A 115,343-nucleotide genomic window follows, 5' to 3' on the forward strand; every position below is an offset into this window, starting at 1 on the left:
TCAACTCTATAGCTTTGTCCTTGTCAATAGAATTTGGCTTTTTATAATATTCCCAATTTGTCATAATTTAAATTGCAGCTAACTCTTGGCTAAAGGAGAGCTACAATAGTTGCTTCCTCCCTGGCTTGAAGAATTTTCTACCCCTTGCGCCAAAGAAGCCTTAAAAAAAGCCTGCTGGTCAGGCCTGGGCAGCGCCATAACACCTGTTTGGGCTCTTTTCCGGGTGAAGCGCATCAGTTTCTGCAGGTTGTAGGCCGCGGCGGCCAGCAGCATCCCCTTCTGGGCCTGTTGGATGCCCCTGGTGTTGATCTTCCTCATGCCCATGAAGTTGATGAGCGTGCCCAGCACGGGCTCCACCGTCGCCTGCCGGAGCCCTTTCATCTTTCGCCCATAGCGGCTTTTCAGGCGGGCGATCACCCGCTCGTACTCATCGCGGCAGTAGGTGATCCCCGCCTTCTTCTCGTGGCCCTTGCCGATGCAGCCCTCCCGCAGGGGGCAGCCCTTGCAGTCCCTGCGGGTGGTGAGGTAGACCTTCTTCTTGATGTTGCCCTTCGGCTCCACCTTGACCTTCCGGAACGTGGCTTTCTTTCCCTGCGGGCAGACCCAGCAGTCCCCTTCCTTGTCGTAGGTGAAGCCCTCCGGCGCTCCCTTGTAGGTGCCGTGCGGCGGGATGAAGGCCGTGATGCCTTCCTGCTCAAGCAAGGCGTAGTTCTCGCCCGAGGAGTAGCCCGCATCAGCCAAGACGGTGCCGCAGCCAAGATGCAGGCTTTGCAGTCTATGGGTGAGGCCCTCGAGCAGACGGGGCAGGCACTGGTTGTCCTTCCTGTCGGCCTGCACGTGGGTGATGGTGTGGCGTCCGGTGTCCACGGCCACCTGCGCCAGGTAGCAGAGCCTGCGGGCCTTGCCGGGCTTGACGGCGATGCGCGCGTCCGGGCCCACGGGGGAGTAGTGCGTCTTGTTGGAGGTGTACTTGCTGTTTTTGCTGCGGGCTCCGGTTCTGTAGTCCTGCTCCAGGCTCCACTTCCTGTTGCGGGCCTTGATCTCCAGCAGCTCATCGGAAGAGGCGGTAATCGTCTGCTGCTCCAGGGAGGCTTTGTTAAAAGCCGCTTTTCTGTCGCCGCGGCTGATGGCCCTGACCCGCTCCAGGTGTGCGTCCAAGTCCTGATGGGGTACCTTCAGCTCGAGCGAGCCCATGGAGGCGTTGGCCTTGACCAAGGCTGAGTCCACCGCCTGGGTGTGCCCCGCCACCATGCCCGCCTCCACGCATAGGGAGAGCACCCGGGTGAAGACCTCCTCGAAGGGAGACCCGGGCAGCAGCTGGCGGGTGCGCGAGACGGTGGAGTGCCAGGGCAAGGGCTCGCCAAGTTGGTAACCCAAAAAGTAGAGCAGGTCCAGCCTGAGGCCGCAGTGCTCGATGAGGCTGCGGTCGGAGACGATGTTCTCAAGGTAGCCCACCAGGCAGAGCCTGAAGAACACCGCCGGGTCGATGGACTGCTGGCCGCAGGTGCCATAGTAGGGACGGGTGAGAGCGTGGAGGAAGTGTAGGTCCAGCCGGTCTTTGAGCCTGCGGTAGAAGTTGTGCTCCGGCACGTGCGCCGAAAGCGAGAAGCGCAGTTCCCGCTCGTCGGCAAAGTGCTTCCTGCCCTGCATCGGTAAAAAGAGTTGGTGGAACATCCTTTTACGTGTATCTTCAGTCGGTTGTGCAACAAGCACACTGTGTAAAAGTCATCTCGGCCGACGGCCTCCGCCGTCGTTTAGCCAAGCCGTTGGGTGCAATGTTAAACAATCTTCACCAGAAGGGATTGTATCCGTATAAAAAGGATAAATTTGGAAAAGGAAAAACTACAATGGACGCATTAATCAATAGAATTACCTTAAACCCAGAAATCTGTCATGGGAAGCCTACCATCAGGAACATGCGCTACCCAGTAGAAATGATATTGGATTTGCTTTCCTCAGGGATGACCTTTAATGAAATAATGGAAGATTACCCTGCGATTGAGGAAGAAGACATCAAAGCATGCCTAGCCTTCGCCTCTAGGCTAACCAAAATCAAAGCGATACACAAAGTGGTTGCATGAAATTTATCGTAGACGCCCAGCTCCCAAACGGGATTGCATGGATATTGAACAACAGGGGTTTCGACGCGTTGCATACAGACAATCTTCCAGACCAAGAAAGAACGACCGACAATCAAATCAGGGAAATATCTATCAAAGAAAACAGGATTGTAGTCACAAAGGACTCTGATTTCCTTGATTCCCACTACATAAAAAATATACCGGAGAGGCTATTACTCATTTCAACTGGCAACATCAGTAACAAAGAACTTTACAATATTTTTGGAAATAATCTGCATCAGATAATTGATTTGTTTGCCACCTGTAACTTAGTTGAGATGGACAATACAGAAATAATCGGGCACGGTTAAAAAACACTCCACCCAACATTGTATAAAAATCATGCTACGGCCGACAGCCTCGCACGTTTTTTATACTAACCGTTACCCGCTGTTAAGAAAATAGAAGCTGGAGCCGCACAGTAAAACCCCACGGACATGCAGAAATCATGGACACCGTTTGCAAGCAGACGGATGTATCTGCCGGCGTTTTCGGGCTGGTTTTCTGTAAACAGGCCCAAAACGGAAAGAAAAAAACAAAGACCAGCCAGCAGCGAAAGAACAGTAGGGCGCAGAGAGAATTGATCGTCAGTCGGGCTCCATTTGGTAGACGCGCATCTTTCCTGTGGTCGGCGTTCCTGTCAACTTATTCTACATACTGGGTTTACAGCCATTGCAAGGCAGAACGGTTTCACGCAAACTTTTTTAAATAAAAGGGATGAATTGATAAAAATTCAGTAACTATGCTCCCTATAAATGCACGGGGTGCCCACGTGAAAACGTAGGCTGAGATGATACCCGACACCTGATTTGGATAATGCCAACGTAGGGATGCAGGATGAAAGGACTCCTTTGTATACTCCATTCCGTTGGTCTGCCCAATTGAATGGATTTTTTGTTTTACAACAATACGTACCATGGAGCTAGAGAAACACACCGCCGGATTACTCCCCCAAACGCAGCAGAACTGGCAGAACAGATCAGAATGGTTCTTTAACCGAGCCCATACAGACACATACGAGCAATGGTACGAAGGACGGTACAAACGAGCCGAAATCTGGCAGAAGAAAGTCATGGAACAACTGGTGTCCAAAGACACCCGGGTAAAAACCCTGCTGGAGTTTGGCTGCGGCACTACCCGTTTTACCAGATGGTGGAAAGAGATAGGCATAGAAGCCACCGGAGGCGACATTTCGCCCCTCATGCTGTCACAGGCCATTCATTTATTTGACGGTGATCTGGTCATGGCAGACTCCCACCACATGCCTTTTAAGGATAATACCTTTGATGCCCTGGCCTTTATCACCACGTTTGAATATTACAAAGACCCCGTGCAAGTGATCAGAGAGGCTGCGCGGGTAGCCCGGTACGGCATAGCCATGGGCATGATGAACCGAAACTCGCCCAAAGTGGCAAGAAGGCGGGTGCAGCAGTTATTCGGTAAAAATCCGTTCTATGTGACGGCCACTTTTTACACCCCGCAGAAACTCATGGAGATCATTCACCACGCTCTGGCCGGAAGGGAATATTCCATAGAATGGACGTGTACCGGCTTGCCGAAATGGTTTCCGGTGCAGCAGTGGAGTTTGCCCTACGGTGACTTCTTCGGGTTATATGTCACACTCCATGACGTAAAAAGATGAACGATACATCCGGTAAAATCAGCCAGGCGTCTTTTGAGCAGTTGGTGCTCTCAAAATGCGGTTCTAAACGAGAAGAGGTGCGCGTAGGGCCTCACTTTGGGGTAGACGTGTCCCTCATAGATTTACCCGGCCTAATGACCATGGCCGTGACCAGCGATCCCTTGTCCCTTATCCCCTCGTTGGGGCTGGAAGAGTCGGCCTGGCTTTCGGTTCATCTGATGGCCAATGACATGGCTACCACCGGTTTCGCCCCCATGTACGGGCAATTCGTGCTGAATCTTCCGGCAGTTCTCTCAAAGAATGACTTCAAACTCTATTGGGAGTACATTGATAAATTCTGCACCGAGATTGGGGTAGCTATTACCGGTGGGCACACGGGTTTTATGGAAGGGCAAAATTCCACAATCGCCGGGGGCGGAACCTTTATCACCGTGGCCCCCAAAGCCGAGGTACTGGTTTCTAAATACGCCCAGCCGGGCAACTCCATCTTGGTCACCAAAGAAGCGGCCCTCTCTTCCTCGGCCATTCTGGCCATGAGCTTTCCTGAAACCGTCAGAAACAAAATAGGCCCCGAGAATTACCAGAATGCCTGCCGCCTGTTCTATCAAACTTCCTCGCTCCAAGATGCGCTCACCGCGGTAGGCGGGAACCGGCCGGGTGCTGTCACGGCCATGCATGATGTCACGGAGGGCGGGCTGTTGGGAGCCATTTATGAACTGGCCTGGGCCTCGGGCAACGGGGCCGTCATTTATAATGAGCAACTCCCTATAGGCCACGTGCAGCAGGAAATTTGCAATCTGTTTTCCATAGATCCCCGCTATTCCATTGGGGCGGGTTCCATGATTATCTGTTGCCACAAAGGTACGGCCCCGTCTGTGATAGAGCGCTTACACCGTGAAAACATACCGTGTGTAGAGGTGGGTGAGATCAAGGAAAAGGACTTCGGCATAAAACTGGTTCAAAACGGGGTGGCGCAGGACTTGGTGTATCAGGCAGAAGACCCGTATTGGGCCGCTTTCTTCCAGGCGTACAAGGCAGGATGGAAATGATGGGTAAGCGGAAGATATCCTCGGGAATCTATCTGGTGGTGGATCCCTCCCTGGAGGAAAAGGTATTGCTGCGTAAGCTGGAGGTCATTCTGGAAGAACAGCTGGCGGCCCTGCAGATATGGGATAACTTTTATGCGGGCCAGCATGTCTATGGGCTTATCCAGAAAATAGTAGACCTGTGCCATGCCAAAGAAGTGCCGGTACTCATCAACAATAAGTGGGAGTTTCTTATGGACACAGCCCTGGACGGCGTGCATTTTGACGTTATTCCTGCTGATTTTGCGGCTATCCAGAAAGCCGTGAACCGGCCCTTCCTTACCGGCCTCACGTGCGGCAATGATGAGGCATTGGTAAAATGGGCGCAGGAAGAGCAGTTAGATTATATTTCTTTCTGCTCCGTTTTTCCTTCGGCAACCAGCACTAGCTGTGAACTGGTCACCTTTGAATCCATTGCCAGGGCGAAAAAGATAAGTTCTCTGCCCGTTTTTCTGGCGGGCGGAATCAAACCCGACAACCTACAGCAACTTGCCGGATTGGAGTACGAGGGAGTAGCGGTCATCTCCGGCATCATGAATTCTGAACACCCAAGTGCCGCCGTGCAAGAATACGTAAAAAGGTTACCTAAAAACAAAGCATGAAACTAGAAACCATTGAAAAGCTGTGCTGTCCTTTTGACAAAGCAGATATAGAACTAACCGTGATCACCCAGAGCCCCACCGGTACTATTCTGGAAGGGTTACTCGCCTGCAACACCTGTGCACGGGTGTATCCTATTGTAAAAGGCATCCCTATCATGAACCCAGACGAGTACCGTGAATACAAGCTGGAACAACCCTTACTGGACAAATGGAAACCTTTCCTCAAGGGCAGGCAGATTGAGAATTTCCGATTTCTTACCCCAGAAAAAGGCAATGAGCCGCTTGCCCTAACCTCCTAAACCGCATGTCCCGCTTCTGGCCTAGCACGCAGGTTGGCCAGCAGCGGGGCACACAGGTCAATGCTTAGTGCGGTAGGGCCCCTGGGGTTTCCCCGTAACAATCTCGCAATAGTAGCTTCCTGCAAATAAATGCCCCGTACCTACACCAGGCATCGTCAAATCAGCTAACTTCCCTGAAAACCATTTTCCTCCACTTCGCAAAGCAGTTCTACCGTCAGAAAAACGGAACCTGAATCGAGTTTCTGTTTGGAACAAAAAGCAATGTTTCCGCGGGTGCCTGTGTCTGTTCGTGTCCCCGTTTTAGGTCTGTTTTGGCGAAATTACGTCAAAAGCAGAGATAGCACACCTAAGCAGACGCTTGCGCAAGGAGCGAAGAAAGTACGAACTAGAAGCAAGTGCAGAAACCACGGGGTCCTTCCCTTCTAACCCTCTACAAGCATGGCAGAAGACGTTGAACAGTCAGGTCAACAGGAAAAGTCAGACCGAAGAAAAGAGGCCGGAAACGAGTTAGTATTTTCCTACTTAACCCTTAGAAACCTGATTGGGATAAGTGGGATGCTGCTGCCTTTTGTCTTGCTCACCACCACCAAAAGAGCCGCCAATGACAGGTGGGTAGAGCCTTCCATCAGCGACTACTATTATTCCAGCAATGGTGATGTGCTGGTGGTGATGCTAAGTGTACTGGGCGTATTTCTGATCACCTACCAGGGGTACAACTGGAAAGAAAATGCCCTGTCTACGCTAGCCGCCATAGGCGGACTAGGCGTTGCCTTTAGCCCCACCGCCACCCAGAGTGCCAACTCCCGCAGCATCCACACCAGCATGACCGAAGTGCCCACCCTCTGGGGCATGGAACGGCATTTCATCTTTGCGGCCGTGTTCTTTATTTCCCTGGCCATCATCTCCCTGAAATACTTCCCCCGCACAGATAAAGAATGCCTCAGGACAGCGCAAGGCAAGCTAACCCAGAAAGCGAAACGGAACCGGGTGCATCAACTCTGCGGATGGCTGATTATCATCTGTGTGGTGGTACTGGGTGCTTATATCGTCTTCAGGCCCATCTCCGCGCTTGCAGATGTTCCGGTTGTTTTTGTGCTGGAAACCATAGCCGTTGAGGCGTTCGGAGTCTCCTGGATCACCAAAGGCGAAACCCTGTGGCCAGACGGCGAGCATTACCTGAAAAAAGGCTACCGCAAAGCAAAAATGAAGCTGCACGGTTAGTGCCATTCTCCTGCAAGAATGATCCCTAAACAATAGTATGCGGACAAAATTAGTTTGACGTACTTTTCTTGTTGTCCTCCTGGAAGGATCTTGGTGGCGAACGGCACTAGCGCTCCATCACAGCTATTCTGGTTCGCCACCAAGATCCTTTCAGGAGGACAAATAGGATAACGTAATGCTGTCTCCAGACTTAGTTCAGTTCTCACGACCTACTGTTGGTGGTTCCCGGCAAGTCTGGAGACTCGCTTCATCCCATGGCACTAGACTTCAGTCTCGCGCCAGTTGGTTTTAAAACCTGTGAGGTCTTCAAGACCTCACAGGTCTTAGCGGTTCCAGCCTATTTTCCGCAACACCGCCTGCTCCAAAGGCCTCGGTAATGTGCGTAGCTCCTACGAGCGTCTGCGCCAATGCCGTTTCCAGCCTGTTTTCCTGAAAATGGCCCCTAAACGCTGGGGAGAATGTTTGTACCCCCAGAAAAACCAACGGGAGAAAGCAATGCGTGCCGGAGACAAGGCAGTGCCTGGTTTCTACGGGTTCCCATCATCACCGCTTCTGCTACTTTCCCCAGTTCCAGTCTTTCCCGAGCGCGCCTCGCTTTTGGCCTTGGATAAACTTTAGCGAAGAGAGACAAACGGCTCAGGCCGAAAGGGCAGTGCGAGAGGGGAAGACGGGGCCCCGCGGCCGTGAGCGCTTAGCGGAAGCTATGCAAAGAGCCGCACCTGCACCCACGCAAAGCGGATAAACCAAGGGAGCAGCAAACTGCGTGCACCCACGCAAAGCAGCCAAGCCAAGAAAACAGCAAAGGGCATGCACCTACCAATTCTCTCCAAAAGAAACCAGTTCCAGGCAGAGGCTACTGCGCAGAAAGAAACCAATAGGGTACTCTACAAAGCGCTCCAGCGCAAAAGAGAACTCCCGTTTTAGGCCTGTTTTCAGCAAAACAGACCAAAAACGGGAGTTCTCTTCGGGAGGGAAATTCTTAGAACGGATACCCGATGGCCAGGTTCAGCACCCCCGTCCCGAAGAGACCAGAGGTAGGTCTGTCCCCGTTAGGGTACGTAGGGTCACGGAGCGGATAGGCCAGATCGGCCCGTATCACGAAGAACTGCACATCTATTCTCACCCCGGCACCGGCCCCAACGGCCAGTTGGCTCATGAAGTTGCCGCTGAATTTTCCGCCGGGGCGGGTGGGGTCTTCGTTCACGAGCCAGATGTTACCGGCATCCACAAACAGGGCACCTTTCAGGTACGGATCTAGGAGCGGGAACCGGAACTCGGCGTTTCCTTCCAGGCGTATGTCGCCGGTCTGGTCAAAGTAAGAGAAGCTTTGCGATACCTCATTTCCGCCTTCCATCAAGACCGTTGGGTCATAGACGCCCGGGCCAAGGCTGCGGGCCGGAAACGCCCTGATGCTGTTAGGCCCGCCAATGCCGTATTGTTTGATGTACGGCAGTACGTTGGAGTTGCCGTACGGCAAGCCGTACCCGCCCAGCAAGCGAGTGGCGAGTACCAGTTTGTCTGTGATGTTGAAGTAATAGCGGGCTTCCAGGTCAAACTTGGCGTACTGCGAAAGCGCCTGCCCTCTGAACGTATTGGGGTTCTCCGGGTCTGCGGGGCGGCCGTTCTTGGCCCGGTAGAACAATCCCCACAGACCACCCGAGAAATCAAGCCCGGGGCTGATGTAGAATTGGTGCGTACGCCCTGCAATGCCCTGGGTATTGTACACCAGCCGGTAATTGCCGCCAATGATTAACTGCTGGTCAAAAGCCCGCGCCAGGAACGGACGTAATGCCAATTCCTCCTGAAAGGCCGGGGTAGGGTTGAGTAACCGCGAGTATTGTACCTGCACCGGGTTTATCTGGAGTTCTGTGGTGGCGTATTGCCGCCAAGAATAGCCGTACTCAAAGTTGAAGGAGTTCTGCTGAAAGAATTCCTGCCGATTGATGAACCGGAAGCCCAGTTTGAACCTGGTTCTGGGCTGGTACATGCTGCCGGAGATCCTAATGTTAAACGGCGAGATGATACGGGGTACGTGCAATTCGGCATCGGCACCCACTTCCATAGACGTAAGGCCAGAACGGGCACTGTCGCCATGGAGCTGCGATTCAAAAGAACCCACCAGGTTGACCATCAGCAGTTCGGCCCCGCGCAGGGCGTTGCGGTTGCGGAAACCAACCGTAAGGGCTGGGCCGGCATACCCGTTCGATTTCTGCACCGTCTGTACCTCTGCCCGCACAGATTTTTTCTTGGCTTGGGTCAACAGAATGTCAGCATTCAGACGTCCGTCTAAACCAATGGAGTCCAGGGGGGTGAACCGCACTTCGGCGAATTTGAAGGTGCCCAAATCCATGAGCCGGTTTATGGTTTGTAGGTGGCGCTTTCGGCTGTACAGGTCGCCATTTTCCACAAAGACCGCGTTCAGAATAGTTTTGGCCTTGAAGGTTTCTTCGTCTGGGTAATACTGGTAGTCTCTGAACTGCACGGGAGGCTCAGAATCGCCCAGGGTGTCACCTAGGGAGAAGTCGGTAAAGATGCGTACCTGTTGGTAACGGTACGGGATCAAAGCCTTCTGCGGAGCCGTGTCTTTTAAGCGCACGTAGATGTTGACCTTGTTGTTAAGGGTGCTGTCTACGTGGTAAATAAGGTAACCTTCGTCAAAGAAGAAGAAGCCCCTTTCTTTGAGAACCTCGTTTACGCGCAGGCGCTCGGCAATAAGCGTTTCCAGGTGATACGGGTCATTCACTTTGAGCAGGCTTTGGGGTTCGGTTTCCCTGATAGCCATGGATAGGCTGTCATTCCCCTGCGGGAACTGAATCTGCTGAATCGTGTACTGGCGGCCTACCGTGGCGCTGTAGTGCACCATTGCCATCTTGCGTTTGCTGGTGGTGTCAACGCTGTGCTCTACCGTAGGCGAGAAATACCCGTTGTTGTACAAGCGGTTCACCATCTGGCCCTGTACCCGCTCTGGGTGGGCATCGCTCAAAAGCACCGGCGGTTCGCCCAGGCGGGTTTTAATCCAGTTGGCAATGCCTTTGCGCTCCCGGTTGCCGCCCATGGCGTTGTAGATCCAGAGTTTAGGCCGCATGCCCAGAAAAGAAAGGTTAGGCTGCGGCCGGATGGCGGCGTTCAACTCAGGCTCCAGTGCCTTGGTGTCCGTCTCGGGGTAGGGGGAAGCGGCCTTGATGTCGCCGCCAATGTAGAGGTAATCGCCCTGGGGCACGCTCTTGGTGCTGCTGCAACCAGCCAGAATAGCCAGTAGCCCTACCAAAGGCAGGCCCCTTAGGAAGGAAGAAAGGGAGAAGGTCACGTGTCTTGAAAGGGGCATCATTATTTTGCTTTGCCAGTGTTTTTAAAGAGTTCTGCGAGGCTGTCATACTCGCGCACAAAAAGGAGAGAGAGGCCGGTACGTTGGAGCTGGCCGTCCAGGAAACCTTCATAGGCGTTCTGCCGGAAGGCGCGCAACCGCAATCTCCCGTCTTTGGTCAAGGAGTATTCCACAGACACATCACCCGCGAACCCACTGGTGCTACTTGCGCTGGATTGCTCCCGGCCCTCCAGCCCTATGTCCGTCCCGAACCGGATGGTCAGGCGTTCGTTCAGGAGTTGCCGCTGCATGGCCACGTTCAGATCCGTGCGGCTCTGGGCTTCGCCCGATGAGTAATCTTCATAGGTGTTCAGGCCCAGCTCCAGACCCAGGCCGCCCAGGTATTGACCGGTTAAGGCATTGAGTTGGTCAGAGAGTACTTTGCTGGCACTGCCCCGCAACGCACTGTTAATCCCGCCTCCGCCCGACGAAGCCAGTGGATCCTGAGCCATGAATCTTCCCAACACTAAAAGCGAGAAGACCTGTTTGGTGCGCTCAGATTCCTGCGTAGGTTGGCTCAACTGATCCAGGCGGGCATCTACCTCTTCTACCATGGCCCCACTCGCTTTCTCATCCAGCTCAATGTTGAAAGAGATCATGGGGTTCATGAGTTCTCCCTTCATGTTCAGGCGTACATCAAAAGGAAGCTTCTGGCGGTACTGGTTAGCCGAGCCCGCGTCCATACCCGATGTCTGGCTCTGAATCAGTTCCAGCGGGGCGGCATCTACGTTGTAGATGGCGGTGATGTTGACATCGGCGTTGTAGGGATCTCCAGTCCAGGCAATATAGCTTTCCGGGTCAAAGGTAAACTCGCGCTTCACCAGTTCATACAGGTTCATGGCGTAAAGGCCCTCGGTTACGTCAAACCGGCCAGATAAGGTAATGTTCTCGGTCACATCATAGCCTACGTTCAGGTTTGCTTCCCCTCTAATGGTCAAGTTGTCGCCCGACTCCGGATCTACAATCACCGTGATCGGCGTCTCGTCGGTCAGGTTTAGGGTCATGGCCATTTCAATGCCTTGTAGCTCGGCCTCCACGGTGTCTATGTCTTTCTGGCGGTTGATGCGGCGGTTGCGGGTACTGTCTACGTCCACAAAGATCACAATGCCCTCCCGGTTTACGCTCACCTCTTCCTGGGGCATGACATAGGTTAAGGTAGAGTTAGGCGCTACCGTTACGCTGGTATTGATGACGGGCACATTCAGGTCGCCGGTAATGCGGGTGTCGCTGTCCAGGAACACCCTGCCGTAGTACAGCGGGTTGTCGGCCGCGGTACTGTTCATGACCATGAAATCTTCGGTGGTAGCCCGCAGGTCAAATTGGTAATCCAGGAAGTTGGAGGTAAGGATGGCTCCGTTCACGGTGGCGCGGTTGTTCAGGGAATCCAGCATTTCAAACTCATTGAACTGAATGCCCTGGTTGTTGATGCTGAGGCGCTCATCCGCCACCCGGAAGGTAGAGTTGAGCATGGCCACGTTAAAAGTCGCATCCCTAAACTGCAGGTCGCCCACCATGCTTGGGGCATCTACCGTACCTCTAATGGCCACCGATCCTAAAAGGTTACCGCCCATGTTTTTCACCATGCCTGCGGTGAAAGGTTGAAGGCTGGCTAGGTTCAACTGCCCCATATCCAGGTCAAAAGAAATGGGTTGCCCTTCGGTGGTGAGGTAATAGCCCGCTAGCGTGACATTGTTGCCGTAGCCAGTGAGGCGGGCCGTCATGTTGTAGCGGCTGGCGCTGGGGTTGCTGGCTTGCAGGGTTAGATCACCCACCGGGAAGGTTTGGTATTCTAAACCCGTAAGACCCATGTCTGCGGTAAAGCTCATATTACCGGCAATGTCATTCACGATGGCTTGCCCGTTGAGAATACCGCCCACCAAACTGTCCTGATCCAGGAAGGCCCGAGACAGGTAACCGATGTCCAGGTCAGTGATGTTGACGTTGAGCGGGGAGTTGGGGTTCTGCGGATTCTGGCTCTGCAACCCCAAAGACATAGGCCCGTTGGACAGACGCAAAGCATCGGCCACCACCGCCCCAGAGGTAGTGTAGTAACGCACGTAGTTGTTCGCAGAGACTTCCCAGCGGTCACGGTTAAGGAGCAGGTCTGGGTCAAAGCGCACCTCAAGCGCGTTTCTCAGCTGCGACAGGCGCATCCCCAAAGAAGTCTGGTCTTCGCCGGCTTCGTTCTGGATGGCGGCCCGGGTGGCTACAATGTTGTCCTGCACATTACCTGTCAGTACAATGTTCTCAATCTGTAGGGTATCTTGCCGCGCCCGCTCCGCCCGTACCGCGTAGTTCAACTGGTCTGGGGTAGAATTCATTTCCAGGTTAAGCGAGTCTAACCTTATGTTGGTGTACCGCAGGCGGGGCACATCGGCTACTATTTGCAGGTTAGCGGTTTGGCTGTTGTACCCGCCATACAAGGTATCTAGTTTCACTCGTTTAAGGCCAGGCACAAAGGCTTGGAACACGCGGGGTTTGTGCAAGGCCATTCCGAAGGTGAACTGACGGGCGACAGTGCTTGGTCTGTAGGCACCCTCGCCCAGGTCATAGTAGCGGCTGATGTGGTTCATCAGTTCAGGGCCAATGTCCCCTAAGCCAATGTTCCCGTTCAGGTGGGCCGTAATCACGTCAGACAGTACCCGTAACTCTGTCCTTCTGGGCTGTTGCACCACGTAAACGGCTAATGAGTCAAACTTAAGCGGACGGTTGTTGCTGGTAAGCGCGGTATTGCGGGCAATGATGGAGCCGTTGAGGCTGTTGGCATCGCCGCCGCGTAAATCTGCGATGATATCGCCGCGTAACCGAAGGTCTTCAGAATACAGTTTCAAGGCTTGGAAATCTACCGCTCTCAGATTCGCGTTCAGGGCGATGGCGGGTTGGCTGCCCCGCAGGTTCACGGTGCCGTTCAGGGCGAAATCCAGGTTTTCATCTTTGGTGCTGTTGGCTTTGATGGCGTAACGGTTGCGGTTGGCGTCCACGTCAAAGTTGAGGTCATGGTAGTTGTAGCCGCCGTACTCAAAGCCCTGCACGGTGCCGTCAATCTTGGCGACCATGGTCTCCGGGGTAAGGCCGGTGCCGTTGATGTTGGCTACCAAGGAAGCCCGGCCCAAGGTTTTATCGTTCATCAGGCGGCCCAGGTCAAAGCGCATGAGCCGCACGTTTCCTTTGATACGTTCCTGGCCCGCGGTGCGGCCCGGCGTCATGTCAATGTTGGCAATGGCGTTCCCGAAGGTGGTTCTGATGGTGGCGTCTACGTCAAAGGCGGTCATGGTGCCGCTGAACGAGCCCACCAAATCCATGGAAGGCGGCAGGGTGATGTTAGCCGGTAGTGTACCCGCCGGAAGCAGGGAGTTTACGTCGGCCGCGGTGGTATGGAAACGGTTGATCTGGATATTGGCGGCCAGATTATCGGGGTTAGGTAAGCCTCTGATGCGACCGTTCAAGGCCAGTTGGGTGTTGCGCCAGCCGCTTACGCGCACGTTGCTCAAGAGCAGATTGTCCATACGGCCATTGATGACCCCGCTCAGGTTCACCCTTTGGTTCAGGTTTCCGGCCAAAGGAGGCTGGTTTGCCAAGGCAGGCTGGAGCAAGGCAATGTCTCCGAAACCAATGTGCGTGTTCTGCAAATCGGCGGAAAGGGTGAGTTGGCTCAGGTCATCGGCGGCGGTTTCCAGCGAGGGGTAGCCCACCTTGATGCGGCGGGCGATGCGGCTGTGTCCCGTTTCCAGCACCAAATCTGATAATTCGGTCTGAACCGAGTCAAACAGAATACCGGCCGTGAATTGCCTTACCTCAAAGCCGCTTTTCTCCTGGAAGGTGAGCTGCTCCAGTTGGGCGGTAGTGCGGTTGGTGCTGTAGTAAAGGTCGTTGAGTTGGATGTTCAGGTTGCGGGCCAGCAGGTGGTTGTAGTCCATGCCGCGGGCCTGCTTGGGCGCGTCATAGTTGTCAAAGGCGGCGTCTACCTCGGTCACGTTCAGTTTGTCCAGCGTGAACACCCAGTTCACGGGCTCGCCGGTGGTTTTGGAAACGGACTCCTCAATGGCCTCCAGAGCCTCGGCGGGATTCACGACGCGGTACTCGGCGGGCATCTCGGCGTTCTGCGAGTAGGCGAGGGTACTGTTGTGCAGTTCCAGGTTGCTCAGGTCTACGCGCGAGTTGATGAGGTCAATGTTATCCGAGGCCATCCGGGCTTGCCCGAGGTTCACGTCTATGTATTGCTTGGCCACGCCGTTGCGGTACTTCAGCTTCACCCTGTCCAACGCCACGGTCTTAAGACCGAACTGCATGGTCAGGGGTTCAGATTCGCCTTCGGGCGGAACTTTGGTCTGCACCATGTCTACGTAGGTATCGCGCAGCGAAATGTCGCCTATGCGGTAGATTTCCTTCGTGAGATCCAGTTCATCCATCTCCACGTTAAGGTTTCCTATGCGGGTGCGCACGTTCTGGCCGTTCACCTCGTCGCGGTACGTGAGGAAGATGTTCTTGAAAGTAAGGGTGCCTATGTCATAGACAAAGCCGGCACTGGTGGTGTCCTGGGCAACGGTGGTGTCTGCGGGCGTGGCGAAGGCGGCCAGAATGTAATCAAAGTTGGAGACGCTGTCGGGCAGGGTGCGGTAGATGTGCGCGGTGGCATTCTCCAGTTCCAGCGACTTGAGGGCCACTTTTGACTGGAGGATGCCCAGAATGTCAAGGTTGGCGGCCAGCCGCTCAGAGTACCAGAGGGTATCGCCTTTCTGGTCTTCCAGGTACACGTCTTCCAACAGGATATCCTTCCGGAAATCGCTGCGGAACTTGCCTATGCGCACCTCGGTGCCTATTTTGTTCTGCAGGTAATTCTCGGCCTTGCTGGCGGCAAAGTCCTGCACTTTGGGGATCTGCAGTGCCACCAACAGGAGCACTACCAATACCAACACTGCGCCAATAATCCATAGGAGCACGGCCAGTGTCTTAAGCGTGTATTTCTTAACAGTATGCGTAGACAAAATGTATAAGGTAGCAATTTGAGGAGATGTTCCTTGTACTCCAGATATATAGCTGTGGTTACATATTGTCTTGCTAAAGAATTGGATTAAACCTGTTTTTGGGGCTTTTTTGAAAAATAAAGGCTAAAACACCACGCTTTTCAAGTTCCTGCCAGAAAGGAAATTGCCGCGGCAGCTTATGAGAGGCCACCCTTACCCTGCGCTTGCGTATGTTTTAGAAAAAGAACTTTTTGATGAGTGATACGCCTACCCCTCCAACGCGCCCCGCTGATACGGCTTTAAACCACGAGCGCCGACAACTCCTCCGCCGGCTACAGCATGCCTTGGAAGGCCCCATGATTTTCCTGGGCTTTGTCTGGCTGGTGCTGCTGGTGATAGAGTTGATCTGGGGACTGGGTGCTGTGCTGCAGTTGGTGAACTACGCCATCTGGGTCATTTTTATCCTGGACTTTGCCCTCCGGTTCACCCTGGCCCCAGAGAAGCTGGACTTTCTGAAGGCCAATTGGTTAACCGCTATTTCGCTGGTGGTGCCGGCCCTGCGGGTTTTCCGGATTACGCGTTTCGTGCGGGTGTTCAGAACCGTGCGGGCGGTGCGCGGCATCCGGCTGGTGCGGGTGTTGAGTTCCCTGAACCGGGGCATGAAAAGCCTGGGCGCGACCATGGGCCGACGCGGCTTCGGGTACATGCTGGCGCTTTCATTGGCGGTACTGTTCTCCGGCGCTGCCGGAATGTACGCCTTTGAAAACGAGGTAACCGGCGGCATTTCCTCCTATGGCGAAGCGCTCTGGTGGACGGCCATGATCCTGATTTCACTAGGCAGTGAGTACTGGCCCAAAACCCCCGAAGGCCGGGCACTTTGCTTTGTACTGGCACTCTATGGTTTTGCCGTGTTTGGGTATTTCACGGCGTTGCTGGCCAGTTTCTTTTTAGACCGAGATGCCGCCAGCGACACCTCTGAGGTAGCCGGGGCGGCGCAGATTGAACAGTTGCATCTGGAGGTAAGGCAACTACGGCAGGAATTACAGGCAGTGTTGGCGTTGCGGCAGAATGATCTTGGAGTTGGGCCAGAGAAGCCGGGGGCTGATAAGGGCAATAAAGGTGGAGAAGGGTAGGGTTTTGGCACAGACGCCCGTAGGTCTTCCAGATGCTGCGAGGTCTTTTGAGTTGGCGATACTTTGTGAGTGCCAGCAATGTGTGTGCTCGGCAGGTGTAAACATCCCCCTTCGCCCCCTTCAAAGGGAGTATCTGCTAACGTAGGGGTAACGTGTTCCAAAGGAGATTTAGGGAAAACAGGCTTGAAACGGAATTGGCAGAGACACTCACAAACTTGGTAGACGCTACGAGGTCACGGTATTGCGGAGCGAAACAGAACCCACCCCTGCCCCTCCGAGGAGGGGAATACGCCTTTGCGGTAGAATACAGATAATGCAACTACTACCCAATCACCTAAAGTATCTTCCATCACTAGTTAGCTGCCTCCTGGCGCAAGCGTCCGCTCGTGTCCGCACGCATTGCTGATCTTTTGCATGCGTAAGGATTTGATCTGATTGGGCACTTTTTAATTTTATTTTTTGAAACGCTGTTTTCAGTATATTTTTAAGAAAAGAGGCTGGAAACAGGTTTTTCTAAAACAGAGGTTCAGGAATGCGTGCGGACACAAGCAGACGCTTGCGCCAGAAAACCAAGGGAAGCAGGTAAACGCAAGTTGGCATAACCGCTACTACCTTTGCTACTTCCCCAGTTCCCGTCTTCCCCGAGCGCGCCTCGCTTTTGGCCATAGATAGACACCCACTAAGAGAGACAGACTTACCGGGCCGAAAGGGCAGTGCGAGAGGGGAAGACGGGGCCTCGCGGCCGTGAGCGCACGGAGGGCAGCTATGCAACAGTCAAGTATAAGGGCCTCGCATCAACCCGCCGCCACGCCAGCAATGGCAAACGAAGTGTACCATAAAACTGTACCACCGTAAACCTATGAATCTCCAACTCAGAACTCAAGACTCAGAACTTAAAACTCAAAACCCCGTTTGCCTTTCCCCACAACTCTGATCCGTTCTAACCAACCGGCGGGTGTCAAATCCTAGTTCTTGGGCTTTTTGGGATAACCGGGCGTAAACGGTGGGAGCCAACTGCGGAGAACGGGCCAGAATCCAGAGGAAGTCACGGTCTGGGGAGCCTACCAAGGCGTGGGAGTAATCTGCGGCCAAATCCAGAATCCAGTAATCGCCCCGGAACGGCCAAAAGAACTGCACCCGCAGTTTGGCGTTGTGGCTGCCTTCTACGGGAAAGGCTTTGCCCAGAGCGCCGTCATCTTTGCCGTTGGCGCTGCCTTTGCGGCAGGAGTTGCGCACTTCCACATAGCCCTCTTTGGGGACGTACTCAGCGGTGGTACAGTGGCAGCCCTTCTCAAAACGGTTGGGAATAAGGGCAATCTCGTACCATTTTCCGGCATAACGCCGCAGATCCACGGAGGCAACGGTGGGCAAAGGCGCGGGATTGGGCTGCAAGGCCAGGTACACCGCACCTAAGACCAGCAAACCAACACCTATTCCGGCAAAGACAAGGGATTTTTTCATGACAGCAAGCGATAAAAGTACGTCCCGTTTCTGGCCCGTTTACGCAAAAACAGCCCGAAAACGGAACAATGGCTTTTACCAAGGGCTGTTTAGTAAAGGGGTTTCCGCATCTGGTAATGCTGCACCTCCCCAAAGAGCAGGTGCGAAGGGAACTCTTCGGTAAACCCGTTCCGCTTGTAAAAGTTTCGGGCGTACTCACGGGCCTGTACAATGAGGTCTTTCGCGCCCAGGCGGCGGGCTTCCTCTTCCACGGCCTGCAACAGACGGCGGCCTACCTGCTTGTTCTGGTATTTGGGCCCCACGGCCAGAAACCGGAGCTGGGCTTCGGTGTCAGATTCCAGGTGTACGCGGCACCCGCCCATGATTTCACCGGTATTCTCGTCAATGGCCATTAAGTGCGTGGCCTGGGGGTCATCTTCCATGCGCTCGCTGCCTACCGGCTGGTGCCAGGGCTTGCGCAACATTTCATAACGTAAACGGTAATACTGCTCAAACTCGTGAAAGCTGGAGGGCTGAATAATTTGCATGACTGCGTTTTTAAGCTCTTTTCCGTAAAATTTTGCTAAACTAGTAACTTTGTACGGCTTCCGGCAATAAAACTATTCAATTACATTTCATTTTATTTCATTTAAAACTTCTGTTATGCCCTCATTTGACATTGTGAGCAAAGTAGACCCGCAAACGCTGGAAAACGCCATAAACACCGTGAAAAAGGAAATCCAGACCCGCTTTGATTTCAGAGACACCAAAGGGAGCGTGGAGCTGGACAAGAAAACCAACCTGGTGCACATCGTCACCGAGAACGACATGCGCCTGCGCCAGATTGAAGACATTATCCTGAGCAAGATTGTGAAGCAGCAGATAGACGCCACCGCCCTTGACTTCAGCAACGAGGCCACGCCCAGCGGGCCCATGATCAAGAAAGACGTGAAGGTGCGGGCCGGCCTGGACAAGGAAGACGGCAAGAAAATAGTGAAGCTCATCAAGGACAGCAAACTCAAGGTGACGCCCGCCATCATGGACGACCAGGTGCGCGTGACCGCCAAGAAGATTGATGACCTGCAAGACGTGATCGCGCTGCTGCGCCGGTCAGAACTGGGCATTCCGCTGCAGTTCGTGAACATGAAGTCCTAGGTGTTGGGCTTCCGTAGCGCCACCAAAAAGGAAGGCTGTTCTGGTTGGTTTAACCCAGCCGGGCAGACTGCGTTTAAATCCCTAACTTGCCGCGTATAACCCATTACCTGACCCAATAAAACTATGTTTGACGTATTCTCCAACCCAGATGTCTGGCTAAGTCTCCTCACCCTTACCTTCATGGAGGTGGTGTTGGGGATTGACAATATTGTGTTCATCTCCATTGTGGTCTCACGGCTGCCCAAAGACCAGCAGGGCAAAGGCCGCACCATTGGCCTCATTCTGGCCCTGGTGTTCCGGATTATTCTGTTGATGTTCATCAGTTCCATCGTGAACGCCAACCAACCGCTGTTCACCGTAGAACCGTTCTGGATGGATGAGCCTTTTGCGGTGTCTTGGCGCGACATTATCCTCTTTGGCGGTGGTATGTTCCTGCTGGCCAAAAGTACCACCGAGATCCACAACAAGCTGGAAGGCGAGGAAGAGGAGCACGGGGTAGCCGGAGGCACCACCACCATGGGCAAGATCCTCGTTCAGATCATCCTGGTAGACATCGTTTTCTCGTTTGACTCCATCCTGACGGCCGTGGGCATGGTAGACCACCTTATTGTGATGGTGATCGCCGTGATTCTGTCCATGGGCATCATGCTGGCCTTCGCCAAGGTGATCAGCGACTTCGTGAACAACCACCCCACCGTGAAAATGCTGGCGCTGTCCTTCCTTATCCTTATTGGGGTAATGCTGATAGTGGAGGCCTTCCACGGCGAGATCCCGAAAGGCTACATCTACTTCGCCATGTTCTTCTCTTTGCTGGTGGAGTTCCTGAACATGAAGCTCCGCAAGAAAGTGGAGCCGGTGCAATTGCGCCAAAGCGAGATCAAAACAGAAGATATCACGGCGCAAGGGCGGTAAGTCCTTGATTTCATAAAAAGAAGCCCCAAAAGCAGAAGCGGCAACCCTATCTTGGGTTGCCGCTTTTGCTTTTGGGGCTTCTTTTGCGAAAACGGGCTGTAAACGGCATTGGTGCAGGCACGCGTAGGAGCTGCGCGCACTACGAGGTCTTTGCAGTAGGCGGCATCGCGGAGGCAGGCAGCCGGAAAGTACTGGCGCGAGACTCCCGTCTTGTGACCTGGGATGAAGCGAGTCTCCAGACTCGCCGGGAACCTCCGGCGGCATTTTGCAGATGATTCCCTAAGAGGAGGCTCTCAGAAGAAGCCAGCGGTTAGGCAGATGCTCTCCCGCTCAAGTAAACCAATAGGGGTATAACTTCTGCCGTGCCGCCCACTCAAAAGACCTTTTGGTGCCCGACGGTTCTACGCCTGGCTACGGCGGCCGTTTTAAGGCTGCTTTCAGCAAAACAGGCCCAAAACGGCTTTTGGCAGAGTGGCCGCCCTTGTTCTATAGAGTGCTTGCTCCTTCCCTGATTTTCAATTTTTTAGGTAGTTACACCCAGTTGCTTGCTTTTGCAGATTTTAAATTTTATTATTAAAAGGCGATATCGTTACTACTATGTTAAGCGGAACTGTAGTAATGACTTGTGTTTTGTGATTACTTTATCTTTATTCCAACGCATAGACCTAAACCCTTACTGCCTACTAAGCAAACAACCTTCTTTATGGCTAATAATACCTACGATGCCATTGTCATTGGATCTGGAATTTCTGGCGGCTGGGCAGCCAAAGAACTCACCGAAAAAGGACTGAAAACCATTCTGCTGGAGCGGGGCCGAAACATAGAGCACGTCAAAGACTACGTGAACGCCAACAAACACCCGTGGGAACTGCCGCACCGCGGTGGCCGCACGCAGGAGATGATTGAGAATTACCCGGTGCTCAAGCGCGATTATGTGCTCAGTGAAGACACCCTGGGCTACTGGGTAAACGAAAAAGAAAGCCCTTATGTAGAAAGCAAGCGCTTTGACTGGTACCGGGGCTACCACGTGGGAGGCCGCTCCCTTATGTGGGGCCGCCAAAGCTACCGCCTCAGTGACCTTGACTTTGAGGCCAACGCCAAAGAAGGCATCGCCGTGGACTGGCCCATCCGCTACAAAGATATAGCGCCCTGGTACAGCTACGTGGAGAAGTTCGCGGGCATCAGCGGGGCCAAAGACAACATCCCGCATTTGCCAGACGGCGACTTTCTGCCACCCATGGAGCTGAACTGCGTAGAGAAAGACGTAGCCGCCCGCCTCAAGTCGCATTACAACGGCAACCGGCACCTGATCATCGGCCGTACGGCCAACCTGACCACCGGCCACCACAACCGCACCAACTGCCAGTACCGCAACAAGTGCCGCTTGGGCTGTCCGTTTGGGGCCTACTTCAGCACGCAATCTTCTACGTTGCCCGCCGCCATGGCCACGGGGAACCTCACGCTGCGGCCGCACTCCATCGTGACCAAGATCCTGTATGACAAAGACACCAAGAAAGCCAAAGGCGTGGAGGTGCTGGACGCCGAAACGAACCAGACCTATGAGTACCTGGCCAAAGTGGTGTTCCTGAACGCGTCTACCCTCAACTCGGCGTGGGTGCTCATGAACTCCGCGACGGATGTGTGGGAAGGCGGTTTAGGCAGCAGCAGCGGGGAGTTAGGGCACAACCTCATGGACCACCACTTTAGAACCGGGGCCAGGGGCGAGGTGGAAGGCTACGAAGACAAATACTATTACGGCCGTCGGCCGAACGGCATCTACATCCCCCGGTTCCGGAACGTGAACGGCGACAAGCGCGACTACATCCGGGGTTTCGGGTACCAGGGCAGTGCCAGCCGCACCGGTTGGGGCCGCGAGATTGCGGAAATGGGCATTGGCGCAGATCTGAAAGAAGCCATGACCGAGCCCGGTGCCTGGACTATGGGCATCAATGCCTTCGGGGAGATGCTGCCGTACCACGAAAATATGGTGCGGCTGGACAAGAACAAGAAAGACAAATGGGGCCTGCCGGTGCTGGACATTTCCTGCGAGATAAAGGAAAACGAGCACAAAATGCGCAAAGACATGGCCAATGACGCCAAGGAGATGCTGGAGATAGCCGGCCTCAAGAACGTGTCTACCTTTGACTCTGGGTACGCCATGGGCCAGGGAATCCATGAAATGGGCACCGCCCGCATGGGAAGAGACCCTAAATCCTCGGTACTGAACCAGTACAACCAGGTGTGGGACGCCCCCAACGTGTACGTGACCGACGGTGCCGCCATGACCTCGGCGGGCTGCCAGAACCCGTCGCTCACCTACATGGCCCTCACTGCCCGGGCCGTAGACCATGCCGTAAGCGAACTGAAAAAAATGAATATCTAATTTCCCTCCAGAACCATCATGGCCGAAGAAGAAAAAAAATCTACCCCACAAGACAACTCCAGAAGACAGTTTCTGAAAACCGGGGCCCTGGCCGCCGCCGGGTTTATGATTGTGCCCCGCTATGTGTTGGGCGGCAAAGGCTACACCGCGCCAAGTGACCGGCTACGGATAGCCGCCGTGGGCGTAGGCGGAAAAGGCGAAAGCGACATCAAAAGCTTCTATGACAGCGGCAAAGCCGATATTGCGTTTCTCTGCGACGTAGACGATGCCCGCGCCGCCAACTCGCGGCAACGGTTCCCCAAGGCCAAGTACTACAAAGACTGGCGCGAGATGTTTGACAAGGAAGCCAAGAACTTTGACGCCGTCTCGGTCTCTACGCCAGACCATAACCACGCCGTCACCACCATGGCCGCCATGCAACTGGGCAAGCACGTCTACGTGCAGAAGCCGCTCACGCATGACATCTACGAGGCCCGCATGCTCACCGATGCCGCCAAACGCTATAAAGTAGTCACGCAGATGGGCAACCAGGGCGCCTCCGGCGATGGCGTGCGGCAACTGCGTGAGTGGTATGATTCAGGGGCCATTGGCCAGGTACACACCATCTACAGCTGGACTAACCGGCCGGTTTGGCCCCAGGGTATTCAATGGCCCGCCACCAAGGCAGACGTACCCCAGGGCCTGGACTGGGATCTTTGGTTAGGCACCGCCCCCTACAAAGAGTACGTGAACAAGCTGGTGCCTTTCAACTGGCGCGGCTGGTGGGACTACGGCACCGGTGCCCTGGGCGACATGGGCTGCCATTTGATTGAAGCGCCGTTCAGAGTACTGGATTTAACCTACGCCACTGATGTGCAGGCCAGCGTGGGCAGCGTGTACGTAGACGAGTTCAAACGCGGATACTTCCCAGAAAGCTGCCCCCCGTCCAGCCACGTGACCCTGACTTTCCCTAAAACAGATAAAACCAAAGGCCCGGTGACCCTTCACTGGATGGATGGCGGTATTCAGCCCGTGCGCCCCGAGGAGCTGGGCCCGAATGAAGTATTTGGCGATGGCGGCAACGGAACGCTCTTCGTGGGTACCAAAGGCAAGATGATGTGCAGCACCTACGGGGCAGACCCGCGTCTGCTGCCCACTTCCCGCACCCATCACGTAAAACCGAAACACCAGTTAGCCAGAGTACCCGGCGGAGCCAACGGACATTATGCCCAATGGGTGGAGGCCTGTCTAGCGGGTTACGGCAAAATGGAGGTAAGCTCTCCGTTTGAAATAGCGGGCCCGCTCACTGAGGCCTTGCTCATGGCCAACCTTGCCATCAGGGGCATAGACGTGCGTAAGCCTAAAGCAGGCGGAGATGGGTTTGACTATCCTGGCCGTGGGGTAAAGCTACTCTGGGACAACGACAACATGCGCGTCACCAACTTTGACGAGGTAAACCAGTTTGTGAAACGCGATTACCGCGCCGGGTGGACGTTGGGTGCCTGATGGACGTGTGCTTGTTAGCTGATAGGTGTGAGGTATGATAGTCGGGTATATCTTATGGGGACAGGATAACGGTTCTGACATGTTCAGCGACAGCGACACACTTATGGAAGTGAGAAAGTGTTCCAAATGCGGATTTCGCGTGGATTATAGGCAAATGAACAACCTGTTTAGAATCAAAAGAAAAGCATACCACCTTTCCTTCACCTATGATAACATTGCCATATCATCTTTGAGGTTTAAGGAGTTTTGCAACAGGAATAACTACAGAAATGTCCTATTCAAAGAACGAGAAAGAAGCCCTGGATTCTACCAATTACTTATACAAGACAGCACGATTCCGTTTAGCGCTCGATTGATAGAAGACTATTGCCATGCATGTGGACAATATAGAACTGTAGTTGGACCTAAGGCAGACACAGAAGCATTTGAACTACCTCTAGTAGATGGCTCCTATCAATCTGACTTGTTGTTTGGCGGTAGAATGGGAAAACATGATAATCCATTGACACCCGTTTTTATAGTCTCACCAGTCACTAAGGGCAAATTGCACTGTGAAGGATTTAGGAATCTGATTTTTGAACCGATAGAAAAGTAAAGAACAATCCCACAATAAAGCTAAAAAGCATTAAGAGCTTGTTTAAATTTCATCTTTGCGCTACAAACGACCATAAAAAGAACCTGCGTTCTCCTTTTTCTCGCACCGTAGCGCTGCTACGCTGCTCAAAAAACGCTTCCGCAGAACCTTTCTCTGGTCATTTTCGCCTGCAAACCTCAAATGTAAACAAGCTCTAAACGCTTTTTAGCCCAACCCTTGAGAAATTAAAACAGAAGTTCATAGAGCCTTTTACATATGAATAGACGAGAAGCGATTTCCGCTATTGGATGGATCATGGGCGGTACCATGATTGGTGCCGAGTTCCTGGTTTCCTGCACCAATAGTTCTCCCAAAGTCAATAAGCTGTTTGACCAGGATCAGGTAACTTTTTTAGACGAGGTAGGGGAGACCATTATTCCCACCACCAGCACGCCCGGCGCGAAAGCCGCCAAGATTGGTGCGTTCATGGCCGTTATGGTGCAGGACTGCTACACCCCCGAAGACCAGAAAATATTCCTAAAGGGCATCTCCCAATTAGACAAGGCCAGCAAGCAGAAGTTTGACAAGACGTTCCTGGAAGCCACTGCCCAGCAGCGCACCCAACTGCTGAACCAACTGGACACCGAGCAGAAGAACCACCAAAAAAACAAAGAAAAGGAAGCCCCTAACCATTACTTCCGGATGATGAAGGAGTTGACGCTGTTGGGGTACTTCACCTCAGAGGTGGGGGCCACCCAAGCATTGCGCTACCTTCCGGTGCCGGGCCGCTATGACGCCTGTATTCCCTATAAAAAAGGAGACAAAGCCTGGGCTACCTAAGAACCTGGTTAGAGTTTTTCATAAACAGGCTCTTAAAGCAATTCCTCTGGGGCAAGCGTGGGCTTATGCCGCCGTTTTCAGGCTACTTTTATGAAAACAAGCCCAAAACAGGAGGTCTATTTGTACACTGCCGCCAGCCGCCGTTTTTAGGTTGTTTTTATGAAAACATGCTCTAAACAGCTTCTCAGGATAAATAAGTTTTCTGCGAAGAAGGCGCGCCATTTCCTGCGCTTTGCGAAAGCAGTTGATGGAGAATAAAGAGGTAGCTGAATGAAGTGCCCCAATAATAGTCCATATTTAAGCAGTTTTTCAGAAAACAGGCCTAAAACAGAGATTTTGCCCCTGCCAGAACAATGGCAAAAGTAGTTGCTCTGTTAAACTCTGGCTAGAACCATCTTCAATAACCAAACCTAAAACAAACAGTATTGCGCATTCCCACTATGAAAAAAGTTTTCCTTCTCTTAAGCTGCTGCGCTTTCATGGCCGCCTGTAACAGCAATTCTTCTACCACCAATGAAGGTGCCCTGGAAAGTGCAAGCGCTGATTCTTCTGCGGCCGCGAACATCAGTGCCGCTACCCGCCAGTCTGACGCAGGCACCAGCAGCCTGAACATAGGGACAGACCGTGCCGCGGGCACCGGCATAGATTCGCATGAGAACGGGCCCAAACTGATTGCCCAGTCAGATTGCACCGGTTGCCATAGAGTAGACCAGAAACTAGTGGGCCCCGCCTACCAGGCAGTGGCGGATAAATACGAGAACAACGAAAAAGCTACCCAGTACCTGGCCGGGAAAATCATCAATGGCGGGAGCGGCGTTTGGGGCCCGGTGGCAATGACGCCGCATCCCAACTTAAGCGAAGAAGATGCCAAGCAAATGGCCCAGTACATCCTTTCACTCAAAAAATAAAAAAAGTCAACCATGGTCTTCCAGAAAATTCTCCCGCTTCTAGCAATAGGTGCTTTTTGCGCCTGCACGCCTTCCCCCACTAAAACAGCTATGGATAACAACCAGTCGGCGGGCTCTTCTGCCCAAGCTTCCTTCCGTCCTTTGTTTGACGGGAAAACCACCAAAGGCTGGCACACCTATGGGCAAGCCACGGTAGGCAGGGCCTGGGTGGTAGACAACGGTACCCTGCACCTGAACACCGCCAACAAGAAGAACTGGCAGAAAGGCGACGGCGGGGACATTGTGACAGAGGAAAGCTTCGATAATTTCCACCTGAAACTGGAGTGGAAGATTGCGCCTAAGGGCAACAGCGGCATTATCCTGTTTGTGCAGGATGAACCCGCCAAGTACCCCAACACCTGGAACACCGGCCCCGAGGTGCAGGTACTGGACAACGAGGGCCACCCCGATGCCAAAATCCACAAGCACCGCGCCGGCGATTTGTATGATTTAATCGCCAGCAACCCAGAGACGGTGAAGCCTGCCGGTCAATGGAACCAGGTGGAGATCATCAGTAGCAAGGGCCAGTTGGAGATTAGACAGAACGGCAAAAAAGTAGTCACCACCACCCTCTGGGACGATAACTGGAAAGAGATGGTGGCCGGAAGCAAGTTCAAAAACATGGCTGGTTTCGGGACTTTCAAATCTGGGAAGATTGCCTTGCAAGACCACGGCGATGACGTGTGGTACCGGAACATCATGATCAAGCGGCTGTAGACGGCAGGCCCCGCCTCTTCGGCAAAGCCCGAGAAAGTAAAACGGAAACGGTAACGTGCCCCCATCATTTTGGTACTCTTATGTCAGATAACAATAGAAGAACGGCCATCAAAGGAATATTGGCCACCGCCGCCTTAACCGCCACCGGGTCTTTGTCGGGCTTTGCCCAAAACGAGCAGAAAATGGAAGCCGCCTATTCCCTGAAGGGAAACATCAACCACTCGGTATGCCGCTGGTGTTTCAATGACTTGTCTGTAGAAGAACTGTGCGTGGCCGCCAAGGGAATGGGCCTGAAAGGCATTGACCTGGTAGGCCCTAAAGACTGGCCCATCCTGCAGAAGCACGGCCTGGTTTCCACCATGTGCAACGGCGCCGAAATCAGCCTTACCCAAGGCTGGAACCACCCGCAGTACCACGCCCCGCTTCTGAAGAATTACACAGAGATGATCCCCCTGGTTTCCAAAGCCGGGTACACCAACCTCATCTGCTTCAGCGGTAACCGCAACGGCCTGGATGACGAGACCGGCTTGAAGAACTCAGCAGAAGGCCTGAAAAAGCTGCTGCCTTTGGCCGAGAAACACAAAGTAGTGCTGGTGATGGAGCTCCTGAACAGCAAGGTCAACCACAAAGACTACCAATGTGACCGTACCGCCTGGGGTGCCGAACTGGCCCGGCGGCTGGGTTCTGAGAACTTCAAACTGCTGTATGACATCTACCACATGCAGGTAGACGAAGGCAACGTGATCCAGACCATTCGGGAAAACCATCGCTACATTGCGCATTACCACACGGCCGGGGTGCCGGGCAGGCACGAGATTGATGACACGCAGGAACTCAATTACCCCGCCATCATGCGCGCCATCAAAGCCACCGGTTTCAAAGGCTTCGTGGCGCAGGAATTTATCCCGCAGGCCAAAGACAAATTAGCCTCCCTGAGAAAAGCCGTTCAGATCTGCGATGTCTGATCTGCTCTTCTTCCAGTGAACCGTTTAGAGCTTGTTTAAACATGATGAACAACAGAAGAGCTTTTTTACAGAAGTTCGGGTTACTGTCAGCGGGAGTTGCTTTTGCGCCCTCGCTGCTCACTCCCTGCGATTCTTCGCCCCAAAACACCGGCAGTACCGCCGCCGCCTCGGGCGCGACGGGAGCCAGCGCCGCTGGTGCCGGGAATTCCCGCATCAGCAACATTGGTGTCCAGCTCTACACCCTGCGGGAGCTTTTGCCGAAGGACGTGAAGGGTGTGATTGGGAAAGTGGCGCAGATTGGGTACCAGGACGTAGAAACCTACGACTATTCTCCCCAGACCGGCTACTGGAACCTTGCCCCCAAAGCCTTCAGAGAACTGTTGCAAGCCAATCACCTGGTGTCTACCAGCGGGCACTATGAATTTGGGCAGTACATGAAAGACGGCAACACTGATGTGGTGAAGCGTTACATTGAAGCAGGAAACCTGGTGGGGCATACCCACATTACCGTGCCTTACCTGGACGAGGAACTGCGTGGCTCCGCTGATGGCTACAAAAAAATCGCGGAGAAAATAAACAAGGCCGCCGAACTGTGTAACGCCTCTAACCTGAAGCTGGCCTACCACAACCACGATTTCGAGTTCAAAACCTACGGTGACACCACCGGCTATGACATCCTGCTCAAAGAAACCGACCCTGCCTTGGTAAGTTTTGAGGCCGATTTGTTCTGGATGGAAAGAGCAGGCCACAAACCGGTAGACCTGTTCAACCAGCACAAAGGCCGTTTTGTGATGTGGCACGTAAAGGACATAGACAAGAATTCACCAAGCCTGAACACCGAGATTGGGAGCGGCACCATGGACTACAAAGCCATCTTCGCGCAAGCCCAGACGTCTGGCGTAGACCGCATCTTCGTAGAGCAGGAAAACTTCGCCCCCGGCATGGATCCTTTCCAAAGCCTCAAACAAAGCCATGATTACGTGAAAAACACGTTGCTGGCCTAAGGCTTTCCATTCTTTTAAGCCTTGCCGTTTCAGGCCTGTTTTCCAAAAAGCAGGCCCGAAACGCGTTTGCAAGTTTCTGTTTCCTTCTCATGATTCTCCCATTAGTCAGAAAGCAGTTAAGCCGCAGTTCTGATTGTTGGTGAGAACACCAACAACGGTGGGGAGGAAGTCTTGAGTAAGTTTTAGGGGTACCTCTTGTAGTATGCACCGGTTCATTATGTCCCATACCGTAGAGACAAGGCAACGCCTTGTCTTTGCATTTTCATGAATACGTTGCAGAGGATTGTTCGAATGGATTGCTTTTTGGCCCAGTTTCATTAAAACAGGCCAAAAAGCCTAATTGAAGCTCTGAAAAACGTGAACTCGGCAATAGAGCGATCTGCTCAGTCGAAGAATCTTAGCCACACTTCTTATCTTTCCAGCACGCATTCCGTCCCCCTTTGAAGGGGGTAGGGGGATGATTGCCCGTGCTGATCAGGCATTCCCGAGAATCATCTTTACATGTTTTCTAATATCTGTAGATCGTTCTTTAACCGCCCTTGTCATCCCCCTACCCCCCTTCAAAGGGGGACGGAATGCGTACCCTACTCTATGCAAAGAGCATGTGTCCCAAGGCGGAATTGACGCTTTTAGATGCTTCAGCACGGCCTTCGGCTTCTGTATAGCTCTTGCAATTCCCGTGTTCACGTTAAGAACATCCTGATGTAGGAAAAGTTACAGAGGAATCCTGCGCCAGTACAAAGAAGCTCAGCAACCTATTCAAACAATCCTTATCTTCACAAATCCCAAACTATCAACCTACTAACCCTTTTATTATGAAGCAGTTTTTTACCAGCAACCTTTCTGGCTGGAAGAAACCCGTGTTGCTGCTTTGCACCTTGGGGCTGTTCTCTGAGGCGTCTTTGGCCCAGAACGCACCCGCCCCGGCAAAGAAAGACAGCCCCAAAAAAGAAGAGAAAAAAGACCTGCCTTTAGAAGCGGGCCGCACCATTGACATCAACACCAATGAAGGTTCCTGGCTGTCCTTGGATGTGCATCCCGCCGGAGGTCAGCTCATTTTCAGCATGTTGGGTGATTTATACCTGTTGCCCATGACCGGTGGCAAAGCCGAGCAACTCACCGAAGGCATGGCCCTGGACGTGCAGCCCCGTTTCAGCCCAGACGGAAAGTCCCTTGTGTTCTTGTCTGACCGTGATGGCAATGACAACGTGTGGGTGATGGATCTGGCTACCAAAAAGACCCGCCAGATCAGCAAGAGCAAAAACGAGAACTTTCAGGCCGCCGAGTGGACACCTGATGGCGAATACCTGGTAGTGTCACAGGGTCGCCGTAACCTGAAGCTGCACCTGTACCACAAAGACAGCGGCGGCGGAACGCAACTGATTAAAACGCCGGAAACCCTGAAAACGGTGGAGCCGGCGTTTGGCAAAGACCCGCGCTACATCTGGTATTCGCGCCGCACGGGTGGTTGGAACTACAACGCGCAGTTGCCGCAGTACCAATTAGCCACCCTTGACCGCGAAACCGGGGAAACCGACACCAGAACTTCACGCTACGGTTCGGCATTCTCGCCCACCTTGTCCCCTGACGGTACCCTACTGGTGTACGGAACCCGTTACAACAACGAAACCGGCTTGATTATCCAGAACCTGAAATCTGGTGATGAGAAGTGGCTGGCGTACCCGGTGCAGCGTGATGAGCAGGAATCCATCGCCCCCTTGGGCGTATTACCGGCCATGTCGTTTACGCCAGACAGCAAAGAAGTGGTGGCTTCTTACGGCGGTAAAATCTACCGTATTCCGGTAAGCGGCGGTCAGGCCAAGGAGGTTCCGTTTCAGGTAGATACCAAAATTGCCATCGGGCCGAAACTGGAGTTCAAGTACCCCATCAGCGATGACAAAACCATGAAGGTGACGCAAATCCGCGATGCGGCCATGTCTCCAGATGGCAAGCGTCTGGCGTTTACCGCGCTGGACAGGTTGTACATCACTGATTACCCGAACGGCACACCCAAACGCGTCACCACCAATGATTTTACTGAGGCGCAGCCTGCCTGGTCGCCAGACGGTAAGAGCCTGGCGTTTGTGACCTGGCACGAGAAAACCGGCGGCGCAATCTACAAAGTAGCCGCTACGGGCAAAGGCAAGCCAGAGAAGTTGACCGTGGAGAATTCTGTTTTCCAGGAGCCGGTGTGGTCGCCCAAAGGCGATAAAATCGTGTTCGTGAAAGGCTCGGCGCAGACGTATCGTGAGTCGGCAGGGCCGGGGGCGTTTGATGCACGGCAGACCATTAACTGGATCTCAGCGAAAGGCGGAGCCAGCACGTTTGTGACCAAAGCTAATTTGGGTGCGAACCCGCATTTTGTGCAAGGCGATGACCGCATTTATTTGTACAGCTCATCAGACGGGTTGATCTCCATCCGTTGGGATGGCACCGATAAGAAGCCGTACGTGAAAGTGAAAGGCATTACCACCTTCGGCTCGTACGCCGACATGCTGGAGGAGGAGATGAGCCACAACCACCACCTGAACGAACGTGAGCCGCAGCAACAGGCCTCTACCGCCACTACCATCATCAAAGCGCCTAAAGGCGACAAAGCCCTGGCCTTGATCAACAACGAGATCTACGTGGTAACCATCCCGTTTGTGGGCGGTGAAACGCCCACCATCTCTGTGGCCGACATTGCCAGTTCACAGTTCCCTTCCTGGAAATTGACCGATATTGGTGGTCAATTCCCGAGCTGGTCTGCTGACGGAAAGAGCGTGTACTGGTCTATCGGGAACGCCTTCTTCGCTTACAACATGGATGCCGCCTTCGCCAAGAAACGCGAGATGGAAGCGGCCGAGGAGCTGAAGAAAGATGCCAAACCCGCTACCGAAGTTAAGAAAGACAGCACCGGTGCCAAAGAAGCCCTGAAGATTGAAGGCTATAAGCCGGTAGAAACCAGAATTGCGATTACCGTGCCGCGTGACATCCCCACCGGAAATATCCTGCTGCAAGGTGCCCGCCTCATCACCATGAACGGCGACGAGGTGATTGAAAACGGCGACATCCTGATCCAGGACAACCGCATCAAAGCGGTGGGTGCTTCCGGTACTTTGACTGTTCCGCAGAACGCTACCGTGATGGACGTGAAGGGCAAAACCATTACGCCGGGTTTTGTAGATACCCACGCGCACATGTGGCCCCGTTGGGGCGTGCACTCCAACCAGGTTTGGATTTACGCCGCTAACCTGGCCTACGGTGTCACTACCACCCGCGACCCACAAACCGCCACTACCGACGTACTCACGTACAGCGACATGGTGGAAACCGGCAAGATGATAGGGCCGCGCGTGTACTCTACCGGCCCAGGCGTTGGGTACTGGTCGTATAACCTGAAAAGCTTAGACCACGCCAAAAGTGTGCTGAAGCAATACTCAGATTACTACAACACCAAGACCATTAAAATGTACCTGGTGGGCAATCGCCAGCACCGTCAGTGGATCATCATGGCCGCCAAAGAGCAAGGCCTGATGCCCACGACCGAAGGCGGTCTGGATTTCAAACTGAACCTGACTGAGATTTTGGACGGTTACCCGGGCCACGAGCACTCGTATCCCATCTATCCGCTGTACAAAGACGTGCTGGAGTTTGTGTCTAAGTCACAGATTGCCTACACGCCAACCCTGTTGGTGGCGTACGGCGGGCCTTGGGCCGAGAACTACTACTATGCCACTGAGAACCTGGCGGGTGATAAGAAGCTGAACTACTTCACCCCTAAAGTGGAGTTAGATGAGAAATCGCGTCGCCGCGCGGGTTGGTTCATGAAAGAAGAACACATCTTTGACAAGCACGCCCAGTTTGTAAACCGCTTGGTGAAAGACGGTGGTCTGGCCGGGGTGGGTTCCCACGGACAGCTACAGGGCTTGGGTTACCACTGGGAACTTTGGTCTATCCAATCGGGGGGCATGAAGAACCTGGATGCCTTGAAAGTAGCCACCATCTTAGGCGCGAAATCCCTTGGGTTGGACGGTGATCTAGGTTCTATCCAGAACGGTAAACTGGCGGATTTGGTGATCATGGATCAGAACCCGTTGGAGAACATCCGGAACACCAATTCCATCAAATACGTGATGCGCAACGGCCGTCTCTACGATGCCAATACGCTGGATGAATTAGCGCCAACCAAGAAGAAAGCCCCAGACTTTGACTGGCACAGCGCGCTTCCGCTGGGCGTACCAGGTATTCAGGAATAGATTTCCTTGGAGGTTTAGAAAGGCCCCGCTTGCTTAGCAGGTGGGGCCTTTTGTTTTTAGCCTGTTTTCAGGAAACTGGCCGGTAAACAAATCAAGACCTGATATTAAAGCATTATCTGTTGTGGGGCAGCAAAGAAGTGAGAGTCATTCTGTTATGGTTCTTACGCAAAAAGCACCGCTGATTCGTTTTAGGGCTAGTTTGCGGAAAAGAGGCTTGAAACGGCATTGGCATAGACACTCGTAGGAGCTGCGCGCACTACGAGGTCTTTGCAGTAGGCGGCATTGCGGAAGCAGACCGTAAGAAAGTACTGGCGCGAGACTCTAGTCTCGTGACAAAGGATGAAGCGAGTCTCCAGACTCGCCGGCAACCACCGGCAGTTTTGTCTAAGAGCTTGTTTAAATTTCATCTTTGCGCTACAAACGACCATAAAAAGAACCTGCGTTCTCCTTTTTCTCGCACCGTAGCGCTGCTACGCTGCTCAAAAAACGCTTCCGCAGAACCTTTCTCTGGCCGTTTTCGCCAGCAAACCTCAAATTTAAACAAGCTCTAATGACTTAGTTGCGTTTCTTGCCTCTTTTAGCCAAAACAGCGCAGAAACGCTTTCGCGCCATCCATTATTTTTCAGCGCAAGAAAGAACCTACTCTTGGCCATAAAAAAGGGAGGCTTCTGTCATGAAGCCTCCCTTTTAGAATTGGTGGTGTGCTGTTATTTAGAGTGCAGGTGCACTTCCACTTTGCGGAAGTCTGGGCCTTCGCTGCCCAGGACATCGCTGGCGGTTTCTACCTTGAACTGACGGGTTCCGTGGTACCGTTGGAGGTACTTTCTGAGGAACTCGGCCCGTTGGCGGGCTACCCTGCTTTTGGCTTGGTCTGGGCCTACGCTGTCAGAATACCCTTTCACCCACAGGGAAGCGTTGTCGGGTTGCTGCGCGAGGAAGGTGTCCAGAGATGCGGCCTGTTCTGGAGATAAGAACACTTCATTGAAGCCGAAACCCAGCGTTATTTCAGTGGGCGCGGGAGTTGGGGCTGCCGGTGCTACAGGGACTTCTTCCACTGCCGCAGGCGTCTCCTGGACGGGAGCGGGCTCGGTGAGGTAAACGGTAGAAAGGCCGTCTGGCGTGCGGGTGATCCACATTTCTGTGTTTCCTTTCCGTTTGTAGGCCGAGGTGAAGGCGTTTTCCTTGTTTATGCTGTTTCCTGCTTTCAGGGGCTGGCCGGTGGGCTTAGAGTCCTTGTCCAGGGGCATGGAATACACGTAGGCCTGCTCGCCAGCTTTCTGCGAGAAGTACAGCGAATCGTTCACCACGTAAGGGGAGAATTCTGCCTGGCGGGTGTTGAGGGGCGCACCTACGTTGGCCAGTTTAGACCATTTGCCGTTTTCCCACTTGCTCAGGTAAAGATCTTCGTAGCCTTTGGTGTTGCGCAGATCTGCCGTGATCAAAAGCGTGTTCTGGTCTGGCGACAGATAGGAACCTAAGTTGTACGAATGGTTCTTGAGCTTAGGAAACGGTTTTTCGCCTATTTTCTGGAAAGTGCTGCCATCCCAGCGGTAAGTGGCAATCTTCTCCTCGTTCCGGCCGGTTTTCTGATAGATGTACAGTTCGTCACCGGCGGCATTAGACCCAATCAAGGCATTCACCGCGCCGGTGTTCAGGACGGGTTCTTTCTGGTAAGAAGACTGGTCGCCGCGCTTTTCAGAGTAGAGGTACTGCCCGTCTCCGGTTTTCACGGCATAAATCATTAAATCCTGGCCTACCAAAAAAACATCGGCGATTTGCTCCCGGGTTTCTTTGATAGGGCTTTGGGCGCGGGTCACTGCTGCGGTAGACAGAAGGAGGGCAATTGTGTAAAAGGTTCTTTTCATTCTTTCTGAAAAATTCTGGTTACCACATAGTTACTTTTCTTCCCATTTTAGGGTATTTGGCCGGAATCAGGTTGTACGTCACCATGAACTCACTGGTGTTTTTGCCAATCAGGTGGGCATCGCCGGTAGGCATCTCGTGCACGTACCCCACCCGGAACTGATTCAGTCTTACGCCGGCGTTCAGCGTGTAGGCCAGGTTATGCCGGTAACCGCCACCCACCCAGAAGATATTCTGGAACACGGCTTTGGCCTGTACTTCGGTGGTTTCTTTCTGCTTGCTGTCATAGCGGAAGATTCCGTTTGCCACCAAGCCTACCTGCTCTGATACCGCGGTGCGGTACCCCACTTGGGCTACGTGTTGCATGGTGTAGGTTCCGTCCATGAATTCATCTCCGGAGGAAATTCCGCCTTTGGTGGCATCCTGCAAGGCATACCCGGCATAGAAGTTTTCGCCGGTCAGCATCACACCCAGATTCACGTCCAGCTTGTTTACCCGGTTCTCATTGCCCAGGTAATTGGCGAACTCCTGGTCATTGGCTTGGTCTAGCACCAGCTTGTTGCCGTTCATGCGCTGGATGCCATAGGTAAGGGCCGCTCCGGCCCGAAGGCTCAGGCTTTCAGAAAGCCGGATGCGGGAACCGTAGCTCAGGTTTACCTGGGTTTCTACAAACGGCCCGAACGAATCATGTAGCAAAGAAAGACCCCAGGCGTGCTTGGCACCGGCCTGGCGGCTGTAGGCATCGGTCTCCTGGGTTTTGAGCACGTCAGTTTTCCGCCAGGCGGAGATATCTGCCTGGTCTAACTCAACGGAGGCGAAGAGGGTGCGCGGCGCATCTTCAAAGCCCGTCCACTGGTCGCGGTAAAAGGTCTTCACCATGGAGCCTTCATAGCCCGTCAGGGCCGGGTTGAAGTACTGCTGGAACAGGGAGAAGTTGGCAATGTGTTTCCGGCTCTGGGCGGAAGCGCCCAGAGCAGAAAGCAGTAAACAAATGGATATGGTCAACTTTTTCATTTTCGTTATTTCTTAAGGATTGTCACGGTACCTTTCTTCACATAGTTGATGTCTTTCACGTGGATGATGTACAGGTAAGGCCCTGCCAACACATCGCCGTGCTGGTTGCGTCCGTTCCAGCCCTGCTCAGGATTGGTGGTTTGGAAAAGGCGTACACCGGAGCGGTCAAATACTTGTACTTCTATGTTATTGTAGAACTTCAATTCCGGCACAGTCCAGGTATCGTTCACGCCATCGCCGTTAGGGGAGAAGGCATTCACTATTTTAAGGTCTACCGTGGCCACGTTGTAGCCTTCTTTGGTAAGGGTGAAGGTTTTCTCAAACGTGTTGTTGTACGGGTCTACCGTTCTCACTCTAATGGAGAAGGATGTTTTGCCGGACAAGCCTTTGTTTGATTTCAGGAACAGTTGGTTTCCGTCTATCTCAAACAGCGCGTTGTCTGTGCTGCCTGCGCCCGTTACCAGTTCATACAAGTGTTGGTTCTCGGGCTGGTTGTCAAGCGGATCATCCACGTCGGTAGCGGTCAAAGTCCCGATGGCCTGATCTGGTGTAATGCTAGGCTGGAAAGATGCTTTGCTCAACGTGATGTTGGTAGGAGCCTGGTTTGGCATAACACGCACTGTCCATTTCACGTCCACGTTGTTCACGTTAGACCGGTCTGAAGGCGTGGTAAGCGCTCCCGTGAGTTCATAGTCTCCGCTTTCCAACCCGTTATAGGTTCCCTGTTGCCAGGTGACGGGCACTTGCACTACGTTGCCGTCAGTAAAGGTCACCGCTACGGTAGCAGGCTTGTTCACCTTAGCGAAGGTAGTCCGGATAGGCACCTCTAACGTGGCGGGTCTGGCCGCAGAAACCGCATTCGGCTTCACGATTACCAGTTGCGTGGCGGTAGCCGTATTGCCCGAGGCATCAGTCACAGTCCAGGTGACGGTGGTGGTGCCGGTTGGGTACTCAGCAGGAGCATTGTTGGTGACCAACGCTACAGAACAATTATCTGCCGTTACCGGAGTACCTAATGCTACATTGGAGGCCGTTGTTTTGCCTGGGTCAACCGTTGCCGTCACCGCTGCGGGAGCTGTAATGGTGGGGTTGATTTTGTCTTCTACCGTTACAGTAGCCGTAGCCGTAGACTTGTTGCCATGAACATCGGTCACGGTTAAGGTAACGGTGGTAGCGCCTACGTTAGAGCAATCAAAGCTGGTTTTGTCTAAGCTATAGCCGTTCTCAGCAATTGAGCAGTTGTCCGTAGAGTTGTTATTTACGTCAGCTGCCGCGATGGTCACGGTGCCAGACGCGTTTAGTTGAACCGTAATGTTCTTCGCTTTTGCTACTGGTGCAACTTTGTCTTCTACTGTTACGGTGGCAGTGGCGGTATGTGTGTTGCCGCTCTTATCCGTCACGGTGAGAATCACGGTGTTGGTACCTACATTGGCACAGGTGAAGCTGAGCTTGTCAAGGGCAATGGTGGTGATGCCGCAGTTATCAGTAGAATTGTTGTTTACCTGATCTGCCGTGATGGAGGCATTGCCAGTTGCATCTAGTTGAACCGTGATGTTCTTGGCAATGGCTGTAGGTGCTACTTTGTCCTCTACGGTAACTGTGGCGGTGGCGGTATGGGTGTTGCCGCTTGCGTCTGTGACGGTTAATGTCACTGTGTTTTCGCCTAAGTTGTTGCAGCCAAAAGTTAACTTGGAAAGGGCCAGCGTTACTGATCCACACAAGTCAGAAGAACCGTTATTCACCATTTCTGGGGTAATCACGGCTTCTCCGTTGGCCGCCATTTGCACGGTAATGTTCTTCGCAACCGCAATTGGAGCGGTTTTGTCTTCTACTGTTACTGTTGCTGTTTTGCTTTCTACGTTGCCATTTACGTCAGTTACGGTTAACGTAACTGTGTTGGCTCCCACATTAGAACAGTTAAAGCTGGTTTTGTTTAAGCTATACCCATTTTCAGGAATTGAACAGTTGTCAGTAGAGCCGTTGTTGATCTGAGCCGGTGTGATAGTTGCGGCACCATTGGCATCTAGCTGAACCGTAATGTTCTGGGTTACAACTGTTGGCTTCTGCGTATCTGTAACGGTTACAGCAAAGCTGGTGGTAGAGGTGTTTCCAGCGGCGTCAGTTGCCACGAAGGTGTTGGTAGTGGTACCAACCGGGAATAAGGAACCTGAAGCAAGACCGGCGGTTTGGGTAACTGTCACTGGGGTTGTGGCTGCATTCCCAATCCCCCAAGTAACACTTGTAGGGTTGGAAGCAGAGATGTTCCACCCGTCATACCCATTCTCAAAGCTTCCGTTGACAAGGCTGCTGCCAGTCACTTTTACATTATCTAATAGAATATCAATATAATGAGAAGGATTAGCCACATCTACCATCTCTAATCTTACTGATCTTCCAGCAAACTCTGAGATATCAAAGTTAAGATTGGTCATTGGTATTGCAGCAGGGGTATTAGGTGAGCTTATAGAGTAAATCGTGCGCAGAATAGCATTACTACCAGGATCCCTTAGTCGAACTGATAAGTTTTGCCCATTAATCGTTGATCCTGTATGGTTTTTATACTGAAAGTCAAAGGAAAGGCTTATAGGGCCTGAGGCTGGCAGCACAATGTCTTGATATAACCTAGCGGTACTTGAATTACTAACTAGGTATACAGCCATGTTCTTCCCATCAGTTGGGTTGAAGGTTATTGGTAAACCTGGGGAGATTTGACTCTTTAGCACTTTGCTCAAATAATCATACAACCGTCCTCCCTGAGAAAGTGTATGAACTGCATTAGGATCATTCACACGACAGTTATCTGTAGCTGTTGGGGCTGGATAAGTAACAACGGCACCACACTTATCAAGATCATTATTTTTTGCAACAGGAGCAGTTGCTGCAAATACTGGTTTGGTAACATCTTTCACCTCTACAGTTTGGGTTTGGGAAGAAGTATTGCCAGCGGCATCTGTATATATCCAAGTAATGGTATAGTTTCCTTGTGCAGTATAGGAGAGAGGGGCTGCTGTTGTTCCAGTAATTTCACCTGTGACATTATCATTGGCTTTGGGTGCCGTTGCTGCAGCAGAGCATTCACCGGTGATTGCGGGCAAAGTGGCTAAAACAGGAACTGGTGCCTCGGTGTCATTTACCGTTACCGTAAATGTTTTCGTGTCTGCGTTGCAACTGTTGGTTGCCGTTGCGGTTACCGTTGTGGTGCCTGCCGGGAAAAAGTAAGGAGACGTAACTGCTACACCGTTGATTGTATAGGTGATTGCTGGGTTTGGTGTTCCTGTAGCCGTAGCTGTAAAGGAAACAGTGGCACCCGCTCTACCTGCTTCTGTTGTAGTCACAATGTTTTCTGGTGCTGTAATGGAAGCCGAAGCATTCACCGTCACTTTGGCAGAGCCGGTAACTGAGGTGGCAGCGCACAGCGCATCTGAGACAGCCGTCAAAGAATAGGTTGTTGTGGCTGTTGGGTTAACTGAAACGGTGTAAGGGGAAGTTGATATGCCGTTTACGGTTACAGGGGTAGTTCCGTCTGTATAGGTGATGCTCCATGGGGCTGTACCTGTCAGGTTGAAAGTAAGGGTTGTCGATTGGCCTGCACAGGTAGTATTGCTGCCGCTTAAAATGCCTGTTGGCCTAGTTAATACTACACCGTCGCAGTTGCGGTCAATACCGTCGCATAAATCTGTAGCTCCTGGGTTGAAAGAAGCATCATTATCATTGCAGTCTCCGCCACGCAGTACATAACCTACTGGGGGAGTTAAAGCCATTGCGCTTACAGCAGAATTACCATAACCATCTGCATCAGAGTCTTGATAGTAGGTTGCAGAGAGTACCGTTATGATCGCTTTCCCATTGCCTGTATTGACACCGGCCAAATTATTCTGGTTGGTGCCTGCATTGTATGAGCCGCCGCCGCCGCCGTTGCCTGGGTAATGATAGGAACCACCGCCGCCGGAGTAGCCGCCGCCGCCGCCACCGCCTGCGTTTCCGCCAGCGCCGCCGCCGCCAAAGCCCCCTTCCGCACTGCAGCCTGTTCCTCCTGCGCCACCTGTGATAAAGGCCTGACCGGGCCCTCCGCAAGATCCATCCTGACCTGCAGTAAAGAACCCACCTCCATTACCCGCGTGAGGGTCACCGGTTGGGCTATTTTGTGCTCCATTGCCATCTGTGCCCCCTGCTCCAAATAAAGTTGGTGAATAAGTGCTGTTTCCATCAAAGCCAGAGGTAGAGGCTGAGGCGTGTATATTGCCATTAGGGGAGCCTACGTTTCCGCCGCCGCCTCCAGAAACAACTAACGGAATATTATCATCCGTTGCTACAAAGGTACCTCCGCCGCCACCTGAACCATGATGTTGGTTGAAGTCTCCTGCAAAGGAGGTGGCGCCTTGTTGCCCTACTAGAACTTTCAGGGTTTGACCAGGTTGTACATTGAATTCTCCCTTCATTCTGGCTCCCAAGCCACCGTTATTACCACCTTGTGCCCCAAAGGTTTCAATTGAAATCCTGGTTACACCAGCAGGGACGGTATAGGTTTGGATTTTCCCTGTGTAAGTAAGTTCAGTTGTCTGTCCTTTACTCGTGAAAGAAATTCCCAAAAGCAAGATGGGAACCATCCATCGCAAGAGCGTTTTGGATTTCGATCTTTCAAAGATTAATGTTTGCCACCAATGTGTTGTTGGTGGTGCGTAAAAGTGTTTCATTTTTAACAATTGATTAAGCTTGAAATATTTGACTTGGGTTTTGTTTCAACAAGTTTGCAGCAGACATGCTTCTCCAAGAGAAATTCATGTTGCTGCCGCTAAAACCATGTAGAGAAATCGGCATCACAAGTACTAGCTGGATGGAGTAAGTATGATGGAGTAGAAGGGCAAAGACCTTCTCAAGTGAGACTTGGAAAAGGCATGCCGTATACTTTCACTCTTTTGGGAAGAGTTAATAGTAAAGGTTTTCATAAAGGGTTGGGTAGTAAAGTTGGATTATATAACCTGTGCTTAATTTGGAATTACTGTTTTAGGGTCTGTTGATGGCTGTTCTCTTCTGTCGGTTCCGTTTCTATTGCCGTCTATAAGTGGTTGATAGTAAAAAATACAAGTAATAGTAAATTATAAAGTTGCTGCCGATGAGTTGCTTCACTAGGTATCTACATGGGTAGAGTTGGATCTGGCGCACTGCTTTGTTTTTTAATAACTGGTAGAGTAAGCTCTGGGGGAGATGCTTGCTTTGTAAAGTTTCTGAGGGGGGACTAGGAACTATTAACAATGCAAAGTTTATGGATAATTTAATAAATACAACAAGTATAAAAAAATACTTTAAAAGTAACCATAACAACTACTTTTAATTATAATAGTGCAAATTATATAGATGAGGATGTTTGGAATGTTGCTTTGCGTAGTACAAAACAACATTTCAAATATTTTCTTACCCATAGACGTGTTCTTGTTCGTGAAAGCAATTCTAGTTAGTCTATTTGCTTTAAAAAATGATAGATGTCAGCTTTTAGAAGAAGTAGATTTTGTGGAAAGTAAAATATGAATTTTAGTATATAAGGTTGAATGGGGCGCTGGTGTGGGGTAAGGCAGAAAGTAGCCTTCCGTATCTCAAGTGAGTAACCCTGCTGTTGGCGCATTTCCCTGCAGCCAATGGGCAGGCAATCTGTTCCATGTGCAGGCCGTGCAAGCCTATGAGCCTGCCTGTTTTCTATCTTGCTAGCGGGTGTGCAGCACTACAGAAGAATCCATTTTCAGTTCGTTTTCCCTAAAACCGCCTGAAAACCAATCAGCTAGATAAAAGGCGGGCGTATGTTGGTCAAAGGAGGGAGTGGCTTTTGCGTTTTCCTTTATGTCCATTACGCAAACGTACTTTGGAGGAGCAGGGCATCAAACAAAACCCCGTCTGCGGCTAATGAGTAAAGATAGGTACATCTTTGATCAAATAATCTCAGGCAGAAAGAATGAAATTAGCGGGAAACACAGTACTGGTCACCGGAGGCGCCTCAGGAATTGGGTTGGCCCTTGCCGAACGGTTTTTAAAGGCGGGGAGCACCGTCATTGTCTGTGGCCGACGCGAGGACAAACTGAAGGAGGCGCGGCAGAAACATCCCGGTTTGCATACCAGGGTGTGTGACGTGGCGCAAGAGGCAGAGCGGCTAACGCTGGCAGAATGGGCTACCAAGGAGTTTCCGGGGCTCAACGTGCTGGTGAACAATGCCGGTATTCAGCGGCGGGTAAACCTGGTAGACGAGCAGGAGGCGTGGGGCAAGACGCAGCAGGAAATAGCCATCAACCTGGAGGCACCCATTCACCTGTGCAGTTTGTTTGTGCCGCACCTGCGTGAGCAGCCCACCGCAGCCATTGTGAACGTCACCTCTGGATTAGCCTTTACGCCCGCCGTCTTTGCGCCGGTGTATTGCGCCACCAAAGCGGCCTTGCACTCCTTTACCATGTCTCTGCGGTATCTGCTTTCCAAGACCAGCGTGGAAGTGGTGGAGATAGTGCCGCCCGCCGTGAATACAGCGTTAGGCGGAACGGGTTTGCACACCTTCGGGGCCCCTCTGGATGAGTTCGCAGATTCGGTGATGGGGCGCATGGACAGCGGTGAGCTGGAAGTTGGTTTCGGAACCTCAGAGGTGAGGCGCAATGCCTCCAGAGAAGAGAACGATGCCTTCTTCCAGGAGATGAATTCCAGATGGGCATAAGCTGTGTTTAGGGCCTGTTTTCAGGAAAACAGGCCTTAAACACTTTTCTCGTTCCATTTTCGTCTCGGCTTCGTTAAACGGCTTCGGCCTAAAGCCGGAGCTGGCGAGAAGAAATGAGGTAAGTTGCTAGTATTTAACGGGTAAGTTTTGTAACTTCAATGCAGGGCGAAGCCTTGTTCTTCTCTGCTGTCATAGCCGCAAGAGATTGCTTTCTGTAAGTACTTCCCCTATCCTGATTTTCTAATCCTTTACTTTCTATAAGATGAGATGGGTATATAGTGTTAAGCATAAAACAAAGGCCGCGCTTCTGTTGGCCGTGGTGTTGGTATTGGTGCTGGCCAAAAACATGATGGACAGTAAGAATGTGACAAAACTAGGTTCTTCCTTTGCCGCCGTGTACGAAGACAGGCTGTTGGTGGAGAGCTACATTTACCAGCTTTCGGGGCACCTGTACCAGAAGAAGATGCTGGTAGACAATAGCTTCTATGCTGAAACCGACCATGGTCTGCTGCCAGAGAAGCTGATGGGAAACAATTCGGCCATCTTGGGGCTGCTGGAAAAATATGAGAAGACCGAGTTAACCAGAGATGAGGCCCGGTACTTTAGTGCTTTCAAGCAAAACCTGCAGGAGCTAAGGGCCCTGGAAAACCAATTCGTGCTTCAGCCAGCAGTAGGGCAGGAACGGCTACAGGCCAAAAACCTGATGGATGCCCAATACAGAGAAGCGGCCAGCCATTTAAACTATCTGTCGCATATTCAGGTGGCAGAGGGGAAGCGACTCAATGAGCAGTCTAAGCAGATCATAGCCGGTTCTGCCATTCTCACGCAATTTGAGTTTGCCCTCATCATTGCTATAGGTGTCATGATTCAGATGCTGGTGTTCGCCTCCAAATCAAAACTCTCTAAGTTTCCGCAGAACCCCATGCTAAACTAACGGTTGGCCAGGTGCATGCGTGTAAGCCGAAGCCAAAAACGTTTCTGCTGAAGCATGGCAGAAATGCGGGATAACCAGCAAAGGGAGCATGTCTTTCACTTGAACCATGCTAACCTTGCAAGGGAACTTTTGCTAAAGGTGCTGTTAGGGATTGATAAACTTGAAAGAGCAAGAAAGTAACCTTGAGCCACGGAAGTAAGTAGCAGGACAAATGAAGCTAAGTACGGAGACAGCATTACGTTATACTATTTGTCTTCCTTAAAGGATCTGGTGGGCGAACTAGAATAGCTTTGATGGAGCGCTATTGCCGTTCGCAACCAAGATCCTTCCAGGAGGAAGACAAAAGAGTAGGACAAACTAATTTTTCCGCGTACTTATCTCTTTTGTTTTCCTTAAAGAATCTGGTGGGCGAATCGGGAATAAACGCCCTTGCCCTCCGCCACCCAAATCCTTGCAGGAGGACAGGGAGCAGAGAAGAGAAAATTATTTCTGTCCGAATACTTAAATCCGCGGCATTGTCAGGTCATTAAGAACAGCTTCTGTTTTTTCGCTTCTAAGGGGTCAAAGCGTTTTGTAGATAATGCAATTATTCTGAAGAAAGTGGGAATTGTAAACCTTCTTAATAGTAAGGACAGGAACTCCTGCTAACTTTTTCTTATCTTGTAGGTGCGGGCGGCTACAACCAGTGGTTTCCCGGCCTTTATTTTTTACATGTTGAGTATGAAAAACACGATTCCGGTAGTTTTGGCTGCCTCTCTGTTCTGCTTTGCAAGTTGCTCTAAAACCAATGATACAACTGCTGCAGAGAACAATAAAACGCAAAATACGGCCTTGCCGGTGAATTCCCCTACCGTAAACACCACCACGCCTGTTATGACCCAGCCGACGCCTGCGGGACAACCGGCGCAAGCGTCACAGCCAGTGGTTGCCGCCGGTTTAAACCCGGCACACGGCCAGCCCGGCCACCGCTGTGATATTCAGGTGGGCGCACCCTTGAACTCGCCCCCCCAGACAACTGCCACCCCCGGTGCTGCTCCCGCGGGCTTACCGCCCGCGCCCGTTCTTCCGTCTGCGCCACCTATCTCTACCGCCAAGGGGTTGAACCCACCGCACGGACAACCCGGCCATGACTGCAGTATTGCCGTAGGCGCTCCTTTGAAAAAATAACTTTAGAATGCGCAGGCAATCCCTGAGTGCTTCTGCTTTCATTACCTGGCCTTCCGCAGAAAGTACCGTAGAAGGTGATGCGTTTTGGGCCTATTTTTCGGAAAACAGACCCAAAACGCAGAAACCGGAGTTATTGGATATTGGTTGAGACCAGGCACTGCCTTGTCTCGGGCACGTATTGCTTTCTGCGGTTGGTTTTTCCCGCGGGGGCAGACATCCTCCCTTCGCCCCAGCGTTTTGGGGCTGGTTTGCGGAAAACGGGCTCTAAACGGCATTGGCCCAGACGCTCGCAGGTCTAAGGACGCTATGAGGTCTTTGGCGCAGACGGCATCGCGGAAGCAGGCTTTAGAAAACGTGAACTCGGGAATTAAAGGGATACGATAATCCATTTTGTTTCCATTGTTTGCCTTTCTACTAGGCTGTACACGCATTCCGTCCCCCTTGGAAGGGGGTAGGGGGATGCCAAAGGCGGAAGAGGGCGGAAATCCGCCTGTCCAATGGTACATCCTCCCCCTCTTGGAGCTTCCAAAATGCCGTATTCAGCACGAGTAATCATCCCCCTACCCCCTTCCAAGGGGGACGGAAGGCGTGAGAATTTCCGAGTTCACGTTAGAAAGTAAACTGGCGCGAGACTCCGGTCTCGTGCCATGGGATGAAGCGAGTCTCCAGACTCGCCGGGGCTCTCCATTGATGCTCTCCTGCAAAGGTGGGTTACTGCTTCTTTTTCTTCGCCGCTTTCTTTACCGCTTTGGTGTACCTGGCAATAAGCGGCATGGTGCTGTCTGTGTCAAAAACAGAATTGAGGCCTTGTTCTTCCTGCGGAGGATCTCCCATGAGGTCATCGCCGGGTTTCCAGAAATGGCGCGCTGGGTTAGGCCGGGCGGTTCCGCTGAAGCCCCAGAAATTGGCTCCGGCCAAGGCGTCTTTCTCTTTCGCGCTGGTGAGTACCCGCTCAAACACGTGCCGGTAATACTTGTTACGGGCAGAGGTAGGATCAGTAAGGTTGTATTGGTGGTGATCTCGCGGTAACCCGAATTCTTCCATCACAATCGGCTTTTTCTGTTCGCGGGCGAAGGCGATGTGCCGATCCATGTACTGGTCTGTCTTGGCGACGGCAGAATCTACCGTGCCGGGGATGTTCTTGATGTCCAGCCAGCCCCAGTTTTTCGGCCAGATGTGCATGGTCAAGTAATCAATGTTAGGGTCAGTGTGCACTTGCTTGAACACGTCTATGGAAGCCTCAGAGCCGTGCGAGCCTTCTGAGCCGGTAGAAACCAGGTGGTTTTTGTCTAAGGATTTGATTAATGCGGCAGTGCTTTTAATCCATTTATCATAAGCCGGTACGTTGGCCATGGAGAAAGCGCGGGGCTCGTTCGCAATCTGCCAAGCCATGATCACCGGGTCTTCGGTGTACTTTTTGTTTGTGAACTGATTTGTGCGGCTTAGCATATAGGTAATATGATCAGCAAATTGCTGCTTACAGGGGGCGCATTGGTGGAACTGGCCTACATAGCGCATGAAACCAGCCCAGTCATTGTTGTTCGCCAGCGCGTAGGGGATGGGGCCGTAGCCGTTCCAGTTCAGGTACTGCCCGTACCCACCCGACCATTCCCAGGAGTTGTTCAGGTACAGCACGGCTTTCATATCGCGTTTGGCCATTTCGGCTAACAGGAAGTCAAGCCCGGCCAGCAGCGTGTCATTGTACACGCCCGGTGACATCTGTAACCCCGGTGAGACGCGGTAAGGCTGATTGTTCGGGCCTTCGGCACCGGCCAGAATACGCAGGTTGGTTGCGCCCGTTTTCTTCAGCATATCCAATTCTTTGGTTAGTCTAACGCGGTCACCGCCTTGGCCGGTAGAACCCAGCAAACCACCGTACCAGTAATTGGTGCCCACATAGTAGTAAGGCTTGCCGTCTAAGGTGAACAGGTGGCCGTCTGTTTCCACAAAGCCAATTGCCTTCTGGGCGTAAAGCTGGGAAAAGGAAGTACACAGCAGGGCGAGAAGAAGATAGAGTTTTTTCATATACTTTCAAATAAGGAGTGCTGTTTGAGTTAGCATGAAGCAAGCAGCAGAGTGGAGAGACAAATCAAACTATACCTCTCTGTCATCCTGAAAGGATCTTGGCAGCAAACGGCAGTAGCGTTTATTTAAGGCCTGTTTAGTTCGCCCATAAGATCCTTTCAGGATGACAGAGAGGGGTTGAATGAGGAATAGAGAATGAATTGTTTAGTTATTCGCAAGCCTTTTAAAGTCTCTAGGAGAGCTTTTGGAGGGCTTTAGGTGCCTTTTTCAGAAAAGCCGCTTAAAATAAGGTATGAAGTTAGTTCCTCTTTGGCCAGTTATCGGTTCTGAAGGCAGAGGCGGGTTGGCCTGCTTTGTTGAAGAGGTTAGGATTGGCGCTATTGCTCCAGCCCATCCGGACGGCCACCGGGTTCTTCACGCCCTTGGCGCTCACCACAATGGTTTGGCCGTCTACTTTGGCCTGGGCGGGCACAAACTTCTGGTCTTCGCCGGCGATCTCAAAATGGGTGAGTTCTTTGCCTTTCACCACCAGGCCTTGGTCTGCATAGTCAAAATGGAGGCGGATTTTGTCTCCTTCTTTCTTCATCTCGCGGTACACCGGGCCAGAGAAAAGCACGTCTTTCTTACCGTAAGTTTTGTTCAGGGCCCAGGCAGCGAGGCGTTTGCCTACGTCCAGTTTGTTTCTGGGGTGGATGTCGTCTACGTTGCCCACGTCACTGATGACGGCCATGCCCGTGTTGGGAACGCTTAAGGTTTTCAATTGGGCTTCGGCTAAACGGGGCCATTCTTCGGCACCGCCGTACTTGTAAGGCGCAATCTGCACAAAGTAGAAAGGGAACTTGTTTTTCCAGGCGGTGCGCCAATCTTGGATTAAAGCGGGCAGCATTTGGGCGTAGACGTCTGGGGCATCTACGTTAGACTCGCCCTGGTACCAAAGCGCACCCGCCAGGCGGAAGGGGATGAGCGGCGCAATCATGGCGTTGTAGGCTTTGGCGGGCTGCGTGGGGCCGTATTCCACTTCTTTGCGTTTTGCGGCAGATTCTGCCAAAACAGGGTTAGAAGCGATGGCGGGCGCACTAAACCAAATCTCGGCGGGGGTGCCGCCCCAACTGCTGTTAATCAAGCCAACCGGCGCTTTCAGGTTCTGGTGAATCTCCCGCCCGAAGAAATAGCCCACCGCACTGAAATGTTTCATGGTCTCGGGCGTGCAGACTACCCATTGGCCTGGCAAATCTAGTTGCGGCGCATCGGCGGTACGCTTTGAAACCTGGAAGAAGCGGATAGACGGGTAATTGGCTTCTTGGATGTGCTGCTCGGCGTTGTCAATACCGGCGTTGGCGTTCCAGTCCATATTGGATTGACCCGAGCATAACCAAACTTCGCCCAGCAACACGTCTTCCAGCACCAAGGTGTTATAGCCTTTCACCGTTACCGTTTGCGGGCTGCTGGCGGCGGAAGTCTGCAATTTTACTTCCCACCTGGCCTGGTTATTCACCTTGGTTTTGACGGGTTTGTTGTCCCAACTGCCGGTCACGGTGACTTCCTCGCCGGTGTTGCCCCAGCCCCAAATGGTTACCTCGGCCTTGCGCTGCAGTACCATGTGGTTCCCGATGATAGCCGGAAGGGAGACGGCTCCCGCCGAGGTGGTTGCGCCGGTAAGCAGCATGCCAATAAAGAGTTTTCCTACTGATTTCAATTTCATCTTGCCTAAACTATTGCGTGAATCTTAAGGTAAGCAGAAGTTCTAAAAGAACTGCGGTTATCGTTCACTTCTGCTGTAAATGCATTTTAGGCCTGTTTTGCAGAAAACAGGCCTAAAACAGAAAAAGATACTTTATTCAGAAAGCACCAATAGCACCACGTCGTGGGCAGGCACGGTAGCCTCGAAAGCTTTTTTAGTGGTGCCCTGGCTTTTCTTCGTCCACACGTCTCTGATTTTGTAGTCAGTTTTGCCGCCGTTCAGCTCTCTTTTGGAAAGGTCATCGGTGATGGGCGTTTTCTTCCAGTCGAAGGTTACTTTCTGCGGAGTCTTGGCTCTGTTCAGGAAGGTCACGGCCCACTTGCCGCCCTCCAACGGTTTCACCCAGGTTTCCAGGCTGTCTTTCACCAAATACCTTAAGCCCTGCACGCCGAGTTTGTCTTGGTTGATGGCGAGCACTTCCTGGTCGGTTAAAATGGCAACGGTTTCTTTGCTCATCTTGCGCAGATCGTTTCCGGCGATGAGCGGGGCGGCTAGCATGCTCCACATGGTGAAGTGGGCCCGGTCTTCGTTCACGGCCATCCCGTTGCCTACTTCCAGCATGTCGGGGTCGTTCCAGTGACCCGGCCCAGCGTATTGGCGCAGGCCTTCCTGCTTGTCCAGAATCTGCATCACGCCCCATGATTTCCAGGTGCCGTGGTCTTCCACGCAGTCAAAGCAGTTGTAGATGTCGCCGGTAGTTCTCCATAGGTGCCCAACGGCCGGGCCCCATTCCCAGGGCTTGTCGGTGCCCCACTCGCAGATGCTGAGCACTACCGGACGGCCGGCTTTTTGCAAGGCGGCGGCAATGGTTTTGTAAGCGCCTTCGGCTTTCAGGCCTTCGGTGTTGCACCAGTCGTATTTGAGGTAATCAATGCCCCAGTTGGCGTACATCTGCGCGTCCTGGAACTCATACCCGCGGCTACCCGGACGGCCCCCGCAGGTCTGGGAACCGGCATCAGAGTAGATGCCTAGTTTCAAGCCTTTGGAGTGCACGTAATCGGCTAAGGCTTTCATTCCAGACGGGAAGCGCTTAGGATCGGCGTGGATGAAGCCCAGGCTGTCGCGGTCGCCGTGCCAGCAGTCGTCAATGTTGATGTACTCATAACCGGCGGCTTTCATGCCCGAACTCACCATGGCATCGGCGGTTTCTCTAATCAGTTTTTCGTCTACGTTGCAGGCAAATTTGTTCCAACTGTTCCAGCCCATGGGAGGGGTCATGGCCAAGCCTTCGTACTTCTTATAGTTCTGCGTGTAGTTGTTTCCCTGGCTAAAGGCCGAGAGGGACAGTAAGAAGGTGGCCGCGGAAAGGAATAGTTTTTTCATGTTTGTTTGATGGGTTAGGTCTGGGGAAGTATGATGTTTTGTAGGTGAATCCACTTGCTGTTTTAAGGCTGTTTCTGGAAAAATAGGCTCAAAACAGCAAGTGGGTGAAAGCGTATTCTTCCACTTCTTTGACGGAATGGTTTTAAGGCTCATTTTCCAGAATCAGCCCTCAAACAGGAGGCTGGTTTTGAGTCATTTTCGCAAAAACAGGCGATAAACCTTCTCCAAGCTGTTTAGCTATGAACCAGTTCTTTCTCACATCTATGAATGATTTCCAGGCAGGCCCTGGCATTGTGGTAAGGGCATTTCCAGAAACCAACTTTGTCTTCCTTTGACATGAGCGTGTAATCATCGTGCACGCCCCAATGCCATTCGCCTTCCGCCAGATCCAGAAAGTAGGTTTGGGCGAATTTCCAGGAGCCCAGCGACCGCTGCAGAAAGTCTTCGGAGCCGGTTAGCTCAAAGGCGTTGAAGAAACCCACCATCGCCTCGGCGCTCACCCACCATTCGCGGTGTTTGTCATAGTGGTTCTTGTCCACGTTGAGTTCATGGTACAGGCTGCCATCGGGGAGCAAGGCTTCGGCGGTGGCGTTTGCCATGGTGAGGGCTACTTCCTTTACCTCTGATAAAAGGGCCTGGTCGCCCAGCGCCTCGGCGGCTTCCTGCAACAGCCAGGAGGCCTCAATGTCATGGCCGTAGGAAACCAGGTTGGCTGAGGAAATCCAGTCGCGGGAGAAGAAGAGTTTCAGGTGGCCGGTGGCCGTATCCACTATCTTTTGCAGAAACACCCCAATAAGGCTCCTTAGCTGGTTTCCCAACTGCGGGTCTGGCCAGGCACGGTACAGGTTGGCGTAGGCTTCCAGAATATGCAGGTGCGTATTCATGGTCTTGGGGTCATTGCGGTCTTTTTCGCTCAGGCGCAAGTCTTCCAGCAATTCGCCCGCTTGGCTGAAGGCCTCCAGGTACCCGCCGTGCTCGGGGTCATAGCTGTGTTTCTCCATCCACTGGAATAATTCCTGGCTTACTTTTAACGCTTCGGGGTTTTGGGTAGCCAGGTGAAATTCGCTTAGGCCGTAGATGGTGAATGCCAGCGCGTAAATCTGCTTGCGGGTGTTTAGGGGTTGGCCCTTGGCGTCCACCATCCAGTAGATTCCGCCCACGGCGGAATCCAAGAAGTGCTTGGTCAGGTATTCAAAGGCTCGGTTGGCAATGGTGAGGTACGTTTCCTGCCCCGTTTTCCGAAAAGCGGCCGAAAACGTCCACAGGATGCGGGCATTCAGGATGCTGCCTTTGGGTGCCTCGGGGTTGACGGTTCCGGTGTGGTTTATCTGCCCCACGAAGCCGCCGTTCTGGTGGTCAAGGGTGCGCTCCATCCAGAAAGCCAATATTCTCTCCAGTTCGGTTTCCATCTCCTGCCGGTAGACCGAAAGCTGGGGTGCGAAAGAGGTATTGGGAGAAGAAATCATGAAGCAACGCCGTTTAATTCTGGGGCTACTGCCTGCTTTTTGCCTTGGATGTACGCTTGGTTTTTGTCTACCAGCAGATTGATTTGCTGCACCGACGCGGCAGAACGAAGCCCGTCGGCGGGGGTGTGCAGCACGTAATCCAGCAACTGGTTCACGGTGGAAGTAGCCACGTGCATTCTGGTGTCTGAAGAAGCGTAGTAGATGAACACGCTGCCGTCTTCGTCCACAATCCAGCCATTGGCGAATACCACGTTAGAAACGTCGCCCACCCGCTCTTCGCCTTCGGGGGCAATGAAGTACCCGCCCGGTTTGGCAATCACCTTGGACGGGTCTTGCAGGTCGGTGAGGAACAGGTACAGCACGTAGCGCAGACCGGCGGCGGTGTTTCTCACGCCGTGGGCCAGGTGCAGCCAGCCTTTATCCGTTTTGATAGGGGCGGGGCCCTGGCCGTTCTTTACCTCATAAACTGTGTGGTAGGCTTTTGGGTCTACAATGAGCTCCTCGTTTACCACGGCGTTCTCCATGGAATCGGTCAAACCCCAGCCAATACCGCCGCGGCTGCCCGCTTCAATAAAGCTGTCCTGCGGACGGGTGTACAGGGCGTATTTGCCGTTTACAAACTCCGGGTGTAGAACCACGTTGCGCTGTTGCGGTGAAGTGGTCTTCAGGTCAGGTAATCTTTCCCAGGTTTTCAGGTCATGGGTACGGGCAATGCCGCACTGGGCGGTGGCCGAAGACTGGTCGCCTTCGGGGGCAAAAGGGTCTTTGCGCTCGGTGCAGAACAGGCCGTAAATCCAGCCGTCTTCGTGCTGTGTCACGCGCATGTCGTACACGTTGATGTCTGGGTCTTCGGTCTCGGGCAGGGTGATAGGCCGCTCCCAGCACTGGAAGTTGTCAATCCCGTTCGGGCTCTCGGCCACGGCGAAGAACGATTTGCGGTCATTGCCTTCCACCCGCACCACCAGCAGGTAGTTGCCGTTCAGCTTGATGGCGCCCGCGTTGAAAGCCGCGTTCACGCCGATGCGCTCCATAAAGTAGGGGTTCGTCTCGGGGTTCAGGTCGTAGCGCCAGGCAATGGGGGCATGCTGATGGGTTAAAACCGGGAATTTATATTTGTCATAGATGCCGTTGCCCAGGGGCTGCTTCTCGTTCTTTCTGGTGATTAGGGCAGAATGAAACTGCTCCAATGCTTGCTGTCTTTTCTGGAAGGTGTTTTCCATGATGGTAATGGTAAAGGGTTAATATGCGGCAGATGTTGGGCCGCGGATTGCTTATGAATGGGAAACTAATTTTCTTTTTAGGGAAGAGGCCACGCTGTCGCCGTCATGGTCGAGCCGGTTCCACCAGGTTTTCTTGAGGATCACGCCCACGACCAAGATGATGCCCAGCACCACCATGAGTTCGGTGAACATGCTTAAGACAAGGTAGATGGGCAGCAGCGTAAGCGCCATCTGGCCCACCACGCCAATGACCACGTTGAACATGTCCAGCCAGAAGTTCTTGTTCTCCACAAAAGAGGGGTCTTCGGCCTTCACTTGCTCCGCCACCGGCCCCCAGAAGCCCCACGGACGTACGTTGCGGTAGAAGCCTTTCAGGGTTTCCATGTCGGTGGGCGGTGCCAGATAGGTGCCCACAATGCTACCCACCAAAGAGATAAGCAACAGGTACGGGAAGTAATAGAGATCCAGGCCCTCGGTGAAATAAGGGAAAACAAGCGCTGGGATAATTCCGGCCAACATGCCCCAGAAGAAGCCGTTGCCGTTGAAGCGCCACCAGTACCATTTGAGAACATTGGCCGAGATGTAGCCTCCGTACAAACCGGCCACAATCCACTGCAACAAGCTGTTCACGTCTTTGGCGAACAAGCCCAGCACCATGCTCACCAACACCACCACAATACCAGTCAGATAGTTGATGCTGTTCACCGTTTTGTTGGAGGCCTTCGGGTTGACATATTTCAGGTACACGTCATTCACCAGATAGGCCTGCGCGGCATTCAAGGTGCCCGCGAAGGTTCCAATAAAGGCGGCCAGAAGACCAGCCAGAATTAAGCCCATGAGTCCGTTGGGCGCGAAGTTCTGGATGGCGGCTGGCAGGATGCGTTCAAAGTCAATGCCGTTGGCCGAGTGCAGGTTGAGTTGGTTGTAGTTGAGCAGCGCCAGTACGGTGAACCCGATAATCATCAGGTAACGGGTAGGAATCAACACTACTGACACGAAACCACTCATTTTAGCGGCGTCTTGCGGAGATTTAGCCGAAAGTACTTTCTGCATGTCATAGCTGGGGGTAGGGCCCGCCAAACTAGCCAGTACGCCTTTGAATAGCATCAGCATGAAGAAGATGCCGAAGAGGGAATAGCCATCGGCCTGAATCTTTGCGTTTACCTCGTCAATAATGCCCGTCCAGTCCAGGTCAAGGGTAGCGCCAAAGAAAGGAGTCTTCCAGCCTTCGGGCACGTTCAGTTGGGCAACATCCAGGTTGTTCATGGCCAGAACCGCAATGGCCACTGCGGCGGCGGTCATAATCATGTATTGCAGCACATCGGCCCACACAATACTGGCCATGCCGCCCAAAATAGAGTAAAATACCGCGAAGAAGGTGAAGAGCATGCCGTAGAAATGGGGCACGTACGCTGCCGGAATGGTGAAAGGCAAATACGGCTGCACCACTGACCAGGGCACGAATATCTCCACGAACTTGCCCAAACCAATGAAACCATACGCCAGGAAACCCATGCAACTGAGCAAGGCAAACACCACCACAATGGCGTGCGATTTGTTGGAGTCCTTCCCCCGCCCGAAGCGGGTAAGCATCCACTCGGCCCCGGTGGTTACGTTGGAGCGGCGGAGCCAAGCGGCCAGGTACATCATCAGGAAAATCTGGTTGAAGGACGGCCACAGCCACGGAATCCAGATACTTTTAAGGCCGTAGACAAAGCCCAGCATGACCATCCACATGGTGCCGGAAATGTCAAACATACCCGAGGCGTTGGAAAGACCCAGCGCGTACCAGGGCAGGGTGTTGCCGCCCAGCAAATAGGCTTCTTTGTTCGCCTGGGCTCTCTTCTGCAATATCAATCCTATGGCCGCCACCGAAACCAGGTAGAGGAGGATGATGCCTACGTCAAGCGCTGTTAACTTCATGAGGTGTTTTTAGGTTAGTTTTTTGAGTCAACTGATGATAGGCTAATGCTTACTTCGCGGCTTGTTTGTTCTGCGGAACCGGCGCGTACAGGTTTTCTTGCTGAACCTTGTTAATAAAGAATACTCTGGGGTTCTGATAAAAGACCTTGAAATCATCGGCAGATTTCTGGCCTGGGTAGGGAGCGTAGAAATGGTCTTTTCTGGCGTTGCGCCAAACCATCACGTAAGACAAACCCGCATCTTTGATGATGGGAATGAGCACATTCGTCCACCAGTCTGCCTGGGGCAGGGTTTCCAGGCCGGTTTCGCTCAGAGTCCAGACTTTGTTTTTCTCCTGGCCAATCTGGCGCAGGGTTTCCACCATTCGGCGGGTGTCCTGGATGAAGTTTTGGTTGGCCTGGGCCAATTGGTTGGGGGCAGCGGGCGGACGGTGGTAAAGGTCAAAGCCTACTATGTCTACGTAGTCATCGCCGGGAAAACGCTCCAGGTAATCTTCGCGCGAGGTGAAGCGGTCTGTGGAGTAGGCGAACAGCAGGTTGTTGGCTTTCTTCTTGCGCAGGTAATCCACGGTGAAGCGCCACATCTGCTTGTATTCTTCGGGAGAGCAATGCTTGCGGCCCCACCAGAACCAGCTACCGGTATGCTCATGCAACGGGCGGAATACCACCGGGATCAACTCGCCGTTGGGCCCTTTCAGGGTTTTCATGAAACCAGCCAGGCCATCTAACCAAGACTGGTAGCGTTTCATGGCTTTCTTGTCTTTGAACAGATGCTGAATGGTGGAATCTGCCGCGTCCCAGCTGGTCTTGGAAGGGGCAACCGGGTTGTTCAAGTGCCAACTGAAAGTGTTCAGGCCACCTTTGGCGTATACCTCCTGCGCGAATTCCCTCATTTTCTGGAACGGAACGCTGTCCAGGTTCATGGGCTTGTCTAGTTCCAGGTGTCCCAATTCCCAGCCCACTACCGCCGGATACTCGCCCACCACTTCCTTCACGTCTGACCGGCCGGGTTCGTATTTCCAACCTACCCCATACGCCAGGGCGTCTTGGTGACCGAACATGGTTCCCTTTTGCGAGAGGCGTTTCAGGTTGGCATACAGATTTCTGGTTTCCTGCGTGGCTTTCTTATTAATAGGTGAAGCCTGCCCGAAGGAGGTAAGGTGGGTGAACACCAGAAAAAGGGAAGCCAGTAGGGTTCTAGTCATGGGTGCTGTTGGTAAAGGGCTTAAAACGTAATCGCTGTAGTTCTTTTGACTTAAAACCTGTTTAGAGTTTTTCATTAATCGGCATTTAGAGCAATTCCTCTGGTGCAAGCGTCCGCTGGTGCCATTGTTTTTAGGCTACTTCTATGGAAATAGGCCAGAAACAGCGGTTTGTCTGTACACTAGTGCAAGCATCCGCTTGTATCGCCGTTTTCAGGCTGTTTTTATGAAAACAGGCATAAAACTCCAAACAGCTTCTTAGCAAAAACAGGTGCTTTCGCTGGCTTGGGCGTTCATAGGCTATGCTTTGATAAAATGCTCAGATTGGGATTCAATCCCTTTTTCCCGGTACCCAACAGATGTGGATTAAGAACGCTTAGCTACCATACAAAACTATGCAGATTCTAAACGTAGATGTGGTATTATTTTATCGTTTATTTGATGGAATATACCTCTCTTGCTTGTCTTTAGCTTAGCGGGCAGTTTTTGGGCTGTTTTTTAAAAATCAGAGGTAGCCGCTGTAAAGGCTCTGCTATTTTGTTGATATTGTAAAAATGGTTGTTAAAAGAAGGTTTGTTTTAACCATTTGGCGGCGAGTTGAAAAGATAAATCCAAGCTGATGTGGCAAAACTGCTCTAAAGGTTCTCACTGTAAAGAGGTAAGTTCAGATGTATATACATCTAAACAGTAGTATTTTTTTATCAGTATCTTAATAAGTATAGATCATATTGAGTAACTTAACGTTATAATTCAGCTATTATGAGCTCAATCTACCGTGAGATTACCCCTTTAACCCAAAACGATTGCTTCACCTTATTTTCCCGGGTAAAGGAGGAGTTTAATTTTCCGCTTCACTACCATGAAGACTTTGAGTTGAACTTCATCTGCAACGCCGCCGGTGCCAAACGGGTGGTAGGAGACCACGTGGAGATCATTGATGATCTGGAATTGGTGTTGGTAGGCAGTAATTTGCCGCACGGCTGGTTTACGCACCAGTGCAAAAGCAAGAAGATTGTAGAAATCACCATCCAGTTTCACAAGGATCTTTTAGACGAGAAATTCCTGCGCCGGAACCAGTTAAGCTTCATCAGAGCCTTGTTGGAACGGGCCGGCAAAGGCATTTCTTTTTCCCGCGAGATCAAAGAGGCGTTCCGGCCGCGGTTGGAGCAACTGACCCAAAAGGGCGGTTTTGACTCGGTGCTGGAACTGATTTCTATTCTGCATGATCTGTCTATCTCCCGTAACATGCGCACGCTCTCCAACAGCACCTTTACCTCAGACCAGTTCACTTACTACAGCCGTCGCATTGAAAAGGCCTTTGAGTACATGCAGACCTACTATGACAAAGAGGTTTCCCTGGCCGATGTGGCCAAAGTGGTGAACATGCCCGAGGTCTCTTTCAGCCGGTTTATCAAAAAACGAACGGGAAAGACCTTCATAGAAAGCCTGAACGAGATTAGGTTAGGCCACGCCTCCCGTATGCTCATTGACACCACTGAGACCATCTCAGAGGTGTCCTTTAAATGCGGCTTCAATAATCTTTCTTACTTCAACCGAATTTTTAAACGGAAGAATGGCTGTACGCCCAAAGAGTTCCGGCAGAACTATTCCGGCTCCAGGGTGTTCATTTAAGGTGTTTGGTTCCCGTTTTAAGGGTGGTTTCTTGAAAACAGGCCTAAAACAAGCTTGAAGATCAAGTGTATTGAACAGGAAGAAGTCCGGTTTGACCAGATGTGTTGTCTGTTAGACCGGGCTTTCTGTTATTAGGTGATGCCCTATTGGTTCATTTCTGCGGGTTGGCTTTTGCCTGGGGCTGGCTTCTTTAAGGAGATTGGTGGGGCACGCCTTACGCTTTTCCCTTGGCCTGCCGCTTAGAGCTTGGATATTAGTTTGTGCATGCCTTACGGTGTTCCCCTGGCTTGTCCGCTTATTCGGTGGGTGCAAGTGCTGTATTGTTTCATTTTTGGCGGTATGCGCTCACGGCCGCGAGGCCCCGTCTTTCCCTCTCGCACTGCCCTTTCGGCCTGAACTGTCTGTCTCTCTTAGTTGGTGTTTGTCCAGGGCCAAAAGCGAGGCGCGCTCGGGGAAGACTGGAAAGGGGAATGTAGCGGAAGCGGTGATGATGGAACCTGTAGAGACCAGGCACTGCCTTGTCTCTTGCATAAATTCCTTTCTCCTACAAAAACGTATTCCCCTCCTCAGAGGGGTGGGTTTCTGCGCATCACCATCTCCTCCTTAGACGAAGCGATCAATTAGTCCTTGTTTAGGGGCTGTTTTTGGGAAAACAGCCCCTAAATGGCTTTTGCTTACTGTAGCGTAACCACGGTTTTCTGGTCGCCTACCATCAGGTCGAACGCGCCGGGCTCGGTTACCCATTGGCCGGCCTCGTTTACGAAGGCTAAGTCTTTGGCGGAGATCGTGAAGCTTACTTCTTTCTCTTCGCCGGGCTGCAAGGCCACTTTAGTGAAAGCACGCAGGCGTCTGGCGGCAGGCGTGATGCTGGCGTATTGGTCGTGGCTGTACAGTTCCACGGCTTTCTTGCCGGCTTTGCTTCCGGTGTTCCGCACTTTCACGGTGACGCGGAGGTTGTCATTGTTGCTGAACGTGGTTTTGTCGGTGCGCAGGTCAGAGAAGGCGAAGGTGGTGTAGCTTAACCCGTGTCCGAACGACCACTGCGGGTTGAAACCACGGTTGCCCGCCACGTTTGGTACATCTTCGCGGATGACCTCAGTGCCTTTGTGGTCATAGGTCAGCACGTCTCCGGAGAAGCGTGGGTACGTGAAGGGCAACACGCCGTCTGGGTTGTAATCCCCGAACAGCACATCGGCGATAGCCGTCGCCCCGAAGGTTGCCGGTCTGTACGCCATCACCACGGCATCGGCCAAGGGCTCTACCGAAGACAGTACGCGCGGCCTGCCTTCCAGCAGCACAATGATCACGGGTTTACCGGTTTCTTTGGCGGCTCTCACCAAAGCCAGTTGGTTTTCTTCCAGATCCAGGTCGTCAATTACGCCGGGGCTTTCGGCGTACGCTTTCTCGCCTAGGCACAGCACAATGGCCTGGGCTTGGGCCGCGTCTTTTTTCAGTTGGGCCACGTTGTAATTGGCGGCATGGGTGAAATCTGCTACGGAACGGGAAATCACGCGGTCTTTGCCTATCTTGGCGCTGAGGCCTTGCACCACGGTTTTGGCTTTGGCCGGGTACTGCGACTCATCGTTTCCTTGCCAGGTATATGACCAGCTGCCGTGCAGTGCGCCCAGCGTGTTGGCGGTTGGCCCGGCTACCAGAATCTTGCTGCTCTTCTTGAGGGGCAGTACCTGGTTGTTGTTTTTCAGCAGGGTAATGCTTTCCAGCGCAGACTGCAGTGATACCTGGTCGAACTCCGGTTTATGGATAGTGGTTTTGAGGGCTGCTTTCGGCCTAACCTGCTCAAACAAGCCCAATTTCTTCTTCAGAGCCAGAATACGGCGCACCGAAAGGTTGATGCGCTCCTCAGAGATGCTGCCTTCCTTCACCAACGCCACCAAATGGTCATAGAAAGAGAAATCGGTGGGCACCATGCTCATGTCCAAACCAGCTTCCACGGCCATTCTTACTGCTTCTTTGGGCGTGGCGGCTACTCTGTGGCGGGTATGCAGCCTAATCACATCTTCCCAGTCAGACACGGCCACGCCCTGGAAGCCTAGTTCGTTCCGCAGGATTTGCGTGAGGTAATACTTGCTGCCGTGCACGGGCACCCCGTTGATTTCGCCGGAGTTGATCATGACGGTGGAGGCTCCGGCTTCCACCGCAGCTTTGAACGGCGGAAGGAAGATCTCACGCAGCATCTGCTCCGGAATGTAAGATGGCGTACGGTCTTTGCCAGTGGCAGGGTAGGAATAACCCAGAAAGTGTTTCATGCTGGCCGCTACCGAGAAATCAGGCCCCTTGCCGTTCTGCTCGTAGCCCCTGATGGCGGCGGCACCCAAGGTTTTCACCACAAACACGTCTTCGCCGAAGGTTTCCTCAAAGCGCGGCCACAACGGCTGACGGCCTACGTCCAGCACCGGGTCAAAGTTCCACGGAATGCCGGCGGCCCGGGTTTCCAGGGCGGTGATTTGGGCCAGGCGGTTCACCAACTCGGGGTTACGGGTGGCGGCCATTCCTATGTTGTGCGGGTAAAGGGTAGTACCGGCTAAATAGTTGTTTCCGTGGATGGCGTCAATCCCGTAGATCACCGGAATCTTCAGCCGGGTCTTGTCCGTCACGTCATGGATGGCGTTCAAGATCTGGTGCCACTCGTCAATGGTGTAGGCTCGGTTGCGCACGTTCAGGATGGAGCCCACGTGGTAGTTCACCAATACATTCCTGAGTTTGGCGGTGTCTACGGTGGCCACTTCGTTGCCTTTCAGGATAACGTCAATGGTGAGCTGGGTCATCTGGCCAACCTTTTCCTCCACCGTCATGTTAGAGATCAGGTCGTCTATCTGCTTGTCCCGGGCTGGCTCGGCGGGAGCCGGAGCGGCAGTGGGCGGGGTGGTGCTGGCAACAGCCTGGTTTGTTGAAACAGCTTGCGTGCCGCTACAGGCCTGTACCCCTAGCGCCACCGCCAAAGCCAGTGGGGTGATGTATCTCATTGTGTAGGATTGGTTGATGCGTGGTGAAGGTTTTCCGTTCGTTCCAAACGGAAGGGTGTGCAATAATAACCGAACTTTTTGAGTAGAACTTGCAGCAGTAGGTTTTCCTGTCAAAAATGACATTAAAAGGATAAAATAGTATTATGTAGTTCTGGTTGAAGTTCTATCTTTTTGTATCTGGAAGCGATGTTGCTTTTTGGGTGAGGCGAGGGCAACTGTTTAGGAGAAAAGAGTCTTGACGTTTTAGCTCTGTTTTCCTGAAAACAGAGCTAAAACGCGGTCGAATTTGAGGGCAGAAGTTTTGCCTGGCGGTTCTGGGAAGTACATCTGCATACCGGGCTTTCATTTTTACCTTAATTTCCTAAATACAACCTATAAACAGGCTCTTGGATGGGAAGAAAGGTGCGCTGGGCGGTGTAAGGATAAATTCAGAAGCGGGAGAGGAGAGGTAACCTCTGATGCGGATGATTGAAACCTTTGGTCATTTTGGTGCACCAGCGTTGTCTAACTTGGCAGGATGAAGCAGGAGAGCAGAGCCGCGTTTCAAGCGGTAAGGAGCGCTGGTGAGCAGCCAGGCTATTCAATAGAGAAATAACGTAAGTCCTTCAGGAGGTGCCCCGCGCGTGCCGGGCATGCCATTATAACCCCAAACATGCACCCTTTTTACCAGACCCTCAGCAGAGCGCTGCTCTGCCTTTCCGTTTTCTGCGCCCAGGCCCAGACCCCAACGCAAAATACGGCACTCAGCCAGGAGGCCATCCGGCTGAATCAAGTCGGTTTTTACCCAAACGCCGCTAAAATAGCCGTGGTGGTGGGCGAGAACAAAGCCAGTAAGTTCTACCTTAAAACCGCCGATGGCTCAAAAACGGTATTCACCGGTAACCTCTCAGACGTGAAGCCCGCCGAGTTGTCTGGCAAACCCACGCGGGTAGCCGATTTCAGCGGGTACAAGGCCAATGGAACTTACGTGCTGGAAGTGCCGGGCGTGGGCAGTTCGTATCCGTTTGAGATCAAGCCCCAGGTGCACCAGGACGTGGCCGCGGCGGCCATCAAGGGATTTTACTTCCAGCGCACGGCCATTGAGTTGCCCAAGGAATACGCCGGAAAATGGCATCGCCCGGCCGGGCACCCAGACAGCAAAGTGGTGGTGCACCCCTCCGCCGCCACCGCCCAGCGGCCGGCCGGAACGGTCATCTCATCCTCGCGCGGCTGGTATGATGCCGGAGACTATAACAAGTACATCGTGAACAGCGGCATTACCATGGGAACGCTGCTGTCGGCCTATGAAGATTTTCCGCGGTTCTACCAGGCCCAGAAACTGAACATCCCCGAGAGTGCAAACCAAGTGCCCGATATTCTGGACGAAACGCTCTGGAACCTGCGGTGGATGCTGACCATGCAAGACCCCACCGATGGCGGCGTGTACCACAAACTCACCAATCCGGCCTTTGACGGGATCATCATGCCCCACGCAGCCACGGGGCCGCGGTACGTGGTGCAGAAAGGAACCGGGGCCACGCTCAACTTTGCCGCCGTCATGGCCCAGGCCAGCCGCGTGTACCAAAACTTCTCCCAGGATTTTCCCGGCCTGTCTGACTCTTGCCTCACCGCCGCCGCCAGAGCGTGGGAGTGGGCCCAAAAGAACCCGAACCTAGCCTACGAGCAGGACGCCCTAAACAAAAGCTTCGACCCAGACGTGAGCACCGGTGCCTACGGCGACAGAGATTTCAGCGATGAGTTCCTGTGGGCCGCCGCCGAACTGTACACCACCACCCAGAAAGAAAGTTACTACAAAGCCGTAAACATGCTGCCCAATGCCAGAATGCCCATCCCAAGCTGGGCGCAGGTGCGGTTGTTGGGCTATTACACCCTCCTGCGGAACAAAGACCACCAAAGCGCAGCGGTGCAGAAAGATCTGCCTGAGATCAAAAAAAGACTGCTTCGGCTAGCCGATGGTATGGTAACCGGGGCCGCCGCCGGCGCTTACCGAACCGCCATGGGCCGAGTGAAAGAAGACTACAACTGGGGAAGTTCCTCGGTGGCGGCCAACCAGGGCGTGGCGCTGGTGCAGGCCTATCAACTTACCGGCCATAAAAAGTACCTGCAAGCCGCCCTCTCCAACCTGGATTATCTCTTGGGCCGCAACGCCGTGGGGTATTCCTTTGTCACTGGGTTCGGGGAGAAATCTACCATGAACCCGCACCACCGCCCGTCCATGGCAGATGGCATCAAGGAGCCCGTGCCGGGCTTGCTCTCCGGCGGCACCAACGGCCAAGCCAATAAGCAGGACAAATGCGACGGCTACACCGCTACCACGCCAGATGAGATGTACATAGACTCAGACTGTTCCTACGCCTCCAATGAAATCGCCATCAACTGGAACGCCCCGCTCGTGTATCTGGCCGGAGCCGTAGAGGCCCTTCAGCAACAGGCGGGCTTTGCCGCGCATGGCAGCAAATAAGTAAGCGCGTGTTTGCTAAACCATTAAGCACCGTGAAGTTACCGCACCGTGGGGTGGGCCACAGGTTAGTGGGATGAGGCGTTTTGGGGCTGTTTTGCGGAAAGCAGCCCCAAAGCAGAGATATTTGTTTGCAAGCGGGCCAGAAAGGATTATCTCTTTCTGGCCCGCTTGCTTTTACCGTTCTTGCCCAAAAGTTTCTATCTTGTTTCTACCTATGAACACAAAACTGGTAATGCTTACGAGTGCTTTCGTGATGGCCGTTGTAGGGGCCACTGCTTCTTTTCTGCCGCAGGAGATGCTGCAATACCTGGGGGCGGAGGCCACCGGAACGACTCCTTTACTGGTGCAGTTGCTGGGTGCGCTGTACCTGGGTTTCGCCCTCCTGAACTGGATGGCGAAAGGAATTCTGATAGGCGGGATCTACGCGCGGCCGGTAGCCGTGGGAAATTTCCTGCACTTTTTCGCCGGGGCGATGGCCCTGTTGAAAGGATTGCAGGCGGGCCATCCGTCAGAAATCTTGTGGGCTCTGGCGGCGGTGTACAGTTTGCTGGCGGGGCTGTTCGGGTTGATTACGTTCCGGCATCCGCTGAAAGCGACCCTTGCCGGTGACAACCAGTAAGGAAACGATAAGCTCTGTTCTGCGGCTTGTTTTAAGGCTGGTTTCTGAAAACAAGCCTTAAAACAGGGGCGGGGGAAATGCCTAATTTGACTATGAAAGCAAACCAAATCAACGCATGAACCGGGTAGACAGGCTTTTTGGGATATTGACCTTGCTGCAGTCTAAAAAGTACGTGACCGCCGAGAAGATCGCGGAAGCATTCGGCATTAGCGTACGCACCGTGTACCGCGACGTGAAGGCGCTGGGCGAGCAGGGTGTGCCGCTGGGGTTTGAGCCGCACAAAGGCTATTTTGTGGTGCAAGGGTATTTTCTGCCGCCCGTCTCGTTTACCTCCGAAGAAGCCAACGCGCTGCTTTTGATGGAAGCCATGGTCTTCGGTTTCACCGATAAGTCCATCCACACGCATTATGCCTCGGCGTTGAGCAAGGTGAAAGCCGTGCTGCGCACCACCCAGAAAGAAAAGCTGGACTTCCTCACCAACCTCATCAAGCTGCAGATGCCGCCCTGCTTCAACAATGACTATGAGTACCTGGCGGTCATCCAGCAGGCCATCTCCAATAATTCTATCCTGGAAATAGGCTACAAAAACAAAAACGAGGAAGTAAGCAAACGGCAACTGGAGCCCATCGGGTTGATTTTCTACGCCTTCAGCTGGCACCTCATTGGCTGGTGCCACCAACGCCGGGACTACCGCGATTTCAAAGTATCCCGCATTCTCACCCTCCAGAACACCAGCCTTCCTTTCCTCAAAACAGACCACATTCCGGTAAGCGAGTACATGAAGCAGTTGCCCGTGCCGTATTGAAAGGAAGGTTGGGTAACCGTTTTACGCCTGTTTTTCCAGAAAACAGGCGTAAAACAAAAGCTTACGCCATTGCTGGTTTCTCGCCATTTCTCACCAACAATCCAACCGCTTGCGCCTCCTCAACTTACTGGTGTGGTATGAATGAGCGAAAATAATTTATGGTTTCTGGAAGTAGACTGCCATAGGGTTGTCAGTGGATGGGCTTTTCTTTGGGTCAACACTTAACCACTACAACCTATGTCAGAGATTCAAACCATGTCCGTATTGGAGTTGCTTTCCAAAGAGCTGGAGGCCGAAGCCCAGACCACCCGCCAGATGCTGTCCCGCATCCCAGATGACCAATATGATTGGAGGCCCCATGAGAGAAGCATGGACATCCGCACGCTGGCCACCCACATTGCCGAGTTGCCGTCCTGGATTGGCATGACGTTGAATACCAGCGAACTGGATTTTGCCAGTAACCCGTACGCGCCGGAAGTGATCAACTCCACCCAGGAGCTTTTGGCCTGCTTTGAGAAACACCTCGCCGACGCTAGAGAGCAACTGGCGAAAGCCGAGGAGGAACAACTCCATGATAACTGGACGCTCCGCAACGGCGACCAGATTTACATGACCTCCTCTAAATACGAGGTGCTGCGCATGTCCATGAGCCAGATCATCCACCACCGGGCGCAACTGGGCGTATTCCTGCGCTTGCTCAACGTGCCCATCCCCGGCAGCTACGGCCCCAGCGCCGACGAGATGGATTCCTAACTAGAAAACTTGCCTCAGGCAGGCGAGAGCCACTAAAGAGGAACCTCCGTTTTGCGCTTGTTTTCTGAAAACAAGGCCCAAAACAGCGGTGATTATGGGCCGCCGGTAAGCCAGGGAACCAGTTTTATGTGGCAGGACAAAAGAGACGGCTACTTCTACCCGAAAGGTTATAAAAGTAAAAGCACCCACTGACAATCAGTAGGTGCTTTTGCCTTTATAACCTTTCGGGCAGTTTATTGGCGGGTGATCTTGAAGGTGTGGGTTTGGGTGGGTGTCACCAGGCGCACATAGAAGAACCTGCCAGCCAGCGTACCGGCGGCTACCGGGAAACTGTAGGTTTTGTGGGCCTCGGCGGAGCCTTCGTACACTTGTTTTACTTTCTGGCCATACAGGTCAAAAAGCTCAAGGGTAACTTTCTGCTCAGGAGTCACCAGGGTGAAGTTGACGGTAAGCTGATCTTCAAACGGGTTAGGATAGGCGGTAAGTACCGGAGCCGTCACGGCATCTAAACTTGCCACTACCGAAGCGCAGGCTCCCAGTGTGCTGCCTTTTGCCAGATGGGCCGCTACAGCCTTAGGTGACACACACACCTGCGTGGCAGGGTTCTTGGCGCTTCCGGTGGCGTGGCAAACCAATACTTTGTCCAGTTTGTTTCCGCAACGCACGTCAATCACCTGCACGGTTACCTGGGCCGTTTCTGTACAGCCCAATTCATTGGTCGCCAGCACCGTGAAGGTGTAGGTGCCCGCCGCTTGGGGAGTGAATACCGCCGTACCCGCAGTTCCCACAGCTAGGCCGACGGCCGGAGTCCAGGTGTATAGGGTTTTGCCCTGGGCCGAAGTGGCGTTGGAGGCCGTGAGTACGAGGCTTTGGGCGCCATAACCCAACGCAATGGTGTTCTCTGGCAGGCCGGTGTAGGTCTTATCTGTTCTGGATACCAGAATGGCCGGAGCCGGAACAGCCCCCACAATGGTGATGGTAGCCGAAACAGAGGCCTGGTTGCCGTTTTTATCCAAAGCGGTAAAGGTAACGGTGTTCTCTCCAATGTTGGCGCAGGTGAAGGTATTCTGTGACAGCGTGAAGCTTTCTTCCTCCAGGGCGCAGTTGTCATAGGAGCCATTGTTCACCTCTGCGGCAGTTACGGTCACAGAACCATTTACTAGGGTGCGGGTAATGTTTTTAGCGGACAGCACCGGTGGCGTTGTGTCCAGCGCGTTGAGGGTAACGGTTCTTTCCGCAGAATTGCCGCTGGCATCCTGGGCGGTAACGGTAACCAGGTGTTTCTGGCCGTGGCCTGAAGCCAGGATAGAGCCCGCCCGGGGGCTTTGGGTGAAGGTCACCTGTCCGCAGTCATCGGTGCCGGTTAGGCCGGTAACAAAATCAGGGACGATGGCCTCACAGCCAGATTGCAAAGAGACATTTTGGCTTACCGCCAGCATGAACGTAGGCGCGGTGACGTCTTGTTTCTCTACCAGGAAAGAGCAGGAAGCGCTTTTGCCGGAGGCATCAGTGGCGGTGATGGTGAGCGTGAACTCGCCGGTGCCAGACACCGTGGTTCCTGCGGCCGGGCTTTGGGTGACTGTAATGCCTTCCTTGCCAGAAACATCATCGGTCACAGAAATCAAACCGGTGTAATCTGGCACCTGGGCTGCGCAGGACGTTGTTAAGGCCAGCGTCTGTTTCTCCAGGCAGGCAATCACAGGAGCAGTGTAGTCCGTGACGTTGGAGGGAGCGCTCTCGTTATGGAACCGGTCTACCGCGGTAATGGTGTAAAAGTACGTTTTAGACGAATCGGGCACGTTGTCTGTGAACGTGTTGGCGGCCGTGTTGGTGATGGCCAAAAGATGCTCGGTGCTGGAAATAGTTATTGCCGGACTTTCTGATCTGTACACTACGTAGCGGGAAACCTTGTCCAGTTCGTTTGCTTCCGCATCGGCTTTTTCCCAGGTGAGTTGCACCACGTCTGCCGAAGTTCTGGTGGCCACCAAGCCGGCAGGAACCGCCGGTGGCGTATTGTCGCGCCAAGGCATGCTGGGCAGTAGGGCGGGTTTCTGGTAGAAATTGGTTCGCAAAGAATCTCTGAAACCTAGTTTGGTGGAGGTGCGCAGGCTGCTGGTGTTGTAAATGGCCTGGCCCTGCACATTTTCTAGGGAGCGGTTCATCCGGACTTGGTTAGGGATCTGCGAAGGATTGGCCCAGTTCGCGCCTTGCGCCGGGTCGTTCACTTTGTAGCCCGCCAACCCTATGTAGATATGGCGGCCGTACGCGTTGTTGTTCCACCAAGGCACAATCACGCTGTAATTGGCCCCCGGTTGGCCCATGTACCAGTACACCTGCGGAGCAAGGTAGTCTATCCAGCCTTCCTGCAGCCACTTGCGGGAATCGGCGTAGAGTGTCACGTAATGCTGCAGGCCGCTGGTGCTGGTTCCAAGGGCTGGGTTGGTGCTGTTGCGGTAAATACCAGACGGCGATACCCCAAACTTTACCCACGGCTTCAGGAGATTGATGGTATCATGCACGCGTTGGATGAGGAGGTTCACGTTGTCGCGGCGCCAGTCTGCGCGGTCAATGATGCCGCGCGAATGGGCCGCATAGGTGGCATCGTCATTGAAAACGGCGTTGGGGTAGAAGTAATCGTCAAAGTGGATGCCGTCTACGTCATAGCGTTGCACAATGTCAGCGATCACGGTCATGATGTGGTTGCGCACGGCGGGTAAGCCGGGGTCTAGGGTGCGCAGGTTACCCGAAGCGATGAGCCATTCTGGGTGTTGTTTGGCTACGTGGTGTGCCGAAAACGCCCCAATGCCGTTCACGTTCGCGATGGCCCGGTAAGGGTTGATCCAGGCGTGGAGTTCCATGCCGCGTTTGTGGCTTTCCTCCAGCGCGAAAGCCAGGGGATCCCAGCCGGGGTTTTTGCCTTGGGTACCGGTTAAATCAGCTGAAACCGGTTCAAGGCTGCTGAGGTAAAGGGCGTCGCTCTGGCTTCTGACTTGCAGAAAGATGGCGTTGATGCCGGTAGCCTGGTGGTGGTTCAGGATGGAAATAAGCGCCGCCTGTTGTTGCGCCGGTGTCTGTGTGCGGTTAGGCCAGTCAATGTTGGCATAAGTTGCAATCCAGGCACCCCTGAACTCTCTTTTAGGAGCCTGGGCCTGCGTGGCTAAGTGCAGGAAGAAGAGTAGTAGGAAGCTAAGTAGATGTTTTCTCATAGGGGAATGAGGTTTGGAGGTGGGAGATAAAGCGTTAACTTCTGAAATATTAAATAATTTATTTATGATTGCAACATTTATTAAATAATTACATTATCTGCGAGACATTGTGTCTGGTGAATAATGGCACTTAGCCGGGTGGAAGAGATAAGTAGGAAGCAGTTCTTACCTTCATTTTGAGAAGCTGTTTAGAGGTTGTTTTGCGGAAAACGGGCCAGAAACACAAGTAAGTTGCGGAAGAGGATTTCAACAAGCGGGCTGAATTTTTTGGAATAGGGTTACACCTTCCTTAAGGTACGAATAGAGTAAAGAAGGTCTAATCTAATGACGAACCCGTTTGGAGTCATCCATTTTATTACCAGCGCAAACGTCTGCCTGAAAACAGGCTTCTAAAAACTAACGTTGGGGAGAAGCGTTTTTGGGCTGTTTTACGGAAAACAGGCTCTAAATGCGGGAACCTGTGAGGTCTCCAAGACCTCGCAGGTTTAGTGAACTGGCGCGGGACTCCAGTCTCGTGCCACGGGATGGCGCGAGTCTCCAGACTCGCCGAGAACCACCGGCAGGAGGGCGGAACAGCAGTAAATAACCCTAAACAGGTGCGGCATCTACGTTTCAGTCAAACAAAAATTCGGTTTTCTGGTGGGCTTCTGCTTCAGCTCTGGTGCCGTTCTGCGGGTTGTTTTATTCCTGTATCCTTCTCAATACTTCCTTATTCTAAGGGTATACCGCTGCGTTTTCTTATCATGGCTGGCGTCAGGCTCCGTTGGGGCAGATGGTGTCGGCTTGCCGTTGGGCGAGAAGGAGAGGTTGATGGTAGAGTTGGGCTTGGGGCGGCATCGGTGATGCCGCCTGCGTACCACCCTTCTTTGGCTTTCTGACCTGTTTTACGGAAAACAGGCCGAAAACAATAGCATAGCTCGGCTTGCGGAAGTTGCCCTAAGCACTTGTTTCTATTTGAGGTTTGCTGGCTCAACTAACCAGAAAAAGGTTCTGCGGAAGCGTTTTTTGAGCCGCGTAGCAGTGCTACGCAACCGCAGGTTCTCTTTATGGCCGTTTGCAGCGCAAAGATGAAATGTAAACACGCTCTAAAGATGCAAATAGAAACAACGAATACATGTTACTCCTGTAAGGTAGCGTATCTACAGGATGAAAATTTTCACAGTCATCGTGTTTTTTGCTGTCTCTCTCTGCAATGCCTTTCTGTGCTTTTTTGCAATTTTGAGAACTGTCCACTGCTTAGGAGGTGAGTTGAAGTGATCTGCTTATCACCTTAAGATACAAACATTTACTTAGAAAGTCACCATGAATACTATTTGTATTATTCTGTAATTTTGCGGGTGGAGATTACATAAAGGATTGGAAACCTTGCGAGAAGAAATGAATGCGGTGGTATGGGGGAAGTTGGCGTACCAGTCCAACGACCTGCTCTGCACCTTTGACGGGAACGGGAGCATTGTCCACATCAACAGTGCAAGTGAAAGCATGCTCGGCTTTGCCAGCGCAGAGGGGGTAGGGCATCTGTATGCTGAGTTCGTCCATGCCAAAGACCGCAGCATTACCCGGCAAGCTGCCCGGGTTTTAGAGAAGGGCGAAACGCTGACTGATTTCCAGAACCGCCTCGTCCACAGAAAAGGCCATACCGTCTACGTGCAATGGTCTGCCACGCGTTCGGCAGAAGATGGATTGGTTTACGCCATTGGGCGCGACATTACTGCGCTAAGGCTTGGCCGCCGAAGGCTGGAGGAAAGCGAACAAAGGTACAGGGCTCTGTTTGAGCACAGCAAAGACCTTGTTTTCCTGGAAAACGCGGAGGGGGTGGTCACAGAGGTGAACCAAAGCTTCTGCGATACCTTCTCAGTCTCCAAGGAAAAGGCTCAGAACGCCCGCGCCTCCGTCTTTCTGCCCACTGCCTCCTCGGCCGAGGCCTCCTTGCAAGCGGCCCTGGCGGGCAGCACTATAAGGGGTGATTTGGAGCTGAAAACAGAGACCGGTGACACCAAAGTGTATGACGCCGTGAAGTATCCCATCAAGCTCAAGGGCGAGATCATTGGGGTGCAGACCGTGGCGCGGGATATCACCCCCATGGTGCGCGCCTACGAGGCGTCCCAGCGGCAGGCGCAGAAGATGAACACCATATTGGAGAGCATCACAGATGGGTTCCTGACGGTGGGGAGAGACTGGCAGATCACCTACATCAACAAGGAGGCGGAGAGACTGCTGCCCTTTGACAGGAACTACCATATAGGCGTTAACCTCTGGGAGCTCTTCCCCGAGGAAGTGGACGGGGAGTTTTATGTAAACTACCAACACGCTTTTGCCACGGGGGAGACCGTGAGCTTCACCTCCCAGCTGAAAAAATATGGTAAGTGGCTTAGGGTAAAGGCATACCCGTCTGACGAAGTATTGTCTATTTACTTCTATGACGTAACCGAACACGTAGAGGTGCAGCGCGAGATAGAGAAGCTTTCACTGGTAGCCAGCAACACCACCAATGGAGTCATCATTGCCAATTCTGAAAGCAGGATTGAGTATGTCAACGAAGGCTTCACCACCCTAACTGGCTACAGTTTTGAGGAGGCTATAGGCCATATCCCGTTTGAATTGCTGCGCAACGAGCGCACCAACTCTGAGACTAACCGAAAGGCGTATGAGAATTTATTAAGAGGTGAGCCTGTCTCCTTTGAGATCTTAAACAGCAGGAAGAATGGGAGCGACATTTGGCTCTCCATCCAGCTGAACCCCATTGTTGGGGAAGGCGGCAAGGTGGAAAGGTACATCGCCATACAGTCTGACATCACTGAAAGGATCAAGACACAGCAGGAGTTGGAGAAACTCTCGCTGGTGGCCAGTAAGACAAACAACAGCGTGCTCATTGCCGATAGGGACTGGCGGATAGAGTGGGTGAACGATGGGTTTACGCGGCTCTACGGCTACAGTCTGGAGGAGGCGGTAGGCAAGAAACCATCAGAATTGCTGTACGGGCCAAAGACCGATAAAAGCAAGTTCACGGCGCAGGAGGGGAAACTGCGGGGTGGAGAGCCTATTTCGTTTGAGTTGCTGAACCTGGCAAAAAGTGGGGAGGAAGTGTGGGTAAACATAGAAACAAGCCCCGTGCTAGACCGGCACGGCAATATAATGCGCTACATAGAGGTTCAGACGGACATCTCGGCCCTGAAAACCTCTGAGTTGGAGCTGGCCAAGCTGGCGGAAGACCTTTACCGCAAGAACAATGACCTACAGCAGTTCACCTACGTTGTGTCACACGTGCTGCGCCAGCACGGGGCGAACATCATGGGGCTGCTGGATATGCTCATGAGCACAGATAAGGGCTCTGAGACGTACGAACACTCCATGGCTTTCCTGTGCCGGAGCGCCTACGGGCTGGACGGCGTACTCAGGGACATGAATACCATTCTCACGATCAGGGAAAATAGGGGCAGTTTGGAGATGGGGCCGGTAGATATCCGCGAGGTTCTATCTGAGGCGCTGTCCTCCCTTGGGGAGCGCCTCCAGAGGGAGGACAGCGTCAGCATTGACATCCCGGCAGGGCTAACGGCAAGGGCCAACCGGGCTTATCTGTACAACGTTTTCCGCCAGTTGCTTTCCAACGCAGTTAAGTTCCAGTCTGCCGAGCGCAGGTTGGAGATTAATGTGAGATACCTGGGGAGCCCTGCGGAAAGAGCCCTGCTCAGTGTCAGTGACAACGGGTCTGGCTTCAACTCCGCGAAGGAGGAGAAAAACCTCTTCAAACTCTACAAACGGTTCCACACCCAGCAGGAAGGCAGAGGCATTGGCCTCTACCTGGTGCGACAACAGGTGGAGGCAATGGGCGGTAAAATAGAGGTAACCAGCCAGGAAGGGAAAGGCACCAATTTCTACTTATATTTGCCGCTGAAATGAGAATATACCTGATAGACGATGATGAGGTGAGCAATTTCCTCTTTGAGAGCATGCTCTCCGGAGTTGGATGCGCCCATGATCTCCGCACGTTCACTTCTGCCGAAGAGGCACTGGCAGCGCTGGGTTCCTGCGGCACCGGCGGCTTCCCCCATCTCCTGTTTGTTGACCTCTCCATGCCCATCATGGACGGCTGGGAACTGCTGGAGGAACTACGTCAGCGGCATCCCGCCTTCGGTGAGAAATGCAGGGCCTACATTCTCACCTCCTCCATCCGCGAGTCAGACGAGGCCAGGGGCAAGGCACACCCCCTGGTAACACAGTTTCTTAATAAACCAGTGAGTCAGGAGATTCTCCAGTCCATTCTCTCTGCCGCCCTCTGACGAGCAGGGAAGTAGCCGTTCTTTTCGCCAGCGCAGGCGGCAGGTTAAAGCTATAAAAGCTCTAATGGTGAAAGTGGTGGTATTCTTTTGTCTAGTACTCTTCTTCTTTAAGTAACCCAAGTTGCGATTTATTTACGCCGATGAGAATCACCCTACCCCTCCGAGGATGGGAACACGCCTTTGCAGAGGATAGCAATGCGTGCCAGAGACAAGGCAGTGCCTGGTCTCTACAAGTACTTTCCCCAGTTCCAGTCTTCCCTAAGCGCGCCTCGGTTTTGGCCCTAGACAGACATCACCTAAGAAGAACAGACCTCTCAGGCCGAAAGGGCAGTGCGAGAGGGGAAGACGGGGCCTCGCGGCCGTGAGCGCTTAGCGGAAGCTATGAAACAATACAGCACTTGCGCCCACAGAAAAAGCGGACAAACCAAGGAGACACCATAAGGCGTACCCCCTCCAATCTCTCTACAGAAGCCAAATTAAGAAAAATAAGCCAATAAAGGTATGAGGTGTTTCATTTACGGCTTAGGCTAGCGTTTTAGCAGCTCGTGCTAATAAGTACCCAGAAGGGTAGCGCAGGAATAATCTTATAAAACACAAAAGCCTGACTATCAAAAAGATAATCAGGCTTCGCTTTTAATGGTTTGTGGAGATGCAGGAAATCGAATAAACAATATCAAGAAACAGAACTCTTTGTTAATTAAGTATTTAAATGATATTGATTATCTTATAATGCTATATTTATCGATATATTTGTTGTGCAATTGTTATGCACTACCTATATTTGAGTATACTTATAATTGAATATGAAGTCTGTAAAAGTTGTATTGGTCGTTAGAGGCAAGTCCAAGGAAGGGATTCTTAAACTGAGAATAATTGAGAATAGAACAAAACAGACTTGGAAAACCTTAGGTGTCAAGATTCCCACTACTTACTGGAACAAAGACAAGAGCCGTGTCAGGGCTACTGATAAACTGGATTATAAGGCTATAAATGAGAAAATTGAGGAAATTGAGAAAGAATATGGAAATGCAGATAATGCAGTAGAAAAAGTAAAAGCTGGCAGGAATAGTTTTATAGCTTTCAATAGGAGTCTTATACCCGAACTCACATCTCATGGGTCACGGAAGAAATATAACTCCTTACTTAAGAATCTCTCTGATTATATATTAACTATCAACAAAGTAGACCTTTGCTTTGATGATATAGATAAAGCATTTGTACTGAGGTTTCGTGATTACTTATTAAATGACCGAAACTTAAGTTCTAACACTACAAACAGATATCTAAAACACTATAAAACGATAATCAACAAAGCTATAAAAGCAGAGGTGTGTACTTATCTAAAGCACCCATTTCTGAACATCCCTCTTGAGCGAGAAACTACTATTGATAAATACTTAACAAGAGCTGAGGTTCAGAAAATAATCGATTTCAGCCCAGTTATTGATAAGATGAAGGAAGTTAGACTAAAGTTCCTATTCTCAATAATGGGTTGTGGTATGCGAACTTCTGATTTACACCTACTAACCTATGGACATGTGAAGAGTGATAGGATAACCTACGTCATGTATAAGACAAAACAAAAGCTTTCAGTAAAACTGAATGATAACTTGAAGCTATTATTAGCTGAAAAAGTAATAGCAGTAGATGAAGCTAAGCTCCTGACAAGCTACAAAACATTTCACCATTGGTATACTGAATATCACTCTTATATGAATAAAAAGCAGAAAGAAATGCCTGCATCAATAAGCACTTCAATGTTAATGAAGTGGAATGAAATAAAACCAAGTAAAGCAATTGATGATAGAATCGCAAAGCAGGAAGAAGATAAAAATGATTCACAGCTTAAATACTTGAAGCATAAGTTAGTTGAATCAACAGGAGAAATATTAAGAAGTCTATCCATTAAATATCCAAAGACGTTTGTTTTTAAGGGCTTAAATCTGGATGTATTCAAGAACTTTGATGTTTATACACCATTAAAAAAACATTTCAATCAGATTGAGAGCAGAACGGCTTTATACAACAAAGATTTAAAACTGCTTCAAAAAGCAACTGACATAGACTTAAATCTTACCAGCCACGTAGCAAGACATACCTATACAAACTTGATGTTAGAAATTGGCACTGATATCTATGCTATATCTAAAAGCCTTAACCATCAAAGTATAGTAGCTACAGAAAGATATGCAGCTAAATTCAACAGCAAGGTTGTGGATAGTGCGAATGATAATCTGGCTGTTGAGTTTCCTTTATAGAATAAGATATAGTTTTATAGTAATATCTGAAGCTTACTACTTATTGTCGCTTACAGCGTGGTTCTTTGGCATTGGGCTATCTCTCAGCCTTACAACAAAGGCATGAGTGTTGCAACCTAAACCAATGTAATATAGGTTACCTGTTCGCTGTATTTTGTGATGCAAGGTTGATGTAGAGAACATAATATAGGCGTACCGTGCAAGTGCTTCGTAATTCCTTTCTCTGAAATATGTGATAGCGTCTGCACTCATACCTTGGGCTATTTCAGCTATACCTAACTTGTTTAGAACATTTGCGGGAGGATGGCCAATCCTATATTCCTCTTGCAATTGAATGGCGAATGATTGGGCAGTGTGCATGATAGCTGTATCCAGCTTGACCACAACATCTACTCCTGCGCTCCTGCTCCTATGCTCTTGCAGTACTTTAATGTAAGCTTGATTGAGCTTTATAAGCTCTTCATGTGAGTAAGTGTCGCTATTTGAGGTGTGAATTAAATTGTAGGAGATAAGTAAGAAGGATAAAACGACTTGCATGGATTTCAATATAGTATACCACTTAATTATTTTGGAGGTTGAATGAGTTAACTATTGTTTAGGGTAGGTCCTCTGACCCAAGACTTTACCTTTGGAAAATTTAATACTTGTCAATAATTTTTTATAAAGTGATATGTTCCCGTAAACTTGTAATTACCCACAGTACCTGAGAAGCAAAACCATTTCTCATAATCTTTTATAAGTAAAGGTCATGTACAAAAGATATTAAAATTATGATAATAACCATGTTGATAATATGAATATTCATATTTAAGATTTAGAAAGATAGTTTTCACTCTTTAAAAACCTTGATGAAAGGACGAAGCAAAGACAAAATCAATCACTTCTATTTGGATAGATTAAATGATTGCATTCAAAAGTAAATATTATATTTACTATATGAATCAATTAGATATGTTTGGGAATACGAATAGTAGAAATGATAATCCAGTAGTGAAACCAGGTTATAATTCTATTAAAAATGGTGAGTTCTACTTTTATCCCAACTTTTTCCCAAAACATGAGAGCAACTCTTTTTTCAAAGAATTAAAAGCCAATATTCTATGGAAGCAAGAATCAATGAACATGTATGGGAAGCAAGTTAACTTTCCAAGATTGACCGCATGGTATGGAGATAATGAAAAACCATATAAGTTTTCAGGTATTACTCTAAATCCTAATCCTTGGACAGAATCCTTGTTAAAAATAAAGAAACTCATTGAGCCTAAATCGAATGTGGTTTACAATAGTGTTCTCCTAAATCTTTACCGTAATGGCAATGATTCAATTTCTTGGCATACAGATGCAGAACCAGAACTTGGACGTAACCCAGTAATTGCTTCAGTCAACTTCGGTGAAACAAGAAAATTTCAGCTACGCCACATCCATACTAAAGAAAAGGTAGAAATTGAATTGACTCATGGGTCTCTTTTGATAATGCAAGGTGAACTCCAGCACTACTGGCAACATCAAGTACCTAAAACTGAAAAAATAATTAATTCAAGAATAAATTTAACTTTTAGAGTAATACAATAGCAATGCCGTACTATTTCAGACTCCCCCTAATAACAGATTTGACAATTGAACAGCAAGCTGTACTTAATGAACCTGCCGCCATTGCAGTATCTGGTGGTCCAGGAACAGGAAAAAGTGTTGTATCACTGTGGAGACATATTAGAAATTATGGCATTGGGAATAAGAAAAGTTTACTATTAACGTATACAGTGACTCTAAGAACCTATTTAGCAGCGTCAGCTCGTTCAGAACATACAGTTGCTGGTGATAATGTTGATAGAACTTATAGATGGACACATGCTGGAAATAAGGTGAATTATGATGAGATTATAGTTGATGAAGCACAGGATGTAGAGGCAGAAAGGTATGATATCATAAGGAGGTTTGCTCCTTCTGTTTCATATGGGGCAGATGATAAGCAAATTGTTTTTCCTGACAAAGCTACTACAGAACAATTGTTAAGTATGCAATTCCCTCAGAATAGAAGTTATATCTTATATGAGAACTTCAGGAACTCCTACGAGATAATGCTTTTCGTAAGGTCTATGCTCCCTAATATATTAATTCCACAATCTACCATAGATACATTATTAGAGGAAGGTAAAAGAGGTAATAAACCTACTTTACTTGTAACAAATTCTGATAAAGGAAAACAAGACAAAGCTATTATTGATATTATCAATGAATTTCGTTCCGATACTCATAACATTGCAATTTTAGTTCCTCTGACCAGGCATGTTGAACAGTTCTACAGCCTTATTTCATCATCAGGTATACGTTGCTCAAAATATGTAAACCAGGATGAAGAGCTTTTAACAATTGAAAATGTGCATGTAAGCACTTTTAAATCATCAAAAGGTACTGAGTTTGACACTGTTATTATCCCTGATTTTGATAATTATCATTGGAATATAGCCAACCTAACAATTGCCAAAATAACTGAAAGTGATTACTATGTCGCTCTAACAAGAGCAAGGCGTAACTTATTTCTAATTAGCAGAAGAGATTTACCATTCCTAAACACTTACACTTACCAAAAAGAATTGCTTTAATGATTAGCCAATCCATATATATACCCCTGAACTTAGAAAATTTACCACAATATTTCCTGAGGGGTATAATACTTCCATCTGTTTTTTACTCCAATAGAGCAGCAGATATACAAGATAGGTTCAGTGACACAATATTAATCTCCAATAAAAAATGGACAGATGTTAATAGTTGTTCCCTCGAAATTATACTGACTGATTCAGAAGTAAATCAGCTTATACCTATTTCAAATAATTTTTATAGCTATGATGGAGTAATCCCGATATCCAGAATAAAATCTATCACATTTCTTAACGCTGACAGAAAAAACAATATACTATGGGATATTAATAACGGTGCAGGTTTTATACCAGAATCATTAGTCAGGGTAGAAGAATATGATAAAAGGAATTCTGTTCCAGTCTTAGAGTTAGATAATAAGCAAGTAAAATCTAACTCTATTGAAGCTTTGAAAAAAAGTGTTAAGTACTATGACCATATATTAGGTGGATTTGCATTCATGAAATTAGGCGGTGAAACTTTCATGAATTATTCTCAAAACTACTTTTTAACATTATCGCATTTCAACAAACTTATAGAGGAACAAATCCGAAACGTTCAAGCTGAAAAAAAGTATTCTTTCAGTAATAAATATATTGGCTTGTTTAAATCTACGGAAGAAAGCTCTTGGACTAAGTGGAGAAGCGTAATTTTCGGTTTGGTCGATAAGAGTTTTGTTGAGAAATCAGCTTTGTCAGAAAATGTTAGAATAGAATCTAAGTTCAATAATATTAAAATTGACTCAATCAATAAAGATTCTATAATTTATGATTTAGCAATCTTAGCTACCTACGGAGAGCGCAAGAACAAGAGTACTGATGATTTAGTGTCTGATATCTATAATGGTAATATTGATAAATCGAAACAAGAAGAGATTTCTTTAATTTTCGGTTTAAACAATGGTTATTCGAAGCTTCGAAACAAATACAAAGTTGGAGAAAAAGAAAAGTCTGTAAAATTCAGACTTGATAGTAAGTTAGATTACTACATAATTGAAAGTATATATCAATCTGTTTTCAATAAATCAAAAGATAGCTATAATTTCCCGTATATAGATACATGGTGTCCAACAGCTAAAACCAATCCAATTGTCAAGGGGTATGAGACATACCAAGTATTAGACAAAGTTGTAATCGCAAAAAAAAAATACCAATTTCTATCTTTGGAATACTTGGAAGAATTATTTCAAAAGCATTCGGCAAATGAAGTATTCTCTGTATTAACAGCATCCATAAACAATTGGCTTCCTCCTTTTGCACATATAGATAAAGAGAAAGGTTCTGTATATTTTGAACAGATTCTTAAAAAGCCTATCTCCATTTGGTATAAGACTATCTTTAAACAGGTAGAGTCTGATTATAAAGAAAACTTGTATGCTGAGAAGCAAAACATTGAAGCTGACTTAATAGAATCTTTTGAATTAGACAAACTTAGATTAGTTGAGCGGATTGAGGAATTAGAAAAAGAACTTAATTCTTTGAAAAGCCAACAGCTATCATCCTCATCTATAGAGGTAAAATCTCTGACCTCAACCGAAGAAAGATTAAGTGAAAACTTAAATCAAGATGAAGAGACAAAAGAAGTTTTAGATACAAATGTTATAGAGTGGAATTTAAAAGTAAGTTCTGCAAATGATGAACTTGGAGAAGAAGTAGAACCTAAAGCTACAAACACATCTGAAGAGTTAGATGATTACGATTCTATGACAATTACTGAACTTAAAGAAGTCGCAAAAAAATTAGGTATAAAATCATTAGCTAAATACAACAATAAGAATAGGGATGTACTAATACACGTTATAAGGAATACTCGTCTCAATTTTTTTGATAGTAGTTCATGCTAAGATTTAACAACCTAAAGAATTCTACTACTGATGTTAGCACATTAGAGACCTTTATAAGTGCCAACTTTCAAGATGTTTATGATTTCTTTGTGACCCAGAAACACAGCGAAATTGTTAATAACAAGGCTGCTATTAAAAAATATATAGCTTTAAATCTTAATTGTTTTAAACAACTTAATATCTCATCATCTACTAATCTGTCATTTATTTCTATACTGCTCGATGTAAGTGAAAGACTTGGTCTTTTGATGGAGTTTAAAATTCTATATGAGCACCTAAAAAGCCAAAACTACACTATTGGCAAAAGATTAGAAGCAGCTTCTCTATACTTAACCAGTATTAACACTGCTGATGATTATTTGCATAATTGTGAGAGTATATGTCAAAAATTACAGCTTGCTTACGAGTTAGAAGAAGACAACGAGGACCGTATATTATTTACAATTATAAATTATTACGCTCAGGTAGTAAATAACTTTGGTCAATTCAATAGTCAGGCTGTAACAGCGCTTAGGGTAAAAATTACAGAAATTAAGAACCAACTGGGAAATAGTTTTTTAAATCACCCATTGATTCATCAAGTTTTAAATATTGAATTAGAGCCATGCATGGCTCCTTTGAATATTGCTTACCACGAGATTCAGAAACTACTTTATAATTTTCTGAACCAGAATAAAGTTCGAGAGTTCTTAAAGGAAAGATTTCTGATTGAGCATGGCACTTATTACGTGGAATTGCTAAAACATATCCAACCCGCTTTTCATGCTATTAGGCAATTATCAGTCAATCAGCACAAACTAATTAATGACAACTCCGTTTTTTATTCTCTCCAACGTGGTGTTAAAATCTTAACAGAGGAAAATCAGCTTTATGCATACCTAAATAGTTATGGGAATATGCATTATCAAAAAATTATATCTTCCTTAGAGTCTTTGCCTCAAGCGTTTTTTGATAAAGAAATAAGTATAATCGATTGGGCTTGTGGTCAAGGAATGGCTACGATTTCTTTCTTAGACTATTTAAACAACCAAGGTATACAGCAGAAAATCAAAGACATAACCTTAATTGAACCATCAGGAATAGCTTTAAAACGTGCTTCCCTACACGTAAAAAAGTATGATGAGTCTTTTAATGTTCTTACAATAAATAAAGATATTGACTCTCTTCACTCTTCAGATTTCCTGCCAAATCAAGAGTCAGTCAAACTTCATTTATTCTCAAACGTCCTCGATATGGAAGTTTTCCAACTATCGAACCTGTTAGAACTGATTAAAAACAGTTTTGATGGAGAAAACTATTTCATTTGTGCAAGCCCCTTTGTAAATGATTTGAAGACAGAAAGAATCAATAGCTTCGTAAGATACTTTTCGACTTTAGAAGGGTATACTCTGATTGAATCAATAAGCCATAGGGGATGTGAGTGGTATAATAACTGGACGAGAGTGATTCGAGTTTTTCACGTAAATCTATAATGAATCAGTTTTCAAGGCACTTAATAATATTTGAAATTTTCTTTTTAAATGTAGAAAGCAGGAAAGTGTAAAAAGCTCATATTTATCATTTCGCACATTTAATATCAAAAATGCCATTCATAAAACCGTTAAGCTATACATACCAATCATTCGCTGAATTGCTCCTTTACCTTGCTAATCGTAGACATACCGCACCGACACAACCTTTTGATTTCACTATAACTCATCCCCTGCGCCAGATACTTCTGTATATCCTTATGCTTACCTAAAAACCTTTCTTTACTTTCTGTTGTGCCTGAAAGTCGTCCAGTGTGCAGCCCACGTCTCTTCCTTTCTTGAATACCACTTTTTATCCTGGCTGAAAGCTGCTCAGATTCCAAGCGTGCCAAATCTGATACGATTGTCACAATTAGTTTAGAGAAAATATCATCTTTAACATCACCTGCGTTTAAGGTTATGTTAAGGTTGTGTATGTATAACCTAATCCGCTGCTCTTCCAGATGCTTCAATAAGGTCAAAGTCTCATGAGTATTTCGCCCGAGACGAGAAATCTCATGTACCATGATACTTTGAATATCATTTTCTGTCACATACTTCAACATCGCTTGTAGTTGCATCCTCTCTTCCATTTTTTTAGAAAAACCAGATATTTTTTCAGAGAATACTTTAATTACCTTGAATCCATCAACCTTTTTAAGGTCGTTCACCTGTCTTAATGTTGATTGTTCTTGAGTACTAACTCTTGTGTAAATTACTGAAGTCATAGAATCTAATTTTAATTATCACTCCCAAAATAGGAAGTGTTAAATATGGAGCGATTTGAAATTAAGAGTTTTACTCTAATTGGTACAGAAGCACGATATAGGAGTAATGATTATTTGGGAGTGCTAAATATTAAAGTGAACTCTTTTTATATATAATTTAGATGGCGATGTAGCTTGTAAAATGCCCATTTTGCAGACACCTTTATAATGCACCACCTATTCCTAACTATATCCTTAAACCACCTAATAATTTTGGGGTACCAAACGAGAGTTAATAGAGGAACACCAAACATTAGGCAGCCATCTTGTGCCAGTAAGTGAGATACCTTGCCAGTTTTGTCTTAAAGGGAACCGCAACTCTACGTTCACGCCATTCTGCGTAGCAATCTTCAACCAACGCACTTGAGATGCCAAACATCCCCCGAATGGCCTTGTTGGAAAGTATCCCTTGATGGCGAAGGTCAGCGATAAGGTTCCTTGCTCTCTCTGGAACCAGATTACATCCTGTTTTGCCGTTTGCTTTAGCGTTTGATTTTTTTCTATTATCATGAAGGTAGTCTTTCGTCTCCTTTATCCGTACCAAGGTGGCTTCCAACTGGCTCTTCTCAAGAAGCCATTTTGATAGTGTGTTGTAAGACTTGATGCCGAAGAATTCAAGTACCTCTTTCTTCTTGAAAAGCCCAGACTCGAGTATAAGAGCTACCCTATGCTTAAATTCTATAGAGTAGCTGGCACGGTTTCTCCTGCCTTCACCCTTCGGCATGACCGCCTTTGCGCTGTCCACGAGATGCTGCTTGTATGCTGTCCTCTCTCCTAACTCACCCCCATAATTCATAATCAGAAGCTCGGTCCCGAGTTCATCTTTCTTTGCGGCAGATGAACTGGCTGCTGGCCTTCGGTACTCCTTCATCACCCATGTAAAACGGTCACGAGGGTAGAGCTTCTCAAGTTTGGGGTGGTAGTAATAGCAGAGCATGAATTTGCCTTTTATGCCCTTGAGGGTCTGGGATAAAGAAACATGCATCTTGTCGTCAGAGAGACGCTTCACCACCTTCTTGCCGACTTTCTGGCTTGGGCCTTTCTTACCACCGTTTCGGTAATAATGCTCCATATCCATATAGCCTGGGTCTACCACGAAGAAAGATTCTTCGCTGTCCTGCTGCTTAATCAGGTTCATGGCATCTCCCGTGAAGTACTGAACTGATTTGAATTTCCTTTGCTCAATATGGTGCCTCAGGTGCTTCATCACAATCAGGAACTTCGCCTTGGAAAACGTAGGGTGTTTGTACAGGTATGATTTAAGGGGGATACCCTTAACCGAATGTGAAAGGCAGAAGGCATACATGACGGCATCCTCCCAATTCACCCGAGTCAGCGCTCCTGACTGGTTAACCTGAACGGAAAGGAACTTCGCCTTGAAGGTATCAAACACACTCCTGTAATGGGCATCTAAAACAGCCTCATTGTTTATTGAATCCTTCAGACCAGGATGGTACAGGTTACCACCAGCCCTAAGCTGCTTCCTAAAAGACTTGAGAAACGATTTTGGGTACTTAAAGCCCATCATCATGTTCGCCTGATAGTAGTTAATATCGTTGTACACTATATCACTACAGTTAAGGTCTGTATTCAGAAAGTTCTTCATAGTGCCGCCAAATGGCTCAATATATGTTTTAAACGAAGATGGAAACAACGATTCCATGAACTTCGCCTGATTCTGCTTCCCGCCAAAGTATGGCAGCCCTAACTGTGGATTCTTCTTCATAATGATTTTAAAAGGTTAAACATAAACTATACTACCATTCTGGCCCTTGGCCGCAGCACCCTGTCAATTGCAGAGACGCTTCATATTTTATTAAAATGTCATAAAAAAATAGCTTTTCACTTTATGTAAGGGCAAATTTTTTTAGCCCTACTTCAGAGCTTCATTTTTATCGTCCTCTTCCATGAACTGAATGAGGTTTTGGATTTTCTCTTTCCTTACCTCAGCATTAATGCTCATTGACTTGCGAACCTCTTTCTGGATAGTATCTGCCATGTTTAGCAGGATGTTCTGTATCTGAATGAACTCTTCGTCCGTCAGGTACCCGCTGCCCTGAATCTTGTTTCTTAACCGACCTGTCAGTTTACGTTTATTGCCTTCCTGGTCTTTCTCGTCTGCAAATACCCTATCCCATTCTTTGGCGAACAGGATACTCGCCATATAGACGTGGCTGATTTGCAGTTTCTTTATCAAGTCAGCTACTTCTTTAGATAAGGTTACCAGATTCTGCTTTTCCTTCTTGCTTTTCATGCGCTGTTTGTTTTTGGTATTGCAAAGGTAGGAATAATATTTCGATTTAAAAAACGAATTGCTATTTTTTTTATTACATTTAGTCGTTTGCTCCTTTTCTGGATATATAAAATAGCCAATTTTAAATTAATATCCAAGAGTGACCCAGATATTCTTTGTTAGTTATCTATAGTAGGATATACCTGGATTTGTGATAAGAGAGACATACAAGCCCATAGAAAAAGGCTACCATAATTGGTAGCCTTAACTTTATCTAACAATGTAACCTACTGTTCAACTCAGGAAGCACCCGAATTGCTTCACATGCTGGTGATTTTGGTGTGGGCATAGACATCCATCTTTGTATTCCAGCTTTTCCAAGTTAACCCTCAGACCTAAGGTCGTGTAAACCCCGAGTTCATTGTCAAAATATAGGACAAGAACCTTAATAGTATCAGGTATCACAAACCTGTCAGATTTCAGGAATTGATGCAGGGCATACTCATAATCTTCATTGTCAGTCACAATATGGAAGACGCTTTCGCTGCTTTCTAATTGCTCGGTTGCCTCAACCTTGTAAAGACCGTCTATTCCATTAATTTCCATTGGGGCAGGCAGGGCAAGCAAGTATCCATTCTGCTCAATAATCCCTGGAATGTTGGGTAGCCCAGAGTAATCATCAATGAAATTCTCGAAGGTTTTGGTTTCAAGCATCAACCTTTTACGCCTCTCCATCACTTTCTCCTTCCTGCGTAGTTTTTAATTTATCGCTGAGCATCTTGAGTGACCAAGAAACTACCTGCCCTTTGGTTACCTTCTTCTTTATTCTTCTGGATATGAGTAATTTGAGAGCATCCAAATTTTCATCCGCTTGACTGCTAATCTTAATTGTGCGCTGCATAATATAGATATATTTTCTTTTAGAGTATATATCTGAATCTGAAACCGCTTTTATACACTACTACACTTTTCTACCAAAACGGGATTTGCATCTATATATATAGTGTAAAACACAATAAGCATGGTGACACTAATCAACGAGATACTCTTCTTTGATGAAGAAGAGATATTGTATAAGACAATCAATGAAACAAAGACGCTTTACGGAATCCACTCTTCTAAGCGAAGAGCCATCATTAAACCTACGTTCCTGCACATATTTCCATTTGGAAGAAGTGCTACCAAAACGGTTGCAATCAACGAAAGCGATGAATATATCTGGTTGGATTTCAATGGCTTAACCCATCCACTTGATGAAGAGACAAAAGAAGATTACAGAAGCACTATCATCAAGAACAGTCGTTGCAACTGTTGGAGCTTATATAACATCAAAGCTTGTGGCTTATGTGATGCCAGAAAACAGATTAGGAACAAAAACGGAATAAGGCTGCTTAATAAATACATGGGATGGCCTTCTTAGCCAACCCATGTATTTATTAAAAATAATTCAAATATATAAATGGTGATTACAAAACAATAATTAGCACAAAGCTAAAGGTGAGTTTTGACTAAATCGCATTTTAATTTGGGCAAAGCTGGCTTTTAATTATTGGATTACTATTCTTTTTACACCTACTGTGGTATACTCTGAATTAATGATAGAAACTGTGAATATACCATTTCTTCCAATATCACCTGTACTCAAAGTAATATTGTGCTTATTAATAGGAAGTTCATAAACAACTTCGCCTAATACGTTAGACACTTTTAAAAAATATCCTTTGATATTCAGTTGGTCACCTAACTTTATATTAAGTAAGCCATTTGAAGGATTAGGAAAAACATCAAAACTTTTACTAAATATATTATCCTCAAAAGTTCCTGTAAGTGTACTATACTTCAAAATGGTGCCACCATATCCAACTGAATAACCTATATATTTAGTTGGGAAAAATATATCTTTAATTTGACCATTAGTAGCCATTTCATTCCAATTAGAACCACCGTTAGATGTTTTGTAAATCATGGTGTTACCACAATAGCCAGTATTGGCATCAGTAAAGTAAACAGCATTATGGTTACTTGTAGTAGAAGGGGTAGTAGTTTGGACAGTCCATGTTCCTCCACCATTAAGTGTTTTCAAAATCAAACTGCTCACTCCGTCACCGCCTACTGCATACCCTATATTTGAATCAGTAAAGAATACATCCCATAATGGTTTGCTGGTAGCCTGATTCAACACTATCCAAGTCTTCCCTGCATCGGTAGTTTTAGCAACTTTTCCCCAATATGTAACAATATAACCAGTTTGTAGATTTGGGAAATATATAGAAGTAGGGTTGATAAAGTTAGTTAAAGCAAACGTAGTCCAACTGCTCCCTCCATCAGAAGTTCTATATACAGTTCCATCAATATTAACAACGTAACCATTTTCAGCATCATGAAAAAACAATTGGCCATCACCAGCGCCAAAATTTTTTATGTTGTTCCAAGTGGCACCAGCGTTTGTGGTCTTAAACAACTCGCTTTTCTTTGTAAGTACATATCCAGTATTAGCATTCCCAAATGACAATGAAATTATTTCATTGAATGTATTAATTACCAATGGCAACCAAGTGTTCCCACCATCAGTTGTTTTAAGGATAGTTGCTGTTGTGGCACCCGCACCCGCTGCATACCCTATTTGTTCATCTGTAAAGTACACACAATTTAGCGTCTCTGTTGTGCCAGAATTTAATTTAGACCATTGCGCAAATAAGTTGCAAGTAGAAAAAATACATAAGGTAAGTAGTAAAATTTTTTTCATGAATCCGATTGAGCTATTATTAAATAAAAAAAGATTTATAAAAGGTTTAGTATTGTAGAAATGATAAGCCTGCAAATATAATGCTTTATTTACTGGAATACAGTGGCATTACATTACTCATGCCATTGTTAAATAGAGTTTCAATAGAGTATTATGCAACGACTTCCCTACTCATTCATCTTCTTATAAACCTTCTTCAGCATCCAGTTCTTCACCAACTGTGAGAACTCGTCATTGTCCATAATCTTGGTGAAGATGTCCTGGTTAAGTTCCATGCGCTGTATTACTTTGGTCAGGAACCTGTCCTCGAAGCCGTACTTGAAATTCTCCATGGAGTTGCTCTTCGCTTGAAGAGATAGGTCTTTGTCCAACATCAATTCCGCTTCTATTTGGTCAAAGAACAGCTTGTCTGCCTCAGTGAACTCCGTGCCGAAGCGGTCATTCAGCACCTTTATGATTTCTGAAAGTTGCGCCTGCTCTTCCATGCCTCCACGCATACCCGCTTGGGTAGTACCGTCCAAACCGTACTCACCTTGGTCTTCCAGCACGATGTTGCCTTCGCTGATTTTCTGGATACGGTAGTATTCAAGTGCTACCTCGTCATCGAGATGGATACTGCCACCGCCCGTGTTCTTAGGCAACTTGTTATACAATAACCTACCGTACGCAAAGAGCTTCTCCATCTCAAGGTCATGGAAGGGCATTATCTGCGACAGGAAGGAATACAGCCTGATGTAAGTGATAAGCGTGTGCTTGAAATCGTCCTTTTCTTCATTGGTGGGCAAACACTTGAACCGCTGCACCGCAGGGTCAATGGCGGCATCCAGCTTCTTCTGCACTTTGGCGTTCACCCTGTCGGTGGACTTGAAGTAGACCTCGCAGAAAGCGTCCACCTCTGATTTCCAGATAATCTGCGCTGACTCAATCTTGTATTTCAGGTCTGACAATAGATTTGGGTCAGTGGGCGTGTCCACCGTGGTCAGTTCGTAGTAAGGCTGAAACGAATTCAGGATGTCCTCCTGCTCGTTGGCGAAGTCCAGAACGAAAGTGTCTTCCTTGCCCTTGGCGGTTCTGTTTAACCTGGAAAGGGTCTGCACCGCCTTCACGCCTGACAGCTTCTTGTCCACGTACATGGTGTGCAACAACGGTTGGTCAAAGCCTGTCTGGTACTTGTCTGCCACCAACAGCAACTGATAGCTGTCAGAATCAAACTTCTCAGGAAGCTCCTTCTCCTTAAAACCGTTCAACTGCTCTTCGGTCAGCTCACTGCCACCGTCCAATACTTTGCCCGAGAAGGCCACCAGTGCCTTTATGTCGGTGTAGCCTTTCTCCTTGATGTAGCGTTTGAACTCCATGTAGTAGCGCACGGCATGCAGGCGTGAGCCTGTTACCACCATGGCCTTGGCCTTACCGCCAATCTTCTTGGAGACTACCTGACGGAAATGCTCAATCATAATCTCAGTCTTCTGCGCCAAGTTGTGCGGGTGCAGCGACACGTACTTGCCAATGGCCTTGTTCGCCTTTTTTTTGTTCAGCGCAGGGTCGTCTTCAATAGCCTTGGTAAGCTGGAAAAAGGTCTTATAGGTGGTGTAGCTTTTCAGTACATCGTGTATAAAACCTTCCTGAATCGCTTGTCGCATGGAGTATAGATGAAACGGGCGTGGCTTACCATCGGCACCCATCTGACCGAAGACGTTCAGCGTTTTCTCTTTAGGCGTTGCGGTGAAGGCGAAGAAGCTCAGGTTCGGCTGCTTGCCACGGGCGAGCATGGACTTCCTGATTTCATCTTCTGCATCATTTTCATCATCGGTCTGGGCTTCGTTTTTCTCTGCCTCTTCCAATGACTTGGCCGCAAGTATCTCTTTTATCTTCTTAGATGATTCACCGTGCGCTGAACTATGCGCCTCGTCCTGAATAACGGCATAGCTCCTGGCTGGAAGCTCCTTTACCTTGTCCAGAATGAACGGGAACTTCTGAAGGGTGGTGATGATGATGTTGGAACCTGCGTTCAAGGCATTAGCAAGCTGCGTGGAATCTTTGTCTATCTTCTGCACCACACCCTGTTTGTGGTCAAACTGGAAGATGGTGTTCTGCAACTGCTGGTCAAGTACCTTACGGTCAGTTATCACAATAACAGAGTCAAATACCCTTTTGTCACTGTTGTCATGCAGGCTGGAAAGTCTGTAGGCGAGCCATGCGATGCTATTACTTTTACCTGAGCCTGCTGAGTGCTGTATCAGATAGTTCTTGCCAGCACCGTTTGTACGGGCGTCTTTAGCCACCATGCGAACTACATCTAATTGGTGGTAGCGGGGGAAGATGATGGTCTCTTTCTTAAATTTCTTACCGTTGGTTTCGTACTCGCTCACCTGTAAATGGACGAACTTGCTGAGGATGTCCATCCAACTATCTTTTTGCCAGACCTGCTCCCATAGGTAAGAGGTTTTATAGCCATGTTCGTTGTTAGGGTTGCCAGCACCGTGCTTATAGCCAAGGTTGAACGGCAGAAATTTTGTTTCCTTATGGTCAAGTTTCGTGGTCATGAACACCTCGTCCTTGTCCACGGCAAAATGCACCAATGCCCGCTTCTTGCCCTGGAACAGCAGTTCCTTAGGGTCACGGTCATACATGTACTGTTTCTTGGCGTCTTCGACCGTCTGGTTGGTGAACTGGTTCTTCAACTCTGCGGTAGCCACTGGAAGACCGTTAACGCTCAGCACCAGGTCAAGCGAGTTCTCGTTGGTTTTGCTGTACTTTACCTGCCGTATGACGGTGAGTTGGTTCAAATCATACTGCGCCTCCGCCTCTGGGTTCAGGCCGCTCTCTGGTTTGAAGTAGGCCAACCTGAACTTTACCCCGTAATCTGTAACTCCATTTCGCAGTACATCCAGCGTACCTCTTAGCTCCAACTCCTTGCTGAGTCTGTTGAGCAGCTTCTTCTCCATCTCCGCTCCGTGTATCTGGCTCAGGTTAGCCCAAGCTTTCGGTTGCGTGGATTGTAGGAAAGAAAATACCACTGTCTCGTCAAGAGCCAGGTCTTTGTTGAAGCTGTGCCTGTCGCCTTTGATATAGCCACCCTGCTCTATCAGGTAGTCTTCAATTGCTTCTTCGTAGGTTTGCTCGGTATGGATGCCTGTCGCCATGGGTTTTATGCTAATTCCAGTGCTTGTGAGTTGATTGGTTCTGGTTGGTAGTCACGAACGTCTATCTTGCCTGTGACAGCCTCAGAAATCAATGCTGTGCGGTATTCTTGCATTAACTCAATTTCTTTTTCTATAAGCTTAATGTTATGTCGTATTTTTCCTAATGCACCATTTAAATAATTGATAATTATATGTTGTTCAGCAATGGGCGGTAGTACAATAAAAAGTTCGTTAATCTTCTCAAGATGTAAATTTGTAACGGAAGTTTTTTTGCTTCCCTCAGCAATTTGTTGATTCGTTATATCACTCTGAAAAAAAAACGAGAAATAGTAAGGGCTGATTAAATCTACTTTAAATTTTATAAGGCATAGGCTTACAAAAACACTAAAATCCCAATCCCAATCTACAACTTTTGTAATTCCAATAGTGCCATTCTTTGAAAGAAGCAAATCCCCTTTTTGGGGTTGGCATCTCTTAACTAATGCTTGATGCTCTTTTAATGGTATCCTTTTAACGTTTTTAAGGTCAATATCTTTTGATTGAACATCCGTAACTCTTAAAAAAGGAACACCTTCTTCAACATAAGTCGGAGTAAAATGCGCCCCATCAATGATTTGATTAGTTATATATTTTAACTTTTTTACCTGCCAATGCTCAGGAACCATGCCTAACCACTCAATACCACTATTTTTCATTGGTGCATCAATATTCAGGCCTTTGGTAACTACATCGTTTATGACCGCTGTTTTTTCCTCTTCCAACAAAGCAATCATATCTCGTTTCCTCAACATGAGGTTGTCAATTTTAGAGGTTTTATCGTCTAAAAATTTAATAATCGATTCTTGCTCACTTACAGATGGCAATGGTATTACTGCGTTACTGAAATAATAAATACTCAGTCCATACCTGGTTACCCCATTAGCATACACTTTAAACTGGTTATTAAAGCGTGGTGTCTGGAACAAGCGGAATAAGTAACCGCCTAATAATTTTTCTTTGTTTGGTTTTATCTGGGTTAAATGGTACCCACATGTAACTCCATCCAATTTATCTTTCACAAAGGCTGGAATAGCAATATCATCAGCGGTCTCAGAATCTTTGGTTACCAATACATCACCTTCGTCTACCTTAAACTTCTTTATTTCATCTGGCGTAGCGGTTGCTTCCATAAAGTTCAAGGAAGCAAGTATAAAGTCATTTTTGTAGACATCCATATAATTGCAAAGTAGAGTCGGAAGCTCCCCTTCGTATGATTTCTTATCTACATTACTTGGCTGCACGGTTGCCAAATGTTTTAATTTCTTTTGTATCCAATGGGTAGGCAGTTCACCAATCCATTCATTACCAGAATCCCCGTAGTTGTCGTATGTTTTCATCGCCCTCTACTTAAGAAATAACAGAAGCCACCTCACTGAACACTTCCTCTTCCAACTTCATGATATCAGCACGTATATCTGCCAACGAGCGCAAAGGCTTGTACTCGTAGAAGTACTTAGTGAAGTTGATTTCATAGCCCACCTTAGTCTTGGTATGGTCAATCCAAGCGTCTGGCACATGTGGTAGCACCTCACGCTCAAAGTATTCTTCAATATCCTCGGTCAGTGGCACGTTCTCATTGTCACGCAATGAGGCATCCGCTTTTGGATTACCTTTTTTATCAGTCACCACATTGCCATTTTCATCACGAAGAGGTCTTTCTATGGTGATGCGACTGTACCCGAAGTCTTCGTTGTTGAACACCTTTGAATATTCTCCTGGCATGAAGTCACCGTACATCTTGGTGATATATTCAATCTGCTTAGGGCTTATTTCATTACGCTTGTTACCAAGACTTTTGGACATTTTCTGTGAGAATGAGACTGCGTTCACAAACTGCACCTTGCCCTTGCGCTCTTTCAGTTTGCGGTTAGTGAGCATCCAAATGTAGGTAGAGATACCCGTGTTGTAGAACAACTGGTCGGGCAGGGCTATGATAGCTTCCAGCATGTCATTTTCTATAATCCATTTCCTGATTTCAGATTCGCCAGAGCCTGCGCCACCAGAGAACAGCGGTGAGCCGTTGAACACGATGGCGATGCGGGAGCCTTCCCCGTTTTGCTTCATCTTGCTAACCAAGTGTTGCAGAAAGAGCAAGGAACCGTCAGAGATGCGTGGCAAGCCAGCTCCGAAACGACCACCAAAACCTTTCTTCTGGTGTTCGTCCTTTATCTGCTTCTCGGCCTTCTTCCACTCCACACCGAATGGCGGGTTCGTCAGACAGTAGTCAAACTTGTGGTTTTCAAGCCCATCATTGGACAATGAATTACCAAGCTTAATGTTGGTAGGGTTCTGACCTTTTATCAACATATCAGCCCTGCAAATGGCATAAGACTCGGGGTTAAGCTCCTGACCAAATACTTCCAGACGTGCCTTCGGGTTAAGTTCTTTCAGATACTCTTCCGCTACCGAAAGCATACCGCCCGTACCAGCGCACACATCATAAAGCGTCTTAACTATACCCTCCTGAGTAAGTATCTGCCTATCATTAAGGAACAGCAGGTTCACCATCAAACGGATTACTTCACGAGGCGTAAAATGCTCCCCTGCTGTCTCATTTGATATTTCAGCGAACTTACGGATAAGCTCTTCGAAGATGTAACCCATCTCCATGCTGCTGATTTTCTGCGGGTGCAGGTCAATCTCTTGGAACCGCTTAATCACCAAAAACAGCAGGTCTGCCTCTTCCAGACGATTTATCTGGTCTTCGAATTTGAAATACTCTATGATTTCCCGTGCGCTGTCAGAGAAGCCGTTGATGTAGTTGCGCAGGTTAGCCGCTAAGTTATTGGGGTCAGCCACCAGCTTGTCAAAGTCATACTTACTACGGTTATGGAAGCTCAGGCCAACCTCGGCATTCAGGATTGGGTCAATGTTCTGGATTGAAGATGTCTTGAGCATCTCGTATTTAGACAGCACGTTAGGCTTGGTCTTCTCTAATACGCAGTCTAATCGTCTTATAATGGTAAGCGGAAGTATCACCTTGCCGTAGTCTGCCTGCTTGTAGTCGCCACGTAGCAAATCTGCCACCGACCAGATGAAGTTGGCGTATTCTCTGAAATTTATCATTGTATGGATATTTCTTCTAATGGGTGCTTTATTCCACAAGATAAAATATAAGGTTTAGATAAATAAGCAGAATTTGAGATATCCTATGAATTGTGAAAGGATGGTAATTACTATTTAATGTAAGGCGTTAATTTTCAGCAACTACCTATTCATAATTTAGAAGTTGGCCATGGCCTTATATTATAAAAGGATTCTAAGAATGATATTCAGGATGTCAATGTTACCTGTAGTCAGTTGCTTTTCAAGTGTTGCAGGTTGTAGCAATTGAAAGTAAACCATCCTGCTACACAAAAAACAGCTTATTTAGTCTGCTAAGCTGCTTTTGTAGTATGTAGTAGGTGTAGTAACTATATTTTAAAGAATTAGAAAAACATATATGCTTACAAGGGTAGGCCATATACTTCTATATTATCTGAAACCATACCTACTAAACCTGCAACCTACTACATCACAGCAAAAACCTACTTAACGGCCTCCAAACCATCTTTTTGATGTAGCAGGTTTAAATATCAACATCCAAACCACCTACTACATATTCTGCGTCCTGCATTGATAATAAAGAAATTCAATCCACTCATTCTTGTCATAAAATCTATTTAACACCTCATAATCAAATACTTACATAAAATTTTTAATCTTTTTATCACCCAGCACTCATTTTCATCATCAGTTTTCAAACTATTTTATCTTTTGATGTAGAATATGCACAAGAGAGTAGTTTCTCTTTAATATATAAATAAAAACATATAAAAAGATGGAAAAATTTAATAAAACAAATAATCATTCTGACAAAAGGTATTTCACATTGAAGATGAATAGGTCAACCTACCATGATTTCGAGCGCCTACGCACGGAGCTTAGCGAACAGCAGAACAGGATAGTGACGAAAGTGGACATGCTGGACTTACTGATTGCATCAGCGAAAACCAAAGGCATGGGTATATGAGACTGTTTATAGAAGATGAAATAAGGCATGCGACTGAAGTAGAAGCTGAGCAGGTTCTGAACCTGAATATCTTCAAACAGCAAATATCACTATGGAAACCTACATCAAATGGAAATGGGTTCTACTTCGCTAAGGATGTACCGTTCCATTACCTGGTCAAGCACATAGCAAACCCAGTGCTTCTGAACCCTCAGCTAAAGGACACGGTGGATAAGGTTATCGCAGGCCAAGCGCAGAAGAGCGAGCTTTTCGCTTTCTGCGTAGCCACCTTCCACCCAGACGGTGACGGCAAAATCAGGAGGCTGAAACATAGCTACCGCACATTTACAAAACTGGTGCAATTGGACTTGGATTTGAAGAACGAACCTAACTGCACCACCGCCTACGTGGAAGAAGTCTTGAGAGACATCTATGAATTAACGGATTTGGGAAAGCATATCCTTTTGAGTGGAAAGTCCATCAGCGGGAAAGGGCTTTACCTCTACCTGCTCTGTGACACGGATGAACATAATGTGCTTGAGGTAGTGATTGCCAAGGTTTACGAACTATTGCAAAGGGTATTCAATTTCAAGAACCCAGTGAAAACCCTGGACGCCTCGGTCACCGACATCACTAATCGCTTGAGGTATTATGCACCAGACGCAGACCTTGTCATCAACCCAGAAGTTACAGCATTGGATACTTCAGGTATCAGGGTCAGGAAGAAAGTGTATTCTAATCAAAACGTATCGCAAGTCTCAGACAATTTCAGGGAGCTTGAAATCATCAGGGAGTCTCAGAACAAGTATCTGTCTGGCTATAGCAGAACGGTGTACATGACAGGTTTCCACAATGCGTTCCTTAGCTTCGCTAACTCCTGCATAGCAAAAGGCATCAGCAGGCAAGCGCTTGAGGCATATGCCCAGAAGGAGTTTAAGAACCTCTATAACAAAGAGAAAAGAACATGCTATCTAACTGAAATTATGCGAGTTATAGGTTGCGCTGAAAAAAACATTCTAAAAAAATGAAGCTGCCATAAAACAAAATTCATTTTCCGAATAGAATAGACGAAAGGTAAGTTTCCCTTTCTGAGAAAATATAAAATATAAAAACAATAAATCTAAAATGAACAACAATGACAAAAACAGAAATGAGCTGAGAAGCAACTTTAGGCACTTTGCCTCAAAAGACACGGTAAATGAGATTGCCCATGTTACTTCTGAAATTGAAAACCGAGCCAAGGAGGAATTCACCTTGGATTTTCAGGACACTGAAGAAGTATGGGGTAGCAACCAGAACCAGTTACCACAATCAGAGATTGATGCCGTAAAGACCTACATCCGCAGCAGTTATGACACCATACGCACCAATAAACTAACGAACAAGATTGAGCTGGTGCTGGGTGACCAGATGAAAGAGCTAAACGACAGGACAGTTCACGGCTGGCTTAACCACCTATGGAGCTATTCAACTTATATGTCAGTCGATGGCAGGAATGGCAAGGAAACCATAAAGAAGGTAACTATTGACAAGAACAAACTTTTCGTTCTTATTGAAAACGATGCATTCGCTCCCATTTACGACCCTATAACCGAATATTTCAAAAAGGTTGCACCTTTGGCCGAGGGCATAACTGAGACAAATGAGATAGATAAATTCATCCGCTGCTTTACCTGCGACAACGATACTGAAGTAGTGGAAAAGTATTTTAAGTATTGGCTCGAAGGGGTTTTCATCAACTACTACTCACTAACTAAGGTACGTGAGGGAATATTAATTCTTCAATCTGCTCAGGGAACAGGAAAGACAACAGCCATTGAGCAATACCTATTGAACCCGTTCAGGAGCTACGTTGTGAAAAGCTTTGACTGGAACATGTCTAACAAAGACGAGATGATAAAGCTTGCCACCTCCCTCTTTATATTTGATGATGAACTCTCCGCAACCAAGAAATCCGAGGTAGCTGAACTAAAGAAAATTACAAGCCTCAAGCAAATCAATAACGTTCGACCAGCTTACGGACGCACATCAGAAAACTACACCAGAAAGGCTTCGTTCATCGGTGCCACGAATAACATGAACATCATCAATGATGATTCAGGGTCCAGAAGATTTTTGATTTTAGGGGTGACAGCCATAGACTTGGAAGCTATAAAGGAAATCAACTATGACTTGTTATGGAGCGAAGCATACAACTACTTTCACAAACAGAGCAACACAGTATATGTGGATTTTGATACTATCAACGAGAACAATCAGATATTCAGGTATGTGACCGCTGACGAAGAGTATTTGCAGCGTCACTTTGATTTTACTAAGCAGGGTAATGTGTATATGAATACTACAATGGTATTGGATTACTTAAAGGAAAGGGAGCCTAACCTTCACACGAACACAAATATGTTAGGAAAAGCATTAATTGCCTTAGGTGCGGTTATTAAAAGTGACCGCTGGAATGGCCCAAAAACAAAACCATCAAGGCGTTATCACCTTCACAAAAAAGAACACAGGGATTTATTCGTACAACCTACAGGTGATATTATGCGAAATAGCAATGATGCTGAGCTAAGCTGGGAAGAAATGTTTCCTATTGAAAAAGATGCTTCAGCTTAAAACTAAATTAGATTTTGGCATATAATAGAAGAATCATCTGTTCAATGATTTATTGTTGCCACACAAAAAGGGCTGGTGTATTACCAGCCCTTTTGTTTTAATAAGCACTTACATACAGAAAGCCTATGCACTAATACTTGATTGCTTCGCCAGATTATAAACTTGGGCGAAATCATTTCTGTGTAAATGGTTGAAGTGAATAACTCTTGGTAGTGGATTTTTCTCTTCGTTATCGAGAAGGTATTGTAAGAATGCCTTGTATTCATGCCTCAACCATGGGCTTAGACCTATTGAAGAAACATTATTCCTGTTGCAATACTGAAGAATCCCTTCAAATGTAAAATCCTTTATAATTTCGGCTTTAGGAAATAACTTTTTAACGTTCCTGGCCTCAATAGGTGGGCATCGCACGAAGAGTTTGTCCAATGACTCATAGTTATCCCAGATGCTTTTACGCTGAATAGTGATGTTTCTGCCCCCGAGCTTGAAGTTAGTGGGTGGTTCAACATTCTTGGTCACTCTCCAAACATAGCCAGCCTTATTCGTGGAAGAGAAAATCTTCGGGTCTATGTAATCTTTATCCGTTTGGTTCAACAAGGTTGAGGTAAACGGCATGTCCAGAAACAGCTTTTTCCAGCTTCTTCTATATTGTTTTGGAAAAGCAATGTGTAGAAAATCATTTTTAAGAATCGGTAATAGGCTACCGATACAGAAGTTCCCATTCATGGGAAAAGCACATCCACCTTCTTCCAAGCCATCTATCCCAGTTGCCATGCAAGAGATAGAAATTTCTAACTCTTTAAATAATGAAATTGCATTTGTCGACCACAAACCAACACACACTACATTTTTTGCGATTTTCAGGGGCTTCTTAAAAGCTACATCTACAAGAATAATGAGTTCAAATGGCAATTTATAATAGCATTCTTTTATCTCGGTCCCCGATGCGAAATAAACCAGTAAACGACTCTTTCCAGATAATGCGGATTTGAGTTTCATCTTATCAGTCATGTTCAATTCGGTAGAGCCTCTGTGCATAGATAGTTGGAGTTAGGTTGAAATATAAAAACTTCAAAATGATTTTTTAACATCATAAAGTTACGAATATTATGGATAAAATCCAAATTGTTAAACCTGTATAATAACACACAAGTCTATGCTAATATCCAACTGAGTGATATTTTTCAACAGATTTAGGAGCTTCTACAGATAGCTGTAAATCTGCTAATGATAGAGTAGTATGACAAAAGGATTAAGGAAAGCTCTTGTTTAAAAGTTCTGTTTAGCGCAGGGAATTAATAAGTATGAACGAAGAGAATTATGTGCCATTAAAAAAAACGCCCCATCAATAATACTGATGGGGCGTTTCAATTGGAAGATTGTTGTACAGTTTGTTGTGCAGCACAAGCCTAATGCATTGATAATCACTATCTTGCTATAGGTTTTTAGTGGAGATGCAGGGAGTCGAACCCTGGTCCAGACAAGGAAACTTGAGCGCTTTCTACATGTTTAGTCTTGGTTTGGTTTTCGTGTGGCTCCAGGCCCAAGCCTGGCCTATGAAGTCACCTTAGATGCTTTGGTTTCATGCAGACCCCACACCTTGGCCTGCACTAGATCGGCATTACGATGCCCCGTGACCAGCCCCCACCGAACCGAGGAGCTGCGGGACAATGGCAAAATGCTTAGTACCTAGACTAGGCAGCCATGGCGTAGTTAGACTCGCCAGATAATCGTCGGTCAATTCTGATTTACGGGAAAACTGCCAACTCCCGACATGCTTACACCCAGCTTGCTCAAGCTGTCAATTCCGGTCATCCCCAATGGTGTAAAAGAACTTCTTCGGCCTTTTACGGCCTAGGCCTGCAAAAGTAACCAAATAATAGACAAATCCTACGCTGCCGGAGTTCCCGTTTTCAGGCTGTTTTCCAAGAAACGGGCTTAAAACAGGTTATAAAAACGTTTTCAGTTCGCTGAGGCAATGCACCTCATACGTGGGGCGCAGACGCGGGCGCTTCTTCTCGGGGTTGAAAAACACCTGGTCAATACCGGCGTTCATGGCCCCCAGAACATCGGCCTCCAGGCTGTCGCCAATCATGAGGCTCTCCTGGGCGCTTACCCCGGCCCGTTCCAGCGCGTGCTGAAAAATGCGTTTGTCTGGCTTGGTGCAGTTGATGCACTCTGAGGTGATGATCTCTGAAAAATAAGCGTCTAGGTTGGCAGACCGCATCTTGATGTACTGCACGTCTTTGAACCCGTTGGTGATGATGTGCAGCACGTACTTCTCCTTCAGATAGCCTAAGACTTCGTGCGTGAAGGGGAACACCGCTGTTTTAGTGGGGCAGAGATCGGTAAAGGCTTTGCTGATGCCTTCGGGAATATCGGCGGGTGCCATGCCCAAACCGGTAAGGCATTTGGTAAACCGGTTCTGGCGGAGTTGCTGCTGCGTGATCTTGCCTTTGTGGTACAGATCCCACATGCGCTGGTTCACGAAACTGTATTTCTTGTAGAAGGAGTCGCGCGAGAAGTTACCCAGTTGGGCAAGGTTGTAATGGTCGTATAAATGATAGAGCGTCTCTTCTGAGTTCTTCTCGAAATCCCACAGGGTGTGGTCCAGGTCAAAGAACAAGTGACGGTACGTTTTGGGTTTTCTCATAAAAGTAGTGCTCCCGGTAAAGGAGGGAGCAGGGCAATGGTGTTAATGAAAACCATTTCAGGGAGGATTAGTTTCAATAAAGCAGGGAGGGGAAGCGAACTTTAACAGCTTTTTCCGCAAGGAAACCTCTATTGCATAATGTCTTTTCTACAAACCCGTGAAATGCCGCTGTTGCAGGCGGTTGATGGCCAGTTCACGGTTAGAGAAGAGCGTCTGGTACACTTCCTGGTCTTTGAGCAGAAGCGGGTCTTTCTCCAGGTACCCGAACATCTGCTGTAGAAAGTCCAGCATTTCATCTTTGATGTAATAAAACGCCCACTGGTCTTGTTTGCGGAAGGTGACCAAGCCGGTATTCTTTAGGTAGATGAGGTGGCGCGACGTTTTGGTTTGGGTAAAATCCAGCACCAATTCCAGATCGGCGATGCAGAGTTCTTTGTTGCGCATAAGCAGGTGGAGGACGCGTATGCGGGAGGCATCGCTCATGGCTTTAAATACTTGTTCCCCAAAACTAACGTTAAAATGTTTGAGCCTCATGGAGTATCTCTTCGTAAAATTTATTTAAAGCTCTTCGGCACAAAGTACTATAAAAAGCCTATACTTGTAAACGAACTGATCCATGACTACGCTATATTTCCCTTCCTCTCCTTTCTATCACCGCTTTGGGGCACTCTTGGGGCGCTTTCTGCTGGCAGTTTTATTTATAACGGGTATAGGTCTCACCTCGGCGCACGGCCAGGGAGCCCGCAAGGTCATTCAGTTGACGGGGGTGGTGACCGCCGGTGACAGCCTTTTAGGCATACCGGGGGCCAGCGTGTACATTCCCAAGGCGGGCCGGGGCACCAACACCAATGAATATGGTTTCTTCTCTTTGCCGGTACTGGCCGGAGACAGTGTGGTGTTCAGTTCCATTGGGTTTGCCAAACAGTCGGTGGTTATTCCAGAGCGCTTTGAGCGGGACAGTTACTCCATTATAATTGAGATGCTGGAAGACCCCACGGTGCTGCCAGAGGTACGGGTTTTCCCGTATGCCACCTTCCGCGACTTTACCCAGGCAGTACTGGCCATGAGGTCTCCGTTGGAGGATATTGACACCGAGAGTGCCATGAGCCAGCAGATACTGGACCAGATGTTCCGCAACACACCCATGGATGCCAACTCAAACCACCGCAATTACATGAACCTGCAAAACCAACAGCAAATGCGCAGGGGCGGCTATAATCCCGGGGCTACCAACCCGCTGCTAGATCCTATCAAGTGGTACCAGGTCATCAAAGCCATCAAGAACGGTGATTTAAAGAAGGAATAGAAACCCGCACCCAAAGAATCAAATGGAAAGAGGCTGTCCTGTGGTAGGGCAGCCTCTTTTGCTGTAACGGGTAGGTTAAAGAACTTCGGCAACGTTTTAAAGCAGGTTCTTTTCCTGTAACAATTTCCGTTTTGGGGGTATTTTTGGAAAAAGAGGCTTAAAACGAGCATGCACCGCTGTTACGCTTTTCCGTGTGAACGCAAGAACCTGCGGATGATCTGCAACGCGTCTCTCCTGTGGAGACAGGCTTCATTAAGAGCTTTGCTTCCAATCTTAGATAGTATCTGCGTTCAGGCTTCAGGGAAGTATTGGGATTATATTCTGTCATCCCGGAAGGATCTTGTGGACGAACTAGTATAGCTATTTTCAAATGCGACTGCCGCTCGCCACCAAGACCCTTCCGGGATGACAAAGGTGAAATTTAAACATGCTCTTAATTCTAAAAGAATATTTACGAAACAAAAAGCCTCTCCTTCTGTGAAAAGGGAGGCTTTTGTACAACCTGTTTTAAGCCTGTTTTCTGAAAGGAAGGCCGAAAACAGAAGGTTAGTTGCCTTGCGGACGCGTGGTGCCCTGGCGTTGCATCTGTTGTTGCAAAGGGTTGGGCGTAATGCCCCGCGGTTGCTCTTTGAACAGTTCAAAGCGGCTTGGCTGGGTACGCTGGGGGTACGAGTTGTTGTTCAGGTCGATGTCGGCGGTTTCCTGGAAGGGGTCTAGCATGAAGCTGGCCACCGGTTTCTCGGTCACGAAGACTTTGGTGATTTCCTTTTCATCATAGCGCCAGATCTCGGCCGGAATACGAACGATTTGGGTGGTGCCATCCTGGAACGCCATCTGCATGACCACCGGCATCACCAGGCCTCCGTTGTTGCGGATGCCTACTTCGTAGAAGTTGAGGCCTTTCTCCAGCAGGGCGCGCTCTTCTGGGGTAAGGGATTGCAGGTATTTTTGGTACTGCGCTTTGCTTTCCTGGGTCACGGCCAGCGGGTCATACGTGTTGTAGAAGTCGTTCAGATGCGGTCTTACTTCCAGCAGGGTCTTGGGGATGTCCTGCAGGTTGCGTTGCTGGGACAGGCTTTTAGGCGCGGCGTTGATTTCCTGGCGGCGTTTCGTGTTCTCCACCTCGGGGTTGCGGGTGTCTACGCTGTACCATTTCACGCCGGTCAGTTCCTGGTCTACGTGGTCGGTGGTGTAGAACCAGCCGCGCCAGAACCAGTCCAGGTCGGTGCCGCTGGCGTCTTCCATGGTTCTGAAGAAATCGGCGGGCATGGGGTGTTTGAAGGCCCAGCGGCGGCAATATTCCTTGAAGGCGTAGTCAAACAGTTGGCGGCCCATAACGGTCTCCCGCAGTATGTTCAAAGCGGTGGCCGGTTTGCCGTAGGCGTTGTTGCCTAGTTGGGTGATAGACTCAGAGTTGGTCATAATGGGCTGCTGCAGGCTTTTGTCCATCTTCATGTAGGTGACCATGTTGCGGGGCTCGCCGCGGCTAGACGGATAATCGCGCTGCCATTCCTGCTCGGTGAGAAACTGCACAAAGGTGTTCAGGCCTTCGTCCATCCAAGTCCACTGGCGCTCATCTGAGTTGATGATCATGGGGAAGAAATTGTGGCCCACTTCGTGGATAATCACCGAGATCATGCCGTATTTGGTGCGCTCCGTGTAAGAGCCATCGGCCTCTGGCCGACCTCCGTTGAACGAGATCATGGGGTACTCCATGCCGCCCACCGCGCCGTGTACTGAGATTGCCACCGGGTAGGGGTAGTCAATGGTGTATTTAGAATAGACTTTGAGCGTGTGCGCCACCACCTCGGTAGAATACTGGCCCCACAGCGGGTTGCCTTCTTTGGGGTAATAGCTCATGGCCAGCGTGTTTTTGCCCGCCACGTTCACGTTCATGGCATCCCAGATGAACTTGCGGGAACTGGCCCAGGCGAAGTCACGCACGTCTTTGGCCACAAACGTCCAGGTCTTTTTGCCTTTGGCCTTGTTTTTCTCGGCGCGCAGGGCTTCTTCCGGCGTCACAATCAAGACGGGTTTGCTTGCTTTCTGGGCTTGCGCCAAGCGGCTGCGTTGGGTGCTGGTCAAAACGTCCATGTTCTGGAGTTCGCCGGTGGAGGCGACTACGTGGTCAGCAGGTACGGTGAGGCTCACCTTGTAATCCCCAAACGGCAGGGCGAACTCGCCGGTACCCAGAAACTGCTTGTGCTGCCAACCATTTACATCGTCGTAGACGGCCATGCGGGGAAACCACTGCGCCATCTGGTACTCGTAGTTGCCGTCCTGGGGGAAGAACTCATAGCCGCCGCGACCGCCGTGCTTGCGTTGGTCGTTGATGTTGTTGAACCAGTCAATGCTGAACTTTACGCTCTGCTTGGGCTTGAGCGGCTGCGGCAAGTCAATGCGCATCATGGTGAAGTTGATGGTGTACGGCAGCGCTCTCCCGTTGGCGTCTTTCACCGACTTGATCTTGTATCCGCCGTCAAACGTCTGCTCCGCCAAGGCCTCGGCCACGCCGAAGGTAGGTCTGTCCGGCACTCTGCTGGTCTGGGTGAGACTGGTCATGGAGTTCTTCTCGAAGATGTTCTGGTCTAGCTGCACCCACAGGTAGACCAGAACGTCTGGCGAGAGGTTGGTATACGTGATGGTCTCAGAGCCGGTGAGGGTCTGGTTGTCATCGTTCAGTTCGGCTTTGATGTTATAGTCGGCGCGCTGTTGCCAGTAGTCATGCCCGGGCGCGCCCGAAGCGGTGCGGTAGGTGTTGGGCGTGGGTAGTTCCTGCGCCAGTTGCCTGAACTTGGATTTATCAATGTTTTCCTGCGCCAACACCGGTGCCGCCAAACTCAGGAGCAGCCCAGAGGCCAGTAAGAATTGTTTCATTAGGTACGGTTGTGTAGGTTGGATGGAGTGAAAAGCAAAATGGTTAATTCTGGGCAAAGAAAAAAACGGCTCAGAGGTTATTTAGGAGATACAGGCAGGTCTTCGCCAAAATGCTTCTTTATGTCTTGCCGGAACTCGCGCATCACCTGCATCATCTTTATGCCCATGGGTACCATAATGATGCCTAGCAGCACAGGCTTGAACTCGCCAAGGAATAGGAAAATAAACGGAATCAGGATAAAAGCGACGCCAGTCATCATGCCCAGCCCCAGCACCACGTAGCTGCTATAGCGGGCCAGAGCGTACCACCACTTCTGCTTCATGGCCAGGGTGCGTTGCACGTACGCCGCGTGGTCTTTCTCTTTCTGCCGCCGGGCGCGCTCCCTGGCCACGGCCGCCCAGGCCACGTATTCTTTGGGGTCTGTAGGCGGGTCATAGACAAACTCGTACTTTTCCCAATCGGTCTGGGGTTTGGGAGCGGGTGGGGGAGGCGGGATGTGCGCCGCGGCCGGTGCCGAGGCCAACTCCTGAAACCGCTGCAGGTACTCATACGCACTCTGTACGCGCAGAAACATGGCGTGCGCTTCCGGTTCCTGGTTGCGGTCTGGGTGGTATTGCAAGACCAACCGCCGGTAGGCGTGCCTTATCTGGGGCATTTCAGCGCCAAAAGGAACCCCTAACACCCGGTAAGACTCAGCCAGCATTTGATAAAGTGAAAAGTAGGCAGCGCTGCCGCCGTTTTAGGCCTCTTTTTTAGAAAATAGCCGAAAAATCCTGGTCTAGAATCAGCATGAGGGCAATGGCCCCCGCGGCGCTGCTAATCCCCAGCACCCAATCGCGCTTCTTGACAGAGAGAGAACGGGTTAGGAGCAAATGAAGTATCAGCACCAGCAAGACAATCAGCAATTGGCCAAGTTCAATCCCTAGGTTAAACGCAAGCAGCTCTAAAACGATGCTCTGTCCTTGCCCCAACAATGATTTCAGGTAATTGGAAAACCCCATGCCGTGGATTAGCCCGAAGACGGCGGCCAACAGATTGTTCCAAGACCACACCGCACTGCCTTTGGGCCGGGTGGTGTTTAGTTGCGTGAAATTATACAGACACGTGAGCAGAATAGTCACCGGAATGAGCAGCTCAATCAAAGCCGTATTGAACCGAATCATTTCCAGTGTGGAAAGGGCCAGCGTGATGGAATGCCCAATGGTAAAACTGGTGACCAACGCCAGAATGCGCCGCCACTCCCTGCCCGAATACACCGCGCACATGGCCAACACAAACACCATGTGGTCATAGGCCTGCAGGTTGAAAATATGGTGAAAGCCTACTTGAAGATAGGTGAAAAAGGTTGAAGCCACAGAAATAGGGATTACTGAGAACGAAATGGCAGCCAAGATTGTAAAATGCCGCCACTTTCACAACATAGAAGGCAATGCGTGGGGGAAGGGCAATGCGGGTAGGGACAGGTCGCGACCTGTCCCTACGTTATCTCAATTCTGTTTTGAGGCTGGTTTTAGGAAAGGAGGCTTAAAACCATTGTGCATGTAAGAAGTAACTGGGTTGGGTATTCAGGCTCGGGTCTGTGCTACTCCGTGCCCCGCGCTTTTACCACCCCGCCTTCGGGCACCCCTCCTAAAGTAGGAGGGGAGTTTTATGCCTGCCATCGCATACCGCCTGCTCCAAAGACCTTGTTGCGTTCGGAAGACCTGCGAGCGTCTGCGCCAATGCTGTTTCTATTACGCCAATCGGGAAATTGGCTGTTCGGTTCGTGCGTGGGGCGCTTCGCTACTTCTATGCACAGCATTTGCGAGGAATGAGGCAGAGCATGAATTTGCAGGAAGTGGCTTTTGGTTTTTAGCCTGTTTTCGGAAAATCTGCCCTGAAACGTAGTTGTAAGCGTACTAGAAGGACATAAAAAAAGGCACCGGAGAAATATCTCCGGTGCCTCCACTTCAACTTAAAACAAATTTATCTTCCTACTGGCAAATCAATGTCAATGTTGATGAACTTGATTTGGCCGTGGTGCAGCACCGCTTCCACCACCGCGTCTTTGCGAATGTCACCGGCCAGGATGGCTTTGGACAGCTCGTTCAGGATGCGGCGCTGTAGCACGCGCTTCAACGGACGGGCCCCGAACTGCGGATCGTAGCCTTCGCGGCCCAGGAAGTCCAGTACTTCGTCATTGGCTTCCAGACGGATGCCGCTTTCTTCCAGACGGTTCTGGATCTGGCGGAACTGGATGTCCACAATCTTCCGGATCTCGCGGGAGCTCAACGGACGGAACATGATCAGCTCGTCAATCCTATTGAGGAACTCAGGCCGAAGCGTTTTCTTCAGCACCTCAAACACCTCGTCACGGGTGCGCTCAATGGTTGGCTCTGGGTTAAGCTCGTCCAGCTCCTGGAAGTTCTCCTGGATGATGTGCGCACCAATGTTAGACGTCATGATGATGATGGTGTTCTTGAAGTTGGCCACCCGGCCTTTGTTATCGGTCAGGCGTCCATCATCCAGCACCTGCAACAGGATGTTGAACACATCTGGGTGTGCTTTCTCAATCTCATCTAACAAGATGACAGAGTACGGCTTCCGGCGCACGGCTTCGGTTAGCTGACCACCTTCATCGTAGCCCACGTAGCCCGGAGGCGCGCCCACCAGACGGCTCACCGCGTGGCGCTCCTGGTACTCACTCATGTCAATGCGCACCATGGCGTTCTCGTCGTTGAACAGGAAGTCAGCCAAGGCTTTGGCGAGCTCGGTTTTACCCACGCCCGTGGTGCCCAGGAAGATAAACGACCCGATGGGGCGTTTAGGGTCTTGCAACCCGGCCCGGCTCCGGCGCACAGCATCAGAAATGGCGGCAATCGCTTCTTCCTGCCCGGCCACGCGGCGGCCCAGTTCTTCTTCCAGGTGCAGCAGTTTTTCGCGGTCGCTTTGCAGCATTTTATTTACCGGCACGCCCGTCCATTTGGCTACCACCTCGGCAATGTCTTCAGAAGTTACTTCCTCCTGCAGCATGTGGTCACCGTCCTGCTGCTCCTGCACTTGCTGTTGCAGTTCTTTCAGCTTGGCTTCGGCTTCCTGGATTTTACCGTAGCGCAGCTCGGCTACACGGCCGTAATCCCCGGCCCGCTCGGCTTGCTCGGCCTCCAAACGGTATTGCTCAATGGCTTCTTTCTGTTTCTGGATGCCTTCAATGACCTGTTTCTCGCTCTGCCATTGAGCACGCAAGGTGTCCCGGACTTCGCTCAGGTCAGCAATTTCCTTGGAAAGCAGGTTCTCTTTTTCTTTGTCGTTCTCCCGGCGGATGGCTTCGCGCTCAATCTCCAGTTGCATGATTTTGCGCTGCACCTCGTCCAGTTCCACGGGCAAAGAGTCAATCTCAATGCGGAGTTTAGACGCGGCCTCGTCAATCAGGTCAATGGCTTTGTCTGGCAGGAAACGGTCAGAGATGTAGCGGCTGGACAATTCCACTGAAGCAATGATCGCGTCGTCTTTGATACGTACCCCGTGGTGCAGCTCGTATTTCTCTTTGATCCCGCGCAGGATGGAAATGGCATCCGGAATACTTGGTTCATCTACCGTTACCGCCTGGAACCGGCGCTCCATGGCCTTGTCTTTCTCAAAGTACTTCTGGTACTCTTTGAGCGTAGTCGCCCCGATGGCATGCAACTCACCCCGAGCCAAGGCTGGTTTAAGCAGGTTCGCGGCGTCCATGGCACTGTCGCCCCCGGCACCGGCGCCAATCAAGGTGTGGATCTCGTCAATGAACAGTACGATCTCGCCCTCAGAGTCCACCACTTCTTTGATGACGGCTTTCAGACGCTCCTCGAACTCCCCTTTGTATTTGGCACCGGCTACCAGCAGACCCATGTCCAGGCTCATGATGGTTTTGGACTTGAGGTTTTCGGGCACGTCACCAGACACGATGCGCTGGGCCAGACCTTCCACAATGGCGGTTTTACCCACGCCCGGCTCACCCAACAGAATCGGGTTGTTCTTGGTACGGCGGCTCAGAATTTGGAGCACGCGTCTGATTTCCTCGTCACGGCCGATCACCGGGTCAATTTTACCCAAGCGGGCCTGCTCGTTCAAGTCAATGGCGTAGCGCTTGAGGGAATTGTATTTCGCCTCGGCGTTTTGGTCGGTGACTTTAGAATCGCCGCGTAGTTCTTTGATGGCCGCTTTCAGGCCTTTCTCGGTGATGCCGGAATCCTTCATCAGCGTCGCCACTTTCTCGCGGCCCGCCAGCAAACCCAGCAGCAAGTGCTCAATGGCCACGTACTCATCCCCGAACTCCTTCAGGTAAGAGTTGGCCTTTTGCAACGCCGCCGCCGCGTCATTGGCAAGATAGGGGCTGCCGCCCGTCACCACGGGGTAGGCTTTCACGATCTCGTCCAGGCGCGTGTTGAATTGGTTGGCGTTCACGCCCAGTTTCTTCAGGTAGAAACCGGTCACGTTCTCGTCGGTTTGCAGAATACCCTTCAGCAAGTGCCCCGTCTCAATGGCCTGCTGCTGGTTGCCGCCGGCAATCTCGGTTGCCTTCTGCACGGCCTCCTGACTTTTGATGGTATAGTTGTTAAAGTTCATAGCTTTATATCGTCTGTGCGTCGTTTCTGTTTTTTCTACGACGATACTAGCAAAGGAGGTGCCGAGGCGTTTTAAGCCTGTTTTCCGGAAAATGTGGCAGAAACGGAAGGCTTCTATTTAACATAATGCGACATTGTGGCTGGTAGTGAGGCGGTTGGCGGATCATAGTTGTAGGAGATGCTCGCACTACTAGGTCTTTTGAGCAGGCGGTATGTTTGCTATTGTTTAGTTGTGCGTAGAGTTAGCGGCAGCGCTCTACGCACTCTCGGACAGCCAATCTCCAGATTGGCGTACTCTGTAAAATATTCTTAATCGATCAAAACTATTGGTACCAATCCTTTTAGACCAGCATAATCACGGGCACTGCTGTATAGGTAATGTTCAGGTTCTTCTACCCACCCCTCCTTCACAGGATTTTCATGGATGTACTGCAGTTTTTGATCAATGAAAGTATTACTACATAGCTCACTAGCATGGTAATTTTGTTGCCAGAACTGATAGTTGGTGTTCCGGCTGTTACTTTTGGCTGCAAAGACGAATTTATCCAATAGCCATTCTTTTCGGCTTTCAAGGCTGCTGCTTTCTATTTCCCGGATAATCTGTTGGGCAGTATATTTTTTAAAATCTCTGAGTACATCTGATAGATTAGTGGTTGCTGGGTCTCTGGCGGAAATGATGATGTGTAAGTGACTGCTCATCAAACACCAGGCATGCACTTGCAGCCCTTTGTGTTGGCAACAGAACCAAAGGCTTTTCACAACCATTTCCTTGTATCTGGCCCTGATGAAAACGTCTAACCAGAACACAACTGAGAAGGTGACAAAATACATCCCTTCAGGGTTTTGCATATGGTACGGCCTGGGTTGAAGGAGCATGGTTTGCGAGAATGATTTGGTTGCTTTACGTATGACGCCAATCTGGAGATTGGCTGTCCGGCAGTGCGTAGAGCGCTGCCGCTAACTCTACGCACAACAACAACAATAACAACAAGCCTGCTTAAAAGACCTCGTAGTGCGTGCAGCTCCTACGAGTGTCTGTGCCAGCTACCGCAGCTTCTGCAGCAAAAGATACAGCATGCCATAAATCTCCCTGAGCTCAGAAATGTCCAGAATAGCATCGTCTTTGTGGAAGGTAAGCACGGTTTCGGGGCCGGTTTCGTCGGCGTCATCGTGGAGCCTGAACTCGCAGGATTTATGCTTGAGCAGGAGTTGATGAAGAGTAGGGTCAGCGAGCAGGCTTTTTAGGGTGTCTGGTTGGTTCGTTTTAATGATGAAGGCATCGTCTATGTCCTGGTAACCCAATTCTATGTCTTCCATCCCGAAGAATTTCCCTAGTTCATCTATGAAGCCTTGTTCGTGCAGGGCAAACCTCAAGGAAACATGGCTGGGCACCGGTGCCATGAACGTGGTGGAAGAGATGCCGCCCTCAAAACCCCCGCCCAGGTCAATGTCGATGTCAAAATAGATGGGTTGTCCGGCCTGGGTTAACTGGGCGGAATAGTGCAGCAATTCTTTCTGGTTGGCCATGTCATAGGTTACCAGGTGCCAGAGTTCTTCTTCAGTGTCGGCGGAAAAGGATTTGATTGTTTCCATAATATTTTTAGTTGGAGAGGCCCAAAGCAAAAGCCCCGGCTACGCTAAAGGACGTAAGACCGGGGCTTTGGGTTAAGATGCTGAATTGGGAAAGGCTACTGGGCAAGTATGTGTTTCACCCCTGATTCTCATAAAACGGGTTTGAAACGCCCCTTAATTACAACTCAGGACTCAGAACTCAAGACTCAGAACTCCTTCCTACTCCATGTTCTTGAAGAAAACCGGCGAGTTGCCGTACAGCGGGGTAGAGCCGTTCCATTTCTCAATGAACTGCTGCTGGATGAGGAGCGGCGTCAGGGTCAGTTGGCGCAACTTGTTCGCCTCGGCCTCGGCCTGGGCTTCCACAATTTTCTTGCGGGCCTGGGCTTCGGCCACTTTTAACTCGTTTTCCACTTGCATGGCCTGCTGCACGGCGCGGTTCTTGAGGTTCACGGCCCGCACAATCTCCTCGGGGTACGACAGGCCGCTGGTCATCTGCTCCAGTTTGAAGCCGTCTTTCTGCAAGGCCTTGTCCAGGGTGTTCTGTACTTCGGTCTCAAACTGCTGGCGTTTGGAGATGATCTCCTCGGTGCTGTACTGGTTCAACTGAATCCGGAAGGCGTCTTTCACATAGTTGAGCAGGGTGGTTTGGGTGATCTCTTGGATGGTTTTGCGGTACTTTTTGAAAATCATGGGTGAAGCGCCCGGCTTTACATAGAACGAGATGGTGGGGTCTACCGTAAACACCGATCCGTCTTTGGCATTGACCGTGAAGGCGTCATAGTCAAACGTCTGGATGAAGGTGGGGAACTCGTACACCTCCTCAGTGAAGGGGTTGAACCACACGCGGCCCGTGACCAAAGAGACATCCTGCACGCCTTTGCCCGTGCCGTACAGTTTCACCAGCACGCCTTCATGGCCAGCGTCTACGCGGGTGCAGGACTGGGTGAGCGTCAGTCCGAACACGATGATCAATAGGGCACTTACAATACCCGTAATAACTCGGCGGTTCATCTGTTTTTGATTTTAGATAAGAGAAAACGAATAAAGAAATAATTCACGACGGCCAATAGCACAAAGAAGCCCACGCCCATGGCCACCGACGTGTCTGAGGGTGCTCTTAATAGTTGGGCAATCTCGGTGAAGAGTAGAATGTCTATGATTACCACTCCCAGCAACAAAAGTAAATAGACGATATTCATGGGTGTAGGATCACTTGTTTTAAGCTTCACTGCCAGGAAGATAAATCCCGGGAAGAATTATATATGCAATATCTACAATACTATTGGGTTTCAAAGGGTAAAACGTAAAAAGCTCAGTTAACCGGGTAACTGAGCTTTCCTAAGAGCTGCATCCTGGAAGAGGGACTTCATCACCTCCTTTGTCTGCATTTTGAAGAAAGTAGCCCTGAAATAGAGTTCGGGAAGGGGGGTACATAGAAAGGGGCTAACCAAAAAAAGAGCCTTTCTCTACCAGAGAAAGGCTCTTGGGGAATCAAAAAAACACCAGCAAATGATTTTGAGGGGGTATCAGGCTTTGGTTTGCAAATACGCTTCAATGGCCTGGTTCATGGTGTCAATCTCCTCTTTGGTATTGTAATAACAGTAGGAGGCCCTAAGGGCTTTGTCTACGTTAAGGTGCTTCATCAAGGGCTGTGAGGCAAGATTGCCGGCTTTCACCGCGATGCCCCACTCGTTGTTCAGGTATTTTTCCAAGTCTTTTACATCTACCCCGTCAATGGTGAAGGACACCACCGGTTCTTTCTCGGGCGCCGAGCCCAGAATATGCAGTCCCTTGATCTGGTTTAATTTCTCTAAACCGTATTCCAGCAGTTCCTGCTCATAGTCGGCAATGGCTTGCATGCCCAGGGCGTTATGGTAATCAATGACGGCCCCTAAGGCAATGATATCTGCGAAGGAGGTGGTGCCGGCCTCAAACTTTTTAGGCGGGGAGGAGTAGGTGGTCTTCTCAAACTCCACAGTTTCGGCCATCTCGCCGCCACCGTTATGCGGCGGGAGTTTCTCCAGCCAATCGGCTTTGCCGTACAAGACACCTACGCCGGTGGGGCCACTCATTTTATGCGCCGAGAACGTGTAGAAATCGCAATCCAGGTCTTGCATGTCAAGGGGCATGTGCGGAGCGGTTTGGGCGCCATCTACCAGAACCGGTACCCCTTTCCTGTGGGCCATAGCCGTGATTTTCTTGATGGGGTTGATGGTGCCCAATATCTGTGATGAATGTACCAAGCTTATGATTTTGGTGCGCTCAGAGATCATGTTCTCCAACGCGGCTAAGTCAAGTTCCCCGGTGGCGGTGATAGGCACTACTTTCACCACGGCTCCTGCGTCTTGCGCCGCCATCTGCCAGGGAACAATGTTGGCGTGATGCTCCATGAGGGTGGTGATGATTTCATCGCCTTCTTGTAGCAAACCGCGCGCAAAGCCCGAGGCCACTACGTTGATGGCTTCGGTGCAGCCCCGCACAAAGACAATCTCCTTGCTGTCTTTGGCTTTGATCAGGTCTGCCACCTTTTGGCGGGTTTCTTCCAGCATCTCGGTGGCATTCTTGCTGTCGGTATGCTGTTCATTGGGTTTGCCGTACTCATTGGCGTAGAAGTCACTAAGGCGGTCTATCAGCACTTGCGGCTTTTGCCCGCTGGCGGCGCTATCTAAGTAGATAAAAGGTTTGCCGTTCAACTTCTGCTGGAGCATAGGGAAATCCTGCCGTACGCGCTGCACATCAAAAGAGGGCTTCTTCAAGGCTTGGGCTGCTTCTTTCACTTTCTCTTTTACTTCCAGATTTGGGTGACACAAAGATTTCTGGTGATCAGCAAAAGGATTCAACCTCGTGCTAACCCTGCAAATATACTACTACACCTAGGCTGGGTTTGTTTTTGAGAGCAGAAATGGTGGTTTCCGAGCAGATACAGGTCTTCACGTTAAGGGTACGTGTTTTCCCCGTGGTGGCGAATCCCTTGGAAGCGTTAACTCAAACCACTTCTTTCTTGTACACCTCGGCGTAATGGTCTGCCAAACGGGTGGGTTCCGGCAGTTTGTGTTTGATGGCGGTCTGTAAGGCGACGGCGGTGGCCGATCCCAGATCCATGAGGTGCCCCGGCGAGACAAACACTGGTTTCACCTTGTCTTTAGTCCTGACCACATCCCCGATGTGCTCGCCGCGGTGGGTGAGGGGCGTGATGCTGCCTTTTCCCATTGCGGGTTCCTCGTGTCTGCCCGTGAGTACTTTCTTGGCCACGCCCATGGTAGGTTTGTTCAGCGACACGCCCAACTGGCTCGCGATTCCCAATCGGCGCGGGTGCGCGATGCCGTGCCCGTCAACCATGATCAGGTCTGGGATGTGTTGCAGTTTCTGGTACGCTTTCACCAGATTGGGCGCTTCGCGGAAGGCCAGAAAACCGGGGATGTACGGCAACTCCACGGGTGCGTAATGCCACACGCTTTCCACCAGCTGCAGCTCCGGAAAAGACAGCACCACAAATACCGACAGGATATTCTCTCCGATGAACGAAGAATCACAACCGGCCAGCAGTTTCAAATCGAAATCGGGTTTCTGGAGCACCACCTGCTGACGCATTTCTTCTTGTTGCGCCGTCAAGGTTTTGACAAGCTGCGGATCGGGTGGGGGAAGCTGTTGGTACCAGGCCATTTTGGGAAGTTCTGAGTCTTGAGTGCTGAGTTCTGCGTTTTGGGCTTCTTTTTAGGAAAACGGGCCGGAAACAGGGATTGAGGTTCTTCTTACGGTTGTTTTAGCCAAGAAGATATTTCTGCGGCCGGCGTACGCATCTCAACCTGTTTTCCAGGGCGCGCATTCTATCGAGCTGCGCGATACGTGCTACTGCTTCAGGCACTGCACGGCACCGTCAAATCAATGAACAGCACCCGCCAGTTTCCCTTTATTCGCCCGAAGTGGAACTTAAAGCCGCTCTTGGTATGCAGCACCGTCTTGTTGACCAGCAACTGGGTCTGTGCTGCATTGTTCTCTTCCTGCGTAGACAGACCGGCAAATTTGGGTGCCTCGCTCTCCCTGAAAGCCACTGCGTCTGCCACAAAACACCCCCTACGGGCAAAGTTGTCGTCGTCGCCCTGGCAGGTGAGAGTTGGTAAGGTCTGTACCGCTTCCAAATCGCAGTTTCTGAATATCCCCTTGGTGATGGAAAAAGCCCGCTCCTGGGTATGGGGGTGCTCATACCTGCTGATGTCTTTGAGATAAGTGAAACGGGGCACCGCTCCTGGCGCGTCAATGATGTATAAGCCTGTTTTGGGGTCTATACAGCTGTTGAATTCCTTGGTGTCTTGCTGCTCTGCGGTTCGCTTAAATTTTTCAAAAAACACCTCAAAATCAGGAGTGGTGCCTACCGTTGGCTTTCGTACAACCTCGTCTTGCACGGCATTCAATGTGTCTTTCGCCAGTACATCGGCTTGCCGGTGTTCTTTGCTTGGGTGGACTGTTCCCGTCTCCTCTTTTAAAGAGGCGTTATTCTGAGAAGAATTAGGTTGGCAACTCGCCAGCAGGAGTAAGGTTAAGCACAGAATGTTTTTCAATGTCTTCATCTCCCTGTATACGAGTTTCCGCCTCCTGGCTAATGTAGCAGGCATTGGGTTTGCTGCCTGCTTCGGCAGCTATTGCTTTCCTCTTTTGTATAAGCAGTAACAACAGCAAAAGGGTGCCCGCTCAGTGAGAGCGGGCACCCTTTTGCTGTTGTTGGGGAAGCATGTCAATCGTGATGCTTTGCTAAGCGGCTTCTGGTCTTATTGTTTAAAAAACTTGCTAACAGCTTTATCAGATTTTACCAGGTAAAGACCGCTTGCTAACTCCCGTACCGATAGTTGAACGGACGTCTGGTTTTTAGGCAACACTACCGTTTTTACCAAGCTACCAGCAGTATTCAAGATATAGAACGTTTGGTCAGCTTCTGAGCTAGCAGATGGTTTGATGGTCAAATCATCTGTAGTGGGGTTAGGGTAGGTAGAGAGCGCACTAGAAGAGGTGGTGCCCGTATAGGTTAGGTAAATAGTTTTAGATACCTCAGATTCACCGTCGAAGTCGTGCTGGGTTAAGCGGTAGTAATTGGTGCCTGCTTTAGGTGCACGATCAAGGAAGGAGTGCTTTAGAAGCGTTGCACTGTTACCGGCTCCTTTTACCTCACCAATGGCTTCAAAAGTCTTGCCATCAAAGCTGCGTTCCACCACAAACCGCTCATTGTTGATTTCTGAGGCAGTAGACCATTCCAGTTTGGCGCCATCTCCCATCTTTTTCACCTCAAAAGACACCAAGGTGACAGGTAGTGGGGTAGGGTCAATGCCGCTTTGAGAAGTAAAATCTACTTTGGAGACAGGCAAGCTAATATTTCGCCAAGAGATATCTGAAATTGCGATTTCTTGCTGACCTAGATAGATTCCATTTGGTACGCTGTTTGAAAAATGTATTTCTACTCTGTTAACAGCTTCAGGGAAAGTAACAGTTATGTCCGCCTCATCAGAGTAGGGTTGTATCTCATATGGATTGTAACCTCCTGGGCTCATATCTTCCGGATCTGTCATGCTTCTAAGAATGACCTCATTGCCAACTGTCACAAATTCATTAGAAGAGGTCACTTGTACATGCTGTTTCTTTGGATAAATGGGAGTTCCCTCTAAACCATAGGCAACAACTTTAACAACGTCACGATTACTAGTTGGTGTCTCATCTACATCATGCAAAGTAAAGGAAAGGCCTACTACAGGTTTGTCCAAGTTAAGTGAAGTAGTAGTGAATTTGTTAATAGTTGTATTGTCGAAGAATTGCTGCCCTAATGAGAAAGTTCTCTTGGCTTGGAACTCGGGCGTTACCCGTTGCTTGTACATATCCATTCTGTCAGCCTGGAATTTGCCCCACTGCATTTTTACGCCATCTTGTTCATAGAAAGTACTGGTGTTTTTATTTCCGGCTACCGTAAAAGGCTCTTCATCTTGACTTCTAGATGCCCAGCTGAAAGTGGATATGGCGGCCGATGTAGTTGAAGCAGAAGTGCTGGAAGTTATACTTTGGCTTGTCTCTCCATAAGGTACTCCTGTAACAGTAATATCATCTATGGCATAAGTAGTGGAAGAATCAGTCGATTCATAAGTCCAACGTAGTTTAACAGATCCTTTGTTAAAGCATGTTGGTAATGATA

Annotated in this window: 83 protein-coding genes, 1 other RNA gene, 1 pseudogene and 1 riboswitch (1 of these 86 running past the window's edge); of the genes and pseudogenes, 39 read left to right on the top strand and 46 right to left on the bottom strand. The window is 49.6% G+C overall.

Going from position 1 to position 115,343, the window contains the following annotated elements; genetic code table 11:
* Positions 1-78 precede the first annotated feature (78 nt).
* On the bottom strand, positions 79-1,674 hold the full coding sequence (locus HHO50_RS16265; RefSeq protein WP_181307428.1) for an IS1182 family transposase: 1,596 nt from the start codon (positions 1,672-1,674) through the stop codon (positions 79-81).
* Positions 1,675-1,775: 101 nt separating this feature from the next.
* Here HHO50_RS16265 and HHO50_RS16270 point away from each other — a divergent pair, with 101 nt between their 5' ends.
* The 7 genes from HHO50_RS16270 (at position 1,776) to HHO50_RS16300 (ending at position 6,969) form a co-directional block, all read left to right on the top strand.
* On the top strand, positions 1,776-2,081 hold the full coding sequence (locus tag HHO50_RS16270) for a DUF433 domain-containing protein (RefSeq protein WP_370457617.1): 306 nt from the start codon (positions 1,776-1,778) through the stop codon (positions 2,079-2,081).
* Complete coding sequence (locus HHO50_RS16275) at positions 2,078-2,431, top strand: DUF5615 family PIN-like protein (RefSeq protein WP_181307430.1); 354 nt, start codon at positions 2,078-2,080, stop codon at positions 2,429-2,431. The genes HHO50_RS16270 and HHO50_RS16275 overlap by 4 nt, the downstream gene beginning before the upstream one ends.
* A 439-nt stretch (positions 2,432-2,870) precedes the next feature.
* A riboswitch (TPP riboswitch) is annotated at positions 2,871-2,968 on the top strand.
* Between the two features lie 68 nt (positions 2,969-3,036).
* On the top strand, positions 3,037-3,762 hold the full coding sequence (locus tag HHO50_RS16280; protein WP_181307432.1) for a class I SAM-dependent methyltransferase: 726 nt from the start codon (positions 3,037-3,039) through the stop codon (positions 3,760-3,762).
* Positions 3,759-4,811: an AIR synthase family protein gene (locus HHO50_RS16285; protein WP_181307434.1), complete on the top strand. Its 1,053-nt coding sequence runs from the start codon at positions 3,759-3,761 to the stop codon at positions 4,809-4,811. Before HHO50_RS16280 ends, HHO50_RS16285 begins: the two co-directional genes overlap by 4 nt.
* Positions 4,808-5,449 (top strand): thiamine phosphate synthase, encoded by a 642-nt coding sequence (locus HHO50_RS16290; RefSeq protein WP_181307436.1) that lies wholly within the window; start codon positions 4,808-4,810, stop codon positions 5,447-5,449. The genes HHO50_RS16285 and HHO50_RS16290 overlap by 4 nt, the downstream gene beginning before the upstream one ends.
* A complete protein-coding gene (locus HHO50_RS16295; protein WP_181307438.1) occupies positions 5,446-5,748 on the top strand; it encodes a Trm112 family protein in 303 nt (100 codons plus the stop codon). The genes HHO50_RS16290 and HHO50_RS16295 overlap by 4 nt, the downstream gene beginning before the upstream one ends.
* A 438-nt stretch (positions 5,749-6,186) precedes the next feature.
* A complete protein-coding gene (locus HHO50_RS16300) occupies positions 6,187-6,969 on the top strand; it encodes a hypothetical protein (RefSeq protein ID WP_181307440.1) in 783 nt (260 codons plus the stop codon).
* Positions 6,970-7,948: 979 nt separating this feature from the next.
* Here HHO50_RS16300 and HHO50_RS16305 read toward each other — a convergent pair.
* Together HHO50_RS16305 and HHO50_RS16310 are read right to left on the bottom strand one after the other, a co-directional pair.
* Complete coding sequence (locus tag HHO50_RS16305; protein WP_181307442.1) at positions 7,949-10,297, bottom strand: BamA/TamA family outer membrane protein; 2,349 nt, start codon at positions 10,295-10,297, stop codon at positions 7,949-7,951.
* Positions 10,297-15,318, bottom strand: a complete 5,022-nt coding sequence (locus tag HHO50_RS16310) for a translocation/assembly module TamB (RefSeq protein ID WP_181307451.1) — start codon at positions 15,316-15,318, stop codon at positions 10,297-10,299. The genes HHO50_RS16305 and HHO50_RS16310 overlap by 1 nt, the downstream gene beginning before the upstream one ends.
* Positions 15,319-15,551: 233 nt before the next feature.
* On the opposite strand from HHO50_RS16310, the gene HHO50_RS16315 reads away from it, so the two are divergent.
* The gene (locus HHO50_RS16315) at positions 15,552-16,430 is read left to right on the top strand and encodes an ion transporter (RefSeq protein ID WP_181307453.1); all 879 of its coding nucleotides are present in this window, start codon (positions 15,552-15,554) and stop codon (positions 16,428-16,430) included.
* 900 nt (positions 16,431-17,330) lie between these two features.
* Here HHO50_RS16315 and HHO50_RS16320 read toward each other — a convergent pair.
* Complete coding sequence (locus tag HHO50_RS16320) at positions 17,331-17,891, bottom strand: lipocalin family protein (RefSeq protein WP_181307455.1); 561 nt, start codon at positions 17,889-17,891, stop codon at positions 17,331-17,333.
* A gap of 89 nt (positions 17,892-17,980) precedes the next feature.
* Positions 17,981-18,418, bottom strand: a complete 438-nt coding sequence (locus tag HHO50_RS16325; RefSeq protein WP_181307457.1) for a GNAT family N-acetyltransferase — start codon at positions 18,416-18,418, stop codon at positions 17,981-17,983.
* A gap of 115 nt (positions 18,419-18,533) precedes the next feature.
* On the opposite strand from HHO50_RS16325, the gene HHO50_RS16330 reads away from it, so the two are divergent.
* The 10 genes from HHO50_RS16330 (at position 18,534) to HHO50_RS16375 (ending at position 33,090) form a co-directional block, all read left to right on the top strand.
* Positions 18,534-19,025 carry a YajQ family cyclic di-GMP-binding protein gene (locus HHO50_RS16330; protein WP_181307459.1) on the top strand — a complete coding sequence of 164 codons (492 nt, stop codon included), beginning with the start codon at positions 18,534-18,536 and terminating at the stop codon, positions 19,023-19,025.
* Between the two features lie 123 nt (positions 19,026-19,148).
* Positions 19,149-19,937, top strand: a complete 789-nt coding sequence (locus HHO50_RS16335; protein WP_181307462.1) for a TerC family protein — start codon at positions 19,149-19,151, stop codon at positions 19,935-19,937.
* A 703-nt stretch (positions 19,938-20,640) separates the two neighbouring features.
* Positions 20,641-22,320, top strand: a complete 1,680-nt coding sequence (locus tag HHO50_RS16340) for a GMC oxidoreductase (RefSeq protein ID WP_181307464.1) — start codon at positions 20,641-20,643, stop codon at positions 22,318-22,320.
* An 18-nt stretch (positions 22,321-22,338) separates the two neighbouring features.
* Positions 22,339-23,805, top strand: coding sequence for a Gfo/Idh/MocA family protein (locus HHO50_RS16345; RefSeq protein ID WP_181307466.1), 1,467 nt, complete (start codon positions 22,339-22,341; stop codon positions 23,803-23,805).
* Positions 23,806-24,655: 850 nt separating this feature from the next.
* Positions 24,656-25,219: a gluconate 2-dehydrogenase subunit 3 family protein gene (locus HHO50_RS16350; protein WP_181307468.1), complete on the top strand. Its 564-nt coding sequence runs from the start codon at positions 24,656-24,658 to the stop codon at positions 25,217-25,219.
* Between the two features lie 440 nt (positions 25,220-25,659).
* Positions 25,660-26,127, top strand: a complete 468-nt coding sequence (locus HHO50_RS16355; protein WP_255478782.1) for a c-type cytochrome — start codon at positions 25,660-25,662, stop codon at positions 26,125-26,127.
* A gap of 90 nt (positions 26,128-26,217) precedes the next feature.
* Positions 26,218-26,883, top strand: a complete 666-nt coding sequence (locus HHO50_RS16360; RefSeq protein ID WP_181307470.1) for a DUF1080 domain-containing protein — start codon at positions 26,218-26,220, stop codon at positions 26,881-26,883.
* Between the two features lie 80 nt (positions 26,884-26,963).
* Complete coding sequence (locus HHO50_RS16365; RefSeq protein ID WP_181307473.1) at positions 26,964-27,848, top strand: hydroxypyruvate isomerase family protein; 885 nt, start codon at positions 26,964-26,966, stop codon at positions 27,846-27,848.
* A gap of 41 nt (positions 27,849-27,889) precedes the next feature.
* Positions 27,890-28,852 (top strand): sugar phosphate isomerase/epimerase, encoded by a 963-nt coding sequence (locus tag HHO50_RS16370; protein WP_219921568.1) that lies wholly within the window; start codon positions 27,890-27,892, stop codon positions 28,850-28,852.
* Positions 28,853-29,667: 815 nt separating this feature from the next.
* Positions 29,668-33,090 (top strand): amidohydrolase family protein, encoded by a 3,423-nt coding sequence (locus HHO50_RS16375; RefSeq protein ID WP_181307475.1) that lies wholly within the window; start codon positions 29,668-29,670, stop codon positions 33,088-33,090.
* A gap of 707 nt (positions 33,091-33,797) precedes the next feature.
* On the opposite strand, the gene HHO50_RS16380 is transcribed toward HHO50_RS16375, so the two are convergent.
* The 3 genes from HHO50_RS16380 to HHO50_RS21365 are packed head-to-tail and all read right to left on the bottom strand — an operon-like array spanning position 33,798 to position 38,399.
* Positions 33,798-34,955 (bottom strand): hypothetical protein, encoded by a 1,158-nt coding sequence (locus HHO50_RS16380; protein ID WP_181307477.1) that lies wholly within the window; start codon positions 34,953-34,955, stop codon positions 33,798-33,800.
* Between the two features lie 19 nt (positions 34,956-34,974).
* Positions 34,975-35,967 carry a PorP/SprF family type IX secretion system membrane protein gene (locus HHO50_RS16385; protein WP_181307479.1) on the bottom strand — a complete coding sequence of 331 codons (993 nt, stop codon included), beginning with the start codon at positions 35,965-35,967 and terminating at the stop codon, positions 34,975-34,977.
* A gap of 5 nt (positions 35,968-35,972) precedes the next feature.
* Positions 35,973-38,399, bottom strand: a complete 2,427-nt coding sequence (locus HHO50_RS21365) for a gliding motility-associated C-terminal domain-containing protein (protein ID WP_255478787.1) — start codon at positions 38,397-38,399, stop codon at positions 35,973-35,975.
* A 598-nt stretch (positions 38,400-38,997) separates the two neighbouring features.
* Here HHO50_RS21365 and HHO50_RS21370 point away from each other — a divergent pair.
* The gene (locus HHO50_RS21370) at positions 38,998-39,186 is read left to right on the top strand and encodes a hypothetical protein (RefSeq protein WP_255478788.1); all 189 of its coding nucleotides are present in this window, start codon (positions 38,998-39,000) and stop codon (positions 39,184-39,186) included.
* A gap of 428 nt (positions 39,187-39,614) precedes the next feature.
* Here the strand turns inward: HHO50_RS21370 and HHO50_RS21575 are convergent.
* From HHO50_RS21575 to HHO50_RS16400, 3 genes and pseudogenes are all read right to left on the bottom strand, one after another.
* Positions 39,615-39,728: pseudogene (locus HHO50_RS21575) on the bottom strand (putative metal-binding motif-containing protein); the annotation flags it as partial.
* Between the two features lie 68 nt (positions 39,729-39,796).
* The gene (locus tag HHO50_RS16395) at positions 39,797-40,174 is read right to left on the bottom strand and encodes a hypothetical protein (RefSeq protein WP_181307483.1); all 378 of its coding nucleotides are present in this window, start codon (positions 40,172-40,174) and stop codon (positions 39,797-39,799) included.
* A 1,492-nt stretch (positions 40,175-41,666) separates the two neighbouring features.
* On the bottom strand, positions 41,667-41,807 hold the full coding sequence (locus tag HHO50_RS16400; RefSeq protein WP_181307485.1) for a hypothetical protein: 141 nt from the start codon (positions 41,805-41,807) through the stop codon (positions 41,667-41,669).
* Between the two features lie 104 nt (positions 41,808-41,911).
* Between HHO50_RS16400 and HHO50_RS16405 the strand changes: the two genes are divergently transcribed.
* From HHO50_RS16405 to HHO50_RS16415, 3 genes are all read left to right on the top strand, one after another.
* Complete coding sequence (locus HHO50_RS16405; RefSeq protein WP_181307486.1) at positions 41,912-42,655, top strand: SDR family oxidoreductase; 744 nt, start codon at positions 41,912-41,914, stop codon at positions 42,653-42,655.
* 262 nt (positions 42,656-42,917) lie between these two features.
* Entirely contained in the window at positions 42,918-43,589 is a 672-nt protein-coding gene (locus tag HHO50_RS16410) for an MCP four helix bundle domain-containing protein (protein WP_181307488.1), read from the top strand.
* A 720-nt stretch (positions 43,590-44,309) separates the two neighbouring features.
* Positions 44,310-44,756, top strand: coding sequence for a hypothetical protein (locus HHO50_RS16415; RefSeq protein WP_181307490.1), 447 nt, complete (start codon positions 44,310-44,312; stop codon positions 44,754-44,756).
* A gap of 711 nt (positions 44,757-45,467) precedes the next feature.
* Here HHO50_RS16415 and HHO50_RS16420 read toward each other — a convergent pair.
* The 7 genes from HHO50_RS16420 to HHO50_RS16450 all read right to left on the bottom strand — a co-directional run bounded on the left by HHO50_RS16420 (position 45,468) and on the right by HHO50_RS16450 (position 55,658).
* Positions 45,468-46,781 carry a cellulase family glycosylhydrolase gene (locus HHO50_RS16420; protein ID WP_181307492.1) on the bottom strand — a complete coding sequence of 438 codons (1,314 nt, stop codon included), beginning with the start codon at positions 46,779-46,781 and terminating at the stop codon, positions 45,468-45,470.
* 298 nt (positions 46,782-47,079) lie between these two features.
* Positions 47,080-48,483 carry a sialate O-acetylesterase gene (locus HHO50_RS16425; RefSeq protein WP_255478783.1) on the bottom strand — a complete coding sequence of 468 codons (1,404 nt, stop codon included), beginning with the start codon at positions 48,481-48,483 and terminating at the stop codon, positions 47,080-47,082.
* A 132-nt stretch (positions 48,484-48,615) separates the two neighbouring features.
* On the bottom strand, positions 48,616-49,845 hold the full coding sequence (locus HHO50_RS16430; protein ID WP_181307494.1) for a glycoside hydrolase family 27 protein: 1,230 nt from the start codon (positions 49,843-49,845) through the stop codon (positions 48,616-48,618).
* Positions 49,846-50,078: 233 nt separating this feature from the next.
* Complete coding sequence (locus HHO50_RS16435) at positions 50,079-51,311, bottom strand: AGE family epimerase/isomerase (RefSeq protein ID WP_181307496.1); 1,233 nt, start codon at positions 51,309-51,311, stop codon at positions 50,079-50,081.
* A complete protein-coding gene (locus tag HHO50_RS16440; protein WP_181307498.1) occupies positions 51,308-52,531 on the bottom strand; it encodes a glycoside hydrolase family 130 protein in 1,224 nt (407 codons plus the stop codon). Before HHO50_RS16440 ends, HHO50_RS16435 begins: the two co-directional genes overlap by 4 nt.
* 51 nt (positions 52,532-52,582) lie before the next feature.
* Positions 52,583-54,454: a sodium:solute symporter family protein gene (locus tag HHO50_RS16445; RefSeq protein WP_181307500.1), complete on the bottom strand. Its 1,872-nt coding sequence runs from the start codon at positions 54,452-54,454 to the stop codon at positions 52,583-52,585.
* Between the two features lie 49 nt (positions 54,455-54,503).
* The gene (locus HHO50_RS16450) at positions 54,504-55,658 is read right to left on the bottom strand and encodes a glycoside hydrolase family 26 protein (RefSeq protein WP_181307502.1); all 1,155 of its coding nucleotides are present in this window, start codon (positions 55,656-55,658) and stop codon (positions 54,504-54,506) included.
* Positions 55,659-56,414: 756 nt separating this feature from the next.
* On the opposite strand from HHO50_RS16450, the gene HHO50_RS16455 reads away from it, so the two are divergent.
* Complete coding sequence (locus tag HHO50_RS16455; protein ID WP_181307504.1) at positions 56,415-57,287, top strand: AraC family transcriptional regulator; 873 nt, start codon at positions 56,415-56,417, stop codon at positions 57,285-57,287.
* A 674-nt stretch (positions 57,288-57,961) separates the two neighbouring features.
* Here the strand turns inward: HHO50_RS16455 and HHO50_RS16460 are convergent.
* Complete coding sequence (locus HHO50_RS16460; protein WP_181307506.1) at positions 57,962-60,271, bottom strand: glycoside hydrolase family 3 N-terminal domain-containing protein; 2,310 nt, start codon at positions 60,269-60,271, stop codon at positions 57,962-57,964.
* Between the two features lie 652 nt (positions 60,272-60,923).
* Between HHO50_RS16460 and HHO50_RS16465 the strand changes: the two genes are divergently transcribed.
* From HHO50_RS16465 to HHO50_RS16480, 4 genes are all read left to right on the top strand, one after another.
* Positions 60,924-62,732: a glycoside hydrolase family 9 protein gene (locus HHO50_RS16465; protein WP_181307508.1), complete on the top strand. Its 1,809-nt coding sequence runs from the start codon at positions 60,924-60,926 to the stop codon at positions 62,730-62,732.
* A 214-nt stretch (positions 62,733-62,946) separates the two neighbouring features.
* Positions 62,947-63,351, top strand: a complete 405-nt coding sequence (locus HHO50_RS16470; RefSeq protein ID WP_181307510.1) for a hypothetical protein — start codon at positions 62,947-62,949, stop codon at positions 63,349-63,351.
* 115 nt (positions 63,352-63,466) lie between these two features.
* Positions 63,467-64,156, top strand: coding sequence for a YafY family protein (locus tag HHO50_RS16475; protein ID WP_181307512.1), 690 nt, complete (start codon positions 63,467-63,469; stop codon positions 64,154-64,156).
* Between the two features lie 237 nt (positions 64,157-64,393).
* Positions 64,394-64,909 (top strand): DinB family protein, encoded by a 516-nt coding sequence (locus HHO50_RS16480; RefSeq protein WP_370457618.1) that lies wholly within the window; start codon positions 64,394-64,396, stop codon positions 64,907-64,909.
* A 233-nt stretch (positions 64,910-65,142) separates the two neighbouring features.
* Here HHO50_RS16480 and HHO50_RS16485 read toward each other — a convergent pair whose 3' ends face one another.
* Positions 65,143-68,115, bottom strand: a complete 2,973-nt coding sequence (locus HHO50_RS16485; protein ID WP_181307514.1) for a family 10 glycosylhydrolase — start codon at positions 68,113-68,115, stop codon at positions 65,143-65,145.
* 1,356 nt (positions 68,116-69,471) lie between these two features.
* On the opposite strand from HHO50_RS16485, the gene HHO50_RS16490 reads away from it, so the two are divergent.
* The 3 genes from HHO50_RS16490 to HHO50_RS16500 all read left to right on the top strand — a co-directional run bounded on the left by HHO50_RS16490 (position 69,472) and on the right by HHO50_RS16500 (position 74,653).
* Positions 69,472-72,015: a PAS domain-containing sensor histidine kinase gene (locus HHO50_RS16490; RefSeq protein ID WP_181307516.1), complete on the top strand. Its 2,544-nt coding sequence runs from the start codon at positions 69,472-69,474 to the stop codon at positions 72,013-72,015.
* Positions 72,012-72,395 carry a response regulator gene (locus HHO50_RS16495; RefSeq protein WP_181307518.1) on the top strand — a complete coding sequence of 128 codons (384 nt, stop codon included), beginning with the start codon at positions 72,012-72,014 and terminating at the stop codon, positions 72,393-72,395. The genes HHO50_RS16490 and HHO50_RS16495 overlap by 4 nt, the downstream gene beginning before the upstream one ends.
* A gap of 803 nt (positions 72,396-73,198) precedes the next feature.
* On the top strand, positions 73,199-74,653 hold the full coding sequence (locus HHO50_RS16500; RefSeq protein ID WP_181307520.1) for a site-specific integrase: 1,455 nt from the start codon (positions 73,199-73,201) through the stop codon (positions 74,651-74,653).
* Positions 74,654-74,689: 36 nt separating this feature from the next.
* On the opposite strand, the gene HHO50_RS16505 is transcribed toward HHO50_RS16500, so the two are convergent.
* A complete protein-coding gene (locus HHO50_RS16505) occupies positions 74,690-75,190 on the bottom strand; it encodes a hypothetical protein (RefSeq protein ID WP_181307522.1) in 501 nt (166 codons plus the stop codon).
* 399 nt (positions 75,191-75,589) lie between these two features.
* Here HHO50_RS16505 and HHO50_RS16510 point away from each other — a divergent pair, with 399 nt between their 5' ends.
* From HHO50_RS16510 to HHO50_RS16525, 4 genes are read left to right on the top strand one after another with little or no spacing between them, the layout of a single operon-like run.
* Positions 75,590-76,225: an alpha-ketoglutarate-dependent dioxygenase AlkB gene (locus tag HHO50_RS16510; RefSeq protein ID WP_255478784.1), complete on the top strand. Its 636-nt coding sequence runs from the start codon at positions 75,590-75,592 to the stop codon at positions 76,223-76,225.
* Between the two features lie 38 nt (positions 76,226-76,263).
* Complete coding sequence (locus HHO50_RS16515; RefSeq protein WP_181307523.1) at positions 76,264-77,256, top strand: 3'-5' exonuclease; 993 nt, start codon at positions 76,264-76,266, stop codon at positions 77,254-77,256.
* The gene (locus HHO50_RS16520) at positions 77,256-79,136 is read left to right on the top strand and encodes a hypothetical protein (protein ID WP_181307525.1); all 1,881 of its coding nucleotides are present in this window, start codon (positions 77,256-77,258) and stop codon (positions 79,134-79,136) included. The genes HHO50_RS16515 and HHO50_RS16520 overlap by 1 nt, the downstream gene beginning before the upstream one ends.
* Positions 79,130-80,608 carry a hypothetical protein gene (locus HHO50_RS16525; protein WP_181307527.1) on the top strand — a complete coding sequence of 493 codons (1,479 nt, stop codon included), beginning with the start codon at positions 79,130-79,132 and terminating at the stop codon, positions 80,606-80,608. The genes HHO50_RS16520 and HHO50_RS16525 overlap by 7 nt, the downstream gene beginning before the upstream one ends.
* A gap of 146 nt (positions 80,609-80,754) precedes the next feature.
* Here the strand turns inward: HHO50_RS16525 and HHO50_RS16530 are convergent, their stop codons facing one another.
* The 5 genes from HHO50_RS16530 to HHO50_RS16550 all read right to left on the bottom strand — a co-directional run bounded on the left by HHO50_RS16530 (position 80,755) and on the right by HHO50_RS16550 (position 84,545).
* A complete protein-coding gene (locus tag HHO50_RS16530) occupies positions 80,755-81,372 on the bottom strand; it encodes a recombinase family protein (protein WP_181307529.1) in 618 nt (205 codons plus the stop codon).
* A gap of 292 nt (positions 81,373-81,664) precedes the next feature.
* Positions 81,665-83,137 (bottom strand): DNA adenine methylase, encoded by a 1,473-nt coding sequence (locus tag HHO50_RS16535; RefSeq protein ID WP_181307531.1) that lies wholly within the window; start codon positions 83,135-83,137, stop codon positions 81,665-81,667.
* Positions 83,138-83,284: 147 nt separating this feature from the next.
* Positions 83,285-83,665, bottom strand: a complete 381-nt coding sequence (locus HHO50_RS16540) for a hypothetical protein (RefSeq protein WP_181307533.1) — start codon at positions 83,663-83,665, stop codon at positions 83,285-83,287.
* 273 nt (positions 83,666-83,938) lie between these two features.
* Entirely contained in the window at positions 83,939-84,358 is a 420-nt protein-coding gene (locus tag HHO50_RS16545) for a hypothetical protein (RefSeq protein WP_181307535.1), read from the bottom strand.
* 7 nt (positions 84,359-84,365) lie between these two features.
* Positions 84,366-84,545 (bottom strand): hypothetical protein, encoded by a 180-nt coding sequence (locus HHO50_RS16550; RefSeq protein ID WP_181307537.1) that lies wholly within the window; start codon positions 84,543-84,545, stop codon positions 84,366-84,368.
* A gap of 120 nt (positions 84,546-84,665) precedes the next feature.
* Here HHO50_RS16550 and HHO50_RS16555 point away from each other — a divergent pair, with 120 nt between their 5' ends.
* Positions 84,666-85,064: a hypothetical protein gene (locus HHO50_RS16555; RefSeq protein ID WP_181307539.1), complete on the top strand. Its 399-nt coding sequence runs from the start codon at positions 84,666-84,668 to the stop codon at positions 85,062-85,064.
* 126 nt (positions 85,065-85,190) lie between these two features.
* On the opposite strand, the gene HHO50_RS16560 is transcribed toward HHO50_RS16555, so the two are convergent.
* The 4 genes from HHO50_RS16560 to HHO50_RS16575 form a co-directional block, all read right to left on the bottom strand.
* Entirely contained in the window at positions 85,191-86,390 is a 1,200-nt protein-coding gene (locus tag HHO50_RS16560) for a YCF48-related protein (RefSeq protein ID WP_181307541.1), read from the bottom strand.
* 167 nt (positions 86,391-86,557) lie between these two features.
* Complete coding sequence (locus tag HHO50_RS16565) at positions 86,558-89,533, bottom strand: type I restriction endonuclease subunit R (RefSeq protein WP_181307543.1); 2,976 nt, start codon at positions 89,531-89,533, stop codon at positions 86,558-86,560.
* A 5-nt stretch (positions 89,534-89,538) separates the two neighbouring features.
* On the bottom strand, positions 89,539-90,909 hold the full coding sequence (locus HHO50_RS16570; RefSeq protein WP_181307545.1) for a restriction endonuclease subunit S: 1,371 nt from the start codon (positions 90,907-90,909) through the stop codon (positions 89,539-89,541).
* 10 nt (positions 90,910-90,919) lie between these two features.
* Positions 90,920-92,638: a class I SAM-dependent DNA methyltransferase gene (locus HHO50_RS16575; protein WP_181307547.1), complete on the bottom strand. Its 1,719-nt coding sequence runs from the start codon at positions 92,636-92,638 to the stop codon at positions 90,920-90,922.
* Between the two features lie 811 nt (positions 92,639-93,449).
* Between HHO50_RS16575 and HHO50_RS21375 the strand changes: the two genes are divergently transcribed.
* From HHO50_RS21375 to HHO50_RS16585, 3 genes are all read left to right on the top strand, one after another.
* Positions 93,450-93,584, top strand: a complete 135-nt coding sequence (locus HHO50_RS21375) for a hypothetical protein (protein WP_255478785.1) — start codon at positions 93,450-93,452, stop codon at positions 93,582-93,584.
* Positions 93,581-94,591, top strand: coding sequence for a hypothetical protein (locus tag HHO50_RS16580; RefSeq protein WP_181307549.1), 1,011 nt, complete (start codon positions 93,581-93,583; stop codon positions 94,589-94,591). The genes HHO50_RS21375 and HHO50_RS16580 overlap by 4 nt, the downstream gene beginning before the upstream one ends.
* Positions 94,592-94,688: 97 nt before the next feature.
* Positions 94,689-96,176: a VapE domain-containing protein gene (locus HHO50_RS16585; protein ID WP_181307551.1), complete on the top strand. Its 1,488-nt coding sequence runs from the start codon at positions 94,689-94,691 to the stop codon at positions 96,174-96,176.
* Between the two features lie 123 nt (positions 96,177-96,299).
* On the opposite strand, the gene HHO50_RS16590 is transcribed toward HHO50_RS16585, so the two are convergent.
* The 4 genes from HHO50_RS16590 to HHO50_RS16605 form a co-directional block, all read right to left on the bottom strand.
* Positions 96,300-97,187 (bottom strand): hypothetical protein, encoded by an 888-nt coding sequence (locus tag HHO50_RS16590; protein ID WP_181307553.1) that lies wholly within the window; start codon positions 97,185-97,187, stop codon positions 96,300-96,302.
* Between the two features lie 435 nt (positions 97,188-97,622).
* Positions 97,623-97,995, bottom strand: a transfer-messenger RNA (tmRNA) gene (ssrA, locus tag HHO50_RS16595).
* A 129-nt stretch (positions 97,996-98,124) separates the two neighbouring features.
* Complete coding sequence (locus HHO50_RS16600) at positions 98,125-98,829, bottom strand: YjjG family noncanonical pyrimidine nucleotidase (protein WP_181307554.1); 705 nt, start codon at positions 98,827-98,829, stop codon at positions 98,125-98,127.
* Positions 98,830-98,976: 147 nt separating this feature from the next.
* Positions 98,977-99,363, bottom strand: a complete 387-nt coding sequence (locus HHO50_RS16605) for a metalloregulator ArsR/SmtB family transcription factor (protein ID WP_181307555.1) — start codon at positions 99,361-99,363, stop codon at positions 98,977-98,979.
* An 82-nt stretch (positions 99,364-99,445) separates the two neighbouring features.
* Here HHO50_RS16605 and HHO50_RS16610 point away from each other — a divergent pair, with 82 nt between their 5' ends.
* Positions 99,446-100,135, top strand: a complete 690-nt coding sequence (locus HHO50_RS16610) for a carboxypeptidase-like regulatory domain-containing protein (protein WP_181307557.1) — start codon at positions 99,446-99,448, stop codon at positions 100,133-100,135.
* A gap of 546 nt (positions 100,136-100,681) precedes the next feature.
* Here HHO50_RS16610 and HHO50_RS16615 read toward each other — a convergent pair.
* The 12 genes from HHO50_RS16615 to HHO50_RS16670 all read right to left on the bottom strand — a co-directional run.
* Entirely contained in the window at positions 100,682-103,012 is a 2,331-nt protein-coding gene (locus HHO50_RS16615; protein WP_181307559.1) for a M1 family metallopeptidase, read from the bottom strand.
* Between the two features lie 77 nt (positions 103,013-103,089).
* Positions 103,090-103,716 carry a J domain-containing protein gene (locus HHO50_RS16620; protein WP_181307561.1) on the bottom strand — a complete coding sequence of 209 codons (627 nt, stop codon included), beginning with the start codon at positions 103,714-103,716 and terminating at the stop codon, positions 103,090-103,092.
* A 49-nt stretch (positions 103,717-103,765) separates the two neighbouring features.
* Complete coding sequence (locus HHO50_RS16625; RefSeq protein WP_181307563.1) at positions 103,766-104,368, bottom strand: HupE/UreJ family protein; 603 nt, start codon at positions 104,366-104,368, stop codon at positions 103,766-103,768.
* Between the two features lie 610 nt (positions 104,369-104,978).
* Positions 104,979-107,597: an ATP-dependent chaperone ClpB gene (clpB, locus tag HHO50_RS16630; protein WP_181307565.1), complete on the bottom strand. Its 2,619-nt coding sequence runs from the start codon at positions 107,595-107,597 to the stop codon at positions 104,979-104,981.
* Positions 107,598-107,905: 308 nt separating this feature from the next.
* A complete protein-coding gene (locus HHO50_RS16635) occupies positions 107,906-108,445 on the bottom strand; it encodes a transposase (RefSeq protein WP_181307567.1) in 540 nt (179 codons plus the stop codon).
* Positions 108,446-108,640: 195 nt separating this feature from the next.
* Positions 108,641-109,189 (bottom strand): hypothetical protein, encoded by a 549-nt coding sequence (locus HHO50_RS16640; RefSeq protein WP_181307569.1) that lies wholly within the window; start codon positions 109,187-109,189, stop codon positions 108,641-108,643.
* 198 nt (positions 109,190-109,387) lie between these two features.
* Complete coding sequence (locus tag HHO50_RS16645) at positions 109,388-110,182, bottom strand: prohibitin family protein (protein WP_181307571.1); 795 nt, start codon at positions 110,180-110,182, stop codon at positions 109,388-109,390.
* A complete protein-coding gene (locus HHO50_RS16650; protein WP_181307573.1) occupies positions 110,179-110,370 on the bottom strand; it encodes a hypothetical protein in 192 nt (63 codons plus the stop codon). Before HHO50_RS16650 ends, HHO50_RS16645 begins: the two co-directional genes overlap by 4 nt.
* Positions 110,371-110,697: 327 nt before the next feature.
* Positions 110,698-111,981: an aminotransferase class V-fold PLP-dependent enzyme gene (locus tag HHO50_RS16655; protein ID WP_255478786.1), complete on the bottom strand. Its 1,284-nt coding sequence runs from the start codon at positions 111,979-111,981 to the stop codon at positions 110,698-110,700.
* Positions 111,982-112,156: 175 nt separating this feature from the next.
* The gene (nfi, locus tag HHO50_RS16660; protein WP_181307574.1) at positions 112,157-112,834 is read right to left on the bottom strand and encodes a deoxyribonuclease V; all 678 of its coding nucleotides are present in this window, start codon (positions 112,832-112,834) and stop codon (positions 112,157-112,159) included.
* A gap of 194 nt (positions 112,835-113,028) precedes the next feature.
* Positions 113,029-113,739 (bottom strand): hypothetical protein, encoded by a 711-nt coding sequence (locus tag HHO50_RS16665; RefSeq protein ID WP_181307576.1) that lies wholly within the window; start codon positions 113,737-113,739, stop codon positions 113,029-113,031.
* A 198-nt stretch (positions 113,740-113,937) separates the two neighbouring features.
* Positions 113,938-115,343: the 3' portion of a T9SS type A sorting domain-containing protein gene (locus HHO50_RS16670; RefSeq protein ID WP_181307578.1), read on the bottom strand. Its footprint extends 442 nt past the window's final position; 1,406 of the gene's 1,848 nt are visible here — the last part of the coding sequence; the start codon falls outside the window, past its right edge — the gene reads right to left on this strand; the stop codon is at positions 113,938-113,940.

It is taken from the genome of Rufibacter sp. XAAS-G3-1 (assembly GCF_013623775.1).
Taxonomy (GTDB): domain Bacteria; phylum Bacteroidota; class Bacteroidia; order Cytophagales; family Hymenobacteraceae; genus Nibribacter.

Excerpts from the sequence above, each read along its gene's own strand:
- nfi (WP_181307574.1), bottom strand. The coding sequence starts at position 112,834 with ATGGCCTGGTACCAACAGCTTCCCCCACCCGATCCGCAGCTTGTCAAA.
- HHO50_RS16295 (WP_181307438.1), top strand. The coding sequence starts at position 5,446 with ATGAAACTAGAAACCATTGAAAAGCTGTGCTGTCCTTTTGACAAAGCA.
- HHO50_RS16405 (WP_181307486.1), top strand. The coding sequence starts at position 41,912 with ATGAAATTAGCGGGAAACACAGTACTGGTCACCGGAGGCGCCTCAGGA.
- HHO50_RS16475 (WP_181307512.1), top strand. The coding sequence starts at position 63,467 with ATGAACCGGGTAGACAGGCTTTTTGGGATATTGACCTTGCTGCAGTCT.
- HHO50_RS16290 (WP_181307436.1), top strand. The coding sequence starts at position 4,808 with ATGATGGGTAAGCGGAAGATATCCTCGGGAATCTATCTGGTGGTGGAT.
- HHO50_RS16650 (WP_181307573.1), bottom strand. The coding sequence starts at position 110,370 with ATGAATATCGTCTATTTACTTTTGTTGCTGGGAGTGGTAATCATAGAC.
- HHO50_RS16315 (WP_181307453.1), top strand. The coding sequence starts at position 15,552 with ATGAGTGATACGCCTACCCCTCCAACGCGCCCCGCTGATACGGCTTTA.
- HHO50_RS16400 (WP_181307485.1), bottom strand. The coding sequence starts at position 41,807 with ATGGACATAAAGGAAAACGCAAAAGCCACTCCCTCCTTTGACCAACAT.
- HHO50_RS16615 (WP_181307559.1), bottom strand. The coding sequence starts at position 103,012 with ATGAAACAATTCTTACTGGCCTCTGGGCTGCTCCTGAGTTTGGCGGCA.
- HHO50_RS16455 (WP_181307504.1), top strand. The coding sequence starts at position 56,415 with ATGAGCTCAATCTACCGTGAGATTACCCCTTTAACCCAAAACGATTGC.
- HHO50_RS16445 (WP_181307500.1), bottom strand. The coding sequence starts at position 54,454 with ATGAAGTTAACAGCGCTTGACGTAGGCATCATCCTCCTCTACCTGGTT.
- clpB (WP_181307565.1), bottom strand. The coding sequence starts at position 107,597 with ATGAACTTTAACAACTATACCATCAAAAGTCAGGAGGCCGTGCAGAAG.
- HHO50_RS16540 (WP_181307533.1), bottom strand. The coding sequence starts at position 83,665 with ATGAAAAGCAAGAAGGAAAAGCAGAATCTGGTAACCTTATCTAAAGAA.
- HHO50_RS16635 (WP_181307567.1), bottom strand. The coding sequence starts at position 108,445 with ATGCAAAACCCTGAAGGGATGTATTTTGTCACCTTCTCAGTTGTGTTC.
- HHO50_RS16300 (WP_181307440.1), top strand. The coding sequence starts at position 6,187 with ATGGCAGAAGACGTTGAACAGTCAGGTCAACAGGAAAAGTCAGACCGA.
- HHO50_RS16545 (WP_181307535.1), bottom strand. The coding sequence starts at position 84,358 with ATGCTTGAAACCAAAACCTTCGAGAATTTCATTGATGATTACTCTGGG.
- HHO50_RS16325 (WP_181307457.1), bottom strand. The coding sequence starts at position 18,418 with ATGCAAATTATTCAGCCCTCCAGCTTTCACGAGTTTGAGCAGTATTAC.
- HHO50_RS16430 (WP_181307494.1), bottom strand. The coding sequence starts at position 49,845 with ATGAAAAAACTATTCCTTTCCGCGGCCACCTTCTTACTGTCCCTCTCG.
- HHO50_RS16450 (WP_181307502.1), bottom strand. The coding sequence starts at position 55,658 with ATGACTAGAACCCTACTGGCTTCCCTTTTTCTGGTGTTCACCCACCTT.
- HHO50_RS16605 (WP_181307555.1), bottom strand. The coding sequence starts at position 99,363 with ATGAGGCTCAAACATTTTAACGTTAGTTTTGGGGAACAAGTATTTAAA.
- HHO50_RS16425 (WP_255478783.1), bottom strand. The coding sequence starts at position 48,483 with ATGAAATTGAAATCAGTAGGAAAACTCTTTATTGGCATGCTGCTTACC.
- HHO50_RS16585 (WP_181307551.1), top strand. The coding sequence starts at position 94,689 with ATGAACAACAATGACAAAAACAGAAATGAGCTGAGAAGCAACTTTAGG.
- HHO50_RS16375 (WP_181307475.1), top strand. The coding sequence starts at position 29,668 with ATGAAGCAGTTTTTTACCAGCAACCTTTCTGGCTGGAAGAAACCCGTG.
- HHO50_RS16270 (WP_370457617.1), top strand. The coding sequence starts at position 1,776 with ATGTTAAACAATCTTCACCAGAAGGGATTGTATCCGTATAAAAAGGAT.
- HHO50_RS16335 (WP_181307462.1), top strand. The coding sequence starts at position 19,149 with ATGTTTGACGTATTCTCCAACCCAGATGTCTGGCTAAGTCTCCTCACC.
- HHO50_RS16345 (WP_181307466.1), top strand. The coding sequence starts at position 22,339 with ATGGCCGAAGAAGAAAAAAAATCTACCCCACAAGACAACTCCAGAAGA.
- HHO50_RS16485 (WP_181307514.1), bottom strand. The coding sequence starts at position 68,115 with ATGAGAAAACATCTACTTAGCTTCCTACTACTCTTCTTCCTGCACTTA.
- HHO50_RS16580 (WP_181307549.1), top strand. The coding sequence starts at position 93,581 with ATGAGACTGTTTATAGAAGATGAAATAAGGCATGCGACTGAAGTAGAA.
- HHO50_RS16570 (WP_181307545.1), bottom strand. The coding sequence starts at position 90,909 with ATGAAAACATACGACAACTACGGGGATTCTGGTAATGAATGGATTGGT.
- HHO50_RS16590 (WP_181307553.1), bottom strand. The coding sequence starts at position 97,187 with ATGACTGATAAGATGAAACTCAAATCCGCATTATCTGGAAAGAGTCGT.
- HHO50_RS16500 (WP_181307520.1), top strand. The coding sequence starts at position 73,199 with ATGAAGTCTGTAAAAGTTGTATTGGTCGTTAGAGGCAAGTCCAAGGAA.
- HHO50_RS16470 (WP_181307510.1), top strand. The coding sequence starts at position 62,947 with ATGAACACAAAACTGGTAATGCTTACGAGTGCTTTCGTGATGGCCGTT.
- HHO50_RS16610 (WP_181307557.1), top strand. The coding sequence starts at position 99,446 with ATGACTACGCTATATTTCCCTTCCTCTCCTTTCTATCACCGCTTTGGG.
- HHO50_RS16365 (WP_181307473.1), top strand. The coding sequence starts at position 26,964 with ATGTCAGATAACAATAGAAGAACGGCCATCAAAGGAATATTGGCCACC.
- HHO50_RS16395 (WP_181307483.1), bottom strand. The coding sequence starts at position 40,174 with ATGGAAACAGCACTTATTCACCAACTTTATTTGGAGCAGGGGGCACAG.
- HHO50_RS16330 (WP_181307459.1), top strand. The coding sequence starts at position 18,534 with ATGCCCTCATTTGACATTGTGAGCAAAGTAGACCCGCAAACGCTGGAA.
- HHO50_RS16550 (WP_181307537.1), bottom strand. The coding sequence starts at position 84,545 with ATGCAGCGCACAATTAAGATTAGCAGTCAAGCGGATGAAAATTTGGAT.
- HHO50_RS16280 (WP_181307432.1), top strand. The coding sequence starts at position 3,037 with ATGGAGCTAGAGAAACACACCGCCGGATTACTCCCCCAAACGCAGCAG.
- HHO50_RS16560 (WP_181307541.1), bottom strand. The coding sequence starts at position 86,390 with ATGAAAAAAATTTTACTACTTACCTTATGTATTTTTTCTACTTGCAAC.
- HHO50_RS16565 (WP_181307543.1), bottom strand. The coding sequence starts at position 89,533 with ATGGCGACAGGCATCCATACCGAGCAAACCTACGAAGAAGCAATTGAA.
- HHO50_RS16510 (WP_255478784.1), top strand. The coding sequence starts at position 75,590 with ATGAATCAATTAGATATGTTTGGGAATACGAATAGTAGAAATGATAAT.
- HHO50_RS16495 (WP_181307518.1), top strand. The coding sequence starts at position 72,012 with ATGAGAATATACCTGATAGACGATGATGAGGTGAGCAATTTCCTCTTT.
- HHO50_RS16465 (WP_181307508.1), top strand. The coding sequence starts at position 60,924 with ATGCACCCTTTTTACCAGACCCTCAGCAGAGCGCTGCTCTGCCTTTCC.
- HHO50_RS16275 (WP_181307430.1), top strand. The coding sequence starts at position 2,078 with ATGAAATTTATCGTAGACGCCCAGCTCCCAAACGGGATTGCATGGATA.
- HHO50_RS16420 (WP_181307492.1), bottom strand. The coding sequence starts at position 46,781 with ATGAAAAAACTCTATCTTCTTCTCGCCCTGCTGTGTACTTCCTTTTCC.
- HHO50_RS16370 (WP_219921568.1), top strand. The coding sequence starts at position 27,890 with ATGATGAACAACAGAAGAGCTTTTTTACAGAAGTTCGGGTTACTGTCA.
- HHO50_RS16320 (WP_181307455.1), bottom strand. The coding sequence starts at position 17,891 with ATGAAAAAATCCCTTGTCTTTGCCGGAATAGGTGTTGGTTTGCTGGTC.
- HHO50_RS16435 (WP_181307496.1), bottom strand. The coding sequence starts at position 51,311 with ATGATTTCTTCTCCCAATACCTCTTTCGCACCCCAGCTTTCGGTCTAC.
- HHO50_RS16530 (WP_181307529.1), bottom strand. The coding sequence starts at position 81,372 with ATGACTTCAGTAATTTACACAAGAGTTAGTACTCAAGAACAATCAACA.
- HHO50_RS16340 (WP_181307464.1), top strand. The coding sequence starts at position 20,641 with ATGGCTAATAATACCTACGATGCCATTGTCATTGGATCTGGAATTTCT.
- HHO50_RS16380 (WP_181307477.1), bottom strand. The coding sequence starts at position 34,955 with ATGAAAAGAACCTTTTACACAATTGCCCTCCTTCTGTCTACCGCAGCA.
- HHO50_RS16350 (WP_181307468.1), top strand. The coding sequence starts at position 24,656 with ATGAATAGACGAGAAGCGATTTCCGCTATTGGATGGATCATGGGCGGT.
- HHO50_RS16355 (WP_255478782.1), top strand. The coding sequence starts at position 25,660 with ATGAAAAAAGTTTTCCTTCTCTTAAGCTGCTGCGCTTTCATGGCCGCC.
- HHO50_RS16415 (WP_181307490.1), top strand. The coding sequence starts at position 44,310 with ATGAAAAACACGATTCCGGTAGTTTTGGCTGCCTCTCTGTTCTGCTTT.
- HHO50_RS16440 (WP_181307498.1), bottom strand. The coding sequence starts at position 52,531 with ATGGAAAACACCTTCCAGAAAAGACAGCAAGCATTGGAGCAGTTTCAT.
- HHO50_RS21365 (WP_255478787.1), bottom strand. The coding sequence starts at position 38,399 with ATGACCAATCTTAACTTTGATATCTCAGAGTTTGCTGGAAGATCAGTA.
- HHO50_RS16535 (WP_181307531.1), bottom strand. The coding sequence starts at position 83,137 with ATGAAGAAGAATCCACAGTTAGGGCTGCCATACTTTGGCGGGAAGCAG.
- HHO50_RS16410 (WP_181307488.1), top strand. The coding sequence starts at position 42,918 with ATGAGATGGGTATATAGTGTTAAGCATAAAACAAAGGCCGCGCTTCTG.
- HHO50_RS16520 (WP_181307525.1), top strand. The coding sequence starts at position 77,256 with ATGATTAGCCAATCCATATATATACCCCTGAACTTAGAAAATTTACCA.
- HHO50_RS16555 (WP_181307539.1), top strand. The coding sequence starts at position 84,666 with ATGGTGACACTAATCAACGAGATACTCTTCTTTGATGAAGAAGAGATA.
- HHO50_RS16285 (WP_181307434.1), top strand. The coding sequence starts at position 3,759 with ATGAACGATACATCCGGTAAAATCAGCCAGGCGTCTTTTGAGCAGTTG.
- HHO50_RS16645 (WP_181307571.1), bottom strand. The coding sequence starts at position 110,182 with ATGAACCGCCGAGTTATTACGGGTATTGTAAGTGCCCTATTGATCATC.
- HHO50_RS16265 (WP_181307428.1), bottom strand. The coding sequence starts at position 1,674 with ATGTTCCACCAACTCTTTTTACCGATGCAGGGCAGGAAGCACTTTGCC.
- HHO50_RS16640 (WP_181307569.1), bottom strand. The coding sequence starts at position 109,189 with ATGGAAACAATCAAATCCTTTTCCGCCGACACTGAAGAAGAACTCTGG.
- HHO50_RS21375 (WP_255478785.1), top strand. The coding sequence starts at position 93,450 with ATGAATAGGTCAACCTACCATGATTTCGAGCGCCTACGCACGGAGCTT.
- HHO50_RS16385 (WP_181307479.1), bottom strand. The coding sequence starts at position 35,967 with ATGAAAAAGTTGACCATATCCATTTGTTTACTGCTTTCTGCTCTGGGC.
- HHO50_RS16480 (WP_370457618.1), top strand. The coding sequence starts at position 64,394 with ATGTCAGAGATTCAAACCATGTCCGTATTGGAGTTGCTTTCCAAAGAG.
- HHO50_RS16575 (WP_181307547.1), bottom strand. The coding sequence starts at position 92,638 with ATGATAAATTTCAGAGAATACGCCAACTTCATCTGGTCGGTGGCAGAT.
- HHO50_RS16620 (WP_181307561.1), bottom strand. The coding sequence starts at position 103,716 with ATGCTGGCTGAGTCTTACCGGGTGTTAGGGGTTCCTTTTGGCGCTGAA.
- HHO50_RS16505 (WP_181307522.1), bottom strand. The coding sequence starts at position 75,190 with ATGCAAGTCGTTTTATCCTTCTTACTTATCTCCTACAATTTAATTCAC.
- HHO50_RS16600 (WP_181307554.1), bottom strand. The coding sequence starts at position 98,829 with ATGAGAAAACCCAAAACGTACCGTCACTTGTTCTTTGACCTGGACCAC.
- HHO50_RS16665 (WP_181307576.1), bottom strand. The coding sequence starts at position 113,739 with ATGAAGACATTGAAAAACATTCTGTGCTTAACCTTACTCCTGCTGGCG.
- HHO50_RS16460 (WP_181307506.1), bottom strand. The coding sequence starts at position 60,271 with ATGAGATACATCACCCCACTGGCTTTGGCGGTGGCGCTAGGGGTACAG.
- HHO50_RS16305 (WP_181307442.1), bottom strand. The coding sequence starts at position 10,297 with ATGATGCCCCTTTCAAGACACGTGACCTTCTCCCTTTCTTCCTTCCTA.
- HHO50_RS16525 (WP_181307527.1), top strand. The coding sequence starts at position 79,130 with ATGCTAAGATTTAACAACCTAAAGAATTCTACTACTGATGTTAGCACA.
- HHO50_RS16360 (WP_181307470.1), top strand. The coding sequence starts at position 26,218 with ATGGATAACAACCAGTCGGCGGGCTCTTCTGCCCAAGCTTCCTTCCGT.